The sequence below is a fragment of the Geothrix terrae genome (assembly GCF_022808775.1).
In the GTDB taxonomy this organism is placed as follows: Bacteria; Acidobacteriota; Holophagae; order Holophagales; family Holophagaceae; genus Geothrix; species Geothrix terrae.
In genome coordinates this window covers 339,803-452,451 of the sequence record NZ_JAKZLA010000002.1, presented here as the reverse complement: position 1 = coordinate 452,451, position 112,649 = coordinate 339,803, and the positions used below count along the sequence as shown (strand labels likewise).

Below are 112,649 nucleotides of genomic sequence, written 5' to 3'. Positions count from 1 at the left end.
TGCGCCCGGCCGGGCACCTTCACGTGGGCGCTGTGCTTGGTGACCTCGACGATCTGCGCGCCCGGGACCTTGACGTCCATGGAGCCGTTGCTGTTCTCGGCCATCAGCTCGCCCGTGGCTTTGCCCAGCTCCACCTCGATGCTGCCGTTGGTGGATTCCAGGTAGATGCCTTCGCCCCAGCCGTCCAGGTTCCGGGCCCGGACGCTGCCGTTGGTGGTTTCCAGGCGGATGCCGCCGGCCACGTCCTCGAGGACGATGCGCCCGTTGGTGGTGCCGCCCTTGATCCGGGCCGCCAGGTTCCGGGCCTCGATGGGGCCGTTGGTGGTGTCCGCCTGGACCTCGCCCCGCACGTCCGCGACCAGGATGGCACCGTTGGTGGCCTCGCAGCGGGCGTAGCCCTCGAGGTGCTCCACGGCCACGGTGCCGTTGGTGGTGCGGAAATAGCCCAGGACCCGACGGGGCACCTGGAGCGTCATCTCGCAGCGGGGGCTGATGTAGACGCCGAAGCTCCAGGAGGGCTGCTGGAACATCGCCTCGATGTCCAGGTCCGGTCCCTTCCGCTGGAGCACCAGCTCCACCCGGCGCTTCTCGCTATCGCGGATCTGGGCCGTGAGGGCGACCTCCTCCTTGTCCCAGCCGGTCACCCGGATGCCGCCGTTGCGGTTCTTCACCCAGAGCTTCGACCCGTAGGCGAGCTTCTCCGTGCGCTGCTCCGTGCGCGAGCCGGAGGGCACGTCCACCCCGATCATCGGAGCCGGGGGCGCCGGCGGGGGGGGCGGTGGCGGCGGAGGGGGAGCCTGGGCCAGCAGGGCGCTCCCGACCAGGAACAGGGGGATCCAACGGCTGGAGACGGTCATGGCGGCTTCCGTGGAGGAAAGAACCAGGGCGGGCCTGGATGTGAAGTTCACGGTAATGCCTCGGGGGCGTTTAGTCACCAGGGCTTGTCCCGGTCCCGGCCGGGGCGGTCAGACCTCAGCTTTTCCTCGGGGCGGGCCCCAGCGTGGACCCCTCGACGATCTTCACCGGGACCACCACGTGCCGGATGGCGTCGCGCTCGATGGCCCCGAGGGCCAGCGCGACGGCCTCGTGGGCGATGGCGGGGATGTCCTGGGCCACGGAGGCGAGCCCCGGATAGAGGTCCACCAGGCCGTCAAAGCCCAGCACGGAGACTTGCTCGGGGACGGCCACGGACAGGTCGGCCAGGGCACCGAGGGCCCCCACGGCCATCTCGTCCGTCGCGCAAAAGATGCCGGTCGGGCGGTGGCCCTGCTGCCAGGCATCCCGCATGAGCCGGTAGCCGCCAAGCACCGAGCCCCCTCCCCGCAGGATGACGGGGGCCAGGGACTGGCCGCCGTGCTCGGCCAGGGCGGCGGTGAAGCCGGCCGCGCGATCCACGGCCCACTGGTGCTCATCGGCCACCGTGAGGTGCAGCAGATCGCGGTGACCCAGGGCGAGGAGGCGCATGGCGGCGAGGCGGCCGCCGCCGATGTCGTCGGGCGCCACGCAGGACACGCCCGGGTGGTGGCCGATGAGCGCGCCCGGAACCCCGCGCCGCCAGAGGGTCGCCAGCCGCTGGTCGATATCGGTGCAATGGAACATCAGCACCGCGTCCAGCCGCCGCCGCACGGGGGTGATGTCCACCGGGAGCTCGATGAACTGGGTGGCGTGCATCTGCATCTCCCGCAGCAGGGCGCGCCAGATGACGTTGAAGTAGGGCGACAGCCGGTTCTCGCCGGCGCCCACCCAGATGCCGAGGGTGTGCTTGCTGCGCCGCGACAGCTCCCGGGCCACGGGATCCGGCTCGTAGCCGAGCTTCTTCATCACGGCGAGGACTGTTTCCCGCGTTTCGGCGGCCACGGTGGGCTTGCCGTTGATGACGCGGCTCACCGTGCCCGTGGAAACACCGGCCTGGCGGGCGATCTCACCGATGGTGATCTTCATGGAGGGCCGCCGGGGAAGGAGCGCATGAGAAGGGAAGGGACCACCCATGAATAGCGTTCGGTCATCCAGGCGTCAATCCAGGCAGTCCAAGGCGCGGGCCGCGCCGTAGAGGCTCAGGTCGTAGTTCCGGGTGATGAAGACCGGTGTTTCCCGGGCGAGGGCGTCGATGTGCGGGCGGTAGTTCCGCTCGAACCGGGCCATGAAGCGGCCACCCTCCAAGAACCGGTCCAGGTTCTTGGCGGCGATGCCCCCGGCCAGGAAGAGCCCCCCCGTGGGCAGGAACGCGGCGCAGAGCTCGGCGCAGACCCGGGCATAGAGGTCCACGAACATCGCCATGGCGCGGGCGCAGGCCGGATCCGAGCCGGCGCGGGCGGAGATGGCCGCGGGCCGGTCTGCAGGGGGAAGGTCCAGCAGGCCGGCGGTTCCAGCCGTCTCCGTCGCGCGCCCGGAGTCGAGGAGGAAGCGGAGGATGCGCGCCAGGCCTTGTCCGGAGACGGCCAGCTCGGCGCCCGGTGGGCCAGGCAAGCCGTCGGCCAGGTGCTTCCAGAGGGCCAGGGAGTCCTCGTCGAACACAGGCAGGCCGATGTGCCCCCCTTCGCTGGGATAGGCCCGCGCGCCCTGGGGCGTCCGCAGGATGAAGCCCACGCCGAGGCCCGTGCCGGCGCCCACCACCAAGGCGAGGCCTCGGGGGTCCGCCTTGGGGAGGCTGCCGTCGCCGTGGGGAAGGGGGAGGACCTGGCCGGCGTCCGAGAGGTCCAGCTCGAGCACGCCGCAGGACAGGGCGGTGAAGTCGTTGATCAGGCGGACCGGGATGCCCAGCGCCTGTTCCAGCTCGACGCCGTCCATGTCCCAGGGGGCATTGGTGAGGTGGATGCGGCGATCGAGGACCGGGCCTGCCCCGGACAGGCACGCCCGGACTGGGCGGACGGCCGGCTCGGAGGCGAGGAACCGCCGGATGGGGCCGAGGATGGATGGCTCGTCCTGGGTGCTGAAGCGTTCCTTCCGGTGGAGGCGGTAGCCGGATCCACCGGGCGCCAGCAGGGCCAGGCTGAGGTTGGTGCCGCCCACGTCCGCCACCAGGATGAGGTTGTCAACGGTTGCATCCACTGAATATCACCTCAGCAGGTCCCAAGAGTGGAGACAGGACCGCCCCTTTACGCCATGGCGGCCGGCCAGGATCAGATTGTCCCCTCCCAGGCGGGGCGTCCACTGGATCCCATGAGATGGCCCGGACGGATCGGGATGGCCCCCAGGTGCGCGATGGTGATCGAAACCAGCCTGGATGCTGCGTTGCATGCGAGTCGTCAAAAAGTTCCCCCTCCCCTGAATTCCTTTCTTGACACGCCCATGACACCAGTCGACCATACCTGCGACTTCCTTGTAACCGTTTACACACACCTCGACGCCCCACCCCTGTCCCCATCCATGTTTCCCCCAGTTACCCAGGAAAAGCACACCACGGATATCGATTTGTAACCGGTTACATCGAGTTCAGCCAGCCACCCGCCTTGTCCTCAATCCAGAAAGGAACTCAGACCATGCCCGTCCGGGATACCGTCGCCCCCCCGATCCCAGGCACCGAATGGTGGCGCGGGGCGGCGGTCTACCAGATCTACCCCCGGAGCTTCCAGGACACGAACGGGGATGGCATCGGCGACCTTCCGGGCATCACCGCCCACCTGGCCCATGTGGCCGGCCTGGGTGTGGACGCCATCTGGATCTCGCCCTTCTTCACGTCCCCCATGAAGGACTTCGGCTACGACGTGTCGAACTACCGGGACGTGGATCCCACCTTCGGCACGCTGGCGGACTTCGACCGGCTGGTGGCCGAGGCGCACCACCTGGGCCTGAAGGTGCTCATCGACCAGGTGCTGTCCCATTCCTCCGACCAGCACGCATGGTTCAAGGAGAGCCGCGCCAGCCGCGCCAATCCCAAGGCGGATTGGTACGTCTGGGCCGAGGCCAAGGCGGACGGCACGCCGCCCAACAACTGGCAGTCGGTCTTCGGCGGTTCCGCCTGGACCTGGGAGCCCCGTCGGCGGCAGTACTACCTCCACAACTTCCTGGAGTCTCAGCCGGACCTGAACTTCCACCATGAGCCCGTGCAGGCTCAGCTGCTCGAGGAAGTGCGCTTCTGGATGGAACGCGGCGTGGACGGCTTCCGCTTCGACGCCTGCAACTTCCACTTCCACGACCAGCGGCTGCGGAACAACCCGGCGGCCCGGCCCGGATCGGTGGAGCTCACCTCCGTCCAGGAGGGCAACCCCTACGGGCGGCAGATCCACCGCTACGACAAGACCCAGCCGGAGAACCTGGGGTTCCTGAAGCGCCTCCGGACGCTGCTGGACCAGTACGGGGCCATGAGCGTGGGCGAGATCGGGGATGAAGGGGCCCTCACCACCATGGCCGAGTACACCGCAGATGGCGACAAGCTGCACATGGCCTATGGCTTCAGCCTCTTCACGGACGAGTTCAGCGCCGGGCGCATCCGATCCGTGGTGGAGGAGTTCGAGCGCCGCGTCCGTCGCGGCGGCGGGTGGGGCTGCTGGTCGCTCTCCAACCACGACAGCGTCCGGGTGGTCACCCGCTGGGGCAAGGGCGTGGATGATCCCGCCTTCCCGAAGTTGCTGCTGGCGGTGCTGGGCGCGCTACGGGGGAGCTTCTGCATCTACCAGGGCGAGGAGCTGGGCCTCCCGGAGGCCGAAGTGCCCTTCGACCGCCTCATCGACCCGTACGGCATTACCTTCTGGCCCGACTTCAAGGGCCGGGATGGCTGCCGCACGCCCATGCCCTGGACCAGCGAGGCGCCGCGGGGCGGGTTCTCAACCGTGGAACCCTGGCTGCCCATGTTCCCGGATCACCTGCGCCGTTCCGTGGCGGCCCAGGCTTCCGACCCCGATTCGGTGCTGGGCTTCTATCAGCGCTTCCTCGCCTGGCGGAAAGGCTTCGAGTCCCTCCGGCGCGGGACCATCCGGTTCCAGCGCACCTCCGAGCCCCTCCTGGCCTTCCGCCGCGAAGCCGGGGACGAGTGCATCCTGGCGGCCTTCAACCTGAGCCCCGGCCCCATCAGCCACAAGGTTCCCCGTTCCGTCCAGCCCCTCGATGGGCATGGCCTCCCGGCCTGCCGCCTCGAAGGCCGGACCCTCCACCTTCCCCCTTGGGGAGGGTTCTTCGGCCGCATGGCCTGACCCCATGCGCCGGCCCTCCCTCCGCAAGCTTCCCACCCAACCCGCCGCCCCCGCGGCTTCTCCCACTGGAGGCAAGACCATGAAGTCTCTCTCCCTCATCAAGGCCGCGCTGCCCTTGGCGCTGGCCTGCGGACCGCTCCTCGCGCAGGACGTGGTCGAAATCCACGGCTACACCCGCATGGGCGTCGGCCGGTCGTCGAACGGCGGTGAGCAGGTGTCGTTCTTCATGGCCAACACCGGTGGCGCCCCCACCAACGGCCCCGGCTACCGTCTCGGCAACGAGACCGACAACTACCTCGAGCTGGCCGTGGACGTGAAGGCCTACGAGAAGGGCAACACCACCTTCAAGCTGCACTTCCGCCCGACATTCCGCCAGTACTACCAGGTGCGCGACGCGTCGACCGACGCGGGCGGCAACGTGGACAACAGCAAGGTCGCCAACCCCAACCAGATGGTCTACCTCCGTGAGACCTGGGGCGAGGCCACGGGCATCTTCGGCAACAGCGGCCCCTTCAAGGACGCCTCCCTGTGGGCCGGCCGGCGCTTCTACATGCGCCAGGACCTCCACCTGCGGGACCAGTGGTACTGGAACAACAGCGGCGACGGCGTGGGCATCGAGAACATCGACTTCGGCGCCCTCAAGCTCCACTACGCCTACATCCAGCACGACACCGGCAACATGGGCAGCGATTGGAACAATGGCGCCATCATGGGCACCGTGAATCCCTACAGCCAGTGGGTGGGCGGCGGCGGCCACACGATCGTGGGCTCCCACGACCTGCGTGTGTCCGACATCAAGCTTTGGGAAGGCGGATCGCTGACCTTCGGCGTGCAGTTCAACGATGCCCGCACGAAGACCGGCTACGAGAACGACGGCAACAAGAACAACGGCATCCAGTACAACCTGATCGTCAACCAGTCGGGCGTCCTCGGCGGCGACAACCGCGTCTACGCGACGTGGGGCAACGGCTCCACCTACTGGAACTGGTACAACCCCGACGTGAAGACCGAGAACAACTGGTGGCACGTCATGGACATCTTCTACATCAAGCCGGTGGCCAACCTCGAAATGCAGGGCGTGGTGCAGTACCGGAAGCAGAACGGCAAGGGCACCATGGAAAGCACCACGAACGCCTGGACCTCCGTCGGCGTGCGTCCCACCTACTTCTTCACCAAGCACTTCTCCGTGGCCTATGAAGTCGGCTTGGACAAGCTCAAGTTCGACAACGAGAGCGAAGCCCGCAAGCTCCTCAAGAACACCATCGCGCTGCAGTGGAGCCCCCAGGCCTCCTGGTGGAGCCGCCCGGTGATCCGCCTGTTCGCCACCCGCGCGGACTGGAACAAGAACGCCAACAACTGGAACCTGATCGGCGAAGGCCAGTTCGGCACCGCCCTCCAGGGCATGACGTTCGGCGCCCAGGTCGAGGCCTGGTGGTAATGGCCGGCTGACGAAGCGGCCCGTCCTCCGGGGCGGGCCGTTTCCTCACTCCTGACGCAAAGGAACGGATGTGAAGATCCCCCGCCTGATGACGGCCACGGCCCTGCTCGCCTACCTCCTGGTGGGTGGGATGGCCTGCGTCGGCCCCAAATCGAGCGACGCCAGCCGCTATCCGGTGGACACGACCACCATCGCCCCCGGCCAGCAGCTGGAGAACGCGCCCGGCTGGTACCGGGACGCGGTGGTCTATCACGTCTGGGTGAAGGCCTTCGCCGATGGCGCCTACCAGGACGGCATCGGCGACCTTCCCGGCCTCCAGGGCAAGCTGGACTACCTCCAGTCCCTGGGCGTGAACACGATCTGGCTGTCACCGATCTTCGAGTGCGCCTACAAGGGCGACAACATGCACGGGTACGACACGACGGACTACTACGCCGTGAACGACCGCTTCGGCACCCGCGCGGACCTCAAGAACCTCCTCGACGCCGTCCACGGCCGGGGCATGCGGATCCTCTTCGACTTCGTGCCGAACCACACCTCCACGAAGCATCCCTGGTTCACGAACGCCGCCACGCGGGACAGCTGGTACCTCTGGAGCGCCGGCCAGCCTGCGGGCTGGGGCCTCCCCTGGGGCGGCGGCACGCCCCAGGATGTCTGGAAATCCGGCGCCTCCGGGTACTTCTACACCTCCTTCGCCACGGACACTCTGGCGGACCTGAACTTCTACAATCCGGCCGTCCAGGCCGAGATGCGGAAGGTCCAGACCTTCTGGCTGGATCGCGGCTTCGACGGCATGCGGGTGGACGCGGTGCGCTACCTCTGCGAGACCGGCCCCGGCCAGCAGGCGGACCAGCCGGACACCCACGCGCGGCTCCAGGCCTTCCGCGCGCTGCTGGACGAGTATGACAGCGGCGACCTCCATCCCCATCCGGGCGGCGACCCGGCGAAGCACAGCAGCAAGGCGATGATCGCCGAGGCCTGGACCAACGATGCCTCGGGCGTGACGCCCTATTACGGCAACGGCACGAACGAGTTCCACATGTGCCTGGACTTCAGCGCGCCCTGGGCCATCTACAACACCATCAGCCGGGGGGATGCCACGCAGCTGACCTCCCTCTGGGAGTACGAGCAGCGCACCTACCCGGCGGGCTACCGCTCGGCCACCTTCGACTCGAACCACGACAACCTGATCTCGCGGCCCGGAACCCAGTACGGCGGCAGCAAGGCCAAGATCATCCTGGCCGAGGCCCTGAACCTCCTCTCCCCCGGCACACCCATCCTCTACTACGGAAATGAAGTCGGCATGACCGGCCAGTCCGGAGCCGACATCAACCTCCGCCAACCCATGGACTGGGCGGCGGTGACGGCGCAGACGGCCCAGCCTGATTCCATCCTGAGCTGGTGCAGGTACCTCATCCAGGCCCGGAAGACCTACCCGGCCCTGCGCGGCGGCTACGCCACCCTCGCCACCGACGTGGGCACCGGCAAGGCCCTGGCCTACCTGCGGGACGCGGGCACCGAGCGGGTGCTCGTGGTGGCGAATCTCACGGGCACGGCCCAGACCGTCACGGTCTCCGGACTGACGGCCCTCGGCGTGCCCGCCTCCGGTCCCGTGCAGGCCATCCTGGGCGACCTGAAGGGCGTCGGCGCCCTAAGCGGCGACGCCTATGCCGCAGCCAACCTGCCCCCCTACGGTGTCCGCGTGCTCTACGTGGCGGGCACAGGCTTCCAGGGCACCCTCCACGGCGACTTGCCCTGACCTTGCCTGCGGGCCTCTGCGGCCCTATCCATCTGGCTCCACCTTCGTCTCATCCGGAATCCCCATGGCCGACCTCCAATTCAAAGCCCTCCGCAAGTCCTTCGGTGACATCGAGATCCTCCACGGGATCGACCTCGGCATCACCGACGGGGAGTTCGTCGTGTTCGTGGGGCCCTCGGGCTGCGGGAAGTCCACACTCCTGCGCTGCATCGCGGGCCTGGAGGAGATCACCAGCGGCGAACTCTACATCGGAGGCCACCAGGTGAACGAAGTGCCGCCCTCCAAGCGCGGCATCGCCATGGTGTTCCAGAGCTACGCCCTCTATCCCCACATGACCGTGGCCGAGAACATGGCCTTCGGCCTCAAGCTCGCCGGGCGTCCGAAGCAGGAGATCACGGAGGCCGTCCAGCGGGCCGCCCAGATCCTCCAGATCGAACCCCTGCTCGATCGCCGACCGAAGGCGCTGTCGGGGGGACAGCGCCAGCGGGTGGCGATCGGCAGGGCGATCGTGCGGAAGCCCGGCGTCTTTCTCTTCGACGAACCCCTGTCCAACCTGGATGCCGGGCTGCGCGTGCAGATGCGGGTCGAGCTGGCCCGCCTGCACAAGGACTTGGCCACCACCATGGTCTACGTCACCCACGACCAGGTGGAGGCCATGACCCTGGCCGACCGCATCGTGGTCATCAACGAGGGCCGCATCGAGCAGGTGGGCACGCCCCTGGAGCTCTACCGCCGTCCCTCCAACCGCTTCGTGGCCGGCTTCATCGGCTCGCCCAAGATGAACTTCCTCCCCTGCACGCTGGTTGCCGCCACGGAGGCGCTGGCCACGGTGCGGCTGGAGGACGGCACGCAGGTGACCGCCCAGGTCGACGCCCGGGGCCAGGCCGAGGGCGCGGCGCTCACCCTGGCCATCCGCCCGGAGCGCCTCCTGGCCGAGACCGCCTCCGGCGAAGGCACGGCCCGCACGTCCGTCATTGTCTCCGAGCACCTGGGCGACACCGTCTTCCTATACGTCCATGCCCCCGGCGGCCAGGGCCAGCTCACCGTGAAGGCCCTGCCCGAGACCCCCCTCCGGACCGGCGACGAGACCCACCTTCGTTTTCCGGCCAAGCACTGCCACCTGTTCGGCCCGGACGGCCGGGCCTGCACCCGCCTCATCTAGCGTTCCCATCTACCGGACCCTCCGGCCCAACCCAAGGAGACTGTCGTGAGTCATCCATCCACCCTCCGCAAACTGGCGGCCACCACCGCCACCCTGCTCGTCGCCGGCGCCCTGACCGTGGCCCAGGCCGCCGAGAAGGGCAAGCTCCTCGTCTGGATCAACGGTGACAAGGGCTACAACGGCCTCCAGAAGGTGGGCGACGAGTTCACCAAGAAGACCGGCGTGAAGGTCGTCGTCGAGCACCCCGAGGACGCCCCCGGCAAGTTCCAGGCGGCCGCCGAAGAGGGCAAGGGGCCCGACATCTGGATCTGGGCCCATGACCGCGTGGGCGAGTGGGCCGACAGCGGCGTCATCAACGCCGTGACCCCCGGCAAGAAGATCAAGGACCAGATCGACGAGAAGGCCTGGCAGGCCTTCACCATCAAGGGCAAGGTGTGGGCCTACCCCGTGGCCATCGAGGCGGTCTCCCTCATCTACAACAAGAACCTGATCAAGACCCCGCCCAAGACCTTCGAGGAGATCTTCGCCCTCGACAAGAAGTTCGCGGCCCAGGGCAAGAAGGCCATCCTGTGGGACTACACGAACACCTACTTCACCATGCCCATGCTGGCGGCCAACGGCGGCTACGCCTTCAAGATGAACGCCGACGGCACCTATGACCAGAAGGACACGGGCGTGAACAACGCCGGGGCCGTCATCGGCGCCGAGCTGCTCACGAAGATGGTGAAGGAGGGCGTGATGCCCAAGGGCGCCACCTATGCCGACATGGAAGCCCAGATGGCCCAGGGCAAGCTCGCCATGATGATCAGCGGCCCCTGGGCCTGGGACAACCTCAAGAAGGCCAAGATCAACTTCGGCGTGGCCAAGCTCCCCAGCGTGGCGGGCAAGCCCGCCAAGCCCTTCGTGGGCTACATGGGCGCCATGATCACCAAGGCCGCCTCCTCGGCCGGGAACGTGGACATCGCCCGCGAGTTCATCGAGAACAACATGCTGACGCTGAAAGGTCTCGAGACCATCAACGCCGACGTGGCCATCGGCGCCCCGGCCAACAAGGCCGCCTACGCCAAGATGAAGAACGATCCCTTCATCCAGGTCTCCATGGCCAGCGCCACCGATGGCGTCGTCATGCCGAACAACCCCCGCATGGGCCGCTTCTGGGCCGCCATGGTCTCCGCCCTGAACAACATGACCGAAGGCCGCCAGACCCCGAAGGAAGCCCTGGACGCCGCCGCCAAGCGGATCCTCAAGTAGCTGTTCCTCCCGGCGCGGGGCGGACCTCCGGGCCCGCTCCGCCCCCGGAGCCCTCCTCACCATCCGGATCCACCCATGCCCATGCCACCGGTCCTCAAACGCCTCCTGCCGCCCATCCTGATGGTCCTCCTGGGACTGGCCGGACTGTACGTCGTCACCGTGGTCTACGCCACCGGTGAGACCCTGCTGGCGGGCGTCATGCTCGTGACCCTGGTCTGTTTCGTGTGGATCTACACCTCGAAGAAGACCTACGCGTACCGCTACCTCTTCCCGGGCATCGGCGCGGCGCTGATCTTCGTCGTCTTCCCGATGCTCTACACCATCCGCATCGGGTTCACCAACTACAGCTCCACGAACCTCCTGACCTTCAAGCGGGCCACCCAGTACCTGCTGGAGGAAACCTACCGGGCCGATGGCGCCACCTACAACTCCGAGCTTCATGCGGACGGCAGCCGCTGGCGGATCCGCCTGGAAGACGCCGACAGCGGCGCAGCCTTCGTGACGGAACCCCTCGCCCTGGGCGCCGAGGGGACGCACCTCACCCTGAAGGCCCAGCCCGCCACCGGGCCGCTCCCGGGTGACGAGATGCCCCTCAAGGACCTGATCGACCGCCAGCCCTTCCTCAAGGGCATCACGGTGGTCATGCCCGATGGCGGCCAGGTGCGCATGACCGGCCTGCGCGAGTTCGCGCCCAGCCGGCCCCAGTACACCCGCAACCCCGACGGCAGTCTCACGAACAACCAGGACCACAGCGTCATCCGGCCCAACCACAAGACCGGCTTCTACGAGACCGCCGACGGCGACCAGGTGACACCGGGCTTCCAGGTGGACATCGGCTGGAAGAACTACGTCCAGATCTTCACGGACACCTCCCTGCGCGAGCCGCTGTGGCGGATCTTCATCTGGACGATCGTCTTCTCCACCTTGACGGTGGTCTTCTGCACCACCCTCGGCATGGTGCTGGCGGTGCTGCTCAGCTGGGAGAACCTGCGGTTCCGGGGCATGTACCGGCTGCTGCTCTTCCTGCCCTACGCGGTGCCCGGCTTCATCTCCATCCTGGTGTTCAAGGGCCTCTTCAACAACAACTTCGGTGAGATCAACCTGGTGCTGAACGGCCTCTTCGGCATCAAGCCCACCTGGTTCTCGGATCCCTTCCTGGCCAAGACGATGATCCTCATCGTCAACACCTGGCTGGGCTTCCCCTACATGATGGTGGTCTGCATGGGCCTCATCAAGGCGATCCCCCAGGACCTCTACGAGGCCTCGGCGGTGGCGGGCGCGGGGCCGATCACCAACTTCTTCAGGATCACGATGCCGCTGATCCTCAAGCCCCTGACGCCGCTGCTCATCTCCTCCTTCGCCTTCAACTTCAACAACTTCGTGCTCATCAACCTCCTGACGGGCGGGTTGCCGGACTTCCTCAACACCTCCACGCCGGCGGGCACCACGGACATTCTCGTGTCCTACACCTACCGCATGGCCTTCCAGGACTCGGGCCAAAAGTTCGGCCTGGGCGCCGCCATCTCCACCGTGGTGTTCCTGATGGTCGCCGTGATCTCCCTGATCCAGATCCGGTCCACCCGGATCGCCGAAGACACCAAGCGCTGAGAGGAGACGCCATGGCCATCGTCATCGACAAATCCCAGCGCTGGCGCGTCGTCGCCGCCCACGTGTTCCTGATCTGCCTCTGCGCCCTCGTCATCTTCCCGCTGCTGATGGTGGTTTCCATCTCGCTCCGTCCAGGAAACTTCGCCTCTGGGAGTCTCATCCCCACGACCATCAGCCTCGAGCACTGGCGCTTCGCCCTGGGCCTCCCGGTGACCAACGCGGACGGCCGGGTGATCCTGCCCGACCTGCCCGTGCTGCGCTGGCTGTGGAACTCGGTGAAGGTGGCCACCCTCTCGGCCACCACGGCGGTGCTGCTCTCCACGACCGCCGCCTACGCCTTCGCCCGCATGAAGTTCGCCGGGAAGAAGGCCTCGCTCGTGGGCCTGATGCTGATGCAGATGTTCCCCACGATCCTGGCTCTCATCGCCATCCACTCGATCTTCTCCCGCCTCGGGCACACCTTCCCCGCCTTCGGCATCGACAGCCCCTGGGCGCTGGTCCTCGCCTATTCCGGCGGCATCGCCCTGCACATCTGGACCATCAAGGGCTTCTACGAGACCATCCCGTCCGAGATCGAAGAGGCCGCCACGGTGGATGGCGCCACGCCGTGGCAGGCCTTCTGGCGGGTCCTCCTGCCCATGGCCCTGCCCATCATCATGGTCATCTTCCTGCTGGCCTTCATCGGCGCGGTGAACGAGTACCCCGTGGCCTCCATCCTGCTCCGCAGCCAGGACCAGCTCACCATGGCCGCCGGCATGAAGCAGTTCCTCTACCAGCAGAAGTACCTCTGGGGCGATTTCGCGGCCGCGGCCATCCTCTCCGGCCTGCCCATCGCCGTCGTCTTCATCCTCGTCCAGCGCTGGATGATCTCCGGCCTCACCGCCGGGGCCAACAAGGGCTGATCCGCTTTCCAACCCGAGGGCTGAGCCCTCCCTTCCCCCAAGGAGTCACGCATGAGCCTCCGCACGACCTTCCTCAAGGCGATCGCCGTGATCGCCCTGATCATCACCCCCGCCCTCGCCGCGCCGCCCGAGGGCAAGATCCAGATCAACTACCACCGCTGCGACGGCAAGTACGAGCGCTGGGGCGTGCACCTCTGGAAGAGCCCCAACATGCCCCTGCCCGATATCGAGTGGCCCAACCCCATGATGCCCACCGGGAAGACCGACTTCGGCGTCTTCTGGCAGGTGGACCTCGAGGAGTTCAACACCGGCTCCAAGTCCCAGGTGAACTACATCATCCACAAGGGCGACATCAAGGAGCAGGGCGCCAAGGATATGGCCTTTGACGGCCGTGCCCACAAGGAGATCTGGGTGGTCAACGGCGACCGCACCATCTACTTCTCCAAGGAAGAGGCCCTGAAGGACCACGTCTGCAAGAAGTAGGGGGATGACAGCCCCGGCGCCAGGGTCGGGCCACGCCCGGCCCTGGCTCCCTTTGAACCCTGACGAGACGCCCATGACCAAGATCCTCCGTCCCTCCGCCGCCGTCCGCGCCCTGCTTCTGGCCGCGGGCCTCGCCTCGGCCTGGCTGCCCTCGCGGGCCCAGGCCACGATGCAGGCCCCGATGCAGACTCCGGTGGCCGTTCCCGGCACCTTCGCCGAGAACCCCATCGTCTACTTCGTGATGACGGACCGCTTCGTCAACGGCGACCCCACAAACGACCACGCCTACGGCCGTCAGCGGGAGATGAACCCCAAGGACGACGTGGGCACCTGGCACGGGGGCGACTTCAGGGGCCTCACCCAGAAGCTCAAAGAGGGCTGGTTCAAGGACCTGGGCGTGAACGCCCTGTGGATCACCGCGCCCTACGAGCAGATCCACGGCTGGGTCCAGGGCGGCCAACGGGAGTTCAAGCACTACGCCTACCACGGCTACTGGGCCCTGGACTACACGGTGATCGACCAGAACCTGGGCACGGCTGCGGACCTCCGCGACTTGGTGGACACGGCCCACGCCCAAGGCATCCGGGTGCTCTTCGATGTGGTGATGAACCACCCCGGCTACCTCGACATCCAGACCGCCAAGGACCTGAAGGTGGACGTCCTGTGGGAGGGCTGGGAGAAAGATGCCAATCTGCTGCGGAACTACCACAACTACATCGACTACAACTCCTTCAAGTTCGGCGACTGGTGGGGCCGCCCCTGGGTGCGCGCCGGGCTGCCCGGCTACATCGATGGCGGCCGCAACGACCTCACCATGCAGCTCGCCTTCCTGCCCGACTTCCGCACCGAGAGCCCCGAGGCCGTGAAGCTGCCGAAGTTCCTGAAGGAGAAGGCCGACACGAAGGCCGTGGACCTCCCCAACACCACCGTGCGCGGCTACCTCATCCAGTGGCTCACGGACTGGGTGCGCGAGTACGGCGTCGACGGCTTCCGCTGCGACACGGTGAAGCACGTGGAACCGGAGGCCTGGGCCGCCCTCAAGACCGAAGCCGTGAAGGCCCTGGCGGAGTTCAAGGCCAAGAACCCCACCCGCAAGGTCGACGATGCCCCCTTCTGGATGGTGGGCGAGTTCTGGGGCGCGGGGCCCGAGAAGCACAAGATGACGGGCTTCGGCTTCGACGCCATGATCAACTTCGACTTCCAGCAGCAGGACGGCGCCTTCGCCAAGCCCGAGAAGCTCTTCCGGAGCTACGCCCAGGCCCAGGCCGGCAAGCCCGTCCACATGCTGAACTACCTCTCGTCCCACGACACGGAGCTGTTCGACCGCGGCAGGCTCATCGAGGGCGGCACGGCCCTCCTGCTGGCCCCCGGCGGCGTGCAGATCTTCTACGGCGACGAGACCGCCCGGCCCGAGGGACCCATGCCCCGCACGGACAAGCAGCAGGCCACCCGCTCTGACATGAACTGGGGCAAGGTGGATGCGAAGGTTCTCGCCCACTGGCGCAAGCTCGGCACCTTCCGCGCCCGCCACCGGGCCCTGGCCACAGGCGAGCACAAGCAGCTGGGCGACGCCCCCTACACCTTCAGCCGCATCGAGGCCGCCAGCGGCGACCGCGTGGTGGTGGCCCTGGGCGCCCAAGGCCAGGTGAGCCTGCCCGTGGCCGGCGTTTTCGCCGACGGCGAGACCCTGCGCGACGCCTACACCGGCCGCACCGCCACGGTAGCCGGCGGGAAGGTGGCCCTCCAGGCGGAGGGGACCGCCCTGCTCGAGCGCGTCCAAACCCACTGACATTGCCACCCGCGCCATTCGGCACCAATGGCGCGCTGAACACCGCATGAATCGGGAACGAAGGAGCCTGCATGACCACCAAGAAGCTGCCCCGGGTCGCGTATTTCTGCATGGAATACGCCCTCGATAGCTCGTTCAAGATCTATTCCGGCGGCCTGGGCATCCTCGCCGGCGACTACCTGAAGGGCGTGAAGGACCATGGCTACCCCATGGTGGGCATCGGCATCCGCTGGAAGCAGGGCTACGGCGAGCAGATGGTGGACCCGGCGACGGGCAGGGTCTTCGACGCCTACAAGAACGCCAGCCACGAGTTCCTGGAGGACACCGGCGTCACCGTCGAGGTGGAGATCAAGGCCCGGCCGGTGAAGATCAAGGTCTGGCGCGTGAACAGCTACGGCGTGGATTCCCTCTACCTCCTGGACACGGACCTCGAGGAGAACGATGGCGAGGCCCGCTGGATCACGGGCCAGCTCTACGGCTGGTTCGGCGAGGAGCGCGTGGCCCAGGAGATGGTGCTGGGCATCGGCGGCGTCCGCGCCCTCCAGGCCCTGCGCATCAAGCCGGACGTCTACCACTTCAACGAGGGCCACGCCCTGTTCGCGGGCTTCGAGCTGATGCACCAGCGCATGGCCAAGGGCGCCACCTTCGAGGCCGCCTGGGCCAAGACCCGCGAGGAAGTCGTCTTCACCACCCACACCCCCATCCTGCAGGGCAACGAATCCCATCCCCTCGACCGCTTCCTCTACCTGGGCGCCAACCTCGGCATGACGAAGGCCCAGCTCAAGCAGCTCGGCGGCAGCCCCTTCAACATGACGGTGGGGGCTCTGCGCTTGTCCCGCATCTCCAACGCCGTGGCCGATCTGCACCGCGCCACCTCCAACAAGATGTGGAAGCACATTGAGGGTCGGAGCGAGATCATTGGCATCACCAACGCCATCCACCGCCCCACCTGGGTGGACACCCGGATGCTCGACCTGGCCGCGGCCTTCGACGGCACGAAGAAGGCCAAGGATGCGCTCTGGAAGGCGCACCTGGACAACAAGAAGAAGCTCATCGCCTTCGTGGAGACCCGCACGGGCGTGAAGCTCGACGCAGACAAGCTGCTCATCGGGTTTTCGCGCCGCGCCGCGCCCTACAAGCGCTCCAACTTCATCTTCACCGACCGCAAGTTCATCGAGCCCCTGCTCAAGAGCGGCCGGCTCCAGATCGTCTTCTCCGGCAAGGCCCACCCCCTGGATGACAACGGCAAGAAGATCGTCGAGAACATCCTGGAGATGACGAAGCGGTACCCCGAGAGCGTGGTGTTCCTCGAGAACTACGACATGGAGATCGGCCGCATGCTCACCCGCGGCTCCGACGTGTGGCTGAACAACCCGCGGCGGCCCAAGGAGGCCTCTGGCACCTCCGGCATGAAGGCCGCCATGAACGGCGTCCTGAACCTGTCGATCCTGGATGGCTGGTGGCCCGAGGCGTGCGAACACGGCGTGAACGGCTGGCAGTTCGGCGACGGGTTCGAGAGCGAGGATGAGGCGGTGCTGGACAAGCACGACTTCAAGGCCTTCAAGAAGGTGCTGTCCGACGAAGTTCTGCTCACCTACTACGATCGCCACGACGCCTGGGTGGACATGATGGCCGCCTCGATCCGGAGCACCCGTGATGCCTTCGGCGTCGAGCGCATGCTCGACGAGTACTACAGCCGGATGTACAAGCGGGCCTCCCGCTAGTCCCTCCGCAGGAGGTCCCATGTCCCGAGCCGCCCTGTTCCCCCTGGCCGCCAGCCTGCTCCTCCTGCTCGCCTGTGGTGGGGGTGGCGGAGGCGGCGGTACCGGCGGCTCCGGGTACACCGCCGCGGCCCTGGACGCGGATCCGAACGCCACGCCGCCGGCGGACGTTTCGTACTTCAAGGTCCCCAGTACCGCCCTGGGGCCGGTGTTCGGCCCCGGCACGGTCACCTTCAACTACTGGAACGCCAACGCCAGCACCGTCGGGCTCTGCCTCTACGCCCACTGGAACGACGCCCTGAACGCCCCTGCGGCCACCGTGGCCATGACCCGGGGCTCCGGCGGCGTCTGGAGCACCGGAGCCATCGCGCTCCCCGCCCAGAGCTTCTATGTCTTCAAGGTCGGCGGCGAGTACGTGCTGGACCCCTACGCCAAGTCCATGGCCCAGTGGGTCCGCACGCCCAGCGCCTCGATCCCGGGCGACAGCATCGGCAAGGGCGCCATCGTGGATCCCTCGGCCGTCGGCCCCGATGGCGGCTGGACACCCTACGCCGGGTCCTCCTACTACTTCGACGGATCGGCCATGAAGGGCCCGGACGGCGCGACGGCGGCCCCCTACGCCTACGCCTCGAACAGGGACGCCATCATCTACGAGGCCGGCGTGCGCGACCTCACGGTGGATCCCGACCTCAGCGGCTTCGCCGCAGGGCACCCCTGGGGCACGTTCAAGGGCCTGGTGGACCTGCTGCCCCACATCCAGAAGCTGGGCGTCACCCACGTGCAGCTGCTCTGCCCCCTGGAGAACTACACCTACGACCAGACCAAGATCGGCACCCGGGAGCTGACCATCAGCCAGACCTCCGGCGCCAACTACAACTGGGGCTACGATCCCCAGAACTACTTCACGCCCACCGGCATGTACTCGGCGGCCCCGGGCGATCCCGCGGCCCGCGTCAACGAGCTGAAGACGCTGGTCAACGAGATCCACAAGCGGGGCATGGGCGTGATCCTGGATGTGGTCTACAACCACACGGCCAACAACGCCGTGCTGGCGGACTCGGGCCTCCAGGGCTACTACTACCGCAGCACCAGCCGGAACGGCGCGGGCAGCCAGGATGTGCGCTCCGAGGCCAAGATGGTGCGGAAGCTCATCGTGGACTCCATCGCCTACTGGGTGCGCGAGTACAAGGTAGACGGCTTCCGCTTCGACCTCATGGGCGTGCTGGACACCCAGACCGTGAAGGCCGCCTACGCCGCGGCCACGTCGTACAACCCGAAGACCCTCTTCATCGGAGAAGGCTGGAATGGCTTCTACAGCGGACCGGCCACGGACTACAACGGCGACGCCACCATCGGCGCGGACCAGGGCCACTCGGCCCAGTTCCTCGGTCAGAACGTCGCCATGTTCTCCGACAGCTACCGCCAGGTGTTCAAGAACGGCTACCCCAACGACGGCCAGCCCGCCTTCCTCACGGGCGTCTCCCAGTCCGTGGCCACCCTGTTCTCCAACATCGCCGGCGTCCCCACCAACACCAGCCCCGCCTTCGCGCCGGGCTCCACGAACAATGTGGCCAGCTATCTGACCTGCCACGACAACCTCTGCCTCTACGACGTGCTGGCCATGGCCACCGCCGCACCCAAGACCACGGCGGGCGATGCCGTCCTCCTCAAGCGGGCCCGGGTGGGCTATGCCGCGCTGCTGACCTCCCAGGGGCTGGCCTTCCTCCACGCCGGGGACGAGATGTTCCGCACGAAGGAGACCACCGGTCTGTACGCCAACACCAAGTCGAACGGCGGCCGGTACTTCGTCGACAACTCCTACAACGCCTCCGACGCCATCAACCTGGTGGCCTGGGCCCGGGTGTACACCAGCGGCAATCCCCTGGCGGGCGGCTTCACCAACTACGACACCACCCAGAACGGCTACCAGCTCTACCGCTACGTCCAGGGACTCATCGCCCTCCGCAAGAGCAGCAGCGCCTTCCGCCTGCCCGATGCCGCGCGGGCCGCCAGCCTGACCAGCCTGCCGGCCGCGGGCGCCGGCAGCAGCGCCCTGGCCTTCGGCTACAAGGCCGTGTCCACGGACGGCACGGGCACCTGGTACGTCTTCCACAACGCCGACACCACCACGAAGACCTTCTCGGCGGACATCGACCTCACCACGGCCACCCTGGTCGCCGACGGCGGCGCGGCCGGAACCACCGCGATCACCGCCCCCACCGGCGTGGTCGTCAGCGGTTCCACCGTGACGTTGGACCCGCTGACCTCGGCCATCTTCAGGAAATAATCCAAGGGGCTACTTCAATTCGATGAAGGCGGCCTCCACCTTCCGGCGCCCGGGAAAGCCGGGCAGGGGGTGGCTGGTGCGCTTCGCCAGGCGTCCGTCGAAGAAGTAGGGCCGCAGGACCGCCTTCGGATCCCTGGGGGCGAAGTAGAGGACCGCGGGCTGGTGGTGGAGGGCCTGGGCCGTGAGATAGCCCACCAGGGCGTGCTCGGACGAGTGGTACCCGCTCTTCCACTGGTGGATCTTGGGGCCCTGCCAGGGCTCGAAGTCCGGACCGCCGGCCCCGCCCCAGACCTCGTGGTTCACGGGGTCCACCATGCGGCGGAACCAGAAGTCCGCGGTGCGAGGCAGGGGCGCGGCCTGGGCGGGATCGCGCAGGGCCAGGGTCTCCGCCAGCTGGTCCAGCTCGGCGTAGATCCACCATTCCTTGCCCGGGTCCACGCTTCCGTCGCGGCGCAGGCGCGAGCCCCAGGTCCCGGAGTCCGGCAGGTAGGCCTGCTTCAGCACCGCCTTGGCGCCAGTGGTGGCGAGGTCCACCAGGGTCTGGTCGTGCGTGAGCCGGCCGATGCGCTCCAGCATCCAGTAGGCCTTGGCCGTGTGGCCGAAGTCTGTGTGGCGGGAGCCCAGCCGCTTCTGGGCGGGGTCGTCGATGGTGCCCCAGAACAGGTGCCGGTCGGCGTCGTGGTAGTCCTTCACCATGACCGCCGCAAGGCGCTTCAGGTCGGTGGTCCAGGCCCGGCGCTCCCTGGGAGGCAGCAGGGGCGTGACCAGCAGCAGGTAGGCGTTCACCTGGTCCAGCTGGGCCACCAGCTCCTGGCGCAGCTGGTCCTTGTCCGCGTCTGCCTTCACCACCCAGCGCAGGGCCTGCCAGTCCGGATTCCAGTACTGGGAGAAGATGTGGTCCTTGAGCCGCCGGATGTCCGCCAGCACGGCCTCGTCGCGGGTGAGGTAGTAGTACATCGCCATCCCCAGCTCCGCATAGGCCAGGTCCTGGCTGGTGCGGGCCAGCACCTCGGGCTTCGGCGCGCCCTTCTCGAACCAGGAGACGGCGCTGCCGGTGGCGGGGTCCAGGGCCTTCGCGCGGATGAAGGCCACGCCGTCCCGGGCCAGCTCCAGCATCTTTGGATCGCCCGTCAGGTGGTAGGCCACGCCGTAGACGTAGGTTTGGCGGGACTTCATGCGGACATAGTCGCGGCCGAACTCGGCCTGGATCCAGCCCGGCGCGTCGGCCAGCTCGGCGGGGGGCTTGGCCCAGTCCACGGCCTTGCCGTCGTTGCCGCGGAAGGTGGGGAAGTCGCCCCGGGGCGTGCCCCAAGCGTCCGGCAGGTTCCAGAAGGGGAGCAGATCCTCGCGGAAGTGCCGCAACCAGCGCTCACCCGTGGGCAGGTCGGCCGGGGCCTGGGCCTGGATATGGGCCTGGGACACCGGGGTCAGCTGCGCCCGGGCCGGCAATCCCAGGACGAGGAACAGGAGGCTCGCGGACAGCACGAGGGGCTTGGACATGAGAACTCCGCCGGTAGAACCGGATCAGGATAGCGGTGATGCGGCGATTCGAGCCCAGCGCCTACTTCGCGATGACCCGCACCATCTCCAGGAGCTTGCTGGAGTAGCCCCACTCGTTGTCGTACCAGGCCACGAGCTTGACGAAGGTGCCGTCCAGGGCCATGCCGGCGTCGGCGTCGAAGACCGAGGTGCAGCTCTCGCCGCGGAAGTCCGTGGAGACCACCTTCTGGTCGGTGTAGCCCAGGATCCCCTTCATGGGCCCCTCGGAGGCGGCCTTCATGGCGGCGCAGATGGCCTCGTACGTGGTCTCCGTCTTCAGCTCCGCGGTGAGGTCCACCACGGAGACGTCGGAGGTCGGCACGCGGAAGGAGACGCCCGTGAGCTTCTTGTTCAGCTCGGGGATCACCTTGCCCACGGCCTTCGCCGCGCCGGTGCTGCTGGGGATGATGTTCTCGAGGATGCCCCGGCCCCCGCGCCAGTCGCGGTGGCTGAGGCCGTCCACGGTGCGCTGGGAGGCCGTTGCGGCATGCACGGTGGTCATGAGGCCGCGCTTGATGCCGAAGGTGTCGTTCAGCACCTTGGCCAGGGGCGCCAGGCAGTTGGTGGTGCACGATGCGTTGGAGATGATGGCCTGGCCCGCGTAGGTCTCGTGGTTCACCCCGTAGACGAACATGGGCGTGGCGTCCTTGCTGGGCGCGGAGAGCACCACCTTCTTCGCCCCGGCGGCCAGGTGCTTCGAGGCCAGCTCCTCCGTGAGGAAGAGGCCGGTGGACTCCACCACCACGTCCACGCCCGCCTCGTTCCAGCGGAGGGCGGCGGGATCCTTCTCGGCGGTGAGGCGGATCTTACGGCCGTCCACCACGAGGTGGCCGTCCTCGAGGGAGATCTCGCCCTGGAAGCGGCCGTGCACCGAGTCGTAGCGCAGCAGGTAGGCCAGGTACTCGGGTTCCAGCAGGTCGTTGATGGCGACCACCTCCAGGTCCGGGAAGTCCTGCGCGGCGGCGCGGAACACCATGCGGCCGATGCGGCCGAACCCGTTGATGCCGATCTTGAGGGTCATGAAAAGCTCCTGAGTGAAGGGGTCAGCGGAGCGCCGCGGCGTCGCGGGCCAGCCGGGTGATGGCGGCCCAGTCGCCGGCGTCCATCAGGGACTTCGGCGCGAGCCAGGAGCCGCCCACGCAGATCACATTGGGCTGCGCGAGGTAGGCCGCGGCGGTGGCGGGGCTGATGCCGCCGGTGGGACAGAAGGCGAGGTCCCGGAAGGGGCCGGCCAGGGCCTTGAGCATGGGGATGCCCCCGGCCGGCTCCGCGGGGAAGAGCTTGAGGAAGCGGAAGCCCGCGTCCATGGCCGCCATCACTTCCGTGGGCGTCATCACGCCCGGCAGCAGGGGCAGGCCCGAGCCGGCGACGGCCTCCAGCAGGGGGCGGGTGAGGCCCGGGCTCACGGCGAAGGCGGCGCCCGCCTCGGCCACCTGCCGCAGGGCCTCGGGGGTGGTCACGGTGCCGGCGCCTACATGGGCCTGGGGGAAGGCCCGGCGGATCTGGCGGATGGCCTCCAGGGCCACGGGGGTGCGCAGGGTGATCTCCAGGGTGGGGATGCCGCCGGCCAGCAGGGCCTCGGCCAGGGGCAGGGCGTGGTCGAGGCGGTCCAGGGCGATGACCGGCATGACCGGTGCGGCGCGGAGGAGGGTCTCGAGGGAGGTCGTCATGGCCGGCTCCGGTCGAAGGCGTCGCCGAAGGAGGTGGCTCCGGCCTCGGCCTCGGTGGCGTGCGCCCGGAAGAGCCCGAACAGCTCCCGGCCTGTGCCGTGGTCGTGCCGGGCGGGCGGGACGGCCAGGGGGCGCGCGGCCCAATCGGCGGGATCCACCTTCACCTCCAGCAGGCCCCGCTCGGCATCCAGCTCGATGAGGTCGCCGTCGCGCACCTTCGCCAGGGGGCCGCCGGTCAGGGCCTCCGGGGAGACATGGATGGCCGCGGGCACCTTGCCCGAGGCGCCGGACATGCGGCCGTCGGTGACCAGGGCCACGTGGAAGCCCTGGTCCTGGAGGTTGGCCAGGGTGGGCGTCAGCTGGTGCAGCTCGGGCATGCCGTTGGCCCGGGGGCCCTGGAAGCGCACCACGGCCACGAGGTCCCCGGTGAGGGTGCCCTCCTTGTAGGCCGCCTGGAGGGCCTCCTGGCTGTCGAAGACCCGGGCCGGGGCCACCACGCGGCGGTGCTCGGGCTTCACGGCCGAGACCTTGATGACGGAGCGGCCCAGGCGGCCCGTGAGCAGGCGCAGGCCGCCGTTGGGGGCGAAGGGCCGCGACACGGGCCGCAGCACCGTCTCGTCGCCGCTGGCCGCCGGCGCATCGCGCCAGACCAGGCCTTCGGCACCCAGCTCCGGGGCCTGCGTGTAGGGCCGCAGGCCGGGCCCCGCCACCGTCAGCACGTCGCCGTGCAGCAGGCCCGCGTCCAGCAGCTCGCGGATGAGGAAGCCCATGCCCCCGGCGCGGTGGAAGGCGTTCACGTCCGCCTGGCCGTTGGGGTAGGCCCGCACCAGCAGAGGCACGTGAGCGGAGAGCCCGTCGAAGTCGCTCCAGTCGATGACGATGCCCGCGGCCCGGGCGATGGCCACCAGGTGCAGGGTGTGGTTGGTGGAGCCGCCCGTGGCCAGCAGGCCCACCATGCCGTTCACGATGGCCCGCTCGTCGATCACCAGGCCCAGGGGCGTGTACTCGGGACTGCCTTCCACCAGCGCGGCCGCGCGCGTGGCGGCGCGGCGTGTGAGCGCCTCCCGCAGGGGCGTGCCCGCGGGCACGAAGGCCGAGCCCGGCAGGTGCAGGCCCATGAGCTCCATCAGCATCTGGTTGCTGTTGGCCGTGCCGTAGAAGGTGCAGGTGCCGGGGGCCGAGTAGGCGGCGCCCTCGGCGGCCAGCAGCTCCTCGCGGGTGGCCTGGCCAGCGTTGTAGCGCTGGCGGACCTTGGCCTTCTCCTCGTTGGGCAGGCCGCTGGGCATGGGCCCGCCCGGAACGAAGACCACGGGCAGGTGCCCGAACTGGAGGGCCCCGATGAGCAGGCCCGGCACGATCTTGTCGCAGACCCCCAGGCAGAGCGCCGCGTCGAAGACGTTGTGGGAGAGCGCCACCGCCGTGGCCATGGCGATGACGTCCCGGGAGAAGAGGGACAGCTCCATGCCCGGCTGGCCTTGGGTGATGCCGTCGCACATGGCGGGCACGCCGCCGGCCACCTGGGCCGTGGCGCCAGCCTCGCGGGCGGCCGCCTTGATCCAGGCGGGGAAGGCGCCCAGGGGCTGGTGGGCCGAGAGCATGTCGTTGTAGGCGGTGACGATGCCCAGGTTCGGCTCGCGGCCCTCCTTCAGCGCGGCCTTGTCCGGCCCGGCGGCGGCGAAGGTGTGGGCCAGGTTGGCGCAGGACACGTCGCAGCGGTGGGGGCGGGCCGTGCCGGCCTCCCGCAGCTGGGCCAGGTAGGCCTCCCGGCCGGCGCGGCTGCGCTGGCGGATGCGGTCCGTGAGGGCGGAGACGTGGGCGTTCAGGGCCATGGGGGGTTCCTTCCCGGGGTCCCGGAGGGCCGGGTGTGTGTAACATTATTACTTTTTGTAACCGGTTGCATGAAAAAAAGTCGTAGTATTTCTACATCCGGAGATCCCATGAGAACCCTGCCCGATTTCGACATGGTGCTGTTCGGCGGGACCGGCGATCTGGCCATGCGCAAGCTGCTGCCCGCGCTCTACCAGCAGGTGAAGGCCGGCACGGTGGGCCCCGGGTCCCGCATCCTCGCCGCCGCGCGCCGGTCCCTCACCCGCGAGGCCTTCCTCGAGCTGGCGGAGACCAGCTGCAAGCCCTTCCTGGGCGCGGACTACGACGCCGCCACCTGGGCCTCCTTCGCAGAGCGCCTCAGCTACTTCTCCATGGACGCCCAGGCCGCGGACAGCTACGGGCCGCTGGGCGCGGCGCTGGGCCAGCACCCCGACCGCATCCGCGTCTTCTACTATTCCACCTCGCCGGACTTCTTCGCGGCCATCTCCGCCCACCTGGGCGGGGCGGGCCTCATCACGCCGCACTCGCGCGTGGTGGTGGAGAAGCCCCTGGGCCACGACCTGGAGTCCTCCCGCGAGATCAACGACGCCGTGGGCCGGCACTTCACCGAGCGCCAGATCTTCCGCATCGACCACTACCTGGGCAAGGAGCCGGTGCAGAACCTGCTGGCCCTGCGCTTCGCCAACGTGCTCTTCGAGCCGCTCTGGCGCCGGGAGTGGGTGCAGGACGTGCAGATCACCGTGGCCGAGCAGCTGGGCGTGGAGGGCCGGGGCGACTTCTACGAGGGCACCGGGGCCCTGCGGGACATGCTGCAGAACCACCTGCTCCAGCTCCTCTGCATCGTGGCCATGGAGCCGCCCACGGCCAGCGATCCCGACGCAGTGCGCGACGAGAAGCTCAAGGTGCTGCGCTCCCTCCGCGCCTTCACGTCCCAGGATGTGGCCGCCAAGACCGTGCGCGGCCAGTACAAGGCCGGCGCCGTGGCGGGAAGGCCCGTGGCGGGCTACGTGGAAGAGCCGGGCGTGGCCCCGGACAGCCGCACCGAGACCTTCGTGGCCGTGAAGGCGGAGATCGACACCTGGCGCTGGGCCGGCGTGCCCTTCTTCCTCCGCACCGGCAAGCGCATGCCCGAGAAGCTGGCGGAGATCGTCATCAACTTCCGCCAGGTGCCCCACTTCATCTTCGGCGAGGCCGCCCACGGCACCCGGGCCAACCGCCTCGTCATCCGCATGCAGCCGGACGAGAGCATGCGCCTCTATCTGGTGGCCAAGCAGCCCGGTGACGCCATGGCCCTCCACCCGGTGAACCTCAACCTCGACTTCGCGGAGTCCTTCCGCGCGCGGCGGCTGGAGGCCTACGAGCGCCTGCTGCTGGACGCCATCCGCGGACGGCTCACGCTCTTCGTGCGCCGGGATGAGCAGGAGGCCGCCTGGTGCTGGGTGGAGCCCATCCTCGACAGCTGGGCCGCCAGCGAAGACCGGCCCAAGTCCTACACCGCCGGGAGCTGGGGCCCCGCGGCTTCCAGCGCCCTCCTCTCCCGCGATGGTCTGGCCTGGTCCGAGGAGGATTAGGTGTGCGCCCTGCGGGAGTTCCCGGACCAGGCCACGCTCATCGCGGCCCTGGCCCAGGATGTGGCCCGGCGCCTGAAGGAGGACCTGGCACGCCAGGAGCGGGTGGTCCTGGTGGTCTCCGGCGGCCGCAGCCCCGTGCCCCTCTTCCAGGCTATGGCCCGGCAGGTCCTCCCGTGGGCTCGGGTGACGGTCACCCTGGCCGACGAACGCTGGGTGCCGGCGAATCATCCCGACAGCAACGAGTCCCTGGTGCGCGCCCACCTTCTGCAGGGGCACGCCGCCGCGGCCCACATGCTGCCTCTGTTCACGGGCGACCCCACGCCGGAGCAGGGGGCCCCCGCCGTTTGCGCGGCGCTTGCGGACCTGCCCCGGCCCTTCTGCCGGGTGATCCTCGGTATGGGCGAGGACGGACACATCGCTTCCCTGTTCCCGGGGGCCGCGGAGCTGGCCGAGGGCCTGACCACGGAGGCCGCGGCACTGGCGGTGCACCCCCCCCACGCGCCCCACCCACGCCTGAGCCTCTCCCTGCGCGCCCTGCTGGACACCCGCGATCTCGTGCTGATGATCTCCGGCCCGGCCAAGCGCCGGGTGCTGGAGCGGGCGTTGGAGGACGGCCCCACGGAGGAGCTGCCGGTGCGGGCCATCCTGCGGCAGACCGTGGTGCCGGTCTCGGTATGCTGGGCGCCATGAGCCTCCTGACCCGCATCCAGGCCCTCCTGCCGGAACTGCCGCCCTCGGAGCGGCGCGTGGCGGACCTGGTGCTCAACCACCCGGTGGAGGTGGTCTCCGCCCCCATCTCGCGGATCGCGGCCCTGGCCGAGGTGAGCCAGCCCACGGTCATCCGGTTCTGCCGCCGCCTCAAGTTCCCGGGCCTGCCCGGCTTCAAGCTGAAGCTCGCGGGCGATCTGGGCGCCGGCATTCCCTTCGTCCACGACCGCCTGGCGCCCGGGGACGGCATGGGTCGGCTGATCTCGAAGGTCTTCGACAGTGCGCTGGCGGGCCTGGCCCGGGGCCGCGACGCCCTGCGGCCCGAGCGGCTCGCCCGGGCCGTGGAGGCCCTCGACCAGGCCAGCCGCATCGAGTGCTACGGCCTGGGCAACTCCGGCGTCACCGCCCAGGACGCCCAGATGAAGCTGTTCCGCATGGGGACGCCCACCGTGGCCTGCACGGATTCCCAGATGCAGCGCGTGGCCGCGGCCCTGCTGCCCGCCGACGCGGTGGTGCTGGCCATCTCCAACTCGGGGCGCACCCGCAGCCTGCTGGAGGTCGTCGCCCTGGCGCGGAAGTCCGGGGCCACCGTCATCGCCCTCACGCGCTCGGGCACGCCCCTGGCGGAATCCGCGGACATCCTGCTGCCCGCGGACGTGCAGGAGAACCCCGAGGTCTACGCGCCCATGGTGGCCCGGCTCGTCCACCTCGCCATCATCGACGTGCTCACCGTGGCCCTGGCCCTGCGCAAGGGGCCCGCGGCCATCACGCGCATGGAAGCCGCCAAGGTGTCGCTCCAGGCCACCCGGGAGCCCCGGTAGGGCCGGACTTCGGGCTATGCTTCCGGAACGGATCTGACAGCATCACCACCATGGGGGGAGCATGCGACACAGGGGCGAAGCGATGCGGGCGCCGATGCTGATTCCGGGGCTGATGCCGGGGCTGATGCTGGTGCTGATGGCGGCCTTGCTTCCGGGCCTGTCCGCCCGGGCGGCCGACCCGGGCCGGACCCAGTGGAAGCTGGCCAACTTCACCTGGGTGAACCGGATTCCGGCGGAGGCGGGCGCCGCCGCCAACGGCCATCCGGCCCAGGTCTCCCAGGCCGTGCTGCAGAAGGCCCTTGCCACCGTGGTGGCGCAGGTGGACGGGGCCGACACGCCCCTCTTCGAGCCCAAGGAAGCCGCCGCGCTCGCCAAGGCCCTGGAGGAGGCCTTCGCTGCCGCCCGGCCTTCGGAAGACCTGGTCCTGCTGAGCACCCAGCGGCGGGGCGGACACTTCATGGATCCCGCCCTGGCCGTGACCGCGCGGCTCTTCGTGAAGGCGGGGGCCCTCAACCTGATCGTCCACGATGCGCGGCTCGATTTCATGGACCGCTATTCCGCGGACAGGACGCTGCCCACCTTCGCCTACGGATCGCGGACGGCCGGCACCGCCGTGTCCCTCAAGGCCGAGGGCGCCACGAACCTCCGGTCCGATTGGCTGGCCCTTCCGCTCGCGCCCGCGGCGCCACCGGCTACCGCACTGGCACCTGCCCCGGCATCCGCACCGGTGCTGGCCCCCGGAGCGGCAGCGCCTGCTCCCGCGGCGGCCCCGCCCGCGGCCCCGAAGCCTAGCCAGGAGTTCTACGACCTCCAGTACCAGCGCCTCAAGGCCCTGAAGCGCCTGCGGGACGAGAACCTGATCTCCGAAGCTGAATATCAGGAGAAGCGCGAGGCCATCCTGAAGACCCTGTGACCGGAATACCGACCGGTCCTGAATGACGCGGCTTCGCGATACCCTGGGGGGATCCTCCGGAGCCTGCCATGTCCACCTTCATCCTGTCTGCGACCCGCACCGCCGTCGGTTCCTTCGGAGGCGGCCTGAAGCCGCTGAATGCCGTGCAGATGGGCGCCCTGGCCATCACCGAGGCCCTCCAGCGGGCCGGCGTGGCGCCGGAGGCCGTGGGCGACGTGGTCATGGGCAACGTGCTCCAGGCCGGCAGCGGCCAGAATGTCGCCCGGCTCGCGGCCCTCAAGGCCGGCCTGCCCTTCTCGACGCCCGCCCACACCCCGAACCAGGTGTGCGGCTCGGGCCTCAAGGCCATCGCCCTGGGCGCCCAGTCCATCGCCATGGGCGACGCAGACCTGGTGGTGGCTGGCGGCACGGAGAGCATGTCCAACGCGCCCTACCTGCTGCCCGCCGCCCGCTGGGGCGCGCGCATGGGCAACGCCCAGCTCATCGACAGCATGATCCAGGACGGCCTCTGGTGCGGCCATGGTGACACCCACATGGGCATCACCGCCGAGAACGTGGCCGCCAAGCACGGCATCACCCGCGAAGCCCAGGACGCTTTCTCCCTCCAGAGCCAGCAGAAGGCCGCCGCCGCCCAGGCCGCGGGCGCCTTCGACCGCGAGGTGTTCACCGTCACCCTGGCAGGCAAGAAGGGCGACGCGCTCTTCAACCGCGACGAGTACATCAAGGCCGATGCCTCCGCCGAAGGGCTCGCGAAGCTCAAGCCCGCCTTCAAGAAGGACGGCACCGTGACCGCCGGCAACGCCAGCGGCATCAACGACGGCGCCGGCGCCCTGGTGCTGGCCTCCGAGACCGCCGCCAAGGCCCACAAGCCCATCGCCCGCATCCTCGGCTTCGCCCAGGCCGGCGTGGATCCCGCCACCATGGGCCTGGGCCCCGTGCCCGCCATCCAGAAGCTGCTGGCGAAGACCGGCGTGAAGCTGGCGGACATCGACCTCTTCGAACTGAACGAGGCCTTCGCTGCCCAGAGCCTGGGCGTACTGGCGGAGCTGCCGGAGATCGACCCCGCCAAGGTGAACCTGCGCGGCGGTGCCATTGCCATCGGTCACCCCATCGGCGCCAGCGGCACCCGCATCCTCGTCACCCTGCTGCATCTGCTCCAGGACCAGGACAAGAAGCTCGGCCTCGCCGCCCTCTGCGTCGGCGGCGGCCAGGGCGTGGCGATGCTGGTGGAGCGGCTTTAGACCGAGAGCTATTCGAACACCACCGTCTTGTTCCCGTAGGTCAGGACCCGGTGCTGGAGGTGGAGCCGCACGGCCCGCGAGAGGGCCAGGCGCTCCATATCCCGGCCCTTGCGCACCAGGTCCTCGACCGTGTCGCGGTGGCTGACGCGCACCACGTCCTGGTCGATGATCGGACCCGAGTCGAGGTCCGGCGTGACGTAGTGGGCCGTGGCGCCGATGAGCTTCACGCCCCGCGCGTGGGCCTGGTGGTAGGGCTGGGCCCCGGCGAAGGCGGGCAGGAAGCTGTGGTGGATGTTGATGACCGACGGGAAGGCCTCCAGGAAGGCGGGGCTGAGGACCTGCATGTATTTGGCGAGGATCACCAGGTCCACGCCTTCGGAGCGCAGCAGGGCCAGCTCCCGGGCCTCGGCGGCCTCCCGGGTCTCACGGGTGATGGGGACCACGTGGAAGGGGATGCCCAGGGGCTCGACGTGGCGCCTCAGCGTGGCGTGGTTGCTGAGCACCAGGGCGATCTCCGCCCCCAGCTCGCCGGCCTGGTGGCGCCAGAGGAGGTCCAGGAGGCAGTGCTCCTGCTTGCTGCACCAGAGGGCGATCCTGGGGACCACATCCGAAAAATGGAGTTCCCAGTGGCCGCCCATGGGGTCGGCGATGGCCGCAAACCCCTTCCGGAGCCCGGCCCGATCCAGGTCCAGGCCCTCGACCTCGAGCTCGATGCGGCCCAGGAAGCGCCCCGCCTGCAGGTCCGAGTGGTGATCCGAATCGACGATGTTGCCCCCGTGCTGGTACACGAAGCCGGCCAGGCGCGCCACGATGCCCTTCTGGTCCGGGCAGGAGATGAGGAAGATGGCCGTGGGGTTGGACATAGGTGATTTCACCCCAGGGCTGTCCGGGCCGCAAGCAAATCGGGCGGCCATCAGGGCCCGGTCGTGGTGAAAATGGAGTGGCTGTTGATTCGAAGACCCTCACTCCCGAAGTTGGGACCCCCTGTGCGACCCAAGGCCAACCGGACCACCCTGTGATCACCCTCACCCACGTCGGCAAGCAGTACGACCGCATCCACACCGCCTTGTCGGATGTGAGCTTCGCCATCGAGTCGGGCGAGTTCGTGTTCCTCACGGGCCCCAGCGGCGCGGGGAAGTCCACGCTGCTGAAGCTGCTCTTCCGTGAGCAGGTGCCCAGCAGCGGTGATATCCAGCTGGCGGGACACCGCCTCGCCGCCATGCCGGAGAAGGAGATCCCCCTGCTGCGCCGCAAGCTGGGCGTGGTGTTCCAGGACTTCAAGCTCATCCGGACCCGCACCATCTTCGAGAACGTGGCCTTCGTCCTGCGGGTGCTGGGCGTCAGTGCCGCCGAGCAGAAGCAGCGCACCTTCCGGGCGCTCAAGATGGTGGGCCTCCAGCACAAGCTCAGCAGCTACCCGCTGCAGCTCTCCGGCGGCGAGCAGCAGCGCGTGGCCATCGCCCGGGCCCTGGTGAACGATCCCCTGGTGCTGCTGGCGGACGAGCCCACGGGCAACCTGGATCCCGACCTCGCCCAGGAGATCATGGCCCTCTTCGAACGCATCAACGGCCAGGGCACCACCGTCGTCGTGGCCACCCACGACCGAAGCCTCATCCAGCGTATGCGGAAGCGCGTCATCGGCCTCGACCACGGCCGCATCGCCTTCGACCAGCCCGCGCCCACGAGTCTGGTGACGGTGTAGGGGCAGTCCGGACTCCAGACGCCGTGCGGCTCGGAAGGGCGCTAATCTTGAATCTGCCTCGACCTTCGTCGTAGCCACCCGAGGTCCCATGGCCCAGCCCCTCACCGATGCCCGTTTCGTCACCTCCGCGGCCGACGCGAAGAAGCTGGGCGTCTGCCACGCGGAGGTGGCCTTCGTGGGGCGCAGCAACGTGGGGAAATCCTCGCTGCTGAACGCCCTGGCCAACCAGAAGCAGCTGGCGCGGGTGTCCAAGACGCCGGGCCGCACGCGGCTCATCAACGTGTTCCTCACGGGGCCGGACCGCTGGATCGTGGATCTGCCGGGCTACGGCTTCGCCACGGGGCCCGCCGCCGAGCGCGCCACGTGGCAGAAGATGGTCGAGGGTTACCTCACGGGCCGGGCCACGCTGCGCATGGTCTTCGTGCTCGTAGACGCCGAGGTGGGCCCCACCAAGCTGGACCACCAGATGATCGACTGGCTCCGCGCCGAGGGCCTGCCCCACCGCATCGTGGCCACCAAGGCCGACCAGGTGAAGCCCAGCCGGGCCCTGAAACAGCGCAAGGACGTGGCCGCGGACCTGGGCCTGCATGCCGGTGATATCGCCTGGGTGAGCGCGGGCAAGGGCACGGGCATCCCCGAGCTGCGGCGCGAGGTGGCGGACCTGCTAGGGCTCTAGCGCCTCGACCTTCCCCTTCCGCCACACCATGAACCGCCCCTCGTGGGCCCAGGGCAGGGCGATGCCGTTGGCTTCGACCTCGTGGGTGTGGAAGTGGCCGGTGAGGAAGGTGGTGCCGGGATGCGCCTGGGCGGCGGCGCGGAAGGCCTCGCGGGGGAAGGCGAGCTTGTAGGCGGCGTTGGTGGTGCGGAGCTTCCGCTCCATCCAGGCGGACACCTTCCGGGCCGTGCTCGCGGGCATCAGGCGGAACAGCAGCCACAGGGCGCCGGAGCGGGACACCAGGTTCCACAGGCGGTACTGGCGGTCCGCGGTGTTAATGAGGTCGCCGTGCTCCCAGGCGAGGGGCTCGCCGTCCAGGGCCCCGCCAATGCCTTCGCCCATCAGGTCGAAGCGCGCGGCGTGGGGGTCCAGGAAATACTCGCGGTTGCCCAGCCACAGACCTACCCAGCGGCCCGCCGCGCGGCGCGCATCCACCCAGCCCAGGAAGGCCCCCTGCGCTTCCGTTTCCATGCCCGGGAAGCCCACCCACACGTCGAAGACATCGCCGAGGAAGAGCCAGTCGGCCTCCGGATGGGCCGCGGTGGCCGCCTCCAGGCCGGTGAGCGTGGCGTTCCAGTGGGGGTCGGCGACGAGGATGAGGTCCCGGACGGCGTCCGGCCTGCGCGGCGCGCCGCGGCGCCAGGAGAGGGCCGCCAGCCGACGGGTGGTGAGCAGGTGGATCGAACTGGCGGTCAGGGCCAGAACGCCGCCCAGGGCGTCGGCCACCCAGTCACTGAGCTCGCAGGCCCGCCCGGGAACGAACCGCTGGTGCAATTCGTCGGACACGCCATAGAGGGCGACGGCGGCGAGGATCACCAGGTGCCGGCGATAGGGGGGCAGCCCCGGCGCCGTCTGGCGCAGGGCCACATCCAAGGCCAGGGCCAGGATGCCGAACACGGTGGCGTGGGCCACCTTGTCCAGGGGGGAGGGCAGCTCGATCCCGCCCGGGTAGTGCCCCTGCGCGCTCAGCCAGAAGATCGTCCCGGCCACGGCCAGGGGAAGGAGCCAGGATCCACGAAAGCGCATGATCCATCGAACCACAGGCGGCGGGGGGATGCGAGCCGGCCCTCGCACGCGGGTCCCGAACCAGATGACCCCCGAAATATCAGCGCGCGGGGACCTTGCCACCGCCCGTGGAGGCCGTACCTTCCGGGCGTAGGCCCCGGATCTGACCGCTCAGAAGCCGGAGGTTCCATGCCCAAAAGCTTCGATTCCCTCATCCCCAGCATCGAGCAGCGCGAAGCCGGCTGGATGCGCCTCCGGGAGCGCTTCGAGCAGGCCCATCGGCCCCAGGCCCATCCGTCCGTGACCATCTCCAGGCAGTACGGGTGCGAGGGCTATGCGCTGGCCCAGCGGCTCAAGGCGCTGCTGGAGGAGGCCTCCGGCCAGCCCTGGAACCTGTTCGACAAGGCGCTGGTGGACCAGGTGGCCTCGGATGAGAACCTGTCCCGCCAGCTCCTGGGCCATCTGGGGGATGAGAGCCATGCGCAGGATGTCCTCCGGACCCACTTCGGCCACCTCACCCACGATGACGCCTACGCCAAGGTGGTGAAGCACCTCGTCCAGATCGCCATGGTCGGCAGCGCCATCATCGTGGGCCGGGGCGGAGCCGTCGCCTGCCAGGACCTGAAGAACTGCTTCCATTTCCGCCTGGAGGCCGGCTTGGATTTCCGCATCTCGACCATCGCCCGCCGCCTGGACATTTCCCTGACGGAGGCCGAGAAGCTGGTCCGGAAGCAATCGAAGCTGCGGGAGAAATTCATCAGTGAATGCCTCCACGCGGACGTCACGTCCTCCCGCTGGTACGACGCCGTGTTCAACAACGAGCGCCAGAGCGTGGAGACCATCGCCCAGGCCTGCCGGCGGGTCGTCGTCGACGGTTGGCCGGATCAAGACTACTTCAGGCACGACCCGATGCGTGCGACCCACCTGATCCGGAGCTGACCCCTTCCATGGCCCGGGCCTGGCAGGTCGGGCAGTGGCCCAGGCACGTCCAGGAGCAGACGGGGCGCGCGGCCTTGGGCGCCGGCGGGGGAACGGGAACAGAGGCGGCCATGCCTCCAGAATAGCCCCGGGGGTGGGGGCGACTGCGGGCGGCTGGCGCGGCTAGGCAGAGACACCTTGGACATGATGCTCAGCCCGCCGGGGCCCGGCTGGGCTTCGCCATCCGTGACTTCGATCCCCCTTGGAACAAGAAGAAGGCCCGGCGTGTGCCGGGCCGTTTGGTAGTCCCAAGGGGAATCCCTCCGCATCACCCCTGCGGCTGCGCCTCCGGGGTGACGTTCCGGCCGCAGCGCTGGCTGGGGCCGCCGCTGATCTCCTCTGGCAGCCCCCCGGGCTGTCAGAGGAGGCGGCTACCGCCCCGCCAGCGCTGACTTCGATTTCCCTTGGGACAAGAAGAAGGCCCGGCGTGTGCCGGGCCGTTTGGTAGTCCCAAGGGGAATCGAACCCCTGTTTACGCCGTGAGAGGGCGTCGTCCTAACCGCTAGACGATGGGACCAGGAACCAAATTTTGAGTGGTTGGGGAGGAAGGACTCGAACCCTCACCTGACAGAACCAGAATCTGTTGTCCTACCATTAGACCACTCCCCAACGAGTGGAAGATTCAATGTACCAGGTGTTGGGTAAAAGACAAGAGGTGGTTCCGGCAGGTGCGATGTAGTCTTCCAAAAAAGAAGGGATCTCCCGGAGGACCCATGGTGCGCAAACGGCCTGCCCCGCCCCGGCCCGTGCAGGCGCCCGTCACTGCGGACATGCCCACGCTGGCGGGGATCCAACCCGGGGGCGACCTCCCCGAGGCCCCTTCGGAGTGGGCCCTGGTGGCCTACGCAGGCGCGGCGCTGGGACGGATCTTCGCCTTGCGGCCGGGAGCTTCCCTCATCGGCCGGGCGCCGGACGTCCAGGTGGCCCTGCTGGATGGCGAGGTGAGCCGGCACCACGCCCGGATCGGCGTGATCGGTGGCCAGGTGTGGCTGGAGGACCTCGGGTCCACCAATGGCACCCTTCTGAATGGCTCGCGCATCCAGGGGGCCGTGGCCCTGCACCCGGGCGACCGCCTGGCCATCGGCGGCCATGTGCTGAAGCTGGTGGCCATGGACCCCCTCGAGCGCGCCTTCCACGAGACCCTGCTCGACCTCAGCACCAAGGACCCGCTCACGGGCCTGGCCAACCGCACCCGTGCCCTGGCGGAGTTCCAGACCCGCTTCGGCCTCAGCGTGCGCTACGGCAGGCCGCTGTCGGTGCTGATGTGCGACCTGGACCACTTCAAGCGGATCAACGATACCCACGGCCACGGGGCGGGGGATTTCGTGCTCCAGGTCTTCGGGGAGCGCCTGCGGGCCACGCTGCGCGAGGCGGACCTGGCCGGTCGCATCGGCGGCGAGGAGTTCCTCGTGATCCTCCCGGAGACGGACCTGAATGGCGCGCGGCCCCTCGCGGAGCGCTTCCGGAAGGCCATGGGGGAAGCGCCCGTGCCCCTTCCCGGCGGCGGGCTGGTGGTCACCTGCAGCCTCGGCATCGCCGAGCGGGCCCCGGGAGACCTGGATGCGGGGCAGATGCTGGCCCGGGCGGATGCTGGCCTCTACCGGGCCAAGGTGGAGGGGCGCAACCGCGTGTGCGCCCTCTGAAGAGCTCCCGTCAAAGGACGGCGGGGGCTTCCAAGCTGGCTACCATGGGCCCTTCCAGGCGGAGGCACGGATGGTTCTGCTCTTCCTCATGATGGCCTTCGCCATCGGGCTGGCAGTGCCCCTCCAGTCGGCCGTCAACAACGCGCTCCGGGCATCGCTCCACAGCGGCTCCATGCTGGCGGCGCTGGTGTCCTTCGCGGTGGGCACCGCGGCGCTGCTGGTGGTTTCCGCCCTCACGGGCCAGCCCTTCGCGGCGCTGGGAGGCCTCTCCCGCGTGCCGTGGTGGCAGTGGCTGGGCGGCTTCCTGGGGGCCTTCTTCGTGTTCGGGACGACCCTGCTGGCTCCCCGCATCGGCCTGGCGGCCATGGTGTCGCTCATCGTGGCGGGGCAGGTGTGCTCCTCGCTGGCCTTCGACCATTTCGGCCTCATCGGCCTCCAGGCGCGGGGCCTGTCCTGGATCCGCCTTCTCGGGGCCGGGTTCATCCTGGCGGGCGCGATTCTCGTGAACTTCGGCGACCGCTGGCTGGCGCGCTGACGCCGGTCGCTCAGGCCTTGCGGACCCGCTCGGCCACCTTGTCGAGCGTGTCCCAGATCTGGTGGCAGTCCTCGCAGGAGGAGCGCGGATCGCCGCAGGGGAAGCCTTCGATGCCGATGCCCTGGCAGCGGGGGGTCTGGAAGAAGAACAGCAGCTCGCCGATGGAGGTCTGCATGCGCTCCCGGAGGGCCGCGTCCGGAAGGGAGCGCAGGTCCTGGATGAGCTTCCACTCGGCGGGGCTGAGCTCGGGGCGGTCGATGGTCTGGGACATGGGGACTCCGCGCACTCCCAAGTATACGGAGCTGGAAAGGAGTCTAAACCGCCTCCGAAGGCCTTCGTATCACCTCCAACGTTCTCTGACAACGCAGGAGGCTTCCATGTCCCTCACCCATCCCCTCGCCGCGGCCGTGGCCGCTGTCCTCCTCTGGGCTCCGCTCGCCGCCCAGACCCAGGTGATCCAGCCCGCCAAGGCGGAGAAGACCACCGAGACCCGCACGGTGCCCCTGGCGGCCGGGTCGATGCTCAAGGTGAAGAACGTCAATGGATTCATCCATGTGGAGGCCTGGGATCGCGATGAGGTCCAGTTCACGGGTGAATTCAAGCCCAGCAGCCGGGACGAGCAGGTGAAGGTGGTCTTCGAATCCGGGAAGAACGGTCTGGAAATCCGCGGCGAGTACCCCAAGCACAACGGCTGGGGTTCCTACCAGGGGCCGCAGTGCCAGATGACCCTCAAGGTGCCGCGCAAAGTGGTCCCTTCCCTGGAGACCGTGAACGGTGAGGTGGCCCTCACTGGAACCTGGGGCGCCGCCAGTCTCACCACCGTGAACGGCGGAGTGCGTGCCACGGATCTGGGGGATTCCCTCAAGGCGACCACGGTGAACGGCCCCGTCACCCTGGAGCGGGTGCAGGGTGGCCTCACCATCCAGACTGTGAACGGCACCATCAAGGGCACGGGTCTGGACGGCCTGGGCCGCGGAGTCAAGGCCGAGACCGTCAACGGCACCATCCGCCTCCAGATCGCGGGTCTGAAGGGGCACCTCACCGCCACCACGCTGAACGGCGGCATCACCTTCAATGCCAAGGGCGCCGAGCAGGTGGAGGTCTCCAAGCGACGGGTCACGGCCACCTTCCCCGGAGGGGATCAGGACATCCACCTGAGCACGGTGAACGGGGCGATCACGCTGGATTAAGACCTCTCGACCCTTCGAGCAAGAGCCGGCAGAGCCGGCTCTTGCTCTGCATAGACAACCATATCGTCGAAAAAGATATTTTGATATCGGATTGACAGGTCTTAATTTTATCTCATCCTGTTCCGGTCGGAGGATGGACCCTCGGACATCGGATGGATACCCCGTGAGCGGAAAGCGTCGCCTCTTCCTGTTGAGCGTCCTCGCCAGCGTCTTCGCGGGCGTCTTCGTGGGGTCCGGGGCCTACACGTTCGTGGCGGCCCACGGCACCTCGTACCTGTCGAACGATCCCCAGGTCTGCGTGAACTGCCACGTGATGCGCGGGGAGTACGACAGCTGGCGGCACGGCTCGCACCACGCCGTGGCCGTGTGCAACGACTGCCATCTGCCCCACGACAACGTCGTGAACAAGTTCTTCGTGAAGGCCAGCAACGGGTACCACCATTCGAAGGCCTTCACGCTGCTGAATTTCGCGGAGCCCATCCGCATCAAGCCCGGCAACGCCAAGGTGCTGGAGGACAACTGTATCCGCTGCCACGGCGAGCTGACGGGCGAGATCACCGCCCACGGCACCCTGGGCGTGCCCACGGACCCGACCCAGAAGGCCGACCTCTACGGCTGCGTGCGCTGCCACCAGGAGGTGGGCCATGGGCCCATGGGCTGAGCTTCCGACCGATCTGACCACCTACCCCTGACCCCACCCCCGATCTCACCCTCGATCCCACCTTAAGGCGCGTGGCCCGCCACGCGGGAGGAACCCCAATGACCGACAACCCCACCCCGTTCTTCTCCCGGCCCGTGGTCCGGATGGGCCTCATCGCCGCGGGTGCCGCCGTGGCGACGGTGCTCGTGATGGCCCTCTACGCCAGCATCACCACCCGCAAGGCCGAGGCGAAGCAGACCAGCTTCAAGCTCGTGGACCTCGACGAGAAAGTCGTCGATCCCGCCCTGTGGGGAAAGAACTTCCCCCGCGAGTACGAGACCTACCTGAAGACCTCCGAGAAGTACAACACCAAGTACGGCGGCGCCGGCAGCGAGGCCCTGCCCAAGAGCCGCATCCAGGAGGATCCGCGGCTGGTGACCATCTTCGACGGCTACGCCTTCGCCATCGACTTCAACCAGCGCCGCGGCCACGCCTACATGCTGGACGACCAGCGCAACACCAAGCGCGTTACCGAGCGCAAGCAGCCCGGTTCCTGCCTCCACTGCCACGCCTCGAACACGGTGGCCTTCCGCGAGCAGGGCCTGAAGGCCGGCGCGCCCGGCACGCTGGATGAGGACTTCACCAGCTCCAACGCCCAGGCCCAGCTCATGGCCGGCTTCGAGGCCGTGTGCAAGATGCCCTACGCCGACGCCACCAAGCTGGTGAAGCACCCCGTGGCTTGCATCGACTGCCACGATCCCAAGAACATGGCCCTGCGCGTCACCAAGCCCGGCTTCATCCGCGGCATCGTGGCCCTGGCCAACAGCCCCGAGCCCGTGCCGCACCTGCCTTCCATCGAGAAGTGGCGCAAGGGCGACCGCGCCACGCCCTATGACGCGAACCGCGACGCCTCCCGCCAGGAGATGCGCTCCATGGTCTGCGGCCAGTGCCACGTGGAGTACTACTGCGGCCCCAAAGTCACGCTCTTCTTCCCCTGGAACAATGGCCTGAAGGTCGAGCAGATCGAGGCCTACTATGACAGCTACAAGTTCCCCGACGGTCACCGCTTCTTCGACTGGCAGCATGGCAAGACCGGCGCCGAGGTCCTCAAGGCGCAGCACCCCGAGTTCGAGATGTGGAGCCAGGGCATCCACGCCCGCTCCGGCGTCTCCTGCGCGGACTGCCACATGCCCTATGTCCGGGAAGGCGCCCTCAAGGTCAGCGACCACCAGGTGCGCAGCCCGCTGCTCAACGTCTCCCGCTCCTGCCAGACCTGCCATCGCTTCCCCGAGGAGGAGCTGAAGGCCCGCGTGACGGCCATCCAGGATCGCACCAAGGCCCTCATGGACCGCGCCGAGGACGCCGTGGTGAACCTCATCAACGACATCGAGGCCGCCAAGAAGGCCGGCCTGGACGAGGCGAAGCTCAAGCCCATCCTCGAGCTCCAGCGCAAGGCCCAGTGGCGGGTGGACTTCGTGAATGCCGAGAACTCCATGGGCTTCCACGCGCCCCAGGAGGTCGCCCGCATCCTCGGGGAGGCCATCGACTTCGGCCGGCAGGGCCAGGTGGCCCTCCGCGATCTGGGCGCCTCCAAGTCGGCCCGGAAGTAGGCATTCCCACCGTTGCACCAAGCGGGGCCGGCTCAGCCGGCCCCGCTTGCGTCAGGGGGTAGCATGGAAGGAACCGATCCCACACATGACCTGCTCCGCGCCTCCGGAGGTATCCCATGGTCCGTTTCCGCCTGATCCTCCTGGCTCTGATCCTGAGCCTGGGCCGCGGGCTCGCCGCTCAGTCCCATCTGGCCGAGGGCTTCACGGGCCTGCCCGCCGGGGCCACGGTGGCCGTGATGCCGCTCGACGTGGAGCTGTTCGCCGTGACCGCCGGAGGCGTGTTGGAACCCCGGGCGGAGTGGACCACCAAGGCCATCGCGAACCTGAAGGAGGCACTCCGCCTGCGGAAGGCGGGGCAGGGCGGGACCTTCGTGCCCGTGCCACCCGGAGACGGAGAGCTACTGGCGGAGCTCAACCACCTGCACGGCGCCGTGGCCCGCGCCATCGACCTCCACCACTTCGGCTCCTGGAAGCTGCCCAGCAAGGCCGGGAAGCTCGACTGGTCCCTGGGCGAGGAGGTCGCCGAGATCCGGAAGCAGGCCTCCGCGGACTACGCGCTGTTCATCTTCCTGCGGGACAGCTACGCCACCGGCGGCCGGGTGGCGACCATGGTCCTCTACGCGGCGCTGGGCGTGGGGGTGGGCGGGGGCGCCCAGGTGGGCTACGCCTCCCTGGTGGACCTGAAGACGGGCCGCATCCTGTGGTTCAACGAGATGGCCAAGGTCACCGGGGATGTGCGGGAACTGGAGCCCGCGAAGGCCACCCTCGGCCATCTGCTCAAGGAATTCCCGGAGTAGGGTGTGGACCGTCGCGACTTCGTCGGAACCTGCAGCTGCTGCGGCGCCATGGCCCTTCTGGGATCGGCGCTGAGGGCGGCGCAGGGCTGGACGCCACCGCCCCGCATCCCGCGGCCCTCGCCGAAGACGGATGAGGGCGGCCTCTGGGCCCTCATGGACCGGGAGGAGGAGCGCCTGCGCCAGAGCTCCTTCCTGGTGCGGGACGCGGCCATCTCCGCCTATGTCCACGCCATCACCTGCCGCCTGGCGCAAGCCCACTGTCCGGACGTGCGCACCTACGTAGTCCGGTCCCCCTACTTCAACGCGAACATGGCCCCCAACGGCATGATGCAGGTCTGGACGGGACTGATCCTCCGGGCGGAGAACGAGGCCCAGTTGGCCGCGGTGATCGGCCACGAGGTGGGGCACTACATGGCCCGCCATTCGGTGGAGCGCCTCCGGGACGCCAAGTCGCGGACCGCTTTCGCCCATGTCCTGGGCCTGGTGCCTGTGGCCGGCACGCTGGCAGGTCTGGGCGTTCTGGCCGGGGCGTTCGCCTACAGCCGGAACCACGAGCGGGTGGCCGATCAGATCGGGTTGGAGCTGATGGCTGCCGCGGGCTATCCGCCTCTGGAGGCCTCGAAGGTCTGGACGAATCTCCTGGCGGAATTGCAGGCGGAGAAGGACTGGACGGGCGACGCCTCCACTCGGAGCCTCCTCTTCGCCACGCACCCCACGGAGAAGGAGCGCCAGACCAAGCTGGAGGCCGCGGCCAGGGCCCTCGGCCGATCGGATCTCGACCCCCGCGCCCCGGCCCTCCGGCAAGCCACGGCACCCTGGCGCCAGGTCTGGCTGGAGGACGAGCTCCGGCGGCGCAAGTTCGGTGAGAGCCTGGCGTTGCTGGACCGGCTCACCGCGGCGGATCCCCAAGATGGCCAGGCCGCCTACTTCCTGGGCGAGGCCTACCGCCTGCGGGCCTCGGACGGGGACGGCGAACGCGCGCTGGCCGCCTACCAGAAGGCCGCGGGCCTGCCGGGCGTGCCGCCCGAAGTCCACCGGGCCCTGGGCGTCCTCTACCGCAAGACCGGCCGGCTGCCGGAGATGCGGGAGGCCTTCGGTCGGTACCTGGCGGCCCGCCCCGATGCGGAGGACGCCGAGATGATCCGTTCCTATCTGACGGAAGGGGGTTGAGATGAACCTGAAGCCCGCGCTCCTCGTCGCGCTCCTCGCCTCGTTGGTGCTGCTGACCGGCTGCACGAAGCCCGCCACCTGGGTGGGCGTCACGCCCGGGGAGCTGGTGGTGTGCGAGCGGCTGGCGGTCCGCATCGACGGCGCCTGGAGCCGCCTCGAGGGCACCCAGCAGCCCAAGCATGATGTCTGGACCTCCGAGGGCATGCCCCTGGACCAGCTCCACTTCTATACGGGGCTCGCCGAGGGGGAGGCCTTCGTGCCCGTCAAGGATCGTCCCGCCGACAAGCCCATCCCGCGTTTCCGGAAGGATATGCAGGCCCAGGACGTGGTGGAGATGTACGAGGCTTTCGCCAGCCGGGACGGCAGCGTCTTCAAGCTGGAGAAGCTCTCCCCGGCGAAGTTCGCGGACGAGAGCGGCTTCCGATTCGAGTTCAGCCGCGTGAGGAAGGGCGACGAGGTCCGAACGCGGGGCGTGGCCTACGGCGCCATCCATCGCGGCGAGCTCTTCCTCATGGTGTACGAGGCCCCCCGGATCCACTACTTCACCAAGCACCTGCCGCAGGTCGAGGCCATCGCCCAGTCGGCGCGCCCCCGTGAGAAGGGCTGACCGGAGAAGGGAATCGCTTGACGAAGGCCGATGACCTCCCGAGGCTGGAGCCGTCGATCCCACGTCCGCCGGAGGCTCCGATGCCGAAGCTGTCCATCGTTCCTGCCTTGCTGCGCCTCATCTCCGAGGGCAGCTTCTTCAAGCAGGTCTTCTCCTGGCTCCTCCGGCTGTGGGCGGTGGCGGCCCTCGTGGCGGGGATCTGGCTGTCCATCGAGCTGTGGCGGGGCGGTGGGACGAGCACCCAGGCCATCTTCGGACAGCTGATCTTCCAGGTCGCCCTGGTCCTGGCCACCTACCTCGTGGCCCACCTCAGCTGGGTGCGGGCCCAGGACGTGGCGGCCATGCCCCAGATCGCCGGAGAGGTGATCATCCCCCTCACGCGGCTGCTGCTGCGGCTGGGCGGAGAGCTCTACGCCAGCCTGGTGGCCGTGGCCAGCGTGGGCGGCGCCCTCATGATCTGGATCAGCGCCGGCGAGGCGCGGCCCGACATGGGCGAGCTGCGCCTGCTGCTGCCCGGCGCCGGCGGGGACCCGTTCCCCGCGGGCCTGGCCATGCTGCTCACCGGCCTGGCCTCCGCGGCCCTGGGCCTTCTGGGTGGCTACCTCGCCTCCGAACTCCTGGGCCTGCTCTGCGCCATCGAGAGCAACACGCGGAAGCAGGGCTGAGACCTACCGGTACCGGGCCGCCATGGCTTTCAGGGTGGTCGCCAGGTGCGCCCGCAGGGCCTTGGGCTCGAGCACTTCCGCATCGGCGCCGAGCTGGAGGATGTAGCGGGTGGGACCGTGGAGGTCCGTGGCCATGAAGCTGAGCAGGACCGTGCCGCCCTTCTCCTTCCGCACCTCGATCCGGGGCAGGGCGGGGGGCGCGTCCTGCAGGGACTGGGGCCAGTTGGAGCCGCCCACGCGCACCTGAACCTGGAAGGGCGCGCCGGGGCTGAACCAGCCGCCGATCTGGAGGTCCCGGGCCTGCTCCAGGGGGCGCTTGTCGGGGATGAGGCCGCGCCGGGAGAGGGCCTTGGCCTCCACGATGCGCGCCAGGCGGAAGTGCCGGGGCTCCTGCTTGGCGGGGTCCCAGGCCAGCAGGAAGGCGCCGCCGGAGAAGACGTCGTGGGTGAGGGTGAAGGGCACCACCGTGCGGGTGCCGGTGCGGCCCGTGGAGGCGGCCGCGTAGGTGAGCTCCAGCTCGCGCGGCCCCTCCGGGTGGCCCAGGGCCATCAGCACCTGCGAGAGCATCTTGGTGTCGAGGGCCTGCTGGTCGTCGGCGCCGCCGCGCACGCAGACGTGGGACTGGAGGGCGTCGAAGAGGTTGCGGTCGCGGCTGCTGAGGTGGCTGTCCGCCAGGGCGCGCAGGCCCTCGAGCTGGTCGTACCACATCTCCGTGGCCGTGCCCTCCAGGGCCATGAGCGCCACCTCCAGGGCCAGACGGGCGTGGGGCGTGATCTTGCTGTCCCAGTCCGGCGCCTTCTCCAGGGTGAAGTGGATGACGGCGGGCCGGCCTTCGCGGGCCTTCCCGAAGCGGGCGCCCTGCTCCTCCAGCAGCACGATGGCCCGGTCCACGGTGCGCATGGCCACGCCGCCCAGCTTCCGGGCCAGGGCGGCCTTGGTGATGCCGCGCTCCCCGGCGTCCCGGATGGCGTCCAGCACCGCCTGGAGACGCTCGGGCTTCACGAGGCTGGCCCCGTCCGGGCGGGGCGATTCGGGGGCCTTGCGGGACGCGGGTCGGGCCATGGCGACCTCCTGAGGACCATGATTGGCCAGCGACTGTCCAGAAGCAAGGCACGAGGGCGGCCGCGGGCTCCAGGGAGCGGCTATCGGTCCGTGGCGGTCCCGAGGGGGGCCCAGAAGTCCCTGAAGGGAGCTGGGTCCCATGGGGTCTCATGGTGGCGGAAGCGGGCCAGGAGGCCGGCGGCGGGTGCCGCGGCGGGGACAAGCACGGCGTGGGCGCCGGCGAAGAGGGCGCTCCAGAGGGCCGCGCGGAGGGCAGGCTCGCCCAGGCGGGCCAGGGGCAGGTCGGCGCGGGTGTCGTGATCCCAGCCCAGGGCCGCGTTCAGGCGCCGCAGGCGGACCATCAGCTCGCCATGGGTCAGACCCATCGTGAAGGGCGTGCCCTCGGTGACGACCTGCTCCCGGGCGTGGTAGGCGCCGCGCCCGGCCTCGGCGTTGAAGCGGGGGCCACCCAAGGCTTCCATGGGCACCGGCTGCCCTTCCTGGTCCCACGCCAGACCCGAGGCCGCCGCGGCCAGCTCGGCGGCCCAATCCCAGATGGTGCCCGTCGCGCTGAACACCGTCGCGGGAGGCGTGCCTGCCAGCAGACCCAAGGCCACCCCCTCGACGCGGTTGCGCAGCTGGGCGTAGGTCAACGTGCCCCAGCCGGGGGCCGTCAGGGCGGGCCGGCCCTGGAGGCGGGCCGCGCGCTGGATGAGGAGGTCCCGCAGGGTGGAGGCCATTCAATCTCCCAGGACCAGTTTGGCAAGACCGGCGCTCCGGTATGCAACCTGAAACCTGTGATCAACCCTTTCCCGGAAGGGCGGGTCAGAGGGGTGTCCGCTTCCCCCTTCATCCGGAGCCCGGCTCCGCCCCCTGGAGATTCCCATGCGCCCTGTTCCCCGCACTTACTCCCTGCTGGCGCTTCCCCTGGGCCTCACCGCCCTGGCCCTCGGCTTGGCCTGCGGCGGCGGTTCCTCCAGCGGTTCCGCCGGCTCCGCCACGCCCACGGGCACGGCGGCCGTCATCCTCACCGACGCCCCGTCGGACCAGTGGTCCTCCGTCGAGGTGGTGGTCACCCAGGTGGCCTTCCTGAACAAGGCGGACCACACCAAGGAGGTGGTGGCCTTCCAGGGCGCCAGCGCCAAGATCAACCTCGTGGACCTGGACAGCGTGGGTGAGCTGCTGGCCTCGGCCCAGATCCCCGCGGGCACCTACGATGCCCTGCGCATCACCATCGATCCCACCAGCGTGAACCTGGTGAAGGCCGATGGCACGGCAGTGCCCTCCAGCCAGGTGAAGGTGGCGGGCAGCAGCGTCCTCGTGAACCTCAGCTCCGACCTGGTGGTGACCGCCAACGGCAGCAATGCCGTGCAGCTCGACTTCGACCTGAGCCACCCCCTCTTCCTGGTGCAGCTGCCGGATGGGACCTGGGTGATGAACCTCCAGGTCAGGCACCGTCCCAACGCCAACGGCATGACCGGCGTGGCGCAGCTGATGTTCCGCCATCGCAAGGGCACCATCGCTTCCGTGGGCACCTCGAGCTTTGTGCTCCACACGGACGGCGGCAACGACCTCACGGTGAACGTGGGCACGGGCGCCTGGTTCTTCGACGCCGATACCAAGACGGTCGGCAGCCTCGCGGGCCTGGCCGCCGGGAAGTACGCGTTGGTCTCCCTGCGCATGCAGCCGGATGGCAGCCTCTGGGCGGTGCGCGTGTGGTACAGCGCCAACCCCCTGCAGCCCTGGACGCCCGAGGGCCATGTCTACGGGGTGGACCAGACCAACGGCCTCATGGTGGTCAGCTCCGGCAACGGCACGCCCCGGACCATCGCCATCGATCCCGACACCGCCTTCACCTACCACATGGCCCAATTTTTCGGCACCGGATCGGCGGCCCTCGCCAATATGTGGACGGGCTTCAAGGTCCAGGTGCAGGTGAAGGATCCCCTGGCCACGCCCATGCACGCCGCCTCGGTGAACATCCAGCGCGCCGTGGACGGCGGCCGCATCAGTGCCGCTTCCACCAGCAGCTTCACCTACCAGCACGCGAGCGGCGACCGCACCCATGCCTACGACAGCGCCTTCGCCTGGTGGTACGTGGGCTTTCCCGGCATGACGTCCAGCAGTGTCAGCGCCTTCTCTTCGGCCTGCTCCGGCATGGGCATGGGCATGATGGGCACGGGGACGGCCTCCCCCGACCTGATGCCCCGGGGCCTGAGCGACCTGGTCTGGAACACCGGCACCAGCGCCTGGGACGCCAACAATGCCATCTTCATGCCCGTGGCCCTGCCGCAGGGCACCATCAGCACCTCCTACAACGGCGGCCAGCTGGGCTTCACCTTCGTGGATTCCACCGCCGCCACCCAGTCCGTCACTGTCACCCTGAACACCACCGTGGGCGCGCAGCCGCTGGTGCTGGAGGTGTCAAAGCAGACCGGAGCGATCACGGTGACGCCGGTGGATGCAACGGCCTGGGCCACCAAGCTCGTGACCGCCACCCAGGCCCGCGTGGCCGTGGTGCCCAAGCCGGACGGCACCTACGCCGCCTACGCCGTGGTGGTGTTCACGGGGTTCTGATCCCCTGCCCAGCTCGACCAGGAAGCGGCGCCCTCGGGCGCCGCTCCTCGTTTCAGGCAAGGGCGGCCATGGCCCCGACGTTGAAGGCTGGATGGCGGTCCATCAGCGGGCGAGGAGGAGGGATGTGGCGGACGTCGCGGAAGCCCGCGTGGCGCAGGCAGTCGTCCCAGGCTTCGGGCGTGAGGAAGCCGTGCCGGGGCCGCCAGCGCGGGTCGAGCTTCACCTCGGTGAAGCTCCGGATGAAGCTGAAGAAGAATTCCAAGTAGAGGGGCGTGTCGAGGGTGGGCTTCAGGCACTCGCCGATCACCAGCCGCCCGCCGGGCCTCAGCCGGCTCCGCAGGTCGAGCAGGGTGGCTTCGAGATCCTGGGCCACGTGCAGGACATTGATCCCCACGATGGCATCGAAGCTCTCCGGCTCGATGCCCTGACCTCCCAGGGGCTGGTTCAGGTCGAGGGTCTGAAAGCAGAGGGGGAGCCCGGGAGCCGCCTCCGGAAGGCGCCGCCGGGCCCGGTGGATGAAGGTCGGCGCCACGTCGGTGAAGCGGTACTCCGCCATCCGGGAAAGCCAGCCTTCGGCGGCGCCCCGGGCGGCCACCAGCTGGGCGAAGGAACCCACGCCGCCGCCCAGCTCCAGGATCCGGGCGCCTTCCGGCAGCTCCTTCCGGAGGGCGAGGAGCGTCAACAGGTTGTTGGGGAAGTAGACGAGGTTCTCGTTGCGGAAGTAGGCGAGCCAGAGGGGGAAGAGGGACAGCCCGAAGAGCAGGGAATCACCGTCCTTCCCGTCCGTGAAGAAGGGCCGGATGTGGGAACGCACCCCATCCAGGAGGTCGAAATTGGCCGCGTGCCCGGGCGCCTCGACCTCCACGGCCTCCCGGATGCCGGCCAGGTCCAGATCGGGTTCGCCGGACAGGACGTAGCGGTCACGCTCCTGGGCGAGCATCCCCTCGCTGGCGAGAAAGGGCAGCATCCAGGCCAGGGGCTTGCGGGCCTGGGCAGGCCCGGCCTCGCAAAGCGCATCGAGGGTCGTGCCCTGCCGGAGCCGGGCCTCCCAGCCCAGATCGAAGAGCAGGTGCAGGCATGTCCGCGCGGTGTAGAGCCCCGAGGCCCGGTGCAGGGCCAGGAAGGGACGCGTCAGGAGGGACGAGATCTCCGGTCCCTCGGGTCCAAGCAGGTCGAGACCCGGAGGTCCGTCGATGGGCCCGAGGCGGACGGCCATCAGTCCATCATTTCGCTGATGCTGCGGCCTCCATGGATGCGGAGGATGGCGTCCCCGAAGAGGGCGGCCGTGGAGAGCACGCGCAGGTTGGGCAGGGCCTTGGCGCGATCCGGCGGAACCGGGATGCTGTCGGTGATCACCAGCTCATCCAGGTTGGCGGAGTTGAGGGTCTCCACCGCGTTCCCCGAGAGCACGCCATGGGTGACGCCCACGCGGACGGTCCTGGCCCCGAACTCGCGCAGGATGCGGGCCGCTTCCTTGATGGAGCCGCCGGTGGCGATCTCGTCATCGTAGATGATGGCGTCCCGGCCCTTCACGTCGCCGATGAGGGCCACGCTCTGGGCCTTCTCGGAGTCGTCGAAGCGGCGCTTGTCGATGATGGCCATGGGCACGGAGAGCCGCTTGGCGAAGTGGCCGGCGAACTTGGCGGCCCCGGCGTCCGTGGCCACCACCGTGGTGTTGGCGAGGTCCTTGGTCTTGAAGTAGTTCGTGAGCGTGGGCGTGGCCAGCAGCTGGTCCGCGGGCTTGCGGAAGAAGCCCAGGATCTGCGGCGCGTGCAGGGTCATGGTGAGCACGCGGTCGGCGCCGGCGGTTTCCAGCAGGTCGGCCACCAGCCGGGCGGTGATGGAGATGCGCGCCTCGTCCTTCTTGTCGCTGCGGGCGTAGGGGAAGTAGGGCAGCACGGCGGTGATGCGGGCCGCGGACGCGAACTTCAGCGCGTCGATGAGGATCAGCAGCTCCAGCAGGTTGTCGCTGACGGGCGGGCAGGAGGTCTGGATCACGAAGACGTCCGATTCGCGGACGTTCTCCTCGATCTTCACCTTGATGTTCTCGTTGGAGAACCGGGTGATCTTGAGCTTGCCCAGGGGCATGCCCATGTGTGTGGCGATGCCCCTCGCCAACTCCGGGTGGCTGCTCCCGGAAAACACCTTCATCTCGCCGAACATGGATCCCCCGATCTCGATCCCAAGTGTAGCCGAGGGCCCGGGTGGAGGTCGTCACAGGGATGGACGGGAAGCCCTCCGGCGGGGCCAGGGCGGCCCGCCGGAGGGTGCGATCCCCCCGGCTCAGCCCTCGTCGGCGCTGGGGCCGTAGATGGACGGAACCGGCACATCCAGCATCCGGAGGTAGACCGCGACCTGGGCCCGGTGGTGGATGAGGTGGTTCATGACGAAGCCGCGGTAGACCGCGATGCGCGGCATGGCGAACAGGATCTGGCCGTTGTTCTTGAGGGTCCAGGTCACGTGGAAGGCCTCGTCGGAGGTCTTGGACAGGGCCCCCAGGGCGGCCTCCACCTGGGCGTCCAGGGTGCGGAGGAGGCCCTCGGTGGTGGTGCTGGGCTTGGGCTGGCGGGCCTGGGTCTCGGGCAGGCCGAAGTCCAGCTCGGTCTCGGTCATCGTGCTCACGGTCCAGCCGGGAATGGTCACCAGGTGGTTGGCCAGGTCGCCGAGGGTGAAGGACTTGGCGTGGGGCCGGTAGTCCAGGCGGCCGGTGGGGATGCGCTCGATCACGCGGCGCAGGGTGGCCGTTTCGTGTTCGAACTCGGGGAGGAGGGCTTGGGCGAGGGCCATGGGGGCTCCTTGGGTGGTGGAGGACCATCATGACGCCGGCTCCTGACAGCCTGGTGGCAGGAGTGTTCAGAGATTGTTCTTTTCTGTCTTCATTTTTCCCAGGTAATCCTCCAGGCCCCGGCCGGCGACCGCCACGAAGGGCTCCAGCAGCTCGCTGGCCTGGATCCGGTCCACCCGGAAGGTCCGCAGCGCTTCGCGAAGCTCGCACCAGGCCGCCAGGTGCCAGCGGTACCCCCAGAAGATCACGCCCAGGGGCTGAACCACCCGCACCGAGCCTGTCCCGTCCGCCCGGGCGTAGGTGATCCGGACCCGGCGCTGCTCGCGGAGGCCCTGGCGGAGGTCCCCGAGGAAGCGGGCGGTCTCGGGCGGCACGTGGAAGTCGGGGACCAGGAAGGGGAGATCCGAAAGGGCCGTCCGCCGGCCCGGAGGCAGGACGGCCTCCACCTTCCGGAGCAGGCTCTCCGCCGCCGTCCGGAGCGAGGGATCACCCCAGGCCGCTGCGACGCGCGCCCCCAGGAGCAGAGCCTCGGCCTCCTCCGCATTGAACATGAAGGGCGGCAGGTCGAAGTGGCGCGGCAGGCTGTAGCCGACCCCGGCCTCGCTCTCGATGGGCACGCCAGAGGCCATGAGGTCGGCGATGTCGCGGTAGAGGGTCCGCTCGCTGACGCCGAGCTCCCGGGCCAGCTTCGCCGCGGTACTGATGCGGTCTCGACGGAGCAGCTGGACGATCTGGAACAGGCGGTCGGCGCGGCGCATGAGGATCTGAGGCGTCCGTCCGGATCGGCCTAGACCCGGCCGCCGCCCACGCGCTCGATGCGGGCGCCCACGCCCTGGAGCTTCTTCTCCAGGCCGGCGTAGCCGCGATCCAGGTGGTAGATGCGATCCACGATGGTCTCGCCCGTGGCCACGAGGCCGGCGATGACCAGGGCGGCGCTGGCCCGGAGGTCCGTGGCCATGACCGTGCAGCCCGTCAGCTCCGCGGGGCCGGCCACGATGGCCGTGTGGCCGTCCGTGCGCAGGTTGGCGCCCAGGCGCTCCAGCTCCATGGCGTGCTGAAAGCGGTTCTCGAAGATGCCCTCGTTGATGACGCTGATGCCGCAGGCCTGGGTCATGACGGCCATCACCTGGGCCTGCAGGTCCGTGGGAAAGCCGGGGTAGGGCAGGGTGGTGACGTCCTTGGAGCGCAGCTTCTGGCCGCACTCGCGCTGGATGCGGAGCTGGCGGCCATCCTGGCCCTCGCGCTCCGTGATGACGCAGCCGGAGCGCTCTAGCAGGTCCAGCAGGGCCCGCAGGTGCTCGGGCTCGCAGCGGTCCAGCACGACGTCACCGCAGGCGGCGGCCACGGCGCACAGGTAGGTGCCGGCCTCAATGCGGTCGGGGATGACGGTGTGCTCGCAGCCGTGGAGGCGCCCGACCCCGGTGATGGTGAGGGTGCCCGTGCCGATGCCCTCGATGGCCGCGCCCATCTTGACCAGCAGCTGGGCCAGGTCGCCGATCTCGGGCTCCTGGGCCGCGTTGCGCAGGACCGTCGTGCCCTCGGCCAGGGCGGCGGCCATGAGGATGTTCTCCGTGGCGCCCACGCTCACCTTCGCGAAGGCGTGGTCGATGGCCTTGAGGCGGCCCTTCACCGAGGCGTGGATGTAGCCGTGGCTGATCTCGATCACGGCGCCCATGCGCTCCAGGGCCTCCAGGTGCAGGTTCACGGGGCGGGCCCCGATGGCGCAGCCGCCGGGCAGGCTCACGGTGGCCTTGCCGAAGCGGGCGAGGAGGGGCCCCAGCACCAGGATGGAGGCCCGCATGGTCTTCACCAGCTCGTAGGGGGCCTTGGGATCCTCGCTGCCCGCGCAGGCCAGCTTGGCGGTCAGCTCGAAGCCCTCGCCCTCGGGCTCCAGGACGGCGTCCGTGCCCAGGGCCTGGAGCACCTTCACCATGGTGCGGATGTCCGCCACCGCGGGCAGATTGGACAGTACGACGGCATCCGGCGTCAGCAGGGCCGCCGCCAGGCAGGGCAAGGCGGCGTTCTTCGCCCCCGACACCCGGATGCGCCCCCGCAGGGCCTGTCCACCTTGGATCACCAGTCGGTCCATCGAAACTCCAGCCTTCCAGCGTAGCCCAACCTTGCGGAGGGGGGATGGATCACCATGCTTGAAGTGGGGTCGGGCGGAGGGCGGCCCTGAAGGTTTACCCCGGTGCTCCCACCATGAAACCCGGCGATCCCCGAATCTGGATGTGGACCCGCGCCCTCGAGGTGCTGAACGAGGCCGAGCGCCTGCAGAAGCAGTTCTTCCACGTGGGCCGGTCCACTTCGCCGCACCCGGCCTGGGAACCGCCGGTGGACATCTTCGAATCCGGTGGGGCCCTGCGCATCGTGGTGGCGCTGCCCGGCAGGTCCGTCGACCGCCTGAAGGTGCTCTGGGAAGGGACAGACCTGGTGATCAGCGGAGATCTTCCCGTTCCCTGGAAGGAGCGCGTCGGTGCCATCCACCGCATGGAAATTCCCCATGGCCACTTCGAGCGCCGGATTGAGGGCCTGCCCCCGGGGCTCGAGATCGTCCGGAATGAATGGTGCGACGGCTGCCTGCTCCTCACGTTCCGGAAGGTTGAAGGCCCATGAACAGGAACCATGGATCGCGGACCGACCGCGAACCCGCAGGAGAGGCAGAGCCGGAGCCCCGGTCGGGCCCCGACCTTCCAAAGGACGCCACGGCCATCATCACCGTGCGAAAACTTGACCTCTTCCCTGGCATGGTGACGGTGGTGACCATCGGCCAGGGACAGCCATCCGTCATCGCGGCGCAGGAGGCCATCAAGGCGGAACGCGCGCTGGGGCTCCTGCTGCAGCGGGATCCGGCCGAGGATGAGCCGGGTCCGGAAGACCTCTACCGGGTGGGAACCCTGGCCCACATCCTCCGATTCATCACGACGCCGGATGGCTCCCACCACCTCATCTGCCACGGCGAACAGCGCTTCCGGGTGCTTGAATTCCTCGAAGGCTGGCCCTTCCTGGTCGCCCGCATCGCCCGGGTCCGCGAAGACGAGACCCTGTCCAGCGCCCTGGAAGCCCGGGTCGTCACGCTGCGCCAGCAGGTTCAGGAATACGCCGAAGCCCTTCCCATGCCTCCCCTGGAGCTGATCAACGCCATCCAGCAGCTCAGCTCGCCCGGGCCCGCCGCCGACCTGGTGGCCGGGCTGATGGACATCAAGGCCCAGGACAAGCAGGACATCCTCGAGACCTTCGATGTGCGGGAGCGGATGGACAAAGTGCTGGCGCGCATGGCCCATGCCCTGGAAGTGATCCACATGTCCCGCAAGATCACCGAGCAGACGCGGGAGGCCATGAACGCCCAGCAGCGGGAGTTCCTCCTGCGCGAGCAGCTGAAACAGATCCAGAAGGAGCTCGGTGACACGGACGAGACGGCGGCGGAGCTGGACGCGGTCGCGAAGGCGATCGCCGACGCGAAGATGCCGGAGGACGTCGAGAAGCAGGCCCGCAAGGAGCTGAAGCGCCTGCAGCGCATGCCGGATTCGGCCGCCGAATATTCCATGATCCGCACCTATCTGGACTGGCTGACCGAGCTGCCCTGGTCCCGTGAAAGCGAGGCCGGCATTGATATCGCCGAGGCGCGGAAGATCCTGGACGCGGACCACTACGGCCTGGAGAAGATCAAGAAGCGCATGCTCGAGTACCTGGCGGTCCGCAAGCTCAACCCCGGCGGCAAAAGCCCCATCCTCTGTTTCGTCGGTCCGCCTGGGGTGGGAAAGACCTCGCTCGGGCAGAGCATCGCGCATGCCACCGGGCGGAAGTTCGTGCATGCGAGCCTAGGCGGCGTCCACGATGAGGCGGAGATCCGGGGCCACCGGCGCACCTACATCGGCGCCCTGCCTGGCACCATCATCCAGGGCATCCATGGCGCGGGCACGCGCAACCCGGTGTTCATGCTGGACGAGATGGACAAGCTGGGCGCCGGGGGGTTCCATGGAGATCCGGCCTCGGCCCTCCTGGAGGCCCTGGATCCGGAGCAGAACGCCACGTTCCGCGACAACTACCTCGGCCTCCCCTTCGACCTGTCGCACGTGATGTTCATCGGCACGGCCAATGTGCTGGACACCATTCCGGGCCCCCTCCGGGACCGCATGGAGGTGATCCAGCTCCCCGGCTACACCGAGGAGGAGAAGCTCGAGATCGCCCGTCGCTACCTGGTGGGGCGGCAGCTGGCGGTCCACGGGCTCGCGGCGGAGCAATGCGCCTTCGGCGAGGGAGCCCTCACCGCCATCGTCCGGGACTACACGCGGGAGGCCGGCGTGCGCAACCTGGAGCGGGAGATCGGATCCGTGCTCCGCCACGTGGCCATGGGCGTCGCCGAGGGGGCCGTGGCGGCCGTCCGGGTGAAGCCGGAGGATCTGGGCGAGATCCTCGGTCCGCCCCGATTCGAGTCGGAGAGCGCCATGGGCTCAGGGAAGCCAGGCGTGGCCACGGGGCTTGCCTGGACTCCCGTGGGCGGCGACATCCTGTTCATCGAGGCGGCCCGGATGCCAGGCAGCGGCAAGCTCCTCCTGACCGGCCAGCTGGGCGACGTGATGAAGGAGAGCGCCCAGGCCGCCCTGTCCCTCCTGAAGGGGCACCTGGGCGAGCTTGGTCTGGCGGGTGAGGACTTCGAGCGGCTGGACGTCCACATCCACGTGCCAGCCGGGGCGACGCCGAAGGATGGGCCCAGCGCCGGCATCGCCATGTTCGTCGCGCTGGTCTCCCTGTTCACCGGACGCTCCGTCCGGAGCGATACGGCCATGACCGGAGAGATCTCCCTGCGGGGGCTCGTCCTGCCCGTGGGCGGCATCAAGGAGAAGGTGCTGGCGGCCCTGCGCTCCGGGATCACCCGCGTCATGCTGCCCTCCCGCAACCGGAAGGAGCTGGAGGACATCCCCCCCTTGGCCCGGGAGCGGCTGCAGATCATCTGGATCGACCAGGTGTACGAGGCGCTCGGCGCGGTCCTGGAAGAGGGTCCCTGCGGCTGAGGATTCAGGGCTGGAGCGCTTCCGCCAGCTGGAAGGTGTCCGTGTACTGCTGGAAGCGGCGGACCTTGCCCTGGGCCAGGGTCCAGACGTGGGCCACCTGGGCGCGGAACCGCCTGCCGGTGGCTTTGGGGCTGCCTTCGTAGTACCCGAGCATGACGATCCGATCGCCTGCCTCCAGGAGTTCATCGACGCGGATGGTCACTTCAAAGTGGGCGCCGATGGGGGTGAAGACGCCATCCCGGACTGCCTCCAGGCCCCGGTAGGGGCTGTGCCCGGCCAAGGGGGAGTGGTCTGCGGCCACCCACTCAATGTCGGGCGCAAAGCTATCCAGGATGGTCGGGATGTCCCATCGGTTGAAGGCCGCGTAGACGCGGCGGATGGTCTGTTCGTGGGCTGAGGTCATGCGTTTCCCCATGGGAGAGAGAGGGCCCGATCCACCTGGATTCGGGCCCTGGCGTTCAGGGGTGCCTAATGGTCATGGCGGCGTAGGCGCTGGGGTTCGCCTTGACCTTGGCGGCGCATTCGTCGCAGCAGACCGTGAGTTCCCTGCCTGCCACGCGCACCTTGATCCCGCCGTCCTTCATGTCCCAGTCGCACACGGGGCACTTTTCGATGCTCATCACCTTCTCCTCTTGAGGGTTCGACGTGGGACCACCATGGCCGCCGGGCTCGAACCCTGTGAGAACAAAGGTAGGAAGGGGGGGATTCTCAAACTTCCAGATTCTTGCTCATTTGATGCAGCGTCCGGAGGCTGGCGTTCCTGCGCACCTCCGAGGGCGAGCGGCCGAATTCCTTCCGGAAGGCGTCCGCGAAGTGACTGTGGCTGGAGAAGCCGAGGTCCAGGGCCAGGGCGGTCAGGTCCTCCTCGCCGCCCGCCAGGCGCTCCAACGAGGCCCTCAGCCGCAGCAGGGTGAGGTAGCGATGGATGGAAATCCCTGTGCGCTGCTGGAACACGCGGGCGAAGTGGAAGGGCGAGGCGTGGACGGCTTGGGCCACCTCGTCGAGGGTGAGGCGCTCCCCCAGCCGAGCCGCAAGATGGCTCTTGGCCGCTTCGGCGAGGTTCACGTGGTCGGCTTCCGTGCCTTCCCGGCGACTGCGACGGGGATGGCCCTGCTGGGCGAAGGCCGCCTCGAGGGTGTCGGCCACGATCTGAAGGGCGGTCACATCCACCCAGAAGGGTTCCAGAGCCTCGATTCCCGCTTCCAGACGCTGCACCAGCTCCCGGTGTCTCCAGAAGACCGTCGATTCGCAGGGGCCGGCCACGAAGGGGAAGGGCTGTTCCGGCCGATCATCCACGGTGGGATCCAGCTCCCGGATGATGTCATGGAGGACCCGCGGTGCGACGGCGAACACCGTACCCCTGTCCCCGCCGTCCATCGGGTGGCTCACCCGGTACGTGGATCCCTTCGAGAAGAAGACCGCCTGGTTGACGTCCGCGGTGGCGTGGCTCCGGCCGAAATGCCGGCAGAAGGCGCCATGCCGCATGAGAATGAGCGTGTTGGCGTCGGACGCCTCTTCTGGCCCGGGGCCGCCACAGCAGGCACGGCAGCGGTATTCCCGGACCCTGACGAGGGGGCTGTCGTACAGGCCCCGGAAGGAGACGGGAATGTCAGGGCGGCCCGGCATGCCCTCATCCTAGTGCACTCTCTGTGGAGGTGGTGGGCCGGTTCCCGAATCTTCTTGTCAGGACGCATGCCCCCTTGGATCACCGCCAGGTCCTTCCACATCCCCAGGCCTCCTGGCTGGCTCATCCCGCGGCTGATCTGCGCAGGCGGAAGGGCTGGATCTGTCCATAGCTCAAGGAGCGCCAGACCCACTCCAGGGGGCCGAACTGGAATCGCGCGAGCCACCACCGGCTGGCCAGGACCTGCAGCCCGAAGACCACGACCCCGAGCAGGGTGGCGGAAGCGAGACCCATGCGGTCGTAGAGGCCCAGGCCCCAGTGATAGAAGATGGCCGTCATGACGAGGCTCTGGGCCAGGTAGTTCGTGAAAGCCATGCGCCCCGGCCAAGTCAGGATCTGGAGCCAGCGGCGCCAGGTTTCATCCTGCCAAAGCAGCAGCAGGCCGGCCCCGTACCCGAGGGCCAGGATCATGGGTTGCAGGGTGGTGAGGGCGCGGAGCGGCAGCAGCCAGCGGGAGACGGGCCAGTGGGTGAGGGCCCAGGCCCTGACTTGGGGTGTGTCCCGGCCGGCCCACACGAGGCCCAGGAGGAGGCCCAGGGCCAAGCCCCCCTTGGCGATCCGGCGGAGCAGGGGGAGGTGGGCGGCAGGATCCCTCAGAAGGCCCGATTTCCAGATTCCGAGGCCGACGAGGAAGTTCAAGGTGGAGTATCCGAGCCCCCCCAGGAGCAGGCCACTGGCGTCATGGAGCCAGTCCCGGAGGCGGAAGACGAGGATCTGCCACCAGGTTCCCTGGCCGTAGGCCGCCAGGCACTGGCTGGTCCAGGCCCGGGCCGCGGCCAGCTCGGCAGCGGAAGGCATCGGTGGGGTCCCCCGGCGCAGGTGGAGGATGGAGACGACGAGTCCGGCGCCCAATCCCAGCCCCCAGAGGCAGGCGGTCCAGATCCAGACGGTGCGGGTCCGCCTTCCCAGGAAGGGCAGGAGAAGGAAGCCGCACAGCGCATAGGCGTGGAGGATGTCCCCCATCCAGAGCAGGAGGACGTGCAGGATGCCGAACCCGAGCAGGACCGCGAGCCGGCGCCGGATGAAGGGGCCGAAGGCCTCCCCCCGCGCTTCGATCCGCTCCTTCTGGATGCTCAGACCCACGGCGAAGAGCATCGAGAAGAGGGTCATGGCCTTCCCGGCCAGGAAGACGGTGCTCAGGAAGGCCGTCATCCCGTCGGCCAGGCTGGGCCAGGAGTCGCGGAGGGATTGGACCCGCGCCTCGGGCGCGAAGAACCAGGGCACGTTCATGATGAGGACGCCGAACAGGGCCGCGCCGCGGAGGGCGTCCAGGTGGCCCAGCCGCTCGGCTTGGGACACCGGCCGGGCCTCGAGATGATCCATGCGGGCTCCTGGGAATGCACGGAAGCCTATCGGGAGTCTGGCTTCCCCGCGAGGCCCGAACCGAGGAGCCTCCCCTGGAGGGATCGGCCCGGGAGCGGACCCCAGGTTCGCCCATCCTGGCTGTCGGGGCGGTTGTCGCCCAGGACCAGGTAGCCAGCCCCGCAGACCTGGCGTCCCGCGCCACCCCGCTCGGGGTGGACGACCCAGGGTTCCTCCAGGCGCTGGCCGTCGATCCAGAGATCCGGACCGTTCCAGGTCAGGGTCTCGCCGGGAAGTCCCAGCACCCGCTTCACGGAGGAGCCGTGGGGACCCGCCACGACCCAGACTTCCCCCCGCCTGGGCCCATGGCTGGCCCAGGCCCGCACGGCCCAGCACAGGTCGCCATCGCGGAGCGCGGGCTCCATGCTGTGCCCCGACACCCGGATCGGATGCAGCACCGTCAGGGGCGACAGGGCCAGGGCCAGGGCGGCCAGGGGGATCCAGGGCTTCACGGGCGGAGGGCCAGCCGCCTTCCCCGTCCGTCCGTCAGCGCGATTTCCTTGAGACGGGCGGGGTCGGGGACGAAGGGGGCCAACTCGATCAGCAGCCGCCGGGCCAGGGCCAGCGGACCGTCCAGGCCCAACTCCGAGAGGAGCTTCCCCTGGAGGGGCGCCAGGCTGCGGTCGAGGGCCGCCTCCAGGTCCCGGAAGTCCACCACCACGTCGAAAGCGTCCAGGCCCGGGCGGGCGGCCACCACCTCCACGGTGTAGTCGTGGCCCTCCCAGGTCTCGCCCGTGCGGAACACCACCGACAGGGGACGGGTCACGGCGGCTTCGAAGATCAGGGGGGCGGCGGGACTCAAAGGGGGCTCCGGAAACTGACTCCAGGTCGGGCCTTCAGTTTGTCATGGGCACGGCTACACTGGGCCTTCGACCGCATACCTGATAACCGGGTGAGACAATGATCGGCCTCCGGCTCCTTGCCGAGGGACGAGCTGAACCTTGACTGCTGGAGGGACCGCCATGAAGGCCCTGGAAATCGCGCTGTTCTGGATCATGACGCTGGCCGCGGGCGGGTTCTTCGCGTGGACCATCCGCCTGCGCATCGCCACCCTGAAGGCGGGCCTGCCGGACAACCGCTTCGACCAGCCCTGGGTGCGCCTGAAGGGCGTCTTCACCCTCGCGCTGATGCAGAAGCGGATGGTCCGCGACAAGTACGCGGGCTTCTACCACATCCTCATCTTCTGGGGCTTCTGCGTCTTGTCTCTGCGCACCATCGGGCTGGTGCTGGAGGGCCTCTTCGGATGGCACATGACCGAAGCCCTCGGCGGTTTCGGCCTCGGCTACCAGGCCACCAAGGACATCTTCGAGGTGCTGGTGCTCCTGGGCCTGGGCCTGGCCACCTTCCGCCGCCTGGCCGCCAAGCCCTGGCGCCTGGAGAACTCCTGGGACGCCTGGGCCACCCTGAGCCTCATCGGCGGCCTCATGGTCACGGACCTGCTGGCCGACGGCGCCTTCGTGGCCCTGCACCATCCCGCCTGGGCGGCCTGGTCCCCGGCGGGCGTGGCCGTGGCCAACCTGCTGGGCGGCCTGAGCCAGACCGGGCTCCTGGTGCTCTACAAGGCCATGTGGTGGCTGCACCTGGCCGTCCTCTACTTCTTCGCCAACTTCCTGCCCTACTCCAAGCACTTCCACGTCTTCACCAGCCTCTTCAACATCTACTTCCGCGAGCTGGAGCCCCAGAAGAACCTCAAGCCCATGGACCTGGAGGCCGAGCACTTCGGCGTCAACCGGATCCAGGACTTCAGCTGGAAGCAGATGCTGGACTTCTACACCTGCGTGGAGTGCGGCCGCTGCCTGGAGAACTGCCCCACGACGCTCACGGGCAAGCCGCTGCGCCCCAAGAACTTCGGCACCGACCTGCGGGACTACCTGAAGGCCACGCCCCTGGAGCAGATGGGACAGGACAAGCCCGTGCCCGAGGACCGCAAGCTCATCGGCGGCCCCGTGCCCGAAGGCTCGTACTGGAAGCGCGATGACGAGGAGGCGCCCTGGAGCAAGGAACAGCTCGAGGGCTGGATCAGCCAGGACACCATCTGGGCCTGCACCAGCTGCGGCTACTGCGAGTGGGCCTGCCCCCTGCAGATCAGCTTCGTGGACAAGCTCGTGGGCATGCGCCGCTACCTCACGCTGGAGGAGAGCGACTTCCCCGCCGAGGCGCAGACCGCCTTCAAGGGCATGGAGCGTCAGGGCAACCCCTGGAACCTGCCCCAGGCGGATCGCGCCAAGTGGGCGGATGGGCTGGAGGTGCCCACCTTCGCCGAGAATCCGGAGGCCGAGTACCTCTTCTGGGTGGGCTGCGCCGGCAGCTATGACGCCGCGGGCCAGAAGGTGTCCAAGTCCCTCGTGAAGCTGCTGAAGGCCGCCAATGTCTCCTTCGCCATCCTGGGCACCGAGGAGAGCTGCACCTGCGAGTCCGCCCGGCGCCTGGGCAATGAATACCTCTACCAGTCCGCCACCGAGGCCAACATCGAGACCCTCAAGGGCCACGGCGTGAAGAAGGTCGTCACCAACTGCCCCCACTGCCTGAACACCCTGAAGAACGAGTACCCGGCCTTCGGCGGCGACTTCGAGGTGGTGCACGGCACCGAGCTGGTGGCCAAGCTCATGGCCGAAGGGAAGCTCAAGCTCGACCAGAAGGTGGACGTGGACCTCACCTACCACGACCCCTGCTACCTCAGCCGCATCAACGGCCAGGTGGAGGCGCCCCGCGCCATCCTGGGCGCCATCCCCGGCGTGAAGCTCACGGAGATGGAGAAGCACGGCGAAGCCACCATGTGCTGCGGCGCCGGCGGCGGGCGTTTCTGGCTGGAGGAGCACCTGGGCAAGCGCGTGAACCACGAACGCTTCGAGCAGGCCCTGGAGACGAAGGCCACCACCATCGCCGTGGGCTGCCCCTTCTGCAACGTCATGCTGAACAACGCGGCGGGCGAGACCAACCACGAAGGCGTGGCCACCACGGATGTGCTGGAACTGGCCGCCAAGGCCTTGGGGGCCTGACCCCGGCCTTCCCGGGGGTCCCGGGGCGCCTGAAGCGTCCCGGGACCCCTGGAGAAGTTTCGTAACCACGGTCTCCACCCCCTGTGGTCAGATGATGGGGTTCCCGCTCACGAGGCTCCAGGCATGCGCATCGCAGCGAAGATCATCTCCCTTACGGTCGCAACAGCTTCGATCGCGGGCGTGGCGCTCGGAACCTTCCTTGTCATTGAGGGGCGGCGCACGTCCGAACAGCGCATCGAGCAGCTCGAGCGGACCCTGCGTGCCGACTACGACCGGCGGGCCCGCCTCGAGGTCGAGACGGCCGCGTCCATGCTCGCCGGGATCGCCGAGCGGCAGCAGAAGGGGGAGATCAAGGCCGAGGAGGCGAAGCGGCTCGGCGCCGATCTCCTGCGCGGACTCCGGTACGACCAGGAAGGCTACTTCTGGGCGGACACGGTGGATGGCCTGAACATGGTGCATGCCACCCAGCCCATTCTTGAAGGCAAGAACCGGATTGATGCGGTGGATCAGAAGGGCACCCCGTACATGCGGGACATCATCCGGGCGGGCACCAGCGGCGGTGGCTACAGCGACTACTGGTTCCCGAAGAAGGGCGGCACCGTGCCGCTGCCCAAGCGGGCCTACTCGCTCCTGGTGCCGTCGTTCGGCTGGGTGATCGGCACCGGCAACTACGTAGACGACATCGACGCGATCGTGGCCACCGAACGGGCGGCCGCCTTGGCTGACATTCGGCAGCGCACCCAGGTGCTGCTCGCCGTGGTCGCCGTGTGTCTGGTCGTGACCGTGGCGGTGTGGGCGAACTTCGGGCACCGGATCTCCCGGCCCATCCTGGCGATCACCGCCAGCCTGGGCCGCCTGGCCGGCTACGATTTCCGCGAGGACGATTCACTGAAGGCCTTCGAGGCCGCGCAGGACGAGACCGGCGCGATGGCCAGCGCCCTGCGCGCCATGCGGGAGGCGGTGGCCTCCCTGATCGCCACGCTCCAGCACTCCGTCGAGGTCGTCAAGCAGGTGAGCACCCAGCTGAACGCCACCTCGCAGGATGTGAGCCATGGCTCTTCGGAGCAGGCGGCCTCGGTGGAGGAGCTGACGGCTTCCATGCAGGAACTGGCTGCGGGCGCGGCCCGGGCCGCGGAGGATGCGAGGAAGGCCAGCGATCGGGCCGCCGGCGTGGCCGAGGAAGTGCGGGTCGGGACCAGCGCCGCCGCGGAGACCTCGGCGGCCATGCGCGACATCGCCGAGCGGATCGGCATGGTGGAGGACCTCGCCTACCAGACCAACCTCTTGGCCCTCAACGCCGCCATCGAGGCGGCGCGCGCCGGTGTCCACGGACGCGGCTTCGCGGTGGTGGCCGCCGAAGTGCAGAAGCTCGCGGAGCGCAGCGGGGAGGGAGCCAAGGAGATCCGCGCCATCTCGGATCGGAGCGTGGGCATCGCCGTGCGCGCCGAGGCGCTGCTCGCGCGGGTGGCGCCCGAGGTGACGCGGAGCGCCCGGAAGCTGCAGGCCTTTGCCGAGGCGGCCATGGCCCAGGATCATACGGTGCGGGAGATCAACCGAGCCCTCGAGGAGCTCTCCCAGGTGGTGCAGCGGCACGCGACGGCCGCCGAGGAGATGTCGGCCACGTCGGAGGTCCTGTCGTCGCAGGCGACAGCCCTCGACGAGAGCGCCAGGGCCTTCGTGCTCGAAGGGCCCGCCCGCGACCTCGCTCAGGGTTGAGAACCCAGGGCTGAGGTCCGATCAGGAGGCGGGGGTTCCTGTGGCTGTTAGCACGGGAACAGTCCACCACGACGTTCCCGGACAGCCGGCTCCCGGTCCCTAGGGGGACTGCCTAAGGGCGATCCATGGCTGGATGGGGAGTCCGGCCGCGAGGATGCACACGAAAAAATCAGCATTGCGCCAGGGGGCGAATGGCATATTCATGTAATATGGTGATATTGTAATCGCCTGTAGCCTTATTTTTACAATGATCACTGATCATGGGAGAGGGCCAGTGGCCCTCATGGCGGCGGCCAACCACTTCCATTCACAGGGGGTATCCAATGGTTTGGTCAAGAATCAGTCGATGCGCGGCGACGCTCATTCGCCTCCTTTGTGTGCCCGTACTCCTGGCACTGGGGATGGCGGGTGGCGCCCTATGGAGCGATGAGGCTCCGGTCGGGATCATCGTCCTCACCCAACCCACGGACCAGAAGGTGGGCCCGGGGCAGACGGCGACCTTCTCCGTGGTGGCCACCGCCGGGAGCGGGGAACTCCGCTACCAGTGGTACTGTGACCCAACCGGGGAGCGCACCCGCCTGATCCCTGGGGCGACATCGCCCGAGTACACGACGCCTCCCCTGAAGCTGAGCGACAGTGGTTCCAGATTCTTCGTGCGCCTGACCTCCGGCCAGTCGGAGGTCCAGAGTCGATATGCGCGACTGACGGTGAAGGCCGAGGCCCCGCCCGAGAACCCGGTGGTGTACCTGGCTCCCTTCGTCACCGAGGGAAAGGCGGGGCTCGTGGCGAGCACCCCGGACTGGGGGCCGAAGGCCGTCTATGCCTGGACCTTGACCGGCGGGACGCTCACCTCAGGCCAGGGAAGCCCCGCCATCACCTTCACCGCCGGCGTGGCCGGCACCACCCTGACCGCCACGGTGGTCGTCACTGCCTATGGCGGCAGCGGCTCCGGGAGCGCCTCCGCCTCCGTCGTGCCCGCCCCCAACGCCGAATTGGCTCTGCCCTTGAAAACCCACCCCGGCGATGCCTGGATGAAGGCCAGCGTGCCCCACCAGCATGGGATGACCTACCTCTGGACCATCGTCTCCAGCACCGGCACGGCCAGCATCACCGCCGGGCAGGGTACCCATGTGATCAGCTTCTCGGCGGGCCCATCGGTGGGCACCTTCCACCTCAAGGTGGATGTCCAGAACCAGGCCGGGGATGCGATCGCCTCCACTCGGAAGGTCACCATCCAGACGGGAACCTGGCTGGTCAAGAACGGAGGTGCTTCGGTCAAGAGGTTCCCCTGCCAGGCCACGCGCCTCCCCAGTGGCCGCGTGCTGGTGACAGGCGGCGGCGGGAACAGCGCCGAGGTCTACGATCCCGAGACGGGCCATTGGAACCTCGTCGGCAGCATGGCGAATCCGCGGGACTGGCACACCTCCACCCTCCTCCGCACCGGCCAGGTGCTGGTGGCAGGCAATGGCACGGCCGAGCTCTACGACCCCGCCTCAGGAACCTGGCATCGCACGGGCAACCCGGGAACCTCTCGGAGCGCCTGCACGGCCACGCTGCTCCCGGACGGGAAGGTACTCGCGGCAGGCGGTCATACGGCCACCGCGGAAGTCTACGACCCTGCAACTGGAACCTGGACACCCACCGGCAGCATGGGGATCGCGCGGACCTTCCACACGGCCACGCGGTTGGTGGACGGGAAGGTCCTGGTGGCCGGAGGTTCCGAGGACAACCCTGTCACGGAGCTCTACGACCCGGCGGACGGCACCTGGGTTTCCGCCGGAAGCCTGAACCAAGCGCGGAACGAGTGCGCGGCCACCCTGCTCGCGGATGGGAAGGTCCTCGTGACGGGAGGTTCAATCCTCATCTCGGGAACCTCCAGCGCTGAAATCTACGATCCCGGGACCGGGACCTGGGCTCTCACGGCCACCATGGGGGAAGAACGCCGCCACCATACGACCACCCTCCTCCCGGATGGGCGGGTGCTGATGGCGGGTGGCGAATATCACGACAATTTCCTCTTCAGCACGGCCATCTTCGACCCCGCGGCATCGACCTGGACACCCGCCGGCAACCTGGGGACGGGGCGGTTCGGCCATACAGCCACCCTGCTCCAGGACGGGACCGTCCTGGTGACCGGCGGCCGCGGGTCCCTGTACTTCTATGACATCGCCAGTTCCGAAATCTACGACTCGGGAAACGGGACTTGGAAGCCCCTGGCTGGGCAACCGATGGCCCCCCGCGAGTTCCACACAGCAACCCTTCTCGCGAACGGGCAGGCGCTGGTCGCGGGAGGAGAGAACTTCCCGCGAGGAATCCTTGACGATGCGGAAATCGCCGCCCCTGCGACTGGATACTGGACGCCCGCGAAGAACATGGGCACCACCCGCAGAGGTCACACAGCCACTTTGCTCTCGGATGGGAAAGTTCTGGCGGTAGGCGGTGACGCCCTCTCGCAGCCAGGCTTCACCAGCGCTGAGTTCTACGACCCTGCCAATGGGTCCTGGACCCCGGTCGGCAGTTTAAATACTACGCGAGGCCAACAGACTGCCACGCTGCTCCCCAATGGGAAGGTCCTGGTCGTGGGAGGTTTCGTCGGAGGCATCGCATCGGAGAGCGCCGAACTCTACGATCCCGCCACTTCAACTTGGCGACCCACCACCAGCCTCGGAATCGCCCGTGTCGGCCACACCTCCACCCTGCTTTCCACCGGGAAGGTGTTGGTGGTCGGTGGTGGGAGCTTCTCCGATCCAATCGCCAACGCTGAACTCTACGATCCTGCTGGAGAGACCTGGACCGCGGTGGGCGCCCTCGGAACGGCCCGCCGGGGCCACATGGCCACGCTGCTGTCGGATGGGCGGGTACTCGTGACAGGCGGGACTGGGGCTTCCGGAACCTTGGACAGTGCTGAAGTATTCGATCCCACGACGAACGGCTGGCTCCCGACTTCCGCCATGGGATCGGCGCGCAGAGGCCATTCGGCTGACCTCCTCGCGAACGGCAAGGTTCTGGTGGTGGGAGGTAGGAATTCTTCCAACTCGATCCTCAGCAGCGCGGAGCTCTACGATCCCGCCACGCAGGTCTGGACGCCGGCGGATAACCTGGCCTTGCCACGGGCAGGCCACAGTTCCATACGTTTCCCCAACGGAGACATCATGGTTGCTTTCGGCCCTGGTGGCGATCTGGTCACCGAGATCTACAGGCCCTAGACGGGCGTCTGCTTCGTCTCTTCCGTACCCAAGGCCGCCCGAAGTGTGAAAGGCGCGGCTACAAGGGGCGCATCGGCATCCACGACCAGTTGGTGAATGACGATTGTCTCTGGCGATCCAGAAGGAAGCCCCCGTGGACGAGACCCGCACGCTATCCATGGATGACGGCATGCGGACGCTCCTTCAGGGGTGAAGCCAGATGGTTGAGGCGCGGGCGGGATCCCGGAACGGCTCAGCGCTTGGACAACACATCCTTCAGCAGATCCCGGGTCTCCCGGAGCATGGCGGCGGTGTCGTCCCAGCCCAGACACGCATCGGTCACCGAGCAGCCGTAGCGGAGGGTGGACAGGTCCGCGGGGATGGGCTGGCTGCCCTCCTCGAGGAAGCTCTCCACCATGACTCCGACGATGGACGCATTGCCCCGCCGGATCTGGTGGGCGCAGTCCTGGAGGACCAGGGGCTGGAGGCGGGGGTTCTTGTGGCTGTTGGCATGGGAGCAGTCCACCACGATGTTCCCGGGCAGTCCGGCCTTGCGGAGGGCGCCTTCGGCCAGGGCGATGCTGACGGTGTCGTAGTTGGGGCGGCCGCCCCCGCCGCGCAGGACGAGATGCCCGTGGGGATTCCCCTTGGTGCGCACGATGGCCGCCGAGCCCTGGTCGTTCAGACCCAGGAAGCTGTGGGGGCGGGAGGCGGAGAGGATGGCGTTCACGGCGGCGGCCAGGTCGCCGTCTGTGGCGTTCTTGAAGCCCACGGGGGTGGACAGGCCGCTGGACATCTCCCGGTGGGTCTGGGATTCGGAGGTCCGGGCACCGATGGCCGTCCAGCTGATGAGGTCGCCGATGTACTGGGGCGTGTTGGGGTCCAGCGCCTCGGTGGCCGCCGGCAGGCCGATCTCTCCGATGCGGAGCAGGAACTCCCGGGCCTTCCGCATGCCCTCCTCGATGTGGAAGGAATCGTCCATGCGGGGATCGTTGATGAAGCCCTTCCAGCCCGTGGACGTGCGGGGCTTCTCGAAGTAGACCCGCATGACCAGCAGCAGCGTGTCCGCGACTTCGTCCGAGAGGGCCTTGAGCCGCCGCGCGTAGTCGAGGCCCGCCACGGGGTCGTGGATGCTGCAGGGACCCACCACCACCATGAGGCGGGGATCCTCCCGGGCGAGGATGCGCTGGAGGTCCCGGCGGCCGCCGGCCACAGTCTCCGCCACGGTGTCGGGCACGGGCAGGGCCGCGTGGATCTCCGCCGGCGAAGGCATCCGGTCGAACGAATCGATGTTGAGGTTCTCGAGCGCCTGGTGGGTCATGGGGGCCTTCCGGGATAAAGAAAAACCCCGATCCGGAGAACGGATCGGGGTGGTCATGGGGATGTTCCAGGTATCAGGCTGGACCCTCGCCGTGCCACGCACGATCCGTGCGCGGGAACCAATAATAGCGATGGAAGCGGGACGTCATGGCGGGGTCCGAAGGTGTCCCATGCTGGACCCCCGGAGGCCGGAACGTCAAGGTGCCAACAGATTCCGGATGGCGGTCCGACAGACGCTGAACATCCAATCAATGATTGTTTTTTGATAATCGAATTCATATTTGTCGGGACATGGACTAGGCTGGGCTTCTTTCCAAGGAGCCGCCATGGACCGCCGCACCCTTCTCGGAACCCTCGCCGCCGGCGCCGTGGGGGCCGGACTCCACGCCAAGGGCCTGGGCCCCGGCGCCACGGACGCGAAGCCCACGGGGAATCCCCTGGCGGATTACGCCGCCCGGCCCTTCGACTTCGGCACGGGGCTGCCCGGCCTCGGCAAGGAGCTGCTGGCGGAGCACCTGACGCTCTACAAGGGCTACGTGAGCCGCACGAATGCCCTCCTCAGGGACACGCTCGCCGCGGAACGGGAGGGCAAGGCCGGTCCCGCGGTGCAGGAGCTGCATCGGCGCCTGGGCTTCGAGTTCAGCGGCATGCGCCTCCATGAGCTCTATTTCGAGGCCCTGTCCGCCAGCGCCGCCAAGCCCAGTGCAACGCATCCCCTCCATCAGGCCATCGCCGCCACCTGGGGTTCTTTCGACGCCTGGTGGGCCGCCTTCAAGGCCACCTGCACCATGACGGGCATCGGCTGGGGCGCCCTCCTGAAGGACCCGGCCTCGGACCGGCTCATGAACGCCTGGTTCCAGGACCACGAGAACGCCGTTGCCGTGGGCGCCCAGGCGCTCCTGGTCGTGGACGTGTGGGAGCACGCCTACGTGAAGGACTACGGCGCCACGGGCCGGGCCAAGTACGTGGACGCCGTGAAGCCCCTCATCGACTGGCGCGTGGTCGAGAAACGCTTCTGAAATCTGGGGTTCTCTGGGAGATTTACAAAATTGTAAGATCGAACCAAGGTCTGTACAATTTTGTAGATCACTCACCGGAGCCCCCATGGCCGCCTCGGAGGACGCCCTTCACCTCTCGCCCCTGCTGGAGCTGAGCCAGGCCCTGGCCGCCTCGGACATCCGGGCCTCGCTGCCCCGAGTCCTGGAGATCCTGGCCGAGGCCTTCGGCGCCCTGAACGGTGCCATCCTGCTGGCGGACGAGGAGGGGGGCGCGCTCCGGGTCGAGGCCGCCCGGGGCCTCTCCAGCCAGGAGGTGGCGCGGGCCCGCTACCGGGTGGGCGAGGGCATCAACGGGCGGGTGCTGGCCACCGGCAAGGCCATCGTGGTCCCCCAGGCCAGCCTGGAGCCCCTCTTCCTGGACCGGACAGGCGTCCTGAAGGCCCAGAAGCGGAAGAAGTCCGACATGTCCTTCTTCTGCATCCCGGTGTTCCTGGACCGGAAGACGGCGGGAACCCTCTGTCTCACCGTGCCCTACGACCGGAATCGGGACTTCGACCGGGACACCAAGCTCCTCCAGATCGCGGCCTCCATGGTGGGCCTGGCCATGAAGGTGGCGCGGCTGGTGGCGGCGGACCGGCAGCGGCTGGTGGAGGAGAACCAGCAGCTCCGCCTGGAGCTGCGGGAGCGCTACGAGCTGCACCACCTCATCGGGCACAGCCATGCCATGCAGCGGGTCTACGAGGCCGTGGCCCAGGCGGCGCCCAGCAGCACCACCGTGCTCATCCGCGGGGAGTCCGGCACGGGCAAGGAGCTGGTGGCCCACGCCCTCCACTACAACTCGCCGCGGGCGGACAAGCCCTTCGTGAAGGTGAACTGCGGGGCTCTGCCCGAGCCCCTCATCGAGTCCGAGCTCTTCGGCTACGAGCCCGGCGCCTTCACGGACGCCCGCCAGGTGAAGAAGGGCCGCTTCGAGCTGGCCCACGGCGGCACGCTGTTCCTGGACGAGGTGGGCGAGCTGACTCCGGCCACCCAGGTGAAGCTGCTGCGGGTCCTCCAGGAGCGGGAGTTCGAGCGCCTGGGCGGCGTGCGGCCCGTGAAGGTGGACGTGCGGCTCCTGGCCGCTACCAACCGGGATCTGGAGGCCGCCGTGCGGGCCGGGACCTTCCGGGAGGACCTCTACTACCGCCTCCGCGTCTTCGAGATCTTCCTGCCGCCCCTGCGGGAGCGCCAGGCGGATATCCTGCTGCTGGCGGACCACTTCGTGGAGAAGATCGCGGCGGCCCAGGGCAAGGACGTCCGCCGCATCTCCACCTCGGCCATCGACATGCTCACGGCCTACCACTGGCCCGGCAACGTGCGCGAGCTGGAGAACGCCCTCGAGCGGGCCATCCTCGTCTGCGAAGGCGGCGTGATCCACGCCCACCATCTGCCGCCCTCCCTCCAGACGGCGGAGGTCTCCGGCACCGTGCCGGGGACGGCCCTGGGCGAGGCCGTGGCGGCCTTCGAGCGGGACCTGCTCCAGGACGCCCTGAAATCTGCCCGGGGCAACCGCTCCCGCGCCGCCCGCCTCCTCCAGACCACCGAGCGCATCTTGAACTACAAGGTTCAGAAGTACGGGCTGGAGCCCGAGCGGTTCCGGTCATCCTGAGGTGAAATTGTACAAAAATGTAATTAAATCGATTCCTCATTACATTTTTGTCAAGCTGATTTCGAGAAAATCCGACGATCCACAAACGCATAATATAACTGATTGCAGATCTTAAACGAAATTATACCCTGTCGCCATGAATAGGCACGTTCCCTGCTCTCTTTTCTGGGCACGGGGAGCCGGTGGTCGGCTCCCGGACTCCAGGGAGGATCGGAAGAGAGCCGTGGCCTGAGCCGATCCACCGGATTCCCTCGGTGAAGGCCACACCGATCCCCCACTCCACGGAAGGAGCATCTCCCATGAACCGCCGAACCCTGTTCCGGGGTATCGCGGTGGCGGTGGCTTTTGCGGCCATGTCCACCCTGCTCTTCTCAGCCGATGTCCAGGCCGGCGGGGCGGGCGGCCTCCGGCGGGCTCCTCTCCGCGCTCCCATGCTTCCCGTCCATCCCTAATACGCCGGGCCCCGCCATTCCGGTCCTCCCCGCCTCGAGGGGCGGGAGGCCCCCGGCCTGCTGACGCCCGCCTCCCATCTCCTTCCACCCGGGGCCACCCAGGCCCTCGGGGAGGCCCTGCCCGGCCTCCGCCCACCATCCGGATCCAGGGCTCCCCCGGATCCCACCCCTTCCGGAGCACCCATGCCCCCACCCAGGCTCCTTCCGCTGCTCGCGGTCCTGGCAGCGGATCTCGCCGCCCAGACCCCGGCCGCGCCGCCTCCCCCCTCCTTCCTGGGATTCGCCCTGAGCGGCTCGGCCACCCTCGGCTCCCAGTACATCTGGCGCGGCCTCACCCAGACCGACGGGAATCCCACCGTCCAAGCGGAGCTGGACCTGGTCCATCCCACGGGGTTCTACCTCAGCACCAGCCTGAGCAACATCTCCTGGTTCACCGATCAGAACGCGGGCTTCGCCAGTGCCCCCGTGTCCCTGGGCTCGCCGGGCGCGGTGGGGGCGCCCCTCTACGCTCCGGACAAGGTGAACTCCGCCGGCGTGGAGTTGGACCTGTTCGGGGGCTACAAGTGGGGCTTCGCGAAGGACTGGGTTCTGGACGTGGGCCTCTACCGCTACCTCTACCCGGGCACCTACGACAACCTCGGGGCCTTCCGGAACCCGGACACCACCGAGGCCTACCTCGGGCTGAGCTACGCCTGGGCCAGCCTCAAGTACTCGCGGGTGCTGAGCAAGACTGCCATGGGGGTCTTCAACAGCAAGGGCACGAGCTACGTGGACCTCAGCCTTGCGATTCCGCTGGGAGAGAGCGGCTGGACGGTGCTCCTGCACGGTGGCCGGACGACCTATCCTGCCAAGGCGAATCCGGATTTCTTCTCCAACGGCTCGACGCTCACCGGCGACAACGCCCTGTTCAGCTACTCGGACTACAAGGTGGGCCTGGCGAAGGAGATCCGGGGCTACACGCTCGCCCTCGCCGCCACGGACGCGAACACGCGGGCGCGGGCCGCGGACGGCAACGTGCCCGTCTACGAGAACGCCATGGGCCGGAACATCGGCAAGGGCCGCCTGACCTTGACCGTCGCCAAGGCCTTCTAGGCGCCGCCCCTCCGACGCCTGCTCTTCACCTCATCCCTTTTCATGGAGTCTGAGATGGCAAGGATCACCCACGAGCGCGACAAGCTCTCCTTCTCCGAAAAACTGGTCCGGCTGGGCGCCCGCCTGAGGGACCCGGAATGGCGCCGCTACGGCTTCGTGATGGCCTCGGGCAAGCTGCTGGGCGTGGCCACGCTGTTCGGGATGATGATCCTCATCCCGCTGCTGCTGAATGGCAGCTCGGCCCGGGCGGACGTGCCGCCCGCCGCAAGCCCTGCCGCCGTGGTGGCCACGACCACACCCGCCGCTGCTGCGCCCGCACCAGCACCAGCGCCCGCGCCGCCGGCGGTCGCCGCCAAGGACATCATCAACCCCCTCAACACGGTCTGGACACTCATCGCGGCCTTCCTCGTCTTCGCCATGCAGGTGGGTTTCGTGATGCTGGAGGCGGGCTTCTGCCGCTCGCGGGAGACGGTGAACGTCCTGGTGGAGTGCGTCTTCGACACCTGCCTCTGCGGCATCCTCTTCTGGGCCTTCGGCTACGCGTTCATGTTCAGCGAGGGCAACGGGTTCATCGGGTACCACTGGTTCTTCCTCAAGGGCGCCCCGGCGACCTACGGCACCACGGGCGTCGCGATCCTGGCCCACTGGCTCTTCCAGTTCGCCTTCGCCGACACCTGCTCGACAATCACCTCCGGCGCCATGATCGGCCGCACGGATTTCATCGGCGACATCCTCTACAGCTTCGCCGTGTCCGGCTTCATCTATCCCATCATCGGCCACTGGGCGTGGGGGCCCGACGGCTTCCTGGCCACCATGGGCAGCGCCGGCAAGTTCCTGCCCTCGCTGGGCATGAACTTCCATGACTTCGCCGGTTCGACGGTGGTGCACACCATCGGCGGCGCCGTGGCCCTCGCCGGTGCCGTGGTCCTCGGCCCCCGACTCGGGCGCAAGTTCAAGCGGGATGGCGGCGGTCCCATGACACCCCACGACCTCACCATCGCCGTGTGCGGCGGCCTGCTGCTCTGGTTCGGCTGGTACGGCTTCAACCCCGGCAGCACCCTGTCCGCCATGGACTTCGAGGGCATCGGCCGGGTGGCTGCCAACACCACCCTCGCCGCCTGCGCCGCGGGCCTGACTGCCGTGTTCTACATCTACGCCCGCACGGGCAAGTGGGATCCCGGCTCCATCACCAACGGCTTCCTGGCGGGCCTGGTGGCCATCACCGCGCCCTGCTACTGGGTGAGTCCCTTCGGGTCGGTCATGATCGGGGCCATCGGCGGCGTGATCGTGATCCTGGGCGTGGACCTGCTGGAGTACCTGCGCATCGACGATCCCATCGGCGCCGTCCCCGTGCACATGATGAACGGCATCTGGGGCACGCTCTCGCTGGGCCTCTTCGCCAGCGGCCAGTATTCCGCCATCGGCAGCGACCCCGTCGCGCCGGACTTGTCGTCCAAGCTCACGGGCCTCTTCTACGGGGGAGGGACCAAGGTCCTGGCCGCCCAGGCCCTCGGCAGCGCCATCGTCACGGTCTCCACGCTGGCGGTGTCCTTCGCTGTCATGTATGCCATCGACGCCGCGGGCCTCCTGCGGCTCCACGAGGACGCGGAGCACGACGGCCTGGACCTCCACGAGCACGGCATCTCGGCCTATCCCGAATACGTGATCTCGGCCCTGGCCTCCCCGGCGGGAGCGCCCCTGCGGGTCCCCGCCCACTCGGAATCGGCCGTCGGCTCGCGGTCCGCCTTGTCCACGTCCCTGTAGGAGGATCCGACCATGAAGATGATCGTCGCCATCATCCGCCCCGACAAGTTCGAGGCGGTGCAGGCCGCCCTGGTGGCCAAGGAGATCTACCTGATGACCGTGTCCGACGTGCGGGGATGCGGCACTCAGAAGGGCTACGCCGAGCAGTTCCGGGGCAGCAAGATCGGCCTCATCCGCCTGCTGCCCAAGGTGAAGCTGGAGATCGCCGTGAACGAGGAGTACGTCAAACCCGCGGTGGAGGCCATCATGAGCGCCGCGAAGTCCGAGCCCAGTCATCTGGGGGACGGGAAGATCTTCGTGCTCAACCTGGAGGAGTGCTTCCGGGTGCGCACGGGGGAGTCGGGAGGCGCGGCCATCGGGCCGTGAAGGATGTGAGGAGGGTGAGTGGTAGGGGGGCGCCGGGACCGGTTTCCGGCCCGGACGCCCCCTGACGAGCCGCGGCCTCCCACCTTCCGGGATTCCGATAAGCTGGATCCATGCCGCTCGACCCGCGCCTCCTCGAGATCCTCTGCTGCCCGGCCTGCCACGGCGACCTCGTGGAGAAGGCCGAGGGGCTGCACTGCCAGGACTGCGGGCTGCTCTATCCCATCGAGGACGGCATCCCCGTGATGCTGGTGGACCAGGCCAAGAAGGTGGACCTGTGAGACTCGACCGCGCCCAGGCCGAATCCCTGCTCCAGCGTGTGGATGGCCGCAAGGTGGCCGTGCTGGGCGACGTGATGCTGGATGAGTACCTCTTCGGGGAGGTGAGCCGCATCTCGCCCGAGGCGCCCGTGCCCATCGTGCGCGTGGTGCGGGAACAGGCGGTGCTGGGCGGGGCGGCCAACGTGGCGGCCAACCTCAAGGCCCTGGGCGCGGAGCCCCTGCTCATCGGCACCTTGCAGAAGGACATCGCCGGCGACCGCCTGCTGGGTTTGCTGGGCCGGTTGGACATCTCCATCTCAGGCCTGGTGCTGGATCCTTCCCGCCCCACCATCATCAAGACCCGCGTCATCGGCCAGCAGCAGCAGATGCTCCGCATCGACCGAGAGGAGTCCGGGCCGCCGGAAGCCGCCGTGCTGATGGGCCTCAGGGACCGCCTGGAGCGGGCCCTGGGCGAGGCCTCGGCCCTCATCGTGTCGGACTACGCCAAGGGCACCGTGAACGAACCGGTCATGGAGACGGTGCGGGAGCTCTGCGCGGCCAAGGGACTGCCCTGGATCGTGGATCCCAAGCCCGCCCACAAGGCCCTCTACCGGGGCGCGACGCTCATGACCCCCAACACGAAGGAGACCTCGGAGCTCACGCACCGCGCCGCGAAGTCCGATGCGGAAGTGACGGAGGCGGGCCGGTCCCTGGTGGCCGAGCTGGGCCTGAAGGGCCTGCTGGTGACCCGCAGCGAGCGCGGCATGGCCCTCTTCGCGCCGGACGGGGACCACCGGGCGCCCTGGATGGTGCCCACCGAGGCCCGGGAGGTCTTCGACGTGAGCGGCGCGGGCGACACCGTCATCGCGGCCTTCAGCGCCGCCATCGCCGCGGGCGCGGACTGGCGGGAGGCGGCCATGCTGGCCAACGCCGCCGCGGGGCTGGTGGTGGCCAAGGTCGGCACGGCCACGGTCACGCCCGCCGAGCTGCTCGCCCACTACCACGAGCAGGAAGCGAATTGATGCTCCGCGGGGGTTCTCCTCGCACCGCACGCGCTGCGAGGATCTAGGGGCGCGCTGCGCGCACCCTCCCGCACCCCCGCGCGGAGCTTCAGCAAAGCCGGGGCTCGACTTGTTCCCAGGGTGGGTCGAGCGAGGCTTAATTCCTCAGTTCGATGGCCAGCAGGAAGCGGTCGCCCTTGGGGAGGCGCTCCTTCACCTGGGTGAAGTTCAGGTCGAAGGTCTCGGTCTCGCCGGGCTTGATGGTGCCCACCTTGGTGCCGCCAGAGGCCACGCCCAGCAGCTTGCCGTCTTTGTCGAGCACGGCCACGGCGAAGCCCGGGATGCGGGGGTACTTGGCGGTGTTGGTCACCTCCACCTGAGCCCGTGTGCCGAACTCGGCCCCCTTGAGGATGTTGAAGAAACCGGGCTGCAGCACGCGCCGGTTGAAGAAGATGCTGCTGACCTTGAGGCCGTCCACGTTCACGGACAGGGGGATCACGCGGTCCCAGGCGAAGGGGAAGGACTCCGAAAAGTAGGAGAGCGAGGCATCGGGGACGGGCGCGGCGGCCGAGGTGGGAGCTGGCGCGGGAGCCGCCGTCGGCGGTGCGGGCGGCGCCTGGGCCAGACAGAGGAGGGCGGCGAGGGCGAGGGTCTGCATGGTCAGCTCTTCCCGAAGAGGCCACCGAAGAGGCTCTTCTTGGGAGCGATCTCGGGGATGGACGAGGCGTCGAAGCTGGGGGCGCCCTCGCGCTCGCGGCGCAGGCGGTCGAAGACCAGGCGGAGGCCCGGCACCTTGTGGGCCTCCAGCCAGTTCTCGCTGTGCTGGCGGGCCACCAGGTGATGCTCCAGCACGCGTCCTTCTTCGATCCAGGCGGTCAGCTGGGCCATGGTGAGGCCCGGATAAATCTCCTCCCCGATCTTCAGCCGCAGGCGCTCGGCACCGGCCTCCTCAGCCGCCGGCGCGGCGGGGGCGGGCGGCTCCGGCAGGGGGACCGCCAGGTCCGAAGGTCGCAGGGCCTCGGTGGGGGGCTCGGTGCGGGCCTCGGCGGGGGGCTCGGGTTTCGCCGCGGCCAGGGCGGTCCGGAGATCCTCCTGGGACAGGCGCAGGGTGGTGGTGGAGGTGGCCTGGAGCACGTCGGAGAGGCTGCCCGCGGAGGTGGGTTCGTCCCCATCCGGATGGGAAGGCGCCACGGGTGCCGCGGTCTTGCCCAGTGTGGCCTCCAGGGCCGAGAGGGTGGCCTCCATGTCCATGGCGCCGGGTTCCTTCGGCGCCTTGGAGGCCGTGGGGAGATCCGGCATGCCGGCGAACAGCTTGCTGATGGCGTCCTTGGCGGAGCTGTAGGTTCCCGTGAGGGTGTCCTCCCCGACTTCCGGCACCTGGACGGCGGCTGGAGCTGGGGCGGGCGCGGAAGGCGCGTCGGGAACCGCCAGGGCCGCGGCGGGAGCAGGTTCGGTGGAAAGGCCCGAGAGCGTCTTCTCCAGGATGTCCTCGTCGGTGCTTTCCAGGTCCCCCAGCGTCAGGGAGGACGCAATGACGGGAGCCGGCTCCAGGGCGGCGGCCACGTCGGCGAGGTCGAAGGAGGCGGTGGCCGCCGGCGACTCGGCCGGCGGGGGCGGAGCCAGGTCCGGCACCGCGAGGCCCAGGGGGAACACCTCGCCGCAGCTGAAGCAGCGGGCCCGGCGGTAGGCCGGCCTCAACCGCTCGGGACGCAGGCGGTATCGGGTGGAGCAGCTGGGGCAATGGATCGCTTCGGCCACCTGGAACTCCTCGAGTTTCGAGCAGGATAGCACTGCGGCGGAAGGCGGCCAAACCGCGAAGGGCCGGCCCCCGGGTATCCTCATCGGGCGGAGGTCCGGTGCGGGGCGTGTTCATCACCATTGAAGGGGTGGAGGGTTCAGGGAAATCCACCCAGCTGCTGAGGCTCTCCGAGCGGCTGCGGCACCTTGGCCTCCCCCTGGTGGTGTCCAAGGAACCGGGTGGCACGGCCCTGGGGCGGGAGCTGCGGCGCCTGCTGCTGGAGCGCCACGCCAGCGGCGAGGCCTGGTGCGCGGACGCCGAGCTGCTGCTCTTCTACGCGGACCGGGCCCAGCACCTGGAGGCCGTGGTCCGGCCGGCCCTGGCCGAGGGCAAGGTGGTGCTGGTGGACCGCTTCGAGGACTCCAGCCGGGCCTACCAGGGCGCCAGCGGCGTGTCCGAGGCCAACCTGGACCGCCTCAGCGAGGTGGTGCTGCGGGGGCTGCGGCCGAACCTCACGGTGTTGCTGGACATGGATCCCGAGGTGTCTCTCCAGCGTGTGGAGGTACGCAACCTGTCCCTGGGTTCCGAGTTCGCGGAAACCCGCTTCGACGAAGCGGCCCTGGAATTCCACCGCAAGGTGCGGAACCGCTTCCTGGTCATCGCGCAGACCCACCCCACCCGCGTGGCGGTGGTGCCCGCGCGGGATCCCGTGGACCAGGTGGAGGCCGCCATCTGGGCCCGGGTGGCGCCGCTCCTGCGCAGCGCCGGGTTCAAGGTCGACTGAGGAACCGCATGTTCGCTCCCGAGATCGTCGGCCACCACGCCATCCGCCAGCGCCTGCTGGATCGCCTCCGGGCCGGGCGGATCCGGGGCTCGCTCCTCTTCACGGGGCCGGAAGGCATCGGCAAGCGCCGCGTGGCCCTGGAGCTGGCCCGCCGCGAGATCTGCCTCCGCCGCAACGCCTGCGGGCAGTGCGAGGGCTGCCGCATGGTGATGGGCGAGGACCTGCCCTTCGAGCTTCCGAACCTCCTGCGCATTTCGCCCGAAGGCAAGGCGGGCGTCATCCGCATCGACCAGATCCGCGAGGGCCTCGATTCGAACAACCAGCCGCGCTTCAGCCGGGGCGTCATCGAGTGGGCCTCCCTGGCACCGCCCGTGGGCTGCCACCGCTGGATCGTGGTGGAGGAAGCCCACCGCCTCCACGAAAACAGCGCCAACCTCCTGCTGAAGACCCTCGAGGAACCCCCCGCGGACACCCACTTCATCCTGGTGACCCACCGCCCCGAGGCCCTGCTCCAGACCATCCGCAGCCGCTGCGAACGCATCCCCTTCGCGCCCCTCGGGCCCGAGGAAGCCTGGGCCGTGGCCCTCCAGCAGGGATGGATCGAGGCGGACCGGCCCCGCTGGACGGCCCTGGGAGAGGGTGGGCTGCGCTTCCTCGATGAGGCCGCCTTCCGCCGGGCCGAGGCCCAGGTGGAAGCCTGGCTGGCCCTCCTCGGGGGGCAGCCCTTCAGCGAGGTCGGCGGGGCGCTCCTGCCCGACAGGGAGTCCACCCTGGCCCAGGGCGAGCAGCTGCGCCAGCCCCTGGAGCTGCTCCTGCGCCTGCTGGCGGACCTGGCGCGGATCCGCGCCGGCCAGCCTCCAGCGCTGGAACCCTGGCGCGAAGCCCTGGAGCCCCTGGCCGCCCGGGACCGGGACCTGGGACCGCCCCAGCAGGCGGTCCTGGAAGGGCTCCGGCACCTGCCGCGCAACCTCAGCCCCGAGCCCCTGTTGCGGGAGGTGGGGCTGGCGCTCCAGGGGGCGTGATCCCCGTCACCGCCGGTGCCGATAGACTGGATTCAGGAGCCACGACTCCTGAACTGGAGCCAGCCATGTCCGAACCCCTCTACGGCCACGACCTGCTGTCCCTGCTGGTGGAGCGGGGCGGGAGCTGCCGCCTGGAAGATCTGCGGGCCGCCTCCGTCGCCGCCCACGGGACCTCCGCGGTCTACTGCAACTGCCATGGCGATCAGTTCGACTTCGATGGCGTCATCTCCTTCCTGGGCAGCAAGGGCAAGGTGCAGGTGGCGGACGGCATGGTGACCCTGGGCATGGCCCCGGCCTGCCAGCACTGAAGGTGACGGGGAAGGATGCCGCTAGGATCTCTGCAGGACGTCCTCCCAGCGGATTCCATGGAACCTTCCCGACCCACCTCTGCCCAGATCTTCGCGCCCAAGCGCTTCCTGCTCCTGCTGGGGGCGGGCGTCCTGATTCTCAACCTCTTCGTCATCCTCATGGCCTGGCTCTCTCTCCACAAGGGCCTGAGGAGCCACCGGGACCAGGCTGCGGCCACGGCCCAGAACCTGGCCCGGGTGCTGGACGACTCCGTGGGAGGGACCTTCGGCAAGGCCGACCTCGCCCTGCGGGCGGTGCAGGACGAGGCCGAGCGCGCGCTCGCGGATCCCGCCCGGGCCGGCGCGGCCCTGGATGCCTTCATCGGCCGCCAGCAGGCGCGGGTGCCGGAGGTGAAGGCCCTGCGGGTGACCAATGCCCGGGGCGTGGTCGTGCGCGGCCTCGGCGCCGGGATGGCCACCCCCGTCGACCTGTCGGACCGGGCCCACTTCCTCCGCCTCAGGGATGATCCCCACGCTGGGTTGGTGATCTCCAAGCCCCTGGTGGGGCGGCTCACGGGCACCTGGGTGATCGTCCTGGCGCGGCGCATCGAGCGCCCGGACCACAGCTTCGCCGGCATGGCCCACGCCGTCATCGAGCTGGACCAGTTCAACCGCGCCTTCTCGGCCCTGGATGTGGGGCAGCGCGGCTCCGTGGCCCTCCGGGACCTGGATCTGGAGCTGATCGCCCGCCACCCGGAGCCCGTCAGCGCCGGCACCGCCATCGGCCAGAGGATCGTCTCTCCGGAGTTCGAGGCCTTCGCGCGATCCGGCCGGGGCGCTGGCACCTACCGAGCCCTCACACCCTTCGATCGCGTCCGGCGCACCTTCGCCATCCGCCGGGTCGAGGGGCAGCCCTTCTACGTGGTGGTGGGTCTGGCCGATCAGGATGTCCTGGCGGAGTGGCGGCAGGACCTGGCCCAGGAGGTCCTGGAGGTGGCCCTCTTCACCTGCCTGACCCTGGCGGCCTCCTGGCTGCTGCATCGGGTTTGGGTCCGCCAGCAGGCCGCCCATGCGCGCCTGGAGGCCCTCCTCGCCGAAGTGAAAACCCTGGGTGGCATGCTCCCCATCTGCAGCCACTGCAAGAAGATCCGGGATGACAAGGGCTACTGGAACCAGCTCGAGGCCTACCTGAACGAGCACACCGACGCCGAGTTCACCCATGGCATCTGTCCCGACTGCGCGAAGGAGGTCTTCCCGCCGAGGGCCGGAAAGCTACCCCCGGCCTAGGGTCTGTTTTCAAAGTGGGGCGCCGCCACGCCCCACTTTGAAAACAGGCCCTAACCCTTCCCTGCGCGGATGCCGGAGAATGGGGCAGGGGAGTCCGGCATGAAACTGCTGCGCATCAACCACCTGGGCATCGCGACGCCGGGCCTGGACGAGGCCATGGACCGCATGGCGCGGCTCTTCGACATGGCTCCCGACCACACGGAGGCGGTGCCCGAGCAGAAAGTGACGACGGCCTTCTTCCCCGTGGGAGAGAGCACCCTGGAGTTCCTGGAGAGCACCGATCCCGAGGGCCCCGTCGGGAAGTTCCTAGCCAAGCGCGGCCCCGGCATCCACCACGTCTGCTTCGAGGTGGATGACATCGACGCCGCGGTGGCCCAGCTCCTGGCCAAGGGCATCCGCATGATCGACCAGGCCCCGAGAAACGGAGCCCACGGCTGCCGCGTGGCCTTCATCCACCCCGCGGAGACCGGCGGCGTGCTGATGGAGCTGAGCCAGGGGCGCTGAGGCGCCCACAGAGCCGGGCGCTGAGAGGCCCTCAGGACCGGGCGCTGGCCAGGCGGGCGAGCAGGTCGCGCTGGGCCGGGCCCTGGGCGATCTTCCGGTAGGCCTCGACCATGTCCTCCGTGACGAGTTCGAGCATGACGCGGTTCTCCACCCAGAACTCATAGAGCTCGAAGAGCCGGACCTGCGGATTGGGCCCGCGCCAGAAGTGCCGCGTCCGCCAGCCCTCGCGGGTGCCGATCCGCTCGATGTCCACCCGTCCGGCCTTGACCGAGATCAGAGCATGGAAGGCGACGGCGGCGGGTGCGTCACGCAGCGCGACGGCGCCCATGCTCTCGTCCTCGCCGGGCACCAGGGTGGTCCGCTCGGGGTAGACCTCGACCCCGGTGCCGTGGGCGTCTTCCGCGTACGCGACCCAGGCGCCGGGGATGGGGCCGACGAAGGGGCCCGCGTAGCCGCCCAGCAGCTCCGCGAGCACCTTCGCCACGTGTTCAGGGTCGCGGGCGGGGATCGAGATGTGATGGATCATTCCTGGCTCCATTGGTCAGTTGACCTGACTAGATATGGTCAGCTAACCTGACTTCATGTCAAGGCCCAGATCCTCCACCCGCCGTGCGGACCCACCTGAGCGCCCGCTTCTCGGGGCGCTGCTCCGGCTGGCCAACCAGATCATGGGCCAGGAACTGGTCCGATGGCTGGCCGCCTCAGGGCACGCGGACATCCAGCCCGCCCACTGTGCCGCCATCCAGGCACTGTGGACCCGGCCTGGAGGGGCCCGCCTGACGGAGCTGGCCCAGGCGGCGCGCGTCACGAAGCAGTCGATGGGAGCCCTCGTCGACCACCTGTGCCGAGTCGGCTACGCCGAGCGCGTGGAGGATCCCGACGACCGCCGAGCCTCCCGCGTGCGCCTCACGGCGCGGGGGCGCGCCTTCACGAAGGAGGTCCGGGCCTTCGTCCGCGGCGTCGAGGCCGACTGGGGCCGGCGGGTGGGCGCCGGTCGCATCCGGGACCTGCAGGAGATACTGGCGGCGATTGTCCTCGAGCCCGCGGAGACGCCCTAGGGTCGGTTTTCAAAGTGGATGCGAGCCGCGACGCCGTCCAGCCGCGCGCATGGCAAGGCGGGGGCCGAAGGGCGATGCGGGACATCGTTCGAGGCCCTCAACGCAGCCAGGGGTGCGGCTGGGCGGCGCCCCCCTCTCCCTATCGCAGGCCCCGCCTGGGGCCTGCTCCTGCCCGGCCTTCCGCCGGGCAGAGGGCGGAACCGGCAAGGGGCGGCGTCGGCGCGATGCTGCGTCAAGCACCTCGTCGGTAGTGCCGCTATCGCCTTCGTCGCTTTCCTTGCATCACTTGGGCGGCGGCCCTTGCGCGGCCACACCCCACTTTGAAAACCGACCCTAGCCCACCACGCCCAGGTACCCCAGCCACAGTGCCCGCCCGAAGAACACGACGATGGGAGTGGCCAGGGCGAGGAAGCAGCCGAAGGGGAGCATGGTCTGGCCGCCGGAGCGGCGGGTGAGCATGAGGGGCAGGCCCACGGCGGCGCCCAGACCCGCGCCCAGGAAGAGGATCCCCAGCATGGGGCCCCAACCCCAGAAGGCGCCCAGCCAGGCCAGCATCTTGAAGTCGCCCATGCCCAGGCCATCGGTCTTGCGGATCCCCTTGTAGATCTGGTTCAGCAGGGCCGGGGCGCCGTAGCCGATGGCCAGGCCCAGGAGGCTGGCCTGCCAGGTGACGGCGGGCTCGAAGCCGCGGTAGGCCGGGCCGGGCTGGAGGCCGTTGTGGAAGGCCAGGGCCTGGATGAGCGTGTCGCCGCGGCCCCAGGCCTTCAGGAGCGCCTCCGGCCAGGCCACCTGCGGCAGGGCGAAGAGCACGCCCAGGGCCATGAGGGGGAACTGCAGGACGTCCGGCAGGATCATCTCCGTGAGGTCCGTGAAGAACAGCACCAGCAGCGCATAGGCGCAGATCACCGCCTTGAACCAGATGAGCGCCCCGAAGGGGAAGAGCCAGTGGGCCCCGCCCAGGATCAGGCCCCCCAGCAGTTCCACCAGCGGGTAGCGGACGGGGATGCGCCAGCCGCAGGCCGCGCACTTCCCCCGGAGCCACAGCCAGCCGAAGAGGGGCACGTTGTGCCATGGCTTGATCTTCGCCTTGCAAGAGGGGCAGTGGCTGGCTTTCGTCACCACGTTGCGGTCCTCGGGGGCCTCCTGGGGCAGCCGGTGGATCAGCACGTTGCAGAAGGAGCCGATCATCAGGCCGAAGGGGGCCAGGAAGAGGCTGAGGATCCAGGGCGGCAGGTCCAGGAAGGGCATGCATCCACGATAACGGGGACTTATCCGCCGTTCGCGGCAGAATGGAAGGGAACGCCCCAGGAGTTCCCGTGCCCCGCCTGCTGCCCTGCCTCTTCCTCGCCGCCACCCTGTCCGCCCAGGCGCCCGTCCCGGTGCCCCCGACTCATCAGGCGCCCGTCCCGGCGCCCCCGGCCCAGACCCCCGCACCCGCCCCGGTGGCCACGCCCGTGCCGGTGGCGAAGCCCCGCGTGCAGCTCATGACCAGCTACGGTCCCATCGTGGTGGAGCTGGAGCCCGGGCTGGCGCCGAAGACCGTGGAGAACTTCCTCCAGTACGTGAAGGAGGGGTTCTACAAGGGCACCATCTTCCACCGCGTCATCGAGGGCTTCATGATCCAGGGCGGCGGCATGCTGGAGAGCATGGACGAGAAGCCCACCCGTCCGGCCATCCTCAACGAGGCGCCCGAGACCTTCCGGGGCGGCCTGAAGAACACCCGCGGCACCATCGCCATGGCCCGCACCGGATCCCCTCACAGCGCCACGGCCCAGTTCTTCATCAACACGGTGGACAACAAGGCCCTCGACCACCGGGACATGAGCGAGGACGGCTACGGCTACTGCGTCTTCGGCCGGGTGGTGTCGGGCATGGACGTGGTGGACAAGATCGAGAAGGTGCGTACGGAATGGCGCAAGGGCCAGAGCGGCGTGCCCCAGTACGCGGTGCGCATCAAGGACGCCATCCTCCTGCCGCCCCAGTAGGCGCCGGTGGGAAGGCCCTTCGTCCGCCCGCTGCTGGTCTGGATCTTCGGCGCCATGATGCTGGCGCTGGCCGTCTGCCTCTGCTTCCTCCTGGCGCCCTTCCTCGGCGGCCCGCGCGCCTTCTGGATCGTGGCCCCGTGGTACATCCGCGGGACCGCGGAGGCCTTCGGCATCCGGCGCGAGCTGGAGGGCTGGGAGGCCCTGCCGGAGGATCTCCGCACGGGCCGACGGCCCGCCGTCTTCATCGGGAACCACACCTCCCTCTTCGATCCGCCCCTGATGATCTCCACGCTGCCCTGCCGCCCCGTCTTCGTGGCCAAGCGGGAGCTGGCGGGGATCCCCTTCCTGGGCTGGGTGATCTGGCTGGCGGACTTCATCTTCATCGACCGCCGCGACCGCGCCGCCGCCATGGCGAGCCTGGCCGAGGCCGCGGCCCGCATCGGCGCGGGCCAGGCCATCGTGGCCTTCCCCGAGGGCACCCGCAGCCGCGACGGGAATCTCCTGCCCTTCAAGAAGGGCGCCTTCGCCCTGGCCTTCGAGGCCGGCGTGCCCGTGGTGCCCTTCGCCATCCACGGCGGCCCCGAGATCCTGCCCAAGGGCGCCTGGCGCGTGAAGAGCGGCTCCTACCGCATCACCGTGGGTCAGCCCCTAGAATCCAGCGCCTACACGGATTCCGACGCCCTGCGCGGGGCCGCGGAAGCAGCGGTGCGAGGGCTTCTGGGGGCGACGGGAAGCCTCTAACGGCAGGAGCGCAGGTTCAGTTCACGATCTTGATGCGCGGAGCCGGCCCCCGGGGGCGCTGCCGGTCCTTGGGGATGAAGAGGGCGCCGAGGATGGAGGCCACGACGCTGGTCACCAGGGCGCCGAAGAAGCCGGCCCAGAAGCCGCTGACGGTGAACTGGAGGCCCAGCCGCACGGACAGCGTGCCCGCCAGCCAGAACACCAGGCCGTTGATGACCAGGCTGAAGCAGCCGAGGGAGCAGGCCATGGGCACGAAGGCGATGACCTTCAGGAGGCTGCCCACGGTGGCATTCAGGGCGGCCAGGATGACGGCCACGATGAGCAGATCCAGGAAAGACCCATGGCCCAGGCCGGGCACGAAGGCGCTGGCCACCAGCAGGCCGATGGCGGAGAAGAGGAAACGCAGGACCGTCGTCATCCGAGAACCTCATCGTTCATCAGGGCATCCCGTCCTTTTCGTTGGCCTGGGTGATGACGCTGCCGGCGGGCACGCTGCGGGTGAGCCACACGTTTCCGCCGATGGCAGAGCCCCGGCCGATGGTGATGCGGCCCAGCACCGTGGCGTTGGAGTAGACGATGACGTCATCCTCCACCACGGGGTGGCGGGGGATGCCCTTCACGGGGTGCCCTTCGGCGTCCAGGGGGAAGCTCTTCGCGCCCAGAGTCACGCCCTGGTAGAGGCGCACGTTGCGGCCGATGACGCAGGTCTCGCCGATGACGACGCCCGTGCCGTGGTCGATGAAGAACCGCTCGCCGATCTGCGCGCCGGGGTGGATGTCGATGCCGGTGAGGCTGTGGGCGTGCTCGGTGATCATGCGGGGCAGCAGGGGCACTCCCAGCTTGAGCAGCTCGTGGGCCAGGCGCTGATTGGTGATGGCCAGCAGGCCCGGGTAGCTGAAGAGCACCTCGTCGGGGCTGGTGGCGGCGGGGTCGCCCTCGAAGCCCGCCTGGATGTCCGTGGCCAGGAGGCGCCGCACCTCGGGCAGCCGGGCCAGGAAGGCCCGGGCCAGGCCCAGGGCCCGCTCATCGCAGTCGCCGCAGGCGGGGTCCGAGGCCATCAGCCCGCGCTGGATCTGGTCCGCCAGGCCGTGGAGCACCCGGTCCATGCGGGCGCCCAGGTGGTAGCGCAGGGTCTCCGCGTTCAGCTCGGAGGCGCCGAAGTAGCCGGGGAAGAGCAGGGCCCGCATCTCCTCCACCAGCGCGGCCAGCGCGGTGCGGGAGGGGAACTCGCGACAACCCAGGGGCATCTCCGTGAGGGTGGAGGAAGCCTCCGCCAGGGCCTCGACCACCGCATGGAGGTCGGGCCGGTTCTCCGGGTGTCGCGTGCCGGGCATGGGTTCTCCAGGATCCGTCCGGACCGGGAAGGTCCGGTAGGATAAGGATGCCATGCGCCTAGTCACGCACGTAGTGGCAGGTGTAGCCGCCCGGGTGCTTGACCAGGTAGTCCTGGTGGTATTCCTCGGCCTTCCACCAGGGGCCGGCCGGCGTGATCTCGGTGACGATGGGGCGCTTCCACTTGCCGCTGGCGCCCACCTCGGCCTTCACCCGCTCGGCGGTCTGCCGCTGGGCCTCGCTGTGATAGAAGATCGCGCTGCGGTACGAGGAGCCCACATCGTTGCCCTGGCGATTGAGCGTGGTGGGGTCGTGCATGCGGAAGAAGAAGCGCAGCAGGGCCTCGAAGCTGGTCTTCGTGGGGTCGAAGCGGATCTGCACCGCCTCGGCGTGGCCCTCGTGGTGCTCGTAGGTGGCGTGGGGAACGTTTCCGCCGGTGTAGCCCACCTCGATGGCGATGACGCCGGGCTGCTTCCGCAGCAGATCCTCCATGCCCCAGAAGCAACCCCCGGCCAGGGTGGCGATCTCCTCCGCCGGCTTCGGGGCCGGCGCGGCCTTGGGCGCGGTGCGGCCGAACAGGGGGAGGAAGCGGCCCAGGTCCTCCTTCTCCAGGTCGTCCACAGGCACGAAGCGCAGGGAGGCGGAGTTGATGCAGTAGCGCAGGCCGCCCTGGTCGCGGGGGCCGTCATCGAAGACATGGCCCAGGTGGGAGTCGGCGCCCTTGGACCGCACCTCCGTGCGGATCATGCCGTGGGAGGTGTCGCGGTTCTCCACCACCTCATCCGCGGCCAGGGGTTTCGTGAAGCTGGGCCAGCCGCACTCCGAGTCGAACTTGTCCTTGGAGGAGAAGAGCGGCTTGCCGCTCACCACGTCCACGTAGATCCCCTCCCGGTGGTCGTTCCAGAAGGCGTTCTGGAAGGGCGGCTCCGTGCCGGCCTCCTGGGTGACGTGGTACTGCATGGGCGTGAGCTTCTTCTTGAGCACGTCCTGGCTGGGTTTCTCGGGTGCGTTCACCTTCACCTCATGATCGGTCGCGGCCGGGGCATGGGCATCGCCGGGGCGGGGAAGGGCCAGGGCCGCGCCTGCCGCCAGCACCGCCGTCGCGGCCAGGGCCAGCCAAGTCTTTCCACTCCACATGGACAGCTCCTCCGGATGCAGGGTTGGATGCCGGTGGAGGCCCGGGCGTTCCTCCCGGGAGGGGCGTAGGGGACAATGGGGCCGGAGGCGCCCATGCGGTTCATCTTCGAACAGGTCAAGGTGGGCGGGGACCGCAACTTCGGCTACCTGCTGGGGGACCGGGAGGCCGGGGAGGGCATCCTGGTGGATCCGTCCTACGACCCTGGCGCCCTGGTGGCCCGGGCGAAGGCCCAGGGGCTGCGGATCACGGCCATCCTCAACACCCACGGCCACGCCGACCACAGCAACGGCAACGGCGGTGCCCAGGCCCTCACCGGCGCCCCTGTCCTGGGCGGACCCGGCCATCCCGGCCCCCTGGACCGCGTGCTGAAGGACGGCGAGCGCGTCCCCTTCGGCGCCTGGCGGCTGGGCGTGTGGCATGTGCCCGGCCACTGCCCGGATCACCTGGCCTTCCTGACGGAGGGCCTGCCCGGGGACCTGGCCGCGGGCCTCACGGGGGACCTCCTCTTCGTGGGCAAGGTCGGCGGCACGCCGAACGACCGGGACGCCCGCACCGAGTGGGACAGCCTCCAGCGCCTGCTGCGGGAGTGGCCCGCCCACACGACCCTCTGGCCCGGCCACGACTACGGCGCCCGCCCCAGCTCCACCCTGGCCTGGGAGCTCGAGGCCAACCCCTTCCTCCGCTGCCCGGATGTGGCGGCCTTCATCCGCCTCAAGGGCGAGTGGCCCGTCTTCAAGGCGAAGCACGGGCTGCGCTAAGCGGCCAAGTCAGGGGCCGGGCTGGCCAGGACAGGCGCGGCTAGGCGGCGTGTCGCCGTTCCACCGCCAGGCGAATGGCCAGTCCGGTGAGGACGAACCCCATGAAGTAGCGCTGCGCCGCCAGCCAGAGCGGGTTGCGGCCGAACCAGGCCGCCATCCGGGCGGCGGAGAGGGCGATGGCGAGGTTGACCGAGAAGCTGACGGCGATCTGCGTCAGACCCAGGGTGATGCTCTGCGTGAAGATGGAGCCATGCGCCGCGGAGACGAACTGGGGGAACACCGAGAGGTAGAACATGGCGATCTTGGGGTTCAGCAGGTTCGTGAGGAATCCCATGGCGAACAGCCGGGAGGGTGGATCCGCCGGCAGGGATCTCGCCTCGAAGGGGGAGCGGGCTCCGGGCCGGACCGCCTGCCAGGCCAGCCACAGGAGGTAGGCCGCGCCGGCCCACTTGAGGACCTCGTAGGCCAGGGGGACGGCCAGGAAGAGCGTCGTCAGCCCCACGGCGGCGGAGAACATGTGGACCAGGAAGCCCGCGATGACGCCGAGGAGGGAGATGACCCCCGCCTTGCGGCCCTGGCAGATCGAGCGCGAGATCAGGTAGATCATGTTGGGCCCGGGGCTGAGCACCATGAGCAGCGCGGCACCGGCGAACAGGACGAGCTCTTTGGGAGGGATCAATCGACGCTCCTGGAGGATGGGACGGATAGAACCAGGTATTGATTGTATATACAGACGAATGTCTGGCCAGGAATGGGATCGAGGATGATGTACTGGAGGGATCGGCGATGGAAGCTGCACGAGCCCCCCACCCGCGCCACCGCACGCTTCCTCAAAGGAGCGACCCTGTGAACCCGTTCGACCCGCCCACCGAGGCCCAGACCGCCGTGGTCGATGCCGCCATCACCAGCCGCCGCTCCATGCGCGCCTTCCTGCCCACGCCCGTGCCCCGGGCCGTGGTGGAGGACATCCTGCGCGTGGCGTCCCGGGCCCCGTCCGGCACCAACATCCAGCCCTGGCAGGTGCACGTGCTGACGGGCGCCGCCAAGGCCCGCCTCTGCGACCGCATCCTTGCCATCTATGACGACCCTGACGAGCTGGCCCGGCACGAACGGGAGTACGAGTACTACCCCAAGGCGTGGGTCTCTCCCTACCTCGACCGCCGTCGCAAGGTGGGGTGGGACCTCTACGGCCTCCTGGGCATCGAGAAGACCGACAAGGCCCGGATGCACGCGCAGCATGGCCGCAACTTCCGCTTCTTCGACGCGCCGGTGGGCCTGATCTTCAGCATCGACCGGATCATGCAAGTGGGCAGCTGGCTGGACTACGGCATGTTCCTGGAGGCCATCATGGTGGCGGCCCGGGCCCGGGGCCTGCACACCTGCCCTCAGGCCGCCTTCACCCAGTTCCACCGCGCCATCGCCGAGGAGCTGGCCTTCCGGCCCGACCAGATGCTGGTCTGCGGCATGGCGCTCGGCTTCGCCGATCCGGCAGCCGTGGAGAACAGTCTGGAGACCGAGCGCGCCCCCGTCGCCGAATTCGCGCGATTCGTTGAAGACTAGGGTCTGTTTTCAAAGTGGGAGCCACATAGCGATACACACGGGTAGTGTTGAGTCGCGTCCCTCAAGGCAGACCGTCAAACAATCAATTTGGCATGCAGGTGCGCATGCTCTGTTGAAATTAATGTATGATGTCCATCATGCGAATCAAATCCGCCCGTCCAAGCGCCAAGCCAGGCGCCAAGCGCGCCACCCAGAGCCGCAAGGAAGTGACGCACGACCGCATCGTCGAGGTGGCCGCACGCGCGATCCGACGCAGCGGTTATGCCGGCACCGGGGTAGCGGATATCATGAAGGAAGCCGGGCTCACGCATGGCGGCTTCTACGCGCATTTCGCCTCGCGCGAAACGCTGCTGGCCGAAGCGGCCGACCGCGCTGGTTCTGAGGCAGTCAACTGGTCGGCCAACATCGCCGCCGCTGCTGCGCCGGGGCAGTCCCTACAGGCGCTGATGCGCGCCTATTTGTCACAGCAGCACCTGGAAGGTGTTGAGAATGGCTGCCCCGTGGCTGCCCTTGGCTCCGAGATGCACCGCCAGGCGCCTGAGGTGCGGCAGGCGGCCACGCGTCATATCAAGGAGATGATCGATGTGGTGGCCCGCCAGCTGCCCGACTGGGGAACGCCCGGCGCGCACGAGCAGGCCATGTTCATGGTCAGTTCGTTGGTCGGCACGATGGTGGTGGCGCGCGCCGTCGATGACCCCAGGCTGTCCAAGGCGTTGCGCGAAGCGGCGCTCAAGCATTTTTCAGAGGTCGGTAAATAAAGACCCGCCAAGCAGTTCGTGGTTTGGATTTATTTTGATTGAAAATATGACGATCATCATATTTAATGTCCATGAGGAGGGCCCCCATGAACAGCAAGATCGCGATCGTGACCGGAGCGTCATCGGGTATCGGCGAAGCCACCGCTGAGCAGCTCGCCAGGGTGGGTTACAAGGTGTACGGGACCAGCCGCCGCGGCGCGCAAGGGCAAAGCGGCAAGCGCACATTTGAGATGCTGGCGCTGGATGTGACCAGCGACGAATCTGTGGCGGCCGCTGTCAACGAAGTGCTGCGGCTTGAAGGGCGTATCGATCTGTTGGTCAACAACGCCGGGTTTGGCGTCGCGCCCGCCGCGGCCGAGGAGAGCTCGATCCGGCAGGCGCAAGCGATCTTCGATACCAACTTCTTCGGTACCGTCCGAATGATCCGCGCCGTCGTGCCGCACATGCGAAAGCGGGGGAGCGGACGCATCATCAACATCAGCTCGGTATTGGGTTTTGTGCCGATGCCGTACATGGCCCTGTATTCGGCCACCAAGCATGCACTGGAGGGTTATTCAGAATCACTGGACCAAGAGCTGCGTACCCAGGGCATTCGTGTGTCGCTGGTCGAACCGGCCTACATCAAGTCACCGTTCGACGCCAACCAGATGCAGCCCGATGAGGCGCTCGACGAGTACCGCGACCTGCGCGCAGGACTGGATCGGCGCGTGAAGGAAGCACTGGAAAGTGCGGATGGCCCGGGCGTGGTGGCCGAAACAGTGGTGCGGGTGGCGCTGGCGGCGACGCCGAAGGTGCGCTACACCTCCGGAGCGTTGGCCGGCCGGTTGCGCTTCTTGCGTCGATTCGCGCCCGCCGCGCTGGTCGAAGCTGGTGTCCGCAAGGACTTGAGACTTGATTCCCAGCCAGCTGTGCGCAGCCGCGCCACGGCCTCGGCGCGGTGATGTCCGAGAACAGGAGCCATACATGAAGGCATTCTTCATCAACCGTTACGGCAAATCTGACGTGCTCAGGTTGGGCGAGCTGCCCGAGCCGACGCTACGCGACGATGATGTCCTCGTGCAGATTCATGCTGCGGGCGTCAATCCAGTGGACAATAAAATCCGGGCTGGCGAATTCAAGCTGCTGTTGCCATACAAAATGCCGCTGATCCTGGGCACGGATCTGGCCGGCGTGGTGGTGCGTGTCGGCCCACGTGTGCGCCGCTTCAAGGCAGGCGATGAGGTCTACGCGCGGCCAGACGACGATCGTATCGGCGCCTTTGCCGAATTCATCGCGATCAAAGAAGATTCGCTGGCCCTCAAGCCGGCCAACCTGTCGATGGAGGAGGCCGCGTCCATCCCGTTGGTGACACTGACCGCATGGCAAACGCTGGTGGAAAAAGGCGGGCTGAAGAAGGGCCAGAAGGTGTTGATCCACGCTGGTTCGGGCGGCGTCGGCACGATCGCGATTCAGTTGGCCAAGTATTTCGGCGCCACGGTCGCCACCACCGCCAGCGAGGCCAATGCCGACATGCTGAAGGACCTGGGCGCCGACATCGTCATCGATTACAAGAAGGACGATTTCTCGACCAAGCTGAAAGGCTACGACCTGGTGCTTGACACGCAGGGCGGGGACACGCTGAAAAGATCGCTGAGCGTGCTCAAGCCAGGCGGAAAGCTGATTGGCATCGCCGGTCCGCCGGACCCCGATTTCGCCAAGCTGCGTGGCATGAACGGCTTTCTCAGCCTGGTGATGCGGCTGCTCAGTTACGGCATCCGGAAAGCGGCCAGGCGCAGCGGCGCCAGCTACTCCTTCCACTTTATGACTGCCAGCGGCCAACAACTGGGCGAGATCACCCGATTGATCGAAGCCGGTCACATCCGGCCGGTGATCGACCGGGTCTTCCCGTTCGAGGAAACCAGACAAGCGCTGGGTTATGTCGAAACCGGGCGCGCGAAAGGGAAGGTCGTGGTCAAAGTGCACTAGCCGGCCGGGCCTTCATCCCCCACCCACCAGGGGGAAGAGGGCCAGGGTGTCGCGCTCGTTCAGGGAGTGGTCCAGGGTGGCGTGATGGCCGTTCACCATGACGATGCCCATCTCGCCCAGCCGGAAGCCGAGCCCGAGGATGACGTCGCGACAGGCCACGCCGGGCGGAAACTGGTGGTCCGCCTCCTTGAACCGGCCGGTTCGAAAGTGGGCGAAGAGCTTGATGGTGACCGTGATCGGTGCCATCTCAGAAATCCCAGAAGGCGTCGATTTCCTCGTTCGTGAAGTCCCACACGGCCTGGTGGGGCGTGATGGGGTCCGAGTGGAAGAACTCCGGCAGGCGGTCGTCGGCGCTGGTCAGGCCGGCCGCCAGGTTGAAGGCGCGCTCGAGCTTCAGGACCGACTTGCCGAGGCCCGTCACGTCGTCCCCGGTGAGGTTGGCGCCGAAGCGGGCATTGATCATGCCGATCAGCGCCGGCAGGCACTCGGGGATGTCCAGGGCCGGGAAGGCGATGAAGATGCACATGCCCGTGGAATCGATGGCGGCGGTGGCGATCTGGAGGTTCCGGGAGAGCTCGACCTGGCCCTCCTTCTTCAGCGGATCCACCTGGCCGCCCACGTTGAGGATGTTGGTGGCGATGGTGTAGCCCGCCGTGTGGTCCGCGCCCATGGGGCTGGTGCAATAGGTGATGCCGATGCCCTTGACCGACCGGGGATCGTAGGCCGGGATGGCCTGGTTCTTCACCACGGGCACCCGGGTGACGCCGTAGGTGCGCCCCACGGCGCCCGCGCCGGAGCCGATCACGCGGCCCAGGGCCGTGCCCTTGCCGATCTCCTCGCGCAGGATGCGGACCACTTCCTTCCCGTCGCCCCAGGGCAGGAGGCCCGCCTCCATGGCCACGCCGAAGGCCACGGCGGTCTCGATGGAGTCGAGGCCGAGGTCGTCCATGAGGTTGTCGGCCCGGGCGATGTCGTCCAGTTCAGTGATGAGACAGTTGGCACCCAGGCCCCAGATGGTTTCGTACTCGAAGCCGGAGGTGAGGTACTGGCCCTCCTGGTCGTGGTAGACCTGGGAGCACTGGATGACGCAGCCCGCGTGGCAGCCGTGGCGGGGCTTGCCCCCGCGGGCCACGATGGTGTCGTGCATGGTCTCGCCGCAGATCTGCTCGTGCCCGTCGAACTGGCCGTGGGTGAAGTTCCGGGTGGGCAGGCCGCCCGCCTCATGGAGGATGTTGACCAGGACGTTGGTGCCGTAGGTGGGGAGCCCCTGGCCGCTCACGGGATGGTCCATCAGGGCCTTCGTGAAGATTCGGGAGGCGGCCTTGAATCCTTCGGGATCCGCGAGCTGGATGCCGGGGGTGCCTTCGTCGTCGATGGCGATGAACTTGATCCGCTTGGACCCCATGACGGCGCCGAGGCCGCCGCGGCCATGGCTGCGGATCTTGCCCGAGGGATCCTTCACGGAGATGTTGGCAGCTGTGAGCCGCATCTCGCCCGCGGGGCCGATGGCGATCACGCCGGTCTTCTTGCCGAGGAGGGACTGGAGGGCCTCGATGACGGCGAAGTTCCCCAGGCCCAGGAGCCCGCGCTCCTCTTCGATGGTGACGCCGTCCTTGCCGACCTTGAGGGCGTACCAGCCCTCGCCCTGGGGCATGCCCTCGACGATCAGGGCCTTGATGCCGAGGCGGGCGAACATCTGAGCCGCCGTGCCGCCGACGTTGCTCTCCTTGATGCCCCCCGTCAGCGGGCTCTTGGCGCCAGCGGAGAGGCGGCCAGAGTTGGAGGCCGCCGTGCCCGACAGCAGCCCGGGGGCGAACACCAGCTTGTTGTTGGGCCCGAGGGCGTGGCAGGCGGGCGGAACCTCCTTCGCCACGATGGTCGACGTGAGGGCCCGACCGCCCAGGCCGGCCCACTCGGCGGGAGTCTCCTCGACCTTGGTGGTCAGATCGGTCATGTTCACGCGCAGGATCTTGTCCATGATGGATGCTCCTCGAGGGTTCGGGTCGGTCTCTGGCCAAGGCAGGAGGTGTGCCGGGAACCGGACCAGGGGGAGCCATTCCTGACCCAATCATCCACGAAGCCCCGCCGCCCTGGGCGACGGCAGGAAAAAAGACCGAGCTGGATCCGTGGGGGTTGCCGCCAGCTCTCGCGTTGAAATGTTACTTATTGATCATTTATGTATCGAATCGCTACCATGATGGAACAGATTGGCACGGCCTGGAGCGAGACCGTGCTCCGGAGGAACCATGGCGCAGAAGGAGGGGCAGACCACGGAGCGCTGGGCGGTCTGGAACCGCTTCATCCGGGAGGGGATCCTCGAGCCCGGAACCCTGGGGCCCGAACTGGAAGCTTCCTGGCGCCGCTGCAAGGCCGCGGGCGTGGATCCGCTGGCCGGGCGCTCCACGATGGTGCTGGGGTCCGCCGAGTTTGCGGCGCTGGCCGAGCGGAAGCAGGACCTGATCCGGGTCGCCAAGCCCTTCATGGAGAACCTGTACAGCCTGGTGGCCGGGTCCAGCTTCGTGGTGCTGCTCTTCGACGAGCAGGGCTACCTCCTGGAGGCAGTGGGAAACCCGGACCGCATCCTGGCCTCCCAGGACCTGAACCTGAACAAGGGCGCGCTCTGGGCCGAAGCCGAGGTGGGCACCAACGGGGCCGGCACGCCGCTGGTGCTGGGCCGTCCCTTCCAGGTCTCGGGCGCCGAGCACTATTGCCAGAAGCACCACCGGTGGACCTGCTCCGGGGCCCCCATCTTCGATCCCCGGGGGAAGACCATCGGCCTGCTGGACATGACCGGGCCCGTGGACGAGACGCACATCCACACGCTCGGGTTGGTGATGGCCGCGGTGGAGGCCATCCAGCACGAGCTGGAGGTGGGCCAGAAGAACCGGGAGCTGAGGCTGCTCAACAATCGGCTCTCCAGCATCATCCTCACGGTCACCGACGGGGTGCTGGTGCTGGACGTCGATGGCGTCCTCGATCAGATCAACCCCGTGGCGGAGCGGCTGCTGGGCGTCTCCAACCAGCAAGCCGCCGGCAAGCGCATCACGGATCTGGTGCGGGACCTGGGGCCCATCCGCGAGCTGCTGGCGTGGGGCCGGGAGTTCCTGGACCGGGAGCTGGAGCTGACCTCCGGCCGGGGCGCCCTCCAGTGCATCGCCAGCGGCAAGCCCATCCTGGATGAAAGCGGCGTGATCAAGGGGGCCGTGCTGTTCGTGAACCCCATCAACAAGATCAAGGGGCTCATCAACCGCTTCAGCGGGGCCCAGGCCACCTTCCGCTTCGAGGACATCCTGGGGCAGGGGGAGGCCCTGCAGCGGGCCGTCCAGCTGGGCCAGCTGGCCGCGGCCAACGAGAGCAACGTGCTGCTGACCGGCGAGAGCGGGACCGGCAAGGAGATGTTCGCCCACGCCATCCACAACCAGTCGGACCGCCGGAAGGGGCCCTTCGTGGCCATCAACTGCGGGGCCATCCCCCGGGAGCTCATCGCCAGTGAGCTGTTCGGCTACCAGGACGGGGCCTTCACGGGAGCCGCCCGGGGCGGACGTCCGGGGAAGTTCGAGCTGGCCAGCGGGGGCACCCTCTTCCTGGACGAGATCGGCGACATGCCGCTGGAACAGCAGATCGCGCTGCTCCGGGTGCTCCAGGACAAGACCATCACCCGCCTCGGCGGGGACCGGCCCTTCGTGGTGGATGTGCGGATCATCTGCGCCACCCACAAGGACCTCCGGGAGGAGATCCGCAAGGGGACCTTCCGCCAGGACCTCTACTACCGGCTCAACGTCTCCATGATCAAGCTGCCGCCCCTGCGGGAGCATCCCGAGGACATCCCGGAGCTGCTGGAGGCCTTCCTTCACAAGTTCGCCGCCCGCAAGGGGGTCGCGAACCTCCGCATCGATCCCAGGGTGAGCGGCGCCCTCCAGGGCTATGCCTGGCCCGGCAACATCCGGGAATTCCAGAACGTGGTGGAACGCATGGTCCACGCGGTCCGGGGCTCGGCGCTCCTCCCGGAGGACATCCCCGACGAGATCCTTCGCCCTCCGGAACCCGCGGTTCCCGTCGTGGCCCCCGCGGCTTCGGGCCCGATCCGCGCCACGGGCTCCGCCAGCCTCCGGGAGCAGCTGCTGGAGGAGGAGCGGGAGCAGATCCAGGCCTGCCTGCGGACCTGGAAGGGGAACATGACGAAGGCCGCCCAGGAACTGGGGATGGCGAGGAACACCCTCTACCGGAAGGTGCAGAGGCTGGGCATCTGAGTTTCGATCGAGCCCAGGTCGGAAGGTTCGGGATGGTCCAAAGAATGCGGGAAGGCGTGTGGCGGCTGGAGCGTGCGTGGAGATGGGGGCCTGGAGGCTGGGGTCAGACACCGGCGGGGTGGCACTGGCCTACCTGGCGGGAACGGCTGCGGCGCTCTGGCTGCTGAGCCGGGCCAAGCGGTCCTTCTGGCTCTTCTCCTGCTGGTGCTGCCTGGGACCTTCTGCCACGAGCTGTGCCACTGGCTCGCGGGCCACCTGCTCAACGGCCGCCCCCTCCGCTTCACGGTGGTTCCGCGGCGCGAGGGCCGCGGCTGGGTGCTGGGGGCCGTCGCCCTCTCGAACCTGCGCTGGTACAACGCCTTCTTCATCGGCCTCGCGCCGTTGGTCCTGCTGCCCGCGGCCTGTGGCCTGTTCCTGTGGCGCATCAACGGCCACCCCGGTTTGGGCTGGTCGGAAGCCGCCGTGGTGTTCCTCCTGGCCAATCTCGTGTTCGGGGCCCTGCCCTCGGGGCAGGACCTTCGCATCGCGGCCCGGTCGCCCATCGGCTGGCTGCTGCTGGCGGGAGCTCTGGCCTGGGGATGGACGAGGATCGTCTCAACGCCCGCCGCCCGGCCGGTTCGGACCCGCCCGACGGCCTGAGACAGTCTCCCGCAGGACGGCCAGGAAGGCCGCCAGCAGCGGCGATGGGTCGCCGGTCCGGTGGGCGGCGGCGATCTCGATGAGCACCTGGGGCGGCGCGAGGGGCACGTAGGCCACACCGCCGTGGGCCAGGCGGCGCACGGTGCCGGGCAGAAGGGACACGCCGAATCCCGCGGCCACGAAGCCCACCACCGTCTGGATCTCCTTGGCCTCCTGGGCGATGCGGGGCGAGAATCCGGCCTTCAGGCAGGCGCCCATCACCAGGTCCAGGATCCCCAGGCCGTGGCTGCGGGGGATCATGATGAAGGGCTCGCGGGCCAAGGCGGAAAGCGGGATACGCCGCCGATCCGCCAGGGGGTGGTCCGCGGGAAGCACGGCCACCAGCGGTTCCCGGAGGACCGTGGTGGTGGTGATGCCGGGTTCGTGGATGGGCGGGCGGAGGAAGCCCACCTGGATCCGCCCCTCGCGCAGTGCCGCCAGCTGCTCGCCGCTGCTCAGCTCGTGCAGCGTGATGGCCACGGCGGGGTGCCGCTCCCGGTAGGCCCGGAGCACCCGGGGCAGCGAGTCCTCGTAAGAGGCAGAGCTCACCAGGCCGATGGCGATCTCGCCCACCTCGCCCCGGGCCGCGCGCTGGACCTGGAGGACGGCCCGGTCCACCTGGACCAGGATCTCCCGGGCCGAGGCCAGGAACTGCCGCCCGGGTTCCGTGAGCTCCACCCGGCGCTGGGTGCGGGCCAGCAGCTGCACGCCGAGCTCCTCCTCCAGGCGGCGGATCTGCTGGCTCAGGGGCGGCTGGGCCATGTGGAGGCGGGCGGCGGCCCGGCTGAAGTGCAGTTCCTCGGCGACGACGGCGAAGTAGCGGAGCAGCCGGAGTTCCATTGATATCTCCTGGATATCAGATAACACTCGAATAGATATTTTTCATTGGATTTCGAGGCTCCGACCATGGAGCCATGCGTGAAGGCGACCTTCCCCGGACCCCTCTTCCCGAACCGGGCCTGCGAGTGGCGGACAGCCGGCGTTCCCTGGCGGTGGCCTTCGCCGGATTCTGCGCCTTCCTGGGACTCTATGCGACCCAGCCCCTCCTGCCGATGCTGGAGCGGCTCTTCCACACCAGCAAGGCGGCCGTGGGCCTGACGCTCACGAGCTCCACGCTGGGCGTGGCGATCGCGGCGCCCTTCGTGGGGTCCGTGGCCGACCGGCTGGGCCGGAAGCGTGTGATCGTCTTCTCCGCCAGCCTGCTGGCGCTGGTGACCCTGCTGAACGCCACGGCGGCCAGCCTCCCGGCCCTGGTCTTCTGGCGCTTCCTGCAGGGGCTCTTCACGCCGGGCGTCTTCGCGGTGACGGTGGCCTACGTGCAGGAGGAGTGGGCCGATGGCGGCGTGGGCCGGGCCATGGCCACCTACGTCACCGGCACGGTCATCGGCGGCTTCACGGGGCGCATGACCACGGGGCTCATCGTGTCCCGCTGGCACTGGACCTGGGCCTTCGTCGCCATCGGCATCCTGGGCGTGATCTCGGCCTTCCTCCTCCAGGCGTGGCTTCCCGCGGAGCGGAGGTTCACGGGCCGGGGCCAGGGCGAATCCCCGTGGGCCGGAGCGCTGGCGCACCTCCGCAATCCCCGCCTCCAGGCGACCTTCGCCGTGGGCTTCGGCGTCCTGTTCTCGCTCATCGCGTGCTTCTCCTACGTGACCTTCCACCTGGCGGGGGCGCCCTTCCACCTGAGCCCCGTGGCCATCGGGCTCCTGTTCGTCACCTACCTTGTCGGCGCGGTGATCACCCCCTCCGCCGGCCGCATCATCGACCACTACGGCCACCGGACGGCCATGGTGCTGGCCATGGGCACGGGCATCGCCGGCATGCTGCTCACCCTGATTCCGAACCTCTGGGCCGTGGTGGCGGGCCTGGCGCTGAGCTGCACGGGCGTGTTCGTGGCCCAGGCGGCCACCACCAGCTACATCGGCGTGGCGGCGCGCCAGGGCAAGGCCCTGGCGGTGGGGATCTACGTCACCTGCTACTACATCGGCGGCTCCTTCGGCGGCGAGCTGCCGGGCTACCTCTGGCGGTTCGGCGGCTGGTCCGCCTGCGTGGCGCTGGTCATCCTCGTCCAGCTCCTGACCATCGCCATCACCCTCGCCGGCTGCACCGACCCCGCGAAGGAGGCTGGTCCGGTCCTGGAGCCCCTGCCCGAGTTCAAGTGAGTCCGGCCGGCGGCACCGTGCCGGCCCAGGCTTCCACGCCCTCGGCCAGGTTCTGGATCCCCGGCCCGAAGCGGGCGGCGCCGAGCCAGTGGAGGCCCGGCGGGAGCCTCTTGAGCACACGCGCCACCCGGGCGCCGTGGCCCGGCTCCAGCAGGGGGAAGGCGCCGGGGCAGGCCTCCTCCCGCACCTGCACCGCCGCGCGCAGCTCCGGCAGCCAGCGGCGCAGCTCGTGGAAGACGCCCGGCCAGGCCGCCAGCGCGGGGTCCACGGGATAGGCGCCGCCCACGTAGGTGCGCAGCTGGAGCAGACCCGGCACGCCCCGGGGATCGTCCGCCGCGAAGGACACGGCCCCCAGCAGGCCTCGGCCTTCCGGTGGATGCACGAGCAGGCCGAGGCCCCGCTCCCAGCCCGGCACCAGGGGATGGCGGCTGTGCCAGACGCGGAGATCCAGGTGGGGGATGGCCGCCAGCTCCTCGGCCGCACCGGGTGCGAACGGCCGCAGGAGCGACGCGGCGGCGGGCGCCGGCAGGGCCAGGACCACCGCTGCGGCCTCCACGCGGAGGCCCTCTCCGTGGACCCCCCACCGGCCGCCGGGCAGGGGCTCCAGGGCCCGCGCGGCCCGGTCCGGGTGCACGCCGCCGATCCGCTCCGCCAGGGTTTGCGCCAAGGTGCCGGTCCCGCCCATGGGTACGCGAGTGTGTTCGAGGCCCGCTCGCAGGCCGCCCAGGAACAGGCCGCCGTGCGCTTCCAGGCGCTTCAGGCGCGGCGCGGCCTCCAGGCCGGTGCGCTCCGGCGGGGCTGCCAGCACACCGGCCACCAGGGCCGGCAGCAGCTCCCGGGCGAAGCCCTCCCCCAGGCGCCGGGCGAAGAACGCGTGGAGGGTTTCCTCAGGCCTGGTTCCCGCCGGGATGAAGGGCTCCGCCAGCACCCGCAGCTTCCCGCCGAGGCTGAGACCCGGCGCGCGCAGCAGCCCCGCCAGCGAGGCCGGCCCGGGATGCCGCCGCCCGGCCTTGCCCAGCCAGCGGGGGCCCTTCGGTTGCGAGGGGCGCAACTCTAGGACCAGGTCGCGCAGCAGGCGGTCCAGGGCGCTGCCCCGGCCCACGAGCAGGCCCTGGGGTCCGCGCTCGAGCCAGCCGGGCTCGCCCGCCGGGCCCGGCCAGGGCAGGGTCTGCGCCCACCCGCCCGGCGCGGCGGAGGCCTCCCAGACCTCGACTTCGCAGCCGCGCTGGTGCAGATGCCACGCCGCCAGCAGGCCGGAGACGCCGCCTCCCAGGACGACGACCCGCGCGCGCTCCCCGTTCCCTTCCACACCGCTCCGATGTCCGCCCCCGCCCCACCGCGGGGAACCGGGCGCCCGGGGTCAGCATACAGCGGGCAGACTCCTTCCCGAGTCAGGCCGAGCGGCGGAGGCTCCGGAAGTCGTGGTTCCGGTACACGGTGAGCACATCCCCCTCGGGCGAGCAGACCACCTGCAAGCCTGCGTAGGACCGGAGGTCGAGGCCCCGCCGCGCCGCCTTCGCCACCTCGCGTTTTCCCAGCGCGTGGATGCGGGCGCCCCGGACCCAGGCCTCCCGTCCGTGGGCCAGCACCGCCTCCACCGCCGCCGGGGGAATGCGCCGGCCGTCCATCTGGAGCCGGGCGTGGTGCGTGAGGGGGAGTGCGTCGGGCCGGGCCATGGGATCACCTCCTGGTCCCAGGATCGATCCATGGATTGGACAATGACTGGCGGATATCCGGGCCGGGAATTCCGGGGCTAGGACCGTCCCTTTCCGCGGAGGAACCGGGTGCTGGCCTCCAGGTCGCGGCGGCCCCGGGCCTGGTGCACCTCCATGGACTCCAGGGCGCGGGTCAGGGCCAGGGGACCGCCGTCGAAGGCCTGGACCCGGGGCCGGAGGAAGGCCTCGAAGGCGTCGCGGCCCACGGTGTCCCACAGAACCCCACCCAGGCGTCCGATGAGGCCGCAGAAATCATCGCTGCGGAACTGGGGCGCCACCTGGTCGAAGTGCCGCTGGAGCCAGGCCCAGGCCAGGGGCCGGGTCTCGGGGTCGGCCAGGGCGCCGTCCAGGATCAGCACGGACTCCCGGATGTCGAAGCCGTCCCGGAGCATCAGGTCCAGCGCGGCGTTGACGAGGGCGGGGGTGCGGAAGGCGCCGAGTCCGGCCATGAGCCGGGCGCGCTCCTGGCGATCCGGGGTCGCGCGGGCCTGCGCCACCAGCCGGTCGAAGAAGGGCCGGCCGGAGGCCTGGGCGGAGGTTCGCGCAGCGACGGCCAGAACCGGCGCCACCAGATCGGGGTCCACGCCCTTGCGGGTCTTCAGCCAGCGCCCGGCCAGGGCTCTCGCTTCGGCGGACAGCCGCGGATCCAGGCCGTGGGACGCCACGTGCGGAACCAGGAGCGCCCGGAGGCGGCGGGCCTCCACGTCTTCGCCGGATCGCGGCGTCCAGCCGAGCGCTCGGGCTCGCGAGCCCCAGGTGGCCTGGACGTAGGCCGCCAGGTGCTTGCGGTCGCCGGGGGCCAGGAGCCCAACCGGGATCCGGTCCGCGAGGGCCAGGGACTGGGCCACGATGAGCCGGTCCGGATCCTGGGCGGCAGCAGAGGCCAGCCGCATCGTCGAGGCCAGGTCCAGAGTCCCCGTCTCGCCCATGGCCTTCGCGTCGTCCAGGAGGCGGAACCGCTCCGGGGCCGTCAGCGCCGCGGCGGGGGCGCGCAGGAGGGCTTCCAGCTGGGCGGTCCCGTAGGCCACCCGGTAGTAGCCCGAGCCGCCCGCGTTGAGCAGGAGCCAGTCGGGCCGCTGGCCCCCGGGAAGGGGGAAGGTGCCCGACTTTCCCGTGAGCACCCCATAGAAGGGCTCGGCGGTCCGGTCCGTGCGGATGCCCACGGGGAGGGTCCAGACCGCCGGGGTCCCGGATTCCGCGCCGGCGGCCAGGAACCGCGCCTGGGTCAGCTCGAGGCTCCAGCCCCCGGGTGTCTGGACGCAGCGGCCCGTGAGGACCGGGATGCCGGGCTGGCCGATGAAGGTCTCGAACACGGACCGGGCCGGGGCGCCGGCGCCTTCCTGCACGGCCTGGAGCCAGTCCTCCGAGGTGGCGTTGCCCCACTGGTGCCGCTGGACGTAGGCCCGGACGATCCCCTGGAAGCGCTCGGGCCCCAGCCACCGCTCCACCATGGTCATCAGGGCGTTGCCCTTGAAGTAGGTGAGGTTGTTGTCGAAGGAGTTCTCGATGTTGTCCTTGGAGGCCACGGGCTGGCGCACCCGCTTGGCCGAGGGCAGGGCGTCCGCCGCCATGGCGTTGGCGATGAGCTGGAGCCGGTTCGCAGGGACCCGCCAGGAGGGCTCGAAGGCCTCCATCATCTTTGCGTCGATCCAGGTGGTCATGCCCTCGTTCAGCCAGGTGTCGTCCCACCAGGCCATGGTCACCACATCACCGAACCAGTAGTGGCCCAGCTCATGCACGGCGATGGTGCTGTAGAACTCCTTCCGCGCCGGCGTCTCCTCGCCGGGCTTGATGAGGGTCAGCGGCTGGCCCAGGGCCACCAGCCCGGGGTGCTCCATGGTGCCCCAGTAGCGCGGGACCACCGCCACATCGAGCTTTCCGAAGGGATAGGGCATGCCGAAGAAGTCCTCCAGCAGGCCCACCAGCCGCGGCGTGGCTTCGGCCGCGTAGCGGGTCTCCGCGCCGCGGCCCTTCGGCACCACGAACCGCAGCGGCGTGCCGTGGTGTCCGGCCGTGCCCGCGGGAATCACCTCGAAGGGGCCCACCACCAGGGCCACCAGGTACGAGGGCAGGGGGCGGGACTCCGCGAACACGATCCGCTTCATGCCGCCGGGCTCGGCGGTTTCCTCCGTGGCCGGGGCGTTGGCCAGCCCCACCTGGTCCTGGGGCACATGGAGCACCAGAGTCCAGGGGATCTTGAACCCGGGCTCATCGAAGCAGGGGAAGGCCCGCCGCGCGTCGATGGGCTCGAAGAAGGTGTAGGCGTACCAGTCGTCGCCCTCCTTCACCCGGTAGAGGCCCTGGCTGCGGGTGGAATCCAGCGCGCCCTCCCAGGCCAGCGTCAGGCGCGCCGGGCCGGGCGCCACGGGCGCCGCGAAGCGCAGGCCCACCACGTCCTCGTTCCCCGGGGTCACCGTGGCGGTCTGGCTCGCGCCGCCCGCCGCGAGCTCCACGCGCTGGAGCTTGAGGCCCGTGGCGTTGATCCAGAGGGTCGCCGTGGGCTCCGAGACCGCCAGGTCGTACGTGGCGGTTCCCGTGAAGGCTTCCCGCGACGGGACGATGGTCAGCTCCAGCCGCCCCCGGAGCGGGCGCACGGAGGCCGGAAGGCGCAGCGTGGGGGGCGTGGCCTCCCCGCTCCAGAGGGCGACCCCCATCGCGCAGAGCACCGTGCCGACGATCGTCTTGAGCCGCATGCGGGAACCTCCAGGTCCGGGGCCGGAGACACCCGGAATCCCGGGTTCGATTGGATCACGGGCGGGGTGGCGGTGGTATCCGCGGCGGGCTGATGCGGGCGGTGAGACGTCTCTTGAGAGAGGGGTTGCGAAGACCGGCTTTCATGGGTGCCGAACCTTCATGCATGGACTGGCACGGGGTCCCCGTCAGGTCCCCTCGCCCCGGATGCACTCCTTCGTCCGCGAGGTCATGGCCCGGCTGACGGTCAGCTCCACCTGGGGCGCCACCAGCACCTTGATCCGGCCCACCGTGGACGGGCGGATCCCCTTGACCATCTGGGGCCGCAGCAGCAGGTTCCGCTGGATCCGGAGCATGCCGGCCTCCGGGAAGGCCTGCTCCACTTCCGTCAGGGTGGACCATCGGGTCAGGTAGCGGTTCTGGCCCCGGCAGGCCCACACGCGGTCGCTCTCGAGCTCAAAGTGCGTCACCAGGTCCAGGTCCATGTAGATCTCCCCGTCCCCGGCCCGGATGGGGAAGCGGACGGGAGGCGGCATGAGCGTCTTCAGCTCCGAAGGGCTGAGCCGCCGGACCAGCCGGTCGCGGAGGCGCTGGAGGCACTTGGCGAGGCGGTCCTCGAACACCGGTTTCAGCAGGTAGTCCACCGCGGCGAGCTCGAAGGCCCGCACGGCGTAATCGGAGAAGGCCGTCACGAACACCACCGGCGGGCAGTCCGGGACTTCGGCCAGCACCTCCAGCCCGTTGAGGCCGGGCATCTGGATGTCCAGGAAGATGACGTCCACCTCGGCCGGCTGCTTCAGCCACTGGAGCAGGGCGACGCCATCTCCCAGCTCATCCACGATGGTGCATTCGGCCTCCTGGAGGAGCCGCGAGAGCCGCTCCCTGGCCAGAGGTTCGTCATCAACTACCAGGGCCTTCAGAGGCTTCATGGGGCCATTCTACTTGGGTCGCCTCGAACTGGATGCAGGCGAGCGTGCCCTGGCCCGAGGGCCCGATGACGAGCTCGGCGCCGGAGCCGAAGTGCAGGGCGAGGCGCGAGCGCAGGTTCTTCAGGCCGATGCCGCTTCCGTTCACCTGGTTCGGGAACGGCCTGCCGGAGTTCCAGATCTCCAGCCGGACCGAGCCGTCCCGGGAGCGGGCCCGGATGATGATGTCGCCGCCCGGAATGCTCGGCGCGATCCCGTGCTTGATGGCGTTCTCCACCAGGGGCTGGAGGAGGAGTGGCGGGATCTCGATGGAATCGAGCCCCTCGTCCCAGTCCCACAGGACCCGGAGCCGGGGCCCCAGCCGGATGGCCTCCAGGGCCAGGAAATCGGAGATGATCTTCCGCTCTTCCCCGAGGGGCAGCCGCATGTGCTCGGAGGCCCGCAGGATGCGGCGGAGCAGGTCCGACAGGTGCCGGATGGCGGTTTCGGCCGCCTTGGGATCCTTGTGGACCAGTTCCGCCAGGCCGTTGAGCGCGTTGAACAGCACATGGGGATGGACCTGCCCCTGGAGCAGGCGGTTCTTGGCGATCTGCGCCTCGGCCTCGGAGGCCGCCCGGAGTTCCTCCGACCGGGCCCGTGATGCGACGAGACCTCCGACGATCATCATGGCTGGCCCCACGAGCGAGGAGTAGACACTCGTGAGCCTGGACAGGTTGAACTGGTGACCCGCCCGTGTGAGCAACCAGGCGTCGATGGCTGGGAGGGAGACGGAAACGGATTCACAGATGACCACCGATGCGGCGAATCCCAGGACGAACTTCCAGGGGGAGGGAAGCCGGCGGGAGAGAGTCCAGGGCAGGGGGGCGATGAAGGCGAACGCGGCCACGTGCGTGAACGGCCCGGACAGGGCGCTGGCCCAGAACCAGGCATTCGAGAGCCGGTGGGAGGTGCCGAGGCTGTAGATGAGGACCGCCACCCAGAGGGAGTAGCAGACCAGGAGGACTCGCCAATTCCGGGCCAGCGGAAAGAGCGAGGCCCAGGGGTTTGCCGTGTCTGCCTCCACCGGGAAGACTCCATGTCGATCGTCACTGGACCGTGAAGATGGTGGTGGTGAGGGTGGGTGCCCAGGGTTCATGAGAGGCCCTCTGGCCCTGGCCATCGGTGACGGCGACCTTCTGCCGGTTCAGCGTCTCGCTCACGCTGCTCGACTGCTGGATGGATTCTTTGCGGAAGGAAAGGGTGGTCATGGGAGCTCCCAGGTGGCGCCTCGGGGCGCGACCTCGTTTGTGAGCCCTTGCGGGAGCCCTTCCAACCGATTTCCATGAACGGTATGTAACCACGGCTCGAACCGTTGGGCCCTCCATCTGCTACCGTTCGGCCCTTCCGGGCCCTGCGTCCGCGGGACATGTTCTCCTGAGATGGACTCTCTTCGGAAAGACCCTGGTCCATGCCGCAGACTTCCTGTCAGACCACCGATTTCTTCGTGCTCCGGAGCCCGGGCCTCCCCCTGGATGCGCTCGCCGTGGCGGTTCCGCCGCCGCAGGAAGGCCTGTCGCAGGAAGGTCTGGCGTGGGAAGGTTCGGCAGAGGAAACCCCGGAAGCCCGTCTGGAGCGGGATCGGGAGGCGTTGCGTGCCGCGCTGCGCGCGCAGATCCGCCAGCCCGCCGTGCGGGAGGCCGTGGCGCTGGCTTCGGCGGACCTGGCCGCGCGCCTGGATGCCTGGCTGGAGGGCGCGCTGGATGACCCGGCGACCCGCGGGGTGGAGCGGGCCCTGGTGAAGTACCTCAGCCGGATGAGCAGCCGTGCCACGCCCTTTGGCCTCTTCGCGGGGGTGTCCACGGGCGCCTGGGGGGCGGAAAGCCGCCTGGCCGTGGAGTCCTGGCGCTCATGCCGCAAGGCCGTGCGCCTGGACTGGGCCATCCTGGAGGCCCTGGTGGACCGCCTGGAGGGTGATCCGGAGGTGCGGTCCCGCGTGACCTACCGGCCCAACTCCAGCCTTTATGCCTGGGGCGGGTGGCGCCGGTACCTCGAGACCCGCGATACGGAAGGGAAGGGGCGGTCGTACCACCTGGAGGCGGTGGAGGCCACGCCCCACCTCGAATTCGCGCTCCAGCAGGCGCGGGCGGGGCAGTCCTTCGGAGACCTGGCGGTGCGGCTGGCGGTGCGCCTGAAGGTCGAGCTCGCGGAGGCCCGCACGTTCCTGGAGCAGGTTGTGGAAGCCCAGGTGCTGCGCGGGGACCTGCACCCGCCCTTGACCAGCCCCGATCCTCTCGGCCACGTGATCGCCGCGCTGCGGGCCCACACCCTGACGGCGCCCCAGGCGGAACCGCTGGTGGCCCTGGGCCGGGACCTGGACCGTCTCCGCAAGGCGCCCCTCGGCGCCTGCCCCGAGGGCTACCCGGCCCACCTGCCGTCCCTCCAGGGCCTGGACCTGCCCCCCGGGACCCGAGACATCCTCCAGGTGGACCTCTTCCGCCCGGCGCCGGGCCTGGCGCTGTCCACTGGGGTCCGCCGGGCCCTGGAAGAGGGCGCCGACACCCTCCGGCGGCTGACGCAGGCACCGATCGACCGGCCCCTGGAAGGGTTCCGGCGGGCCTTCGGTGAGCGGTACGGCCAGCGATGGATGCCCCTCCTGGAGGTCCTCGACGAGGAGAGCGGCATCGGGTTCGACGGCGCTCCCGCCTATGACGATCCCCTGCTGGCGGGTCTGCCCTTCCAGGCGCCGGCGCCCCCGCGGACCCTGTCGCGCCGGGACCAGTTCCTCCTGGCCCAGTTCCCGAGGTGGGCGGGGACGCGGGTCTGGACCCTGGAGGATGCGGATCTGGACGCGCTGGTCCAGCCGGATCCCCAGCCCTTCCCCGCGGCCTTCGCGGCGCTGGCCACCCTGGCGGCCTCCAACCCCGCGGACCTGGACCGCGGCGACTTCCAGTTCTGGATGGAACAGTACTCGGGTCCCACGGCGGCCCGGTGGCTGGGGCGCTTCGCCTCCGGCGACCCGGGGCTCCAGGCCTCCCTCCAGCGGCACCTCCGGAAGGAGGAGGGCCTGCGCCCGGAGGCGGTGTTCGCCGAGGTGGTCCACGTGCCGGAGGGCCGCATGGGCAACGTCCTGGCCCGGCCCGCCCTGCGGGAGTACGAGATCCCCTTCCTGGCCACGGCCGGCGTCCCCCAGGACCACGTGATCCCCCCGTCCGACCTCCAGGTGACCGTGCGGGGGGACCGGGTGGTGCTGGCCTCCGTGCGTCTGGAGCGGGAGGTGATCCCCCGCTTGTCCTCCGCCCACAACTTCGCCCGCGGTCCCGTGGTCTACCGGTTCCTGGCCCACCTGCAGGACCAGGACGGCCGGGCCGGCGGCTGGTCCTGGGGGGCCCTGGCCGAGCAGCCGTTCCTGCCCCGGGTGGTCCGGGGACGCCATGTCCTCAGCCGGGCGCGGTGGCGGATCCGCGCCGAGGAGCTGAAGGCGGCCCTGGCCGCCAGCGGCGAAGGGGCCTGGGGGGCCTTCCAGATCCTGCGGGAGCGCCTGGGGCTGCCGCGGTTCGTCACGCTCACCGATGCCGACAACAGCCTGCGGGTGGACCTGGATCGCGTGCTCTGGGTGGAGACCCTGCACCACCTCGTGGCGGGCCGGTCCGCTTTCACCCTCACGGAGTGTTTCCCGGATGCCGGGCAGACGCCGGTCACTTCGCCCGAAGGGCCGTTCGCCCACGAGCTGGTCATCCCCTTCGAAGCAGCTTCCGCCGCGCCGCCGCGGCCGGTGCGGCTCCCGCCGGCTCCCGCGGACGCCGAGATCCGCGCCTACCCGCCGGGCTCGGAATGGCTCTACCTGAAGCTCTATGGCGGCGCCGCCAGCGGGGACCGCCTCCTCGTGGCCCTGGAACCGCTGCTCCGGTGGACCCGGGCGCAGGGATTCTGGGACCGCTGGCACTTCATCCGGTACCGTGATCCGGAGCCCCACCTCCGCCTCCGGTTCCATGGCCTGCCCCTCCGCCTCCTCACGGGCCTGCTGCCCGAGGTCCACCGGCATCTGGAGGGCTGCCGCGCCCAGGGCCTCCTGTGGAAATGGCAGGTGGACACCTTCGAGCCCGAGCTGGAGCGCTACGGCGGCCCCCGGGGGTTCGACCTCGCGGAGGCGTGGTTCTTCGAGGACAGCGAGCGGATCCTGAGCCACCTGCTGGTCGGCCTGGGCCCGAAGGACCGCTGGAAGGCGGGCCTCCGTCAGGTCGATGCGATCTGGGCCGCCCTGGGGCTGGACGACCTGGCGCGCCGGGACTTATCCCGGGGCACGCGGGATGCCCTCCGGAAGGAGTTCGAGGGTACGGGGCCCGGGGTCGTGGCGATCGGCGCGAGGTTCAGGCAGCTGAGGAAGGATCTGGAGGCGGAGCTCTCCCGGCCCTCCGCCGCGCCCGATGCTTTCGGCCTCCGGAGCCTGGCGGCCATCCGTGAGGCCTGCGACCAGGGGCAGCTGCGGGAGGACCGGACCGCCTTGGCCGGGAGCCTGGCGCACATGCACCTGAACCGGCTGTTCCGCACCCATCCCCGGGAGCAGGAGTGGATCCTCATGGAATTCCTGGCCCGCCTTTACGAGTCCCGGCTGGCCAGGCCCGGGGAGGGGGGGCTGGCGCCGGGGCCGGAATCGCCAGGGGTCGAATCCGTTCGGACCTAGAAATCGACCGTTCAGGGGAAAATCTCGCCCCGGCGGCGGGTGGGGCCTAGGATCCCACGTATGGACAGGCATCCGGGCCCCCGCCCGGGTGCGATATCGATCCACAGGAGGCTCTGTGCCCGACAACCTGCAGATCCCATCGTCCGAAAGCCAGGAGTTGATCCGTATCGAGGACCCCTACGACCTGCGGGACTGGGCCATCTACTTCAGCATCTCCCGCGAGCGGCTCAGGGAGGCGGTCCTGGCCGTGGGCCCCGCCGTGGCGGATGTGAAGCACTTCCTCGGGAAATGAGCCCCGCCCATGTAGAGTCGAAGGCCGGGAGGCCTCGGCGGGCATGGCGCTTTCAGGGTGGGCGACGGACTATGTGAGGCTGGTGCTGGCGGTGGGCCGCCATGACGCCGATTTCGTGGATGCCTACTACGGGCCTCCGGCCTGGAAGGCCGAGGCGGAGGCCGGGGATCCGCGGCCCCTGCTGGCGCTGAGGGCGGAGGCGGGGCGCATCCTGGACGGCGTGGCCGCGGCTGAGGTCCCGCCCGGCGAGGCGCCGCGGCGCGACTACCTCCTGGGCCAGCTGGGGGCCGTGGCGGCCCACCTGGCGCGCCTGGACGGCCAGAGCTTCAGTTTCGACGACGAGGCCGAGGCCCTCTACCAGGTCCGCCCGCCTCGCACGCCGGAAGCCACCTTCGAGGCGGCTCTGGCGCGGCTGGACCAGGCGCTCGAGGGCCCCGGCTCCGTGCAGGACCGCTACCAGGCGGCCCGGGCGCGGGTGCTCATTCCGGGGGACCGGGTGGATGCGGTCTTCCAGACCGCCATCGCCGAGGCCCGCGAGCGCACCCGGCGCCACGCGACACTGCCGGCCTCGGACCACTTCCACGTGGAGTACGTGCGGGGCAAGGCCTGGTCCGCCTACAACTGGTACCAGGGCGGCGGGACCTCGGTGATCCAGGTGAACCTGGACCTGCCCATCGCCATGGACCGTGCCCTGGACCTGGCCGCCCACGAGGGCTACCCGGGCCACCACGTCTACAACGCGCTCCTGGAGCAGCGCTTCGCCCAGGCACCCCCGGCCGGCCGGGGCTGGGTGGAGTTCACCGCCTATCCGCTCTTCTCGCCCCAGTCCCTCATCGCCGAGGGCACCGCCAACTTCGGCGTGGAGGTGGCCTTCCCTGGCGAGGAGCGCCTGGCCTTCGAGCGTGACGTGCTCTTCCCCCTGGCGGGCCTGGATCCCGCCGAGGCGGAGCCCTGGTCCCGGGTGCAGGCGGAGCTGAAGCTCCTGGCCTTCGCCGACAACGAGGCCGCCCGCGGCTACCTGGACGGCCACCTCCGCCGTGACGAGGCCGAGGCCTTCCTGGTCCGCTACTCCCTGCGGACCCCGGCCCAGGCCGCCCAGCGCCTGCGCTTCATCGACACCTACCGCAGCTACGTCATCAACTACAACCTCGGCGAGCACCTCGTGCGGAGCTGGGTGGAGCGGCAGGGCGGCACCGTGGCCGACCCCGCCCGCCGCTGGGCCGCCTTCGTGGACCTCATCTCCAGCCCGCGGCTGCCGAAGGCGCTGGAGCTGTAGAACGCCCTGTCCAGCCCTCTACAATGGGACTCGCTCCCGGGAGCCTCCCCTGCGCCTGATCATCGCCGAGAAACCGAGCATGGGCCGCGCCCTGGCGGAAGCCCTGGGCGTGACCGGACGGGGCCGGAACCTCCTCGAGGGGAACGGCCTGGTGGTGACCTGGTGCGTGGGGCACCTGGTGGAGGCCCTGAATCCCGAGGGGTACGACCCGGCCTGGAAGCCCTGGCGCTGGGACCGGCTGCCCATCTTTCCGGAGGCCTTCCGCTACGCCCCCATCGCCCAGACCCGGGACCAGTTCGAGGTGGTGGCCCGGCTGCTGAACCGCGAGGACATCACAGAGGTCGTGAACGCCACGGACGCGGGGCGCGAGGGCGAGCTGATCTTCGACCTCGTCTACCGGCTGGCGGGTTGCGCCAAGCCGGTGCTGCGCTTCTGGACCTCCAGCCTCACGCCCGAGGCCGTCCGCGAGGCCTACGGCGCCATGAAGCCCGGCGAGGCCTATGCGGGCCTGCGGGACGCCGCCCGCAGCCGCCAGGAGGCGGACTGGCTGGTGGGCATCAACGCCACCCGGGCCCAGACCCTGCGCATGCGCCGGGCCGGACCGGAGGAGGGCGTGTGGAGCGTGGGCCGCGTGCAGACGCCGACGCTGGCCCTGCTGGTGCGCCGGGAGCTGGACATCCGGAACTTCAAGCCCCAGCCCTTCTGGACGCTCCGGGCCCGCTTCGCCCACCCGGATGGTGTCTACGAGGGCCGCTGGTTCAAGGAGCATGAGGGCCAGACCCAGGAGCGTTTCGCCACCGAGGAAGAGGCCCGGGCCCTCGCGGCGCGGCTGGCGGGGAGACCCGGGAAGATCCGCAGCGCCACGGGCCGCACGGAGAAGAAGAAGCCCGAGCTGCTCTACGACCTCACCACCCTGCAGAAGGAGGCCAACAAGCGCTTCGGGCTCACGGCCGAGGGCACCCTGGCCCTGGCGCAGGCCCTCTACGAGAAACAGCTCATCTCGTACCCCCGCACCAGCAGCCGGCACCTCACCGAGGCGGATGCCCAGAAGGCCCCTCACTGGATCAAGGCCCTGGCCCAGGGCCAGCTCGCGGAGCTCCAGCCCTTCCTGGACGAGCTCCGGAAACGCTGGCCCGTGAAGCTGGACAAGCGCTTCGTGAACGACAAGGAGGTGGAGGACCACGCGGCCCTCGTGCCCACGGAGAAGCCCGCGAGGGGCCTGGAGGGCGACGAGCTGCGGATCTACGATCTCATCGCCCGGCGCTTCCTGGCGGCCTACTTCCAGGACCGCGTGGAGGCCAAGACCACGATCATCACCGAGGTGGAGGGGGAGACCTTCAAGACCAACGGCACCGTGGTGAAGGAGGAGGGCTGGTCCGCCGTGGATCCGCCCCACCGCAGGAAGAAGGCGGAGAAGGCCGCCGATCCCGCCGAAGCCGAGGAGGATGCCGACGAGGAGGCCGAGGGCAGCCTGCCCGCGGTGAAGAAGGGTGAGGCCGTGGACGTGGCCTCCCTGCACCCCAAGGAGGGGAAGACCACCCCGCCCAAGCGCATGAGCGAAGGCGACCTGCTGGCGGCCATGCAGGGCGCGGGCCGGGAGCTGGACGACGAGGCCCTGCGCGGCGCCATGCGCGACTGTGGTCTGGGTACCCCCGCGACCCGGGCCAACATGATCGAGACCCTCATCAAGCGGGCCTACGTCGAGCGCAAGCGCAATGTCCTGCTTCCCACCGAAAAAGGCATCCGGCTCATCCAAGGCCTGCCCACGGAAGCCCTGCGCAGCGCCGAGCTCACCGGCAGCTGGGAGGCCCGCCTCGAGCGCATGCGCCGCGGCGAGGAACCCCGCAAGGCCTTCATGGCCGACATCCGTGGCTTCGTCTCAGGCATCGTCGCCGAGCTCCAGGACGCCCCCGCCCCCCAGCTCCACGGCGGCCCCTGCCCCACGTGCGGCCAGCCCATGCGCATCCTCCCCAGCACCCGGCGCGGCGAATTCGTCCACCGCTGCATGCCCTGCGGGCATGTGGAGACGGGGAAGCCCGCCCCAACTTAAGAGCGTTCCCGCCGACCGACCTCCTCCCCGGGGCCCGGGAGCGGGAATTTCAGGGAGAATGTGGAAGTTCTAGGAAGTAGACTGGTTGTATTCGGTATTTCCGGCTCGTCTGCCGCAAGGAGAACGGGTGGCTCAGGTACGAAGCGTCATCATCGGCACGGGCAGCTGCATTCCCTCTCGGAAGGTTCCGAACGAAGCGTTTCTGGATCATGCCTTCTTCGAAGGCGAAGGGCGGCCCTATCCGGCCGACGAGACGGCGCGGATGGTGGGGAAGTTCCGGGAGATCACCGAGATCGCGGAGCGGCGCTACGTCTCGGAGGATCAGGTCGCCTCGGACCTGGCCCTCGAGGCCGCGGAGAAGGCCCTGGCCTCGGCCGCCATCGACCCGGAGACTCTGGACTACATCATCGTGGCCCACAACTTCGGCGACGTGACCGCGGGCAGCCGGCAGTCCGACCTGGTTCCGACCTTGGCTGCGCGGGTCAAGGCGAAGCTGCGCATCGCCAACCCCTTCTGCGTGGCCTACGACCTTCCCTTCGGCTGTCCCGGATGGCTCCAGGCCGTGATCCAGGCGGACTACTTCCTGCGCTCGGGGGACGCGAAGCGGGCCCTGGTGATCGGTGCCGAGACCCTCTCCCGCGTCTCTGATCCCGTCGACCGGGACAGCCTGATCTATGCGGACGGCGCCGGGGCC

The 112,649-nt window shown here is 69.1% G+C and carries 104 protein-coding genes and 2 tRNA genes (2 of these 106 running past the window's edge); 63 read left to right on the top strand and 43 right to left on the bottom strand.

Features of this window, described 5'->3' with window-relative positions; translation table 11 throughout:
* The 3 genes from MLE42_RS05120 to MLE42_RS05110 all read right to left on the bottom strand — a co-directional run.
* Positions 1-857, bottom strand: the 5' portion of a protein-coding gene (locus tag MLE42_RS05120; protein WP_243286802.1) for a DUF4097 family beta strand repeat-containing protein. 46 nt of this gene lie to the left of the window's left edge; 857 of the gene's 903 nt are visible here — the first part of the coding sequence; its start codon is at positions 855-857; its stop codon lies beyond the left edge, outside the window.
* Between the two features lie 115 nt (positions 858-972).
* Complete coding sequence (locus MLE42_RS05115) at positions 973-1,941, bottom strand: LacI family DNA-binding transcriptional regulator (RefSeq protein ID WP_243286801.1); 969 nt, start codon at positions 1,939-1,941, stop codon at positions 973-975.
* Positions 1,942-2,013: 72 nt separating this feature from the next.
* Positions 2,014-3,048 (bottom strand): glucokinase, encoded by a 1,035-nt coding sequence (locus MLE42_RS05110; RefSeq protein WP_243286800.1) that lies wholly within the window; start codon positions 3,046-3,048, stop codon positions 2,014-2,016.
* A gap of 431 nt (positions 3,049-3,479) precedes the next feature.
* On the opposite strand from MLE42_RS05110, the gene MLE42_RS05105 reads away from it, so the two are divergent.
* The 11 genes from MLE42_RS05105 to MLE42_RS05055 all read left to right on the top strand — a co-directional run bounded on the left by MLE42_RS05105 (position 3,480) and on the right by MLE42_RS05055 (position 19,529).
* Positions 3,480-5,129 (top strand): alpha-glucosidase, encoded by a 1,650-nt coding sequence (locus tag MLE42_RS05105; RefSeq protein ID WP_243286799.1) that lies wholly within the window; start codon positions 3,480-3,482, stop codon positions 5,127-5,129.
* Positions 5,130-5,208: 79 nt separating this feature from the next.
* A complete protein-coding gene (locus MLE42_RS05100) occupies positions 5,209-6,567 on the top strand; it encodes a maltoporin (protein WP_243286798.1) in 1,359 nt (452 codons plus the stop codon).
* 70 nt (positions 6,568-6,637) lie between these two features.
* Positions 6,638-8,326, top strand: a complete 1,689-nt coding sequence (locus MLE42_RS05095; protein WP_243286797.1) for an alpha-amylase family glycosyl hydrolase — start codon at positions 6,638-6,640, stop codon at positions 8,324-8,326.
* A gap of 64 nt (positions 8,327-8,390) precedes the next feature.
* A complete protein-coding gene (locus MLE42_RS05090) occupies positions 8,391-9,488 on the top strand; it encodes an ABC transporter ATP-binding protein (RefSeq protein ID WP_243286796.1) in 1,098 nt (365 codons plus the stop codon).
* A gap of 45 nt (positions 9,489-9,533) precedes the next feature.
* A complete protein-coding gene (gene malE / locus MLE42_RS05085; protein WP_243286795.1) occupies positions 9,534-10,739 on the top strand; it encodes a maltose/maltodextrin ABC transporter substrate-binding protein MalE in 1,206 nt (401 codons plus the stop codon).
* Positions 10,740-10,820: 81 nt separating this feature from the next.
* A complete protein-coding gene (gene malF / locus MLE42_RS05080; RefSeq protein WP_420843077.1) occupies positions 10,821-12,347 on the top strand; it encodes a maltose ABC transporter permease MalF in 1,527 nt (508 codons plus the stop codon).
* Between the two features lie 11 nt (positions 12,348-12,358).
* Positions 12,359-13,249 (top strand): maltose ABC transporter permease MalG, encoded by an 891-nt coding sequence (gene malG / locus MLE42_RS05075; protein WP_243286793.1) that lies wholly within the window; start codon positions 12,359-12,361, stop codon positions 13,247-13,249.
* A gap of 51 nt (positions 13,250-13,300) precedes the next feature.
* Positions 13,301-13,732, top strand: a complete 432-nt coding sequence (locus MLE42_RS05070) for a pullulanase-associated domain-containing protein (protein ID WP_243286792.1) — start codon at positions 13,301-13,303, stop codon at positions 13,730-13,732.
* A 73-nt stretch (positions 13,733-13,805) separates the two neighbouring features.
* Positions 13,806-15,521, top strand: coding sequence for an alpha-amylase family glycosyl hydrolase (locus tag MLE42_RS05065; RefSeq protein WP_243286791.1), 1,716 nt, complete (start codon positions 13,806-13,808; stop codon positions 15,519-15,521).
* 71 nt (positions 15,522-15,592) lie between these two features.
* Positions 15,593-17,245 carry an alpha-glucan family phosphorylase gene (glgP, locus tag MLE42_RS05060; protein WP_243286790.1) on the top strand — a complete coding sequence of 551 codons (1,653 nt, stop codon included), beginning with the start codon at positions 15,593-15,595 and terminating at the stop codon, positions 17,243-17,245.
* A 19-nt stretch (positions 17,246-17,264) separates the two neighbouring features.
* Positions 17,265-19,529, top strand: a complete 2,265-nt coding sequence (locus MLE42_RS05055) for an alpha-amylase family glycosyl hydrolase (protein WP_243286789.1) — start codon at positions 17,265-17,267, stop codon at positions 19,527-19,529.
* Between the two features lie 9 nt (positions 19,530-19,538).
* Here MLE42_RS05055 and MLE42_RS05050 read toward each other — a convergent pair whose 3' ends face one another.
* The 4 genes from MLE42_RS05050 to edd all read right to left on the bottom strand — a co-directional run bounded on the left by MLE42_RS05050 (position 19,539) and on the right by edd (position 24,567).
* Entirely contained in the window at positions 19,539-21,029 is a 1,491-nt protein-coding gene (locus tag MLE42_RS05050) for an AGE family epimerase/isomerase (protein ID WP_243286788.1), read from the bottom strand.
* Positions 21,030-21,090: 61 nt separating this feature from the next.
* Positions 21,091-22,089, bottom strand: coding sequence for a type I glyceraldehyde-3-phosphate dehydrogenase (gene gap, locus MLE42_RS05045; RefSeq protein WP_243286787.1), 999 nt, complete (start codon positions 22,087-22,089; stop codon positions 21,091-21,093).
* A 22-nt stretch (positions 22,090-22,111) separates the two neighbouring features.
* Positions 22,112-22,738, bottom strand: a complete 627-nt coding sequence (locus MLE42_RS05040) for a bifunctional 4-hydroxy-2-oxoglutarate aldolase/2-dehydro-3-deoxy-phosphogluconate aldolase (RefSeq protein WP_243286786.1) — start codon at positions 22,736-22,738, stop codon at positions 22,112-22,114.
* Positions 22,735-24,567, bottom strand: coding sequence for a phosphogluconate dehydratase (edd, locus tag MLE42_RS05035; protein WP_243286785.1), 1,833 nt, complete (start codon positions 24,565-24,567; stop codon positions 22,735-22,737). The genes MLE42_RS05040 and edd overlap by 4 nt, the downstream gene beginning before the upstream one ends.
* 108 nt (positions 24,568-24,675) lie before the next feature.
* Between edd and zwf the strand changes: the two genes are divergently transcribed.
* The 5 genes from zwf (at position 24,676) to MLE42_RS05010 (ending at position 29,819) form a co-directional block, all read left to right on the top strand.
* The gene (gene zwf / locus MLE42_RS05030; protein WP_243286784.1) at positions 24,676-26,136 is read left to right on the top strand and encodes a glucose-6-phosphate dehydrogenase; all 1,461 of its coding nucleotides are present in this window, start codon (positions 24,676-24,678) and stop codon (positions 26,134-26,136) included.
* Positions 26,137-26,826 (top strand): 6-phosphogluconolactonase, encoded by a 690-nt coding sequence (gene pgl, locus MLE42_RS05025; RefSeq protein WP_338029959.1) that lies wholly within the window; start codon positions 26,137-26,139, stop codon positions 26,824-26,826.
* The gene (locus MLE42_RS05020) at positions 26,823-27,665 is read left to right on the top strand and encodes a MurR/RpiR family transcriptional regulator (protein WP_243286958.1); all 843 of its coding nucleotides are present in this window, start codon (positions 26,823-26,825) and stop codon (positions 27,663-27,665) included. Before pgl ends, MLE42_RS05020 begins: the two co-directional genes overlap by 4 nt.
* 61 nt (positions 27,666-27,726) lie before the next feature.
* Positions 27,727-28,578: an SHOCT domain-containing protein gene (locus MLE42_RS05015; protein ID WP_243286783.1), complete on the top strand. Its 852-nt coding sequence runs from the start codon at positions 27,727-27,729 to the stop codon at positions 28,576-28,578.
* Between the two features lie 68 nt (positions 28,579-28,646).
* The gene (locus MLE42_RS05010; protein ID WP_243286782.1) at positions 28,647-29,819 is read left to right on the top strand and encodes a thiolase family protein; all 1,173 of its coding nucleotides are present in this window, start codon (positions 28,647-28,649) and stop codon (positions 29,817-29,819) included.
* A gap of 8 nt (positions 29,820-29,827) precedes the next feature.
* Here the strand turns inward: MLE42_RS05010 and purU are convergent, their stop codons facing one another.
* Complete coding sequence (purU, locus tag MLE42_RS05005) at positions 29,828-30,682, bottom strand: formyltetrahydrofolate deformylase (RefSeq protein WP_243286781.1); 855 nt, start codon at positions 30,680-30,682, stop codon at positions 29,828-29,830.
* Positions 30,683-30,834: 152 nt separating this feature from the next.
* Here purU and ftsE point away from each other — a divergent pair, with 152 nt between their 5' ends.
* Together ftsE and yihA are read left to right on the top strand one after the other, a co-directional pair.
* Positions 30,835-31,521 (top strand): cell division ATP-binding protein FtsE, encoded by a 687-nt coding sequence (ftsE, locus tag MLE42_RS05000; RefSeq protein WP_243286780.1) that lies wholly within the window; start codon positions 30,835-30,837, stop codon positions 31,519-31,521.
* A gap of 88 nt (positions 31,522-31,609) precedes the next feature.
* Positions 31,610-32,197 carry a ribosome biogenesis GTP-binding protein YihA/YsxC gene (gene yihA, locus MLE42_RS04995; RefSeq protein ID WP_243286779.1) on the top strand — a complete coding sequence of 196 codons (588 nt, stop codon included), beginning with the start codon at positions 31,610-31,612 and terminating at the stop codon, positions 32,195-32,197.
* Here yihA and MLE42_RS04990 read toward each other — a convergent pair.
* The gene (locus MLE42_RS04990) at positions 32,186-33,262 is read right to left on the bottom strand and encodes a VanZ family protein (protein ID WP_243286778.1); all 1,077 of its coding nucleotides are present in this window, start codon (positions 33,260-33,262) and stop codon (positions 32,186-32,188) included. The two genes, yihA and MLE42_RS04990, sit on opposite strands and share 12 nt — an antisense overlap.
* Before the next feature lie 168 nt (positions 33,263-33,430).
* Here MLE42_RS04990 and MLE42_RS04985 point away from each other — a divergent pair, with 168 nt between their 5' ends.
* Positions 33,431-34,180, top strand: a complete 750-nt coding sequence (locus MLE42_RS04985) for a cytidylate kinase-like family protein (RefSeq protein WP_243286777.1) — start codon at positions 33,431-33,433, stop codon at positions 34,178-34,180.
* 481 nt (positions 34,181-34,661) lie between these two features.
* Here the strand turns inward: MLE42_RS04985 and MLE42_RS04980 are convergent.
* Together MLE42_RS04980 and MLE42_RS04975 are read right to left on the bottom strand one after the other, a co-directional pair.
* Positions 34,662-34,736 (bottom strand) — tRNA-Glu (locus MLE42_RS04980).
* Between the two features lie 17 nt (positions 34,737-34,753).
* Positions 34,754-34,828, bottom strand: a tRNA-Gln gene (locus tag MLE42_RS04975).
* Positions 34,829-34,932: 104 nt separating this feature from the next.
* Here MLE42_RS04975 and MLE42_RS04970 point away from each other — a divergent pair.
* Entirely contained in the window at positions 34,933-35,862 is a 930-nt protein-coding gene (locus MLE42_RS04970) for a GGDEF domain-containing protein (protein WP_243286776.1), read from the top strand.
* Positions 35,863-35,932: 70 nt separating this feature from the next.
* Positions 35,933-36,397: a DMT family transporter gene (locus tag MLE42_RS04965; RefSeq protein ID WP_243286775.1), complete on the top strand. Its 465-nt coding sequence runs from the start codon at positions 35,933-35,935 to the stop codon at positions 36,395-36,397.
* Positions 36,398-36,407: 10 nt separating this feature from the next.
* Here MLE42_RS04965 and MLE42_RS04960 read toward each other — a convergent pair whose 3' ends face one another.
* Positions 36,408-36,668, bottom strand: a complete 261-nt coding sequence (locus MLE42_RS04960) for a hypothetical protein (RefSeq protein ID WP_243286774.1) — start codon at positions 36,666-36,668, stop codon at positions 36,408-36,410.
* A gap of 106 nt (positions 36,669-36,774) precedes the next feature.
* Between MLE42_RS04960 and MLE42_RS04955 the strand changes: the two genes are divergently transcribed.
* The 7 genes from MLE42_RS04955 to MLE42_RS04925 all read left to right on the top strand — a co-directional run bounded on the left by MLE42_RS04955 (position 36,775) and on the right by MLE42_RS04925 (position 43,076).
* Complete coding sequence (locus tag MLE42_RS04955; protein WP_243286773.1) at positions 36,775-37,587, top strand: DUF4097 family beta strand repeat-containing protein; 813 nt, start codon at positions 36,775-36,777, stop codon at positions 37,585-37,587.
* A gap of 133 nt (positions 37,588-37,720) precedes the next feature.
* Complete coding sequence (gene nrfH / locus MLE42_RS04950; RefSeq protein WP_420843070.1) at positions 37,721-38,248, top strand: cytochrome c nitrite reductase small subunit; 528 nt, start codon at positions 37,721-37,723, stop codon at positions 38,246-38,248.
* Positions 38,249-38,346: 98 nt separating this feature from the next.
* Positions 38,347-39,837 carry an ammonia-forming cytochrome c nitrite reductase subunit c552 gene (locus MLE42_RS04945; protein WP_243286771.1) on the top strand — a complete coding sequence of 497 codons (1,491 nt, stop codon included), beginning with the start codon at positions 38,347-38,349 and terminating at the stop codon, positions 39,835-39,837.
* Positions 39,838-39,953: 116 nt separating this feature from the next.
* Positions 39,954-40,634 carry a hypothetical protein gene (locus tag MLE42_RS04940; protein ID WP_243286770.1) on the top strand — a complete coding sequence of 227 codons (681 nt, stop codon included), beginning with the start codon at positions 39,954-39,956 and terminating at the stop codon, positions 40,632-40,634.
* A 3-nt stretch (positions 40,635-40,637) separates the two neighbouring features.
* Entirely contained in the window at positions 40,638-41,804 is a 1,167-nt protein-coding gene (locus MLE42_RS04935; RefSeq protein ID WP_243286769.1) for a M48 family metalloprotease, read from the top strand.
* A gap of 1 nt (position 41,805) precedes the next feature.
* A complete protein-coding gene (locus MLE42_RS04930) occupies positions 41,806-42,411 on the top strand; it encodes a hypothetical protein (protein ID WP_243286768.1) in 606 nt (201 codons plus the stop codon).
* 80 nt (positions 42,412-42,491) lie between these two features.
* Positions 42,492-43,076 (top strand): hypothetical protein, encoded by a 585-nt coding sequence (locus MLE42_RS04925; protein ID WP_243286767.1) that lies wholly within the window; start codon positions 42,492-42,494, stop codon positions 43,074-43,076.
* A 3-nt stretch (positions 43,077-43,079) separates the two neighbouring features.
* Here the strand turns inward: MLE42_RS04925 and MLE42_RS04920 are convergent, their stop codons facing one another.
* Positions 43,080-44,138 (bottom strand): helix-turn-helix transcriptional regulator, encoded by a 1,059-nt coding sequence (locus tag MLE42_RS04920; RefSeq protein ID WP_243286766.1) that lies wholly within the window; start codon positions 44,136-44,138, stop codon positions 43,080-43,082.
* Between the two features lie 80 nt (positions 44,139-44,218).
* Positions 44,219-44,857 carry a hypothetical protein gene (locus tag MLE42_RS04915; protein ID WP_243286765.1) on the bottom strand — a complete coding sequence of 213 codons (639 nt, stop codon included), beginning with the start codon at positions 44,855-44,857 and terminating at the stop codon, positions 44,219-44,221.
* Positions 44,858-45,002: 145 nt separating this feature from the next.
* Here MLE42_RS04915 and MLE42_RS16015 point away from each other — a divergent pair, with 145 nt between their 5' ends.
* Entirely contained in the window at positions 45,003-46,694 is a 1,692-nt protein-coding gene (locus tag MLE42_RS16015) for a DUF4382 domain-containing protein (protein WP_275975708.1), read from the top strand.
* Positions 46,695-46,746: 52 nt separating this feature from the next.
* On the opposite strand, the gene MLE42_RS04905 is transcribed toward MLE42_RS16015, so the two are convergent.
* The 5 genes from MLE42_RS04905 to murA form a co-directional block, all read right to left on the bottom strand.
* A complete protein-coding gene (locus MLE42_RS04905; RefSeq protein ID WP_243286764.1) occupies positions 46,747-47,910 on the bottom strand; it encodes a class I SAM-dependent methyltransferase in 1,164 nt (387 codons plus the stop codon).
* Entirely contained in the window at positions 47,910-48,857 is a 948-nt protein-coding gene (locus MLE42_RS04900; protein WP_243286763.1) for a ribose-phosphate diphosphokinase, read from the bottom strand. The genes MLE42_RS04905 and MLE42_RS04900 overlap by 1 nt, the downstream gene beginning before the upstream one ends.
* Positions 48,858-48,977: 120 nt before the next feature.
* Positions 48,978-49,481 carry a DinB family protein gene (locus MLE42_RS04895; RefSeq protein ID WP_243286762.1) on the bottom strand — a complete coding sequence of 168 codons (504 nt, stop codon included), beginning with the start codon at positions 49,479-49,481 and terminating at the stop codon, positions 48,978-48,980.
* Positions 49,482-49,547: 66 nt separating this feature from the next.
* Positions 49,548-50,237 (bottom strand): helix-turn-helix transcriptional regulator, encoded by a 690-nt coding sequence (locus MLE42_RS04890; RefSeq protein WP_243286761.1) that lies wholly within the window; start codon positions 50,235-50,237, stop codon positions 49,548-49,550.
* A gap of 29 nt (positions 50,238-50,266) precedes the next feature.
* Entirely contained in the window at positions 50,267-51,568 is a 1,302-nt protein-coding gene (murA, locus tag MLE42_RS04885) for a UDP-N-acetylglucosamine 1-carboxyvinyltransferase (protein WP_243286760.1), read from the bottom strand.
* Positions 51,569-51,708: 140 nt separating this feature from the next.
* Here murA and MLE42_RS04880 point away from each other — a divergent pair, with 140 nt between their 5' ends.
* Together MLE42_RS04880 and lon are read left to right on the top strand one after the other, a co-directional pair.
* Positions 51,709-52,095 (top strand): Hsp20/alpha crystallin family protein, encoded by a 387-nt coding sequence (locus MLE42_RS04880; protein WP_243286759.1) that lies wholly within the window; start codon positions 51,709-51,711, stop codon positions 52,093-52,095.
* Positions 52,092-54,494, top strand: coding sequence for an endopeptidase La (gene lon, locus MLE42_RS04875; RefSeq protein WP_243286758.1), 2,403 nt, complete (start codon positions 52,092-52,094; stop codon positions 54,492-54,494). The genes MLE42_RS04880 and lon overlap by 4 nt, the downstream gene beginning before the upstream one ends.
* Before the next feature lie 4 nt (positions 54,495-54,498).
* Here lon and MLE42_RS04870 read toward each other — a convergent pair whose 3' ends face one another.
* From MLE42_RS04870 to MLE42_RS04845, 6 genes are all read right to left on the bottom strand, one after another.
* Positions 54,499-54,897, bottom strand: coding sequence for a nuclear transport factor 2 family protein (locus MLE42_RS04870; protein WP_243286757.1), 399 nt, complete (start codon positions 54,895-54,897; stop codon positions 54,499-54,501).
* Between the two features lie 55 nt (positions 54,898-54,952).
* Entirely contained in the window at positions 54,953-55,114 is a 162-nt protein-coding gene (locus MLE42_RS04865; protein WP_243286756.1) for a hypothetical protein, read from the bottom strand.
* Between the two features lie 88 nt (positions 55,115-55,202).
* Positions 55,203-56,120: a helix-turn-helix domain-containing protein gene (locus MLE42_RS04860; protein ID WP_243286755.1), complete on the bottom strand. Its 918-nt coding sequence runs from the start codon at positions 56,118-56,120 to the stop codon at positions 55,203-55,205.
* A gap of 121 nt (positions 56,121-56,241) precedes the next feature.
* A complete protein-coding gene (locus tag MLE42_RS04855) occupies positions 56,242-57,501 on the bottom strand; it encodes a DUF418 domain-containing protein (RefSeq protein WP_243286754.1) in 1,260 nt (419 codons plus the stop codon).
* Between the two features lie 26 nt (positions 57,502-57,527).
* On the bottom strand, positions 57,528-57,992 hold the full coding sequence (lepB, locus tag MLE42_RS04850; protein ID WP_243286753.1) for a signal peptidase I: 465 nt from the start codon (positions 57,990-57,992) through the stop codon (positions 57,528-57,530).
* Positions 57,989-58,342 (bottom strand): 6-pyruvoyl trahydropterin synthase family protein, encoded by a 354-nt coding sequence (locus tag MLE42_RS04845; protein WP_243286752.1) that lies wholly within the window; start codon positions 58,340-58,342, stop codon positions 57,989-57,991. Before MLE42_RS04845 ends, lepB begins: the two co-directional genes overlap by 4 nt.
* 160 nt (positions 58,343-58,502) lie before the next feature.
* Between MLE42_RS04845 and MLE42_RS04840 the strand changes: the two genes are divergently transcribed.
* The 3 genes from MLE42_RS04840 to MLE42_RS04830 all read left to right on the top strand — a co-directional run bounded on the left by MLE42_RS04840 (position 58,503) and on the right by MLE42_RS04830 (position 65,461).
* Complete coding sequence (locus tag MLE42_RS04840) at positions 58,503-60,539, top strand: (Fe-S)-binding protein (RefSeq protein ID WP_243286751.1); 2,037 nt, start codon at positions 58,503-58,505, stop codon at positions 60,537-60,539.
* A gap of 123 nt (positions 60,540-60,662) precedes the next feature.
* The gene (locus tag MLE42_RS04835) at positions 60,663-62,255 is read left to right on the top strand and encodes a methyl-accepting chemotaxis protein (RefSeq protein ID WP_243286750.1); all 1,593 of its coding nucleotides are present in this window, start codon (positions 60,663-60,665) and stop codon (positions 62,253-62,255) included.
* Between the two features lie 401 nt (positions 62,256-62,656).
* Positions 62,657-65,461: a Kelch repeat-containing protein gene (locus MLE42_RS04830; protein ID WP_243286749.1), complete on the top strand. Its 2,805-nt coding sequence runs from the start codon at positions 62,657-62,659 to the stop codon at positions 65,459-65,461.
* A gap of 232 nt (positions 65,462-65,693) precedes the next feature.
* Here MLE42_RS04830 and MLE42_RS04825 read toward each other — a convergent pair whose 3' ends face one another.
* On the bottom strand, positions 65,694-66,761 hold the full coding sequence (locus tag MLE42_RS04825; RefSeq protein ID WP_243286748.1) for a 3-deoxy-7-phosphoheptulonate synthase: 1,068 nt from the start codon (positions 66,759-66,761) through the stop codon (positions 65,694-65,696).
* A 325-nt stretch (positions 66,762-67,086) separates the two neighbouring features.
* Between MLE42_RS04825 and MLE42_RS04820 the strand changes: the two genes are divergently transcribed.
* The 8 genes from MLE42_RS04820 to rfaE1 all read left to right on the top strand — a co-directional run bounded on the left by MLE42_RS04820 (position 67,087) and on the right by rfaE1 (position 74,359).
* Positions 67,087-67,779, top strand: a complete 693-nt coding sequence (locus tag MLE42_RS04820; RefSeq protein ID WP_243286747.1) for a superoxide dismutase — start codon at positions 67,087-67,089, stop codon at positions 67,777-67,779.
* Between the two features lie 85 nt (positions 67,780-67,864).
* Positions 67,865-69,406: a sigma-54 interaction domain-containing protein gene (locus MLE42_RS04815; protein WP_243286746.1), complete on the top strand. Its 1,542-nt coding sequence runs from the start codon at positions 67,865-67,867 to the stop codon at positions 69,404-69,406.
* A 299-nt stretch (positions 69,407-69,705) separates the two neighbouring features.
* A complete protein-coding gene (locus MLE42_RS04810; RefSeq protein WP_243286745.1) occupies positions 69,706-69,858 on the top strand; it encodes a hypothetical protein in 153 nt (50 codons plus the stop codon).
* A gap of 183 nt (positions 69,859-70,041) precedes the next feature.
* A complete protein-coding gene (locus MLE42_RS04805) occupies positions 70,042-70,950 on the top strand; it encodes a TorF family putative porin (RefSeq protein WP_243286744.1) in 909 nt (302 codons plus the stop codon).
* A gap of 54 nt (positions 70,951-71,004) precedes the next feature.
* The gene (locus MLE42_RS04800; protein ID WP_243286743.1) at positions 71,005-72,714 is read left to right on the top strand and encodes an ammonium transporter; all 1,710 of its coding nucleotides are present in this window, start codon (positions 71,005-71,007) and stop codon (positions 72,712-72,714) included.
* Positions 72,715-72,726: 12 nt separating this feature from the next.
* Positions 72,727-73,080 carry a P-II family nitrogen regulator gene (locus MLE42_RS04795; protein WP_243286742.1) on the top strand — a complete coding sequence of 118 codons (354 nt, stop codon included), beginning with the start codon at positions 72,727-72,729 and terminating at the stop codon, positions 73,078-73,080.
* Between the two features lie 110 nt (positions 73,081-73,190).
* On the top strand, positions 73,191-73,358 hold the full coding sequence (locus MLE42_RS04790) for a Trm112 family protein (protein ID WP_243286741.1): 168 nt from the start codon (positions 73,191-73,193) through the stop codon (positions 73,356-73,358).
* Positions 73,355-74,359: a D-glycero-beta-D-manno-heptose-7-phosphate kinase gene (gene rfaE1 / locus MLE42_RS04785; RefSeq protein WP_243286740.1), complete on the top strand. Its 1,005-nt coding sequence runs from the start codon at positions 73,355-73,357 to the stop codon at positions 74,357-74,359. The genes MLE42_RS04790 and rfaE1 overlap by 4 nt, the downstream gene beginning before the upstream one ends.
* 136 nt (positions 74,360-74,495) lie before the next feature.
* Here rfaE1 and MLE42_RS04780 read toward each other — a convergent pair whose 3' ends face one another.
* Entirely contained in the window at positions 74,496-74,996 is a 501-nt protein-coding gene (locus tag MLE42_RS04780; protein WP_243286739.1) for a hypothetical protein, read from the bottom strand.
* Positions 74,997-74,998: 2 nt separating this feature from the next.
* Positions 74,999-76,096, bottom strand: coding sequence for a zinc-ribbon domain-containing protein (locus MLE42_RS04775; protein ID WP_243286738.1), 1,098 nt, complete (start codon positions 76,094-76,096; stop codon positions 74,999-75,001).
* A gap of 98 nt (positions 76,097-76,194) precedes the next feature.
* Here MLE42_RS04775 and tmk point away from each other — a divergent pair, with 98 nt between their 5' ends.
* The 5 genes from tmk (at position 76,195) to mce (ending at position 79,960) form a co-directional block, all read left to right on the top strand.
* Positions 76,195-76,860 carry a dTMP kinase gene (tmk, locus tag MLE42_RS04770; protein WP_243286737.1) on the top strand — a complete coding sequence of 222 codons (666 nt, stop codon included), beginning with the start codon at positions 76,195-76,197 and terminating at the stop codon, positions 76,858-76,860.
* Between the two features lie 8 nt (positions 76,861-76,868).
* A complete protein-coding gene (locus MLE42_RS04765) occupies positions 76,869-77,882 on the top strand; it encodes a hypothetical protein (protein WP_243286736.1) in 1,014 nt (337 codons plus the stop codon).
* A 65-nt stretch (positions 77,883-77,947) separates the two neighbouring features.
* A complete protein-coding gene (locus tag MLE42_RS04760) occupies positions 77,948-78,190 on the top strand; it encodes a DUF2492 family protein (RefSeq protein WP_243286735.1) in 243 nt (80 codons plus the stop codon).
* A 57-nt stretch (positions 78,191-78,247) separates the two neighbouring features.
* A complete protein-coding gene (locus MLE42_RS04755; protein ID WP_243286734.1) occupies positions 78,248-79,456 on the top strand; it encodes a PDC sensor domain-containing protein in 1,209 nt (402 codons plus the stop codon).
* 99 nt (positions 79,457-79,555) lie between these two features.
* On the top strand, positions 79,556-79,960 hold the full coding sequence (mce, locus tag MLE42_RS04750; RefSeq protein ID WP_243286733.1) for a methylmalonyl-CoA epimerase: 405 nt from the start codon (positions 79,556-79,558) through the stop codon (positions 79,958-79,960).
* Positions 79,961-79,991: 31 nt separating this feature from the next.
* Here the strand turns inward: mce and MLE42_RS04745 are convergent, their stop codons facing one another.
* The gene (locus MLE42_RS04745) at positions 79,992-80,486 is read right to left on the bottom strand and encodes a hypothetical protein (RefSeq protein ID WP_243286732.1); all 495 of its coding nucleotides are present in this window, start codon (positions 80,484-80,486) and stop codon (positions 79,992-79,994) included.
* Positions 80,487-80,541: 55 nt separating this feature from the next.
* Between MLE42_RS04745 and MLE42_RS04740 the strand changes: the two genes are divergently transcribed.
* Entirely contained in the window at positions 80,542-81,018 is a 477-nt protein-coding gene (locus tag MLE42_RS04740; protein WP_243286731.1) for a MarR family winged helix-turn-helix transcriptional regulator, read from the top strand.
* 333 nt (positions 81,019-81,351) lie between these two features.
* Here MLE42_RS04740 and MLE42_RS04735 read toward each other — a convergent pair whose 3' ends face one another.
* Positions 81,352-82,266, bottom strand: a complete 915-nt coding sequence (locus MLE42_RS04735) for a prepilin peptidase (RefSeq protein WP_243286730.1) — start codon at positions 82,264-82,266, stop codon at positions 81,352-81,354.
* Positions 82,267-82,502: 236 nt separating this feature from the next.
* Between MLE42_RS04735 and MLE42_RS04730 the strand changes: the two genes are divergently transcribed.
* Positions 82,503-83,003 (top strand): peptidylprolyl isomerase, encoded by a 501-nt coding sequence (locus MLE42_RS04730; protein ID WP_243286957.1) that lies wholly within the window; start codon positions 82,503-82,505, stop codon positions 83,001-83,003.
* 6 nt (positions 83,004-83,009) lie between these two features.
* The gene (locus tag MLE42_RS04725) at positions 83,010-83,744 is read left to right on the top strand and encodes a lysophospholipid acyltransferase family protein (protein WP_243286729.1); all 735 of its coding nucleotides are present in this window, start codon (positions 83,010-83,012) and stop codon (positions 83,742-83,744) included.
* A gap of 16 nt (positions 83,745-83,760) precedes the next feature.
* Here the strand turns inward: MLE42_RS04725 and MLE42_RS04720 are convergent, their stop codons facing one another.
* Genes MLE42_RS04720 through MLE42_RS04710 form a run of 3 tightly spaced genes read right to left on the bottom strand, consistent with a single transcriptional unit; the run spans position 83,761 to position 86,213 of the window.
* Positions 83,761-84,162, bottom strand: coding sequence for a phage holin family protein (locus MLE42_RS04720; RefSeq protein WP_243286728.1), 402 nt, complete (start codon positions 84,160-84,162; stop codon positions 83,761-83,763).
* A gap of 19 nt (positions 84,163-84,181) precedes the next feature.
* Positions 84,182-85,078 (bottom strand): serine O-acetyltransferase, encoded by an 897-nt coding sequence (locus MLE42_RS04715; protein ID WP_243286727.1) that lies wholly within the window; start codon positions 85,076-85,078, stop codon positions 84,182-84,184.
* A 58-nt stretch (positions 85,079-85,136) separates the two neighbouring features.
* The gene (locus MLE42_RS04710; protein ID WP_243286726.1) at positions 85,137-86,213 is read right to left on the bottom strand and encodes a bifunctional methionine sulfoxide reductase B/A protein; all 1,077 of its coding nucleotides are present in this window, start codon (positions 86,211-86,213) and stop codon (positions 85,137-85,139) included.
* A 93-nt stretch (positions 86,214-86,306) separates the two neighbouring features.
* On the opposite strand from MLE42_RS04710, the gene MLE42_RS04705 reads away from it, so the two are divergent.
* A complete protein-coding gene (locus tag MLE42_RS04705) occupies positions 86,307-86,972 on the top strand; it encodes a hydroxyacylglutathione hydrolase family protein (RefSeq protein ID WP_243286725.1) in 666 nt (221 codons plus the stop codon).
* 40 nt (positions 86,973-87,012) lie between these two features.
* Here the strand turns inward: MLE42_RS04705 and MLE42_RS04700 are convergent, their stop codons facing one another.
* Positions 87,013-87,651: a LysE family translocator gene (locus MLE42_RS04700; RefSeq protein WP_243286724.1), complete on the bottom strand. Its 639-nt coding sequence runs from the start codon at positions 87,649-87,651 to the stop codon at positions 87,013-87,015.
* A 167-nt stretch (positions 87,652-87,818) separates the two neighbouring features.
* Between MLE42_RS04700 and MLE42_RS04695 the strand changes: the two genes are divergently transcribed.
* From MLE42_RS04695 to MLE42_RS04680, 4 genes are all read left to right on the top strand, one after another.
* On the top strand, positions 87,819-88,532 hold the full coding sequence (locus MLE42_RS04695) for a nitroreductase (RefSeq protein WP_243286723.1): 714 nt from the start codon (positions 87,819-87,821) through the stop codon (positions 88,530-88,532).
* A gap of 125 nt (positions 88,533-88,657) precedes the next feature.
* Positions 88,658-89,290 (top strand): TetR/AcrR family transcriptional regulator, encoded by a 633-nt coding sequence (locus MLE42_RS04690; RefSeq protein ID WP_420843069.1) that lies wholly within the window; start codon positions 88,658-88,660, stop codon positions 89,288-89,290.
* Positions 89,291-89,376: 86 nt separating this feature from the next.
* Entirely contained in the window at positions 89,377-90,231 is an 855-nt protein-coding gene (locus tag MLE42_RS04685; RefSeq protein WP_243286721.1) for an oxidoreductase, read from the top strand.
* A 22-nt stretch (positions 90,232-90,253) separates the two neighbouring features.
* A complete protein-coding gene (locus MLE42_RS04680) occupies positions 90,254-91,255 on the top strand; it encodes an NADP-dependent oxidoreductase (RefSeq protein WP_243286720.1) in 1,002 nt (333 codons plus the stop codon).
* A 12-nt stretch (positions 91,256-91,267) separates the two neighbouring features.
* Here the strand turns inward: MLE42_RS04680 and MLE42_RS04675 are convergent, their stop codons facing one another.
* Together MLE42_RS04675 and MLE42_RS04670 are read right to left on the bottom strand one after the other, a co-directional pair.
* Entirely contained in the window at positions 91,268-91,501 is a 234-nt protein-coding gene (locus MLE42_RS04675; RefSeq protein WP_243286719.1) for a MoaD/ThiS family protein, read from the bottom strand.
* Between the two features lies 1 nt (position 91,502).
* Positions 91,503-93,233: an aldehyde ferredoxin oxidoreductase family protein gene (locus MLE42_RS04670; RefSeq protein WP_243286718.1), complete on the bottom strand. Its 1,731-nt coding sequence runs from the start codon at positions 93,231-93,233 to the stop codon at positions 91,503-91,505.
* A 268-nt stretch (positions 93,234-93,501) separates the two neighbouring features.
* On the opposite strand from MLE42_RS04670, the gene MLE42_RS04665 reads away from it, so the two are divergent.
* The gene (locus MLE42_RS04665; RefSeq protein ID WP_243286717.1) at positions 93,502-95,505 is read left to right on the top strand and encodes a sigma-54-dependent Fis family transcriptional regulator; all 2,004 of its coding nucleotides are present in this window, start codon (positions 93,502-93,504) and stop codon (positions 95,503-95,505) included.
* 204 nt (positions 95,506-95,709) lie between these two features.
* Entirely contained in the window at positions 95,710-96,144 is a 435-nt protein-coding gene (locus MLE42_RS04660) for a hypothetical protein (protein WP_243286716.1), read from the top strand.
* Here MLE42_RS04660 and MLE42_RS04655 read toward each other — a convergent pair.
* A complete protein-coding gene (locus tag MLE42_RS04655) occupies positions 96,100-97,023 on the bottom strand; it encodes a LysR family transcriptional regulator (RefSeq protein ID WP_243286715.1) in 924 nt (307 codons plus the stop codon). The genes MLE42_RS04660 and MLE42_RS04655 overlap by 45 nt on opposite strands.
* A gap of 74 nt (positions 97,024-97,097) precedes the next feature.
* Between MLE42_RS04655 and MLE42_RS04650 the strand changes: the two genes are divergently transcribed.
* Positions 97,098-98,345, top strand: a complete 1,248-nt coding sequence (locus tag MLE42_RS04650) for an MFS transporter (protein WP_243286714.1) — start codon at positions 97,098-97,100, stop codon at positions 98,343-98,345.
* On the opposite strand, the gene MLE42_RS04645 is transcribed toward MLE42_RS04650, so the two are convergent.
* The 6 genes from MLE42_RS04645 to MLE42_RS04620 form a co-directional block, all read right to left on the bottom strand.
* Positions 98,338-99,654, bottom strand: a complete 1,317-nt coding sequence (locus MLE42_RS04645; RefSeq protein ID WP_243286713.1) for a protoporphyrinogen/coproporphyrinogen oxidase — start codon at positions 99,652-99,654, stop codon at positions 98,338-98,340. The two genes, MLE42_RS04650 and MLE42_RS04645, sit on opposite strands and share 8 nt — an antisense overlap.
* Positions 99,655-99,736: 82 nt before the next feature.
* Positions 99,737-100,021: a hypothetical protein gene (locus MLE42_RS04640; protein WP_243286964.1), complete on the bottom strand. Its 285-nt coding sequence runs from the start codon at positions 100,019-100,021 to the stop codon at positions 99,737-99,739.
* A 77-nt stretch (positions 100,022-100,098) separates the two neighbouring features.
* Entirely contained in the window at positions 100,099-102,753 is a 2,655-nt protein-coding gene (locus tag MLE42_RS04635) for a M1 family metallopeptidase (protein ID WP_275975705.1), read from the bottom strand.
* A gap of 186 nt (positions 102,754-102,939) precedes the next feature.
* Positions 102,940-103,680 (bottom strand): LytR/AlgR family response regulator transcription factor, encoded by a 741-nt coding sequence (locus MLE42_RS04630; RefSeq protein WP_243286712.1) that lies wholly within the window; start codon positions 103,678-103,680, stop codon positions 102,940-102,942.
* Positions 103,652-104,740 (bottom strand): sensor histidine kinase, encoded by a 1,089-nt coding sequence (locus tag MLE42_RS16270; protein WP_338029957.1) that lies wholly within the window; start codon positions 104,738-104,740, stop codon positions 103,652-103,654. The genes MLE42_RS04630 and MLE42_RS16270 overlap by 29 nt, the downstream gene beginning before the upstream one ends.
* A gap of 22 nt (positions 104,741-104,762) precedes the next feature.
* Positions 104,763-104,924 carry a hypothetical protein gene (locus MLE42_RS04620; RefSeq protein WP_243286711.1) on the bottom strand — a complete coding sequence of 54 codons (162 nt, stop codon included), beginning with the start codon at positions 104,922-104,924 and terminating at the stop codon, positions 104,763-104,765.
* A 200-nt stretch (positions 104,925-105,124) separates the two neighbouring features.
* Between MLE42_RS04620 and MLE42_RS04615 the strand changes: the two genes are divergently transcribed.
* The 5 genes from MLE42_RS04615 to MLE42_RS04595 all read left to right on the top strand — a co-directional run.
* Entirely contained in the window at positions 105,125-108,337 is a 3,213-nt protein-coding gene (locus MLE42_RS04615; protein WP_243286710.1) for a lantibiotic dehydratase, read from the top strand.
* Between the two features lie 115 nt (positions 108,338-108,452).
* Positions 108,453-108,629, top strand: coding sequence for a DUF3606 domain-containing protein (locus MLE42_RS04610; protein ID WP_243286709.1), 177 nt, complete (start codon positions 108,453-108,455; stop codon positions 108,627-108,629).
* A 43-nt stretch (positions 108,630-108,672) separates the two neighbouring features.
* Complete coding sequence (locus tag MLE42_RS04605) at positions 108,673-109,905, top strand: hypothetical protein (protein ID WP_243286708.1); 1,233 nt, start codon at positions 108,673-108,675, stop codon at positions 109,903-109,905.
* A 49-nt stretch (positions 109,906-109,954) separates the two neighbouring features.
* Positions 109,955-111,955, top strand: coding sequence for a DNA topoisomerase 3 (locus MLE42_RS04600; protein ID WP_338029963.1), 2,001 nt, complete (start codon positions 109,955-109,957; stop codon positions 111,953-111,955).
* A gap of 127 nt (positions 111,956-112,082) precedes the next feature.
* Positions 112,083-112,649, top strand: partial view of a 3-oxoacyl-ACP synthase III family protein gene (locus MLE42_RS04595; protein ID WP_243286706.1) — the 5' portion only. It continues 516 nt past the right edge of the window; only the first 567 of its 1,083 coding nucleotides appear in the window; it begins with the start codon at positions 112,083-112,085; its stop codon lies beyond the right edge, outside the window.

What these genes read in the sequence shown, in the direction of transcription:
- MLE42_RS04745 (WP_243286732.1), bottom strand. Translation starts at nt 80,486, where the DNA reads ATGATCCATCACATCTCGATCCCCGCCCGCGACCCTGAACACGTGGCG.
- MLE42_RS04780 (WP_243286739.1), bottom strand. Translation starts at nt 74,996, where the DNA reads ATGCAGACCCTCGCCCTCGCCGCCCTCCTCTGTCTGGCCCAGGCGCCG.
- MLE42_RS04800 (WP_243286743.1), top strand. Translation starts at nt 71,005, where the DNA reads ATGGCAAGGATCACCCACGAGCGCGACAAGCTCTCCTTCTCCGAAAAA.
- MLE42_RS04675 (WP_243286719.1), bottom strand. Translation starts at nt 91,501, where the DNA reads ATGGCACCGATCACGGTCACCATCAAGCTCTTCGCCCACTTTCGAACC.
- MLE42_RS04865 (WP_243286756.1), bottom strand. Translation starts at nt 55,114, where the DNA reads ATGAGCATCGAAAAGTGCCCCGTGTGCGACTGGGACATGAAGGACGGC.
- MLE42_RS04790 (WP_243286741.1), top strand. Translation starts at nt 73,191, where the DNA reads ATGCCGCTCGACCCGCGCCTCCTCGAGATCCTCTGCTGCCCGGCCTGC.
- MLE42_RS04830 (WP_243286749.1), top strand. Translation starts at nt 62,657, where the DNA reads ATGGCGGGTGGCGCCCTATGGAGCGATGAGGCTCCGGTCGGGATCATC.
- MLE42_RS04835 (WP_243286750.1), top strand. Translation starts at nt 60,663, where the DNA reads ATGCGCATCGCAGCGAAGATCATCTCCCTTACGGTCGCAACAGCTTCG.
- murA (WP_243286760.1), bottom strand. Translation starts at nt 51,568, where the DNA reads ATGGACCGACTGGTGATCCAAGGTGGACAGGCCCTGCGGGGGCGCATC.
- MLE42_RS05010 (WP_243286782.1), top strand. Translation starts at nt 28,647, where the DNA reads ATGTCCACCTTCATCCTGTCTGCGACCCGCACCGCCGTCGGTTCCTTC.
- edd (WP_243286785.1), bottom strand. Translation starts at nt 24,567, where the DNA reads ATGGCCCTGAACGCCCACGTCTCCGCCCTCACGGACCGCATCCGCCAG.
- gap (WP_243286787.1), bottom strand. Translation starts at nt 22,089, where the DNA reads ATGACCCTCAAGATCGGCATCAACGGGTTCGGCCGCATCGGCCGCATG.
- MLE42_RS05105 (WP_243286799.1), top strand. Translation starts at nt 3,480, where the DNA reads ATGCCCGTCCGGGATACCGTCGCCCCCCCGATCCCAGGCACCGAATGG.
- MLE42_RS04905 (WP_243286764.1), bottom strand. Translation starts at nt 47,910, where the DNA reads ATGGCCGTCCGCCTCGGGCCCATCGACGGACCTCCGGGTCTCGACCTG.
- nrfH (WP_420843070.1), top strand. Translation starts at nt 37,721, where the DNA reads ATGGACCCTCGGACATCGGATGGATACCCCGTGAGCGGAAAGCGTCGC.
- MLE42_RS04920 (WP_243286766.1), bottom strand. Translation starts at nt 44,138, where the DNA reads ATGGCCCGACCCGCGTCCCGCAAGGCCCCCGAATCGCCCCGCCCGGAC.
- MLE42_RS05090 (WP_243286796.1), top strand. Translation starts at nt 8,391, where the DNA reads ATGGCCGACCTCCAATTCAAAGCCCTCCGCAAGTCCTTCGGTGACATC.
- MLE42_RS04605 (WP_243286708.1), top strand. Translation starts at nt 108,673, where the DNA reads ATGGCGCTTTCAGGGTGGGCGACGGACTATGTGAGGCTGGTGCTGGCG.
- MLE42_RS04855 (WP_243286754.1), bottom strand. Translation starts at nt 57,501, where the DNA reads ATGGATCATCTCGAGGCCCGGCCGGTGTCCCAAGCCGAGCGGCTGGGC.
- MLE42_RS04820 (WP_243286747.1), top strand. Translation starts at nt 67,087, where the DNA reads ATGGACCGCCGCACCCTTCTCGGAACCCTCGCCGCCGGCGCCGTGGGG.
- MLE42_RS04960 (WP_243286774.1), bottom strand. Translation starts at nt 36,668, where the DNA reads ATGTCCCAGACCATCGACCGCCCCGAGCTCAGCCCCGCCGAGTGGAAG.
- MLE42_RS05015 (WP_243286783.1), top strand. Translation starts at nt 27,727, where the DNA reads ATGCGACACAGGGGCGAAGCGATGCGGGCGCCGATGCTGATTCCGGGG.
- MLE42_RS04925 (WP_243286767.1), top strand. Translation starts at nt 42,492, where the DNA reads ATGCCGAAGCTGTCCATCGTTCCTGCCTTGCTGCGCCTCATCTCCGAG.
- MLE42_RS04840 (WP_243286751.1), top strand. Translation starts at nt 58,503, where the DNA reads ATGAAGGCCCTGGAAATCGCGCTGTTCTGGATCATGACGCTGGCCGCG.
- MLE42_RS04755 (WP_243286734.1), top strand. Translation starts at nt 78,248, where the DNA reads ATGGAACCTTCCCGACCCACCTCTGCCCAGATCTTCGCGCCCAAGCGC.
- MLE42_RS04665 (WP_243286717.1), top strand. Translation starts at nt 93,502, where the DNA reads ATGGCGCAGAAGGAGGGGCAGACCACGGAGCGCTGGGCGGTCTGGAAC.
- MLE42_RS04615 (WP_243286710.1), top strand. Translation starts at nt 105,125, where the DNA reads ATGCCGCAGACTTCCTGTCAGACCACCGATTTCTTCGTGCTCCGGAGC.
- MLE42_RS04650 (WP_243286714.1), top strand. Translation starts at nt 97,098, where the DNA reads ATGCGTGAAGGCGACCTTCCCCGGACCCCTCTTCCCGAACCGGGCCTG.
- MLE42_RS04655 (WP_243286715.1), bottom strand. Translation starts at nt 97,023, where the DNA reads ATGGAACTCCGGCTGCTCCGCTACTTCGCCGTCGTCGCCGAGGAACTG.
- MLE42_RS04760 (WP_243286735.1), top strand. Translation starts at nt 77,948, where the DNA reads ATGTCCGAACCCCTCTACGGCCACGACCTGCTGTCCCTGCTGGTGGAG.
- MLE42_RS04670 (WP_243286718.1), bottom strand. Translation starts at nt 93,233, where the DNA reads ATGGACAAGATCCTGCGCGTGAACATGACCGATCTGACCACCAAGGTC.
- MLE42_RS04620 (WP_243286711.1), bottom strand. Translation starts at nt 104,924, where the DNA reads ATGACCACCCTTTCCTTCCGCAAAGAATCCATCCAGCAGTCGAGCAGC.
- MLE42_RS04640 (WP_243286964.1), bottom strand. Translation starts at nt 100,021, where the DNA reads ATGGCCCGGCCCGACGCACTCCCCCTCACGCACCACGCCCGGCTCCAG.
- MLE42_RS04985 (WP_243286777.1), top strand. Translation starts at nt 33,431, where the DNA reads ATGCCCAAAAGCTTCGATTCCCTCATCCCCAGCATCGAGCAGCGCGAA.
- MLE42_RS04690 (WP_420843069.1), top strand. Translation starts at nt 88,658, where the DNA reads ATGATGTCCATCATGCGAATCAAATCCGCCCGTCCAAGCGCCAAGCCA.
- MLE42_RS05065 (WP_243286791.1), top strand. Translation starts at nt 13,806, where the DNA reads ATGACCAAGATCCTCCGTCCCTCCGCCGCCGTCCGCGCCCTGCTTCTG.
- MLE42_RS04710 (WP_243286726.1), bottom strand. Translation starts at nt 86,213, where the DNA reads ATGTGGAGTGGAAAGACTTGGCTGGCCCTGGCCGCGACGGCGGTGCTG.
- MLE42_RS05115 (WP_243286801.1), bottom strand. Translation starts at nt 1,941, where the DNA reads ATGAAGATCACCATCGGTGAGATCGCCCGCCAGGCCGGTGTTTCCACG.
- MLE42_RS05070 (WP_243286792.1), top strand. Translation starts at nt 13,301, where the DNA reads ATGAGCCTCCGCACGACCTTCCTCAAGGCGATCGCCGTGATCGCCCTG.
- malG (WP_243286793.1), top strand. Translation starts at nt 12,359, where the DNA reads ATGGCCATCGTCATCGACAAATCCCAGCGCTGGCGCGTCGTCGCCGCC.
- MLE42_RS04795 (WP_243286742.1), top strand. Translation starts at nt 72,727, where the DNA reads ATGAAGATGATCGTCGCCATCATCCGCCCCGACAAGTTCGAGGCGGTG.
- MLE42_RS04930 (WP_243286768.1), top strand. Translation starts at nt 41,806, where the DNA reads ATGAACCTGAAGCCCGCGCTCCTCGTCGCGCTCCTCGCCTCGTTGGTG.
- MLE42_RS04965 (WP_243286775.1), top strand. Translation starts at nt 35,933, where the DNA reads ATGGTTCTGCTCTTCCTCATGATGGCCTTCGCCATCGGGCTGGCAGTG.
- MLE42_RS04680 (WP_243286720.1), top strand. Translation starts at nt 90,254, where the DNA reads ATGAAGGCATTCTTCATCAACCGTTACGGCAAATCTGACGTGCTCAGG.
- MLE42_RS04720 (WP_243286728.1), bottom strand. Translation starts at nt 84,162, where the DNA reads ATGACGACGGTCCTGCGTTTCCTCTTCTCCGCCATCGGCCTGCTGGTG.
- MLE42_RS04685 (WP_243286721.1), top strand. Translation starts at nt 89,377, where the DNA reads ATGAACAGCAAGATCGCGATCGTGACCGGAGCGTCATCGGGTATCGGC.
- MLE42_RS04730 (WP_243286957.1), top strand. Translation starts at nt 82,503, where the DNA reads ATGACCAGCTACGGTCCCATCGTGGTGGAGCTGGAGCCCGGGCTGGCG.
- MLE42_RS04740 (WP_243286731.1), top strand. Translation starts at nt 80,542, where the DNA reads ATGTCAAGGCCCAGATCCTCCACCCGCCGTGCGGACCCACCTGAGCGC.
- MLE42_RS04945 (WP_243286771.1), top strand. Translation starts at nt 38,347, where the DNA reads ATGACCGACAACCCCACCCCGTTCTTCTCCCGGCCCGTGGTCCGGATG.
- lon (WP_243286758.1), top strand. Translation starts at nt 52,092, where the DNA reads ATGAACAGGAACCATGGATCGCGGACCGACCGCGAACCCGCAGGAGAG.
- MLE42_RS04635 (WP_275975705.1), bottom strand. Translation starts at nt 102,753, where the DNA reads ATGCGGCTCAAGACGATCGTCGGCACGGTGCTCTGCGCGATGGGGGTC.
- MLE42_RS04815 (WP_243286746.1), top strand. Translation starts at nt 67,865, where the DNA reads ATGGCCGCCTCGGAGGACGCCCTTCACCTCTCGCCCCTGCTGGAGCTG.
- MLE42_RS04895 (WP_243286762.1), bottom strand. Translation starts at nt 49,481, where the DNA reads ATGGCCCTCGCCCAAGCCCTCCTCCCCGAGTTCGAACACGAAACGGCC.
- MLE42_RS04860 (WP_243286755.1), bottom strand. Translation starts at nt 56,120, where the DNA reads ATGCCGGGCCGCCCTGACATTCCCGTCTCCTTCCGGGGCCTGTACGAC.
- mce (WP_243286733.1), top strand. Translation starts at nt 79,556, where the DNA reads ATGAAACTGCTGCGCATCAACCACCTGGGCATCGCGACGCCGGGCCTG.
- MLE42_RS04940 (WP_243286770.1), top strand. Translation starts at nt 39,954, where the DNA reads ATGGTCCGTTTCCGCCTGATCCTCCTGGCTCTGATCCTGAGCCTGGGC.
- yihA (WP_243286779.1), top strand. Translation starts at nt 31,610, where the DNA reads ATGGCCCAGCCCCTCACCGATGCCCGTTTCGTCACCTCCGCGGCCGAC.
- MLE42_RS04955 (WP_243286773.1), top strand. Translation starts at nt 36,775, where the DNA reads ATGTCCCTCACCCATCCCCTCGCCGCGGCCGTGGCCGCTGTCCTCCTC.
- MLE42_RS16015 (WP_275975708.1), top strand. Translation starts at nt 45,003, where the DNA reads ATGCGCCCTGTTCCCCGCACTTACTCCCTGCTGGCGCTTCCCCTGGGC.
- MLE42_RS05100 (WP_243286798.1), top strand. Translation starts at nt 5,209, where the DNA reads ATGAAGTCTCTCTCCCTCATCAAGGCCGCGCTGCCCTTGGCGCTGGCC.
- MLE42_RS05040 (WP_243286786.1), bottom strand. Translation starts at nt 22,738, where the DNA reads ATGACGACCTCCCTCGAGACCCTCCTCCGCGCCGCACCGGTCATGCCG.
- MLE42_RS04715 (WP_243286727.1), bottom strand. Translation starts at nt 85,078, where the DNA reads ATGCCCGGCACGCGACACCCGGAGAACCGGCCCGACCTCCATGCGGTG.
- glgP (WP_243286790.1), top strand. Translation starts at nt 15,593, where the DNA reads ATGACCACCAAGAAGCTGCCCCGGGTCGCGTATTTCTGCATGGAATAC.
- MLE42_RS04765 (WP_243286736.1), top strand. Translation starts at nt 76,869, where the DNA reads ATGTTCGCTCCCGAGATCGTCGGCCACCACGCCATCCGCCAGCGCCTG.
- MLE42_RS05020 (WP_243286958.1), top strand. Translation starts at nt 26,823, where the DNA reads ATGAGCCTCCTGACCCGCATCCAGGCCCTCCTGCCGGAACTGCCGCCC.
- MLE42_RS04900 (WP_243286763.1), bottom strand. Translation starts at nt 48,857, where the DNA reads ATGTTCGGCGAGATGAAGGTGTTTTCCGGGAGCAGCCACCCGGAGTTG.
- MLE42_RS04630 (WP_243286712.1), bottom strand. Translation starts at nt 103,680, where the DNA reads ATGAAGCCTCTGAAGGCCCTGGTAGTTGATGACGAACCTCTGGCCAGG.
- MLE42_RS04705 (WP_243286725.1), top strand. Translation starts at nt 86,307, where the DNA reads ATGCGGTTCATCTTCGAACAGGTCAAGGTGGGCGGGGACCGCAACTTC.
- MLE42_RS04825 (WP_243286748.1), bottom strand. Translation starts at nt 66,761, where the DNA reads ATGACCCACCAGGCGCTCGAGAACCTCAACATCGATTCGTTCGACCGG.
- malF (WP_420843077.1), top strand. Translation starts at nt 10,821, where the DNA reads ATGCCACCGGTCCTCAAACGCCTCCTGCCGCCCATCCTGATGGTCCTC.
- MLE42_RS04735 (WP_243286730.1), bottom strand. Translation starts at nt 82,266, where the DNA reads ATGCCCTTCCTGGACCTGCCGCCCTGGATCCTCAGCCTCTTCCTGGCC.
- MLE42_RS04915 (WP_243286765.1), bottom strand. Translation starts at nt 44,857, where the DNA reads ATGGCCTCCACCCTGCGGGACCTCCTCATCCAGCGCGCGGCCCGCCTC.
- MLE42_RS04870 (WP_243286757.1), bottom strand. Translation starts at nt 54,897, where the DNA reads ATGACCTCAGCCCACGAACAGACCATCCGCCGCGTCTACGCGGCCTTC.
- purU (WP_243286781.1), bottom strand. Translation starts at nt 30,682, where the DNA reads ATGTCCAACCCCACGGCCATCTTCCTCATCTCCTGCCCGGACCAGAAG.
- MLE42_RS05055 (WP_243286789.1), top strand. Translation starts at nt 17,265, where the DNA reads ATGTCCCGAGCCGCCCTGTTCCCCCTGGCCGCCAGCCTGCTCCTCCTG.
- MLE42_RS04880 (WP_243286759.1), top strand. Translation starts at nt 51,709, where the DNA reads ATGTGGACCCGCGCCCTCGAGGTGCTGAACGAGGCCGAGCGCCTGCAG.
- MLE42_RS04810 (WP_243286745.1), top strand. Translation starts at nt 69,706, where the DNA reads ATGAACCGCCGAACCCTGTTCCGGGGTATCGCGGTGGCGGTGGCTTTT.
- MLE42_RS04890 (WP_243286761.1), bottom strand. Translation starts at nt 50,237, where the DNA reads ATGCGCCGCGCCGACCGCCTGTTCCAGATCGTCCAGCTGCTCCGTCGA.
- zwf (WP_243286784.1), top strand. Translation starts at nt 24,676, where the DNA reads ATGAGAACCCTGCCCGATTTCGACATGGTGCTGTTCGGCGGGACCGGC.
- MLE42_RS04990 (WP_243286778.1), bottom strand. Translation starts at nt 33,262, where the DNA reads ATGCGCTTTCGTGGATCCTGGCTCCTTCCCCTGGCCGTGGCCGGGACG.
- MLE42_RS04805 (WP_243286744.1), top strand. Translation starts at nt 70,042, where the DNA reads ATGCCCCCACCCAGGCTCCTTCCGCTGCTCGCGGTCCTGGCAGCGGAT.
- MLE42_RS04970 (WP_243286776.1), top strand. Translation starts at nt 34,933, where the DNA reads ATGGTGCGCAAACGGCCTGCCCCGCCCCGGCCCGTGCAGGCGCCCGTC.
- MLE42_RS05050 (WP_243286788.1), bottom strand. Translation starts at nt 21,029, where the DNA reads ATGTCCAAGCCCCTCGTGCTGTCCGCGAGCCTCCTGTTCCTCGTCCTG.